Source organism: Pseudoxanthomonas koreensis (genome assembly GCF_010093225.1).
Taxonomy (GTDB): domain Bacteria; phylum Pseudomonadota; class Gammaproteobacteria; order Xanthomonadales; family Xanthomonadaceae; genus Pseudoxanthomonas; species Pseudoxanthomonas koreensis.
On record NZ_PDWM01000009.1, the window covers coordinates 1 to 81,718 of the forward strand.

68 protein-coding genes, 1 tRNA gene, 1 pseudogene and 1 riboswitch are annotated in these 81,718 nt (G+C 71.5%); of the genes and pseudogenes, 40 read left to right on the forward strand and 30 right to left on the reverse strand.

Going from position 1 to position 81,718, the window contains the following annotated elements; genetic code table 11:
- Positions 1-129 precede the first annotated feature (129 nt).
- The 4 genes from CSC64_RS04345 to CSC64_RS04360 all read left to right on the forward strand — a co-directional run bounded on the left by CSC64_RS04345 (position 130) and on the right by CSC64_RS04360 (position 6,479).
- Positions 130-1,272 (forward strand): efflux RND transporter periplasmic adaptor subunit, encoded by a 1,143-nt coding sequence (locus tag CSC64_RS04345; RefSeq protein ID WP_162434103.1) that lies wholly within the window; start codon positions 130-132, stop codon positions 1,270-1,272.
- A 4-nt stretch (positions 1,273-1,276) separates the two neighbouring features.
- Positions 1,277-4,411, forward strand: a complete 3,135-nt coding sequence (locus CSC64_RS04350; protein ID WP_162434104.1) for an efflux RND transporter permease subunit — start codon at positions 1,277-1,279, stop codon at positions 4,409-4,411.
- A gap of 332 nt (positions 4,412-4,743) precedes the next feature.
- Positions 4,744-5,655 carry a TrmH family RNA methyltransferase gene (locus CSC64_RS04355; RefSeq protein WP_338014833.1) on the forward strand — a complete coding sequence of 304 codons (912 nt, stop codon included), beginning with the start codon at positions 4,744-4,746 and terminating at the stop codon, positions 5,653-5,655.
- Positions 5,652-6,479 (forward strand): class I SAM-dependent methyltransferase, encoded by an 828-nt coding sequence (locus CSC64_RS04360; RefSeq protein WP_162434106.1) that lies wholly within the window; start codon positions 5,652-5,654, stop codon positions 6,477-6,479. The genes CSC64_RS04355 and CSC64_RS04360 overlap by 4 nt, the downstream gene beginning before the upstream one ends.
- 16 nt (positions 6,480-6,495) lie before the next feature.
- On the opposite strand, the gene CSC64_RS04365 is transcribed toward CSC64_RS04360, so the two are convergent.
- From CSC64_RS04365 to CSC64_RS04385, 5 genes are all read right to left on the reverse strand, one after another.
- Complete coding sequence (locus tag CSC64_RS04365) at positions 6,496-8,535, reverse strand: glycoside hydrolase family 97 protein (RefSeq protein ID WP_162434107.1); 2,040 nt, start codon at positions 8,533-8,535, stop codon at positions 6,496-6,498.
- Positions 8,536-8,639: 104 nt separating this feature from the next.
- Complete coding sequence (locus CSC64_RS04370; protein ID WP_162434108.1) at positions 8,640-10,058, reverse strand: M28 family peptidase; 1,419 nt, start codon at positions 10,056-10,058, stop codon at positions 8,640-8,642.
- Between the two features lie 93 nt (positions 10,059-10,151).
- Positions 10,152-10,565, reverse strand: a complete 414-nt coding sequence (gene mscL / locus CSC64_RS04375) for a large-conductance mechanosensitive channel protein MscL (RefSeq protein WP_162434109.1) — start codon at positions 10,563-10,565, stop codon at positions 10,152-10,154.
- A 167-nt stretch (positions 10,566-10,732) separates the two neighbouring features.
- Positions 10,733-11,449: a fumarylacetoacetate hydrolase family protein gene (locus tag CSC64_RS04380; protein ID WP_162434110.1), complete on the reverse strand. Its 717-nt coding sequence runs from the start codon at positions 11,447-11,449 to the stop codon at positions 10,733-10,735.
- A gap of 43 nt (positions 11,450-11,492) precedes the next feature.
- A complete protein-coding gene (locus CSC64_RS04385) occupies positions 11,493-11,795 on the reverse strand; it encodes a hypothetical protein (RefSeq protein WP_162434111.1) in 303 nt (100 codons plus the stop codon).
- 65 nt (positions 11,796-11,860) lie between these two features.
- On the opposite strand from CSC64_RS04385, the gene CSC64_RS04390 reads away from it, so the two are divergent.
- A complete protein-coding gene (locus tag CSC64_RS04390) occupies positions 11,861-12,217 on the forward strand; it encodes a Rieske (2Fe-2S) protein (RefSeq protein ID WP_162434112.1) in 357 nt (118 codons plus the stop codon).
- 152 nt (positions 12,218-12,369) lie between these two features.
- Here CSC64_RS04390 and CSC64_RS04395 read toward each other — a convergent pair whose 3' ends face one another.
- The 4 genes from CSC64_RS04395 to thiS form a co-directional block, all read right to left on the reverse strand.
- Positions 12,370-14,226 (reverse strand): SLC13 family permease, encoded by a 1,857-nt coding sequence (locus CSC64_RS04395; protein WP_162434113.1) that lies wholly within the window; start codon positions 14,224-14,226, stop codon positions 12,370-12,372.
- A gap of 63 nt (positions 14,227-14,289) precedes the next feature.
- Positions 14,290-15,069, reverse strand: coding sequence for a tRNA (guanosine(46)-N7)-methyltransferase TrmB (gene trmB / locus CSC64_RS04400; RefSeq protein ID WP_162434114.1), 780 nt, complete (start codon positions 15,067-15,069; stop codon positions 14,290-14,292).
- 1 nt (position 15,070) lies between these two features.
- Positions 15,071-15,865 carry a thiazole synthase gene (locus CSC64_RS04405; RefSeq protein WP_162434115.1) on the reverse strand — a complete coding sequence of 265 codons (795 nt, stop codon included), beginning with the start codon at positions 15,863-15,865 and terminating at the stop codon, positions 15,071-15,073.
- 61 nt (positions 15,866-15,926) lie between these two features.
- The gene (gene thiS / locus CSC64_RS04410; RefSeq protein ID WP_162434116.1) at positions 15,927-16,127 is read right to left on the reverse strand and encodes a sulfur carrier protein ThiS; all 201 of its coding nucleotides are present in this window, start codon (positions 16,125-16,127) and stop codon (positions 15,927-15,929) included.
- A 219-nt stretch (positions 16,128-16,346) separates the two neighbouring features.
- On the opposite strand from thiS, the gene CSC64_RS04415 reads away from it, so the two are divergent.
- From CSC64_RS04415 to CSC64_RS04440, 6 genes are all read left to right on the forward strand, one after another.
- Positions 16,347-18,164, forward strand: coding sequence for an autotransporter outer membrane beta-barrel domain-containing protein (locus CSC64_RS04415; RefSeq protein WP_162434117.1), 1,818 nt, complete (start codon positions 16,347-16,349; stop codon positions 18,162-18,164).
- 100 nt (positions 18,165-18,264) lie between these two features.
- Positions 18,265-18,338 (forward strand) — tRNA-Gly (locus CSC64_RS04420).
- Positions 18,339-18,405: 67 nt separating this feature from the next.
- A complete protein-coding gene (gene rimK / locus CSC64_RS04425) occupies positions 18,406-19,356 on the forward strand; it encodes a 30S ribosomal protein S6--L-glutamate ligase (RefSeq protein ID WP_162434118.1) in 951 nt (316 codons plus the stop codon).
- Positions 19,357-19,614: 258 nt separating this feature from the next.
- Complete coding sequence (locus CSC64_RS04430) at positions 19,615-20,106, forward strand: hypothetical protein (RefSeq protein WP_238389758.1); 492 nt, start codon at positions 19,615-19,617, stop codon at positions 20,104-20,106.
- Between the two features lie 10 nt (positions 20,107-20,116).
- Entirely contained in the window at positions 20,117-20,800 is a 684-nt protein-coding gene (locus CSC64_RS04435) for a response regulator transcription factor (protein ID WP_162434119.1), read from the forward strand.
- Positions 20,787-22,163, forward strand: coding sequence for a sensor histidine kinase (locus CSC64_RS04440; RefSeq protein WP_162434120.1), 1,377 nt, complete (start codon positions 20,787-20,789; stop codon positions 22,161-22,163). The genes CSC64_RS04435 and CSC64_RS04440 overlap by 14 nt, the downstream gene beginning before the upstream one ends.
- Before the next feature lie 46 nt (positions 22,164-22,209).
- On the opposite strand, the gene CSC64_RS04445 is transcribed toward CSC64_RS04440, so the two are convergent.
- From CSC64_RS04445 to metF, 3 genes are all read right to left on the reverse strand, one after another.
- Complete coding sequence (locus CSC64_RS04445) at positions 22,210-23,121, reverse strand: branched-chain amino acid transaminase (RefSeq protein ID WP_162434121.1); 912 nt, start codon at positions 23,119-23,121, stop codon at positions 22,210-22,212.
- An 81-nt stretch (positions 23,122-23,202) separates the two neighbouring features.
- On the reverse strand, positions 23,203-24,072 hold the full coding sequence (locus tag CSC64_RS04450) for a hypothetical protein (RefSeq protein ID WP_162434102.1): 870 nt from the start codon (positions 24,070-24,072) through the stop codon (positions 23,203-23,205).
- A 51-nt stretch (positions 24,073-24,123) separates the two neighbouring features.
- Entirely contained in the window at positions 24,124-24,948 is an 825-nt protein-coding gene (gene metF / locus CSC64_RS04455; RefSeq protein ID WP_162434122.1) for a methylenetetrahydrofolate reductase [NAD(P)H], read from the reverse strand.
- 162 nt (positions 24,949-25,110) lie between these two features.
- On the opposite strand from metF, the gene CSC64_RS04460 reads away from it, so the two are divergent.
- Positions 25,111-25,668, forward strand: coding sequence for a DUF3228 family protein (locus CSC64_RS04460; RefSeq protein WP_162434123.1), 558 nt, complete (start codon positions 25,111-25,113; stop codon positions 25,666-25,668).
- A gap of 139 nt (positions 25,669-25,807) precedes the next feature.
- On the opposite strand, the gene ahcY is transcribed toward CSC64_RS04460, so the two are convergent.
- The gene (ahcY, locus tag CSC64_RS04465) at positions 25,808-27,250 is read right to left on the reverse strand and encodes an adenosylhomocysteinase (RefSeq protein WP_162434124.1); all 1,443 of its coding nucleotides are present in this window, start codon (positions 27,248-27,250) and stop codon (positions 25,808-25,810) included.
- A 36-nt stretch (positions 27,251-27,286) separates the two neighbouring features.
- Positions 27,287-27,413: riboswitch (S-adenosyl-L-homocysteine riboswitch) on the reverse strand.
- 135 nt (positions 27,414-27,548) lie between these two features.
- Here ahcY and CSC64_RS04470 point away from each other — a divergent pair.
- Complete coding sequence (locus CSC64_RS04470; RefSeq protein ID WP_162434125.1) at positions 27,549-30,107, forward strand: S9 family peptidase; 2,559 nt, start codon at positions 27,549-27,551, stop codon at positions 30,105-30,107.
- 154 nt (positions 30,108-30,261) lie between these two features.
- A complete protein-coding gene (ppc, locus tag CSC64_RS04475) occupies positions 30,262-32,976 on the forward strand; it encodes a phosphoenolpyruvate carboxylase (protein ID WP_162434126.1) in 2,715 nt (904 codons plus the stop codon).
- A 58-nt stretch (positions 32,977-33,034) separates the two neighbouring features.
- On the opposite strand, the gene metK is transcribed toward ppc, so the two are convergent.
- Complete coding sequence (gene metK / locus CSC64_RS04480) at positions 33,035-34,255, reverse strand: methionine adenosyltransferase (RefSeq protein WP_162434127.1); 1,221 nt, start codon at positions 34,253-34,255, stop codon at positions 33,035-33,037.
- Between the two features lie 199 nt (positions 34,256-34,454).
- On the opposite strand from metK, the gene CSC64_RS04485 reads away from it, so the two are divergent.
- The 3 genes from CSC64_RS04485 (at position 34,455) to CSC64_RS04495 (ending at position 36,736) form a co-directional block, all read left to right on the forward strand.
- Positions 34,455-34,652, forward strand: coding sequence for a hypothetical protein (locus CSC64_RS04485; RefSeq protein ID WP_162434128.1), 198 nt, complete (start codon positions 34,455-34,457; stop codon positions 34,650-34,652).
- On the forward strand, positions 34,649-35,581 hold the full coding sequence (locus CSC64_RS04490; RefSeq protein ID WP_162434129.1) for a UDP-2,3-diacylglucosamine diphosphatase: 933 nt from the start codon (positions 34,649-34,651) through the stop codon (positions 35,579-35,581). Before CSC64_RS04485 ends, CSC64_RS04490 begins: the two co-directional genes overlap by 4 nt.
- Before the next feature lie 105 nt (positions 35,582-35,686).
- Positions 35,687-36,736, forward strand: a complete 1,050-nt coding sequence (locus tag CSC64_RS04495; RefSeq protein WP_162434130.1) for a metal-dependent hydrolase — start codon at positions 35,687-35,689, stop codon at positions 36,734-36,736.
- A gap of 19 nt (positions 36,737-36,755) precedes the next feature.
- Here CSC64_RS04495 and CSC64_RS04500 read toward each other — a convergent pair whose 3' ends face one another.
- The 5 genes from CSC64_RS04500 to CSC64_RS04520 all read right to left on the reverse strand — a co-directional run bounded on the left by CSC64_RS04500 (position 36,756) and on the right by CSC64_RS04520 (position 41,167).
- Positions 36,756-37,097, reverse strand: a complete 342-nt coding sequence (locus tag CSC64_RS04500; protein WP_162434131.1) for a hypothetical protein — start codon at positions 37,095-37,097, stop codon at positions 36,756-36,758.
- Between the two features lie 186 nt (positions 37,098-37,283).
- A complete protein-coding gene (dusB, locus tag CSC64_RS04505; protein WP_162434132.1) occupies positions 37,284-38,297 on the reverse strand; it encodes a tRNA dihydrouridine synthase DusB in 1,014 nt (337 codons plus the stop codon).
- Between the two features lie 100 nt (positions 38,298-38,397).
- Positions 38,398-38,733 carry a YegP family protein gene (locus CSC64_RS04510; RefSeq protein ID WP_162434133.1) on the reverse strand — a complete coding sequence of 112 codons (336 nt, stop codon included), beginning with the start codon at positions 38,731-38,733 and terminating at the stop codon, positions 38,398-38,400.
- A 91-nt stretch (positions 38,734-38,824) separates the two neighbouring features.
- Complete coding sequence (locus tag CSC64_RS04515; protein WP_162434134.1) at positions 38,825-39,790, reverse strand: ribokinase; 966 nt, start codon at positions 39,788-39,790, stop codon at positions 38,825-38,827.
- 78 nt (positions 39,791-39,868) lie between these two features.
- Positions 39,869-41,167: a NupC/NupG family nucleoside CNT transporter gene (locus CSC64_RS04520; RefSeq protein WP_162434135.1), complete on the reverse strand. Its 1,299-nt coding sequence runs from the start codon at positions 41,165-41,167 to the stop codon at positions 39,869-39,871.
- Positions 41,168-41,372: 205 nt separating this feature from the next.
- Here CSC64_RS04520 and CSC64_RS04525 point away from each other — a divergent pair, with 205 nt between their 5' ends.
- The 7 genes from CSC64_RS04525 to CSC64_RS04555 all read left to right on the forward strand — a co-directional run bounded on the left by CSC64_RS04525 (position 41,373) and on the right by CSC64_RS04555 (position 47,205).
- Positions 41,373-42,347, forward strand: a complete 975-nt coding sequence (locus CSC64_RS04525; RefSeq protein ID WP_162434136.1) for an aldo/keto reductase — start codon at positions 41,373-41,375, stop codon at positions 42,345-42,347.
- Positions 42,348-42,412: 65 nt separating this feature from the next.
- Positions 42,413-42,604 (forward strand): hemin uptake protein HemP, encoded by a 192-nt coding sequence (gene hemP, locus CSC64_RS04530; RefSeq protein ID WP_162434137.1) that lies wholly within the window; start codon positions 42,413-42,415, stop codon positions 42,602-42,604.
- A gap of 85 nt (positions 42,605-42,689) precedes the next feature.
- Complete coding sequence (locus CSC64_RS04535; RefSeq protein WP_162434138.1) at positions 42,690-43,649, forward strand: SPFH domain-containing protein; 960 nt, start codon at positions 42,690-42,692, stop codon at positions 43,647-43,649.
- Between the two features lie 3 nt (positions 43,650-43,652).
- Positions 43,653-44,084, forward strand: coding sequence for an NfeD family protein (locus CSC64_RS04540; protein ID WP_162434139.1), 432 nt, complete (start codon positions 43,653-43,655; stop codon positions 44,082-44,084).
- Positions 44,085-44,215: 131 nt separating this feature from the next.
- Positions 44,216-45,322, forward strand: coding sequence for a glycine cleavage system aminomethyltransferase GcvT (gene gcvT, locus CSC64_RS04545; protein ID WP_162434140.1), 1,107 nt, complete (start codon positions 44,216-44,218; stop codon positions 45,320-45,322).
- A 78-nt stretch (positions 45,323-45,400) separates the two neighbouring features.
- Positions 45,401-45,796 carry a glycine cleavage system protein GcvH gene (gene gcvH, locus CSC64_RS04550; RefSeq protein ID WP_162434141.1) on the forward strand — a complete coding sequence of 132 codons (396 nt, stop codon included), beginning with the start codon at positions 45,401-45,403 and terminating at the stop codon, positions 45,794-45,796.
- A gap of 932 nt (positions 45,797-46,728) precedes the next feature.
- The gene (locus CSC64_RS04555) at positions 46,729-47,205 is read left to right on the forward strand and encodes a histone (protein ID WP_162434142.1); all 477 of its coding nucleotides are present in this window, start codon (positions 46,729-46,731) and stop codon (positions 47,203-47,205) included.
- 123 nt (positions 47,206-47,328) lie between these two features.
- Here CSC64_RS04555 and CSC64_RS04560 read toward each other — a convergent pair whose 3' ends face one another.
- Positions 47,329-48,705: a serine hydrolase domain-containing protein gene (locus CSC64_RS04560; protein ID WP_162434143.1), complete on the reverse strand. Its 1,377-nt coding sequence runs from the start codon at positions 48,703-48,705 to the stop codon at positions 47,329-47,331.
- A gap of 78 nt (positions 48,706-48,783) precedes the next feature.
- On the opposite strand from CSC64_RS04560, the gene CSC64_RS04565 reads away from it, so the two are divergent.
- Both CSC64_RS04565 and CSC64_RS04570 read left to right on the forward strand, forming a co-directional pair.
- Positions 48,784-49,386 carry a LemA family protein gene (locus CSC64_RS04565; protein ID WP_162434144.1) on the forward strand — a complete coding sequence of 201 codons (603 nt, stop codon included), beginning with the start codon at positions 48,784-48,786 and terminating at the stop codon, positions 49,384-49,386.
- A gap of 56 nt (positions 49,387-49,442) precedes the next feature.
- Positions 49,443-51,371 carry a M48 family metallopeptidase gene (locus CSC64_RS04570; RefSeq protein WP_162434145.1) on the forward strand — a complete coding sequence of 643 codons (1,929 nt, stop codon included), beginning with the start codon at positions 49,443-49,445 and terminating at the stop codon, positions 51,369-51,371.
- A 216-nt stretch (positions 51,372-51,587) separates the two neighbouring features.
- On the opposite strand, the gene CSC64_RS04575 is transcribed toward CSC64_RS04570, so the two are convergent.
- Positions 51,588-53,168 (reverse strand): GMC family oxidoreductase, encoded by a 1,581-nt coding sequence (locus tag CSC64_RS04575; RefSeq protein WP_162434146.1) that lies wholly within the window; start codon positions 53,166-53,168, stop codon positions 51,588-51,590.
- 211 nt (positions 53,169-53,379) lie between these two features.
- Here CSC64_RS04575 and CSC64_RS04580 point away from each other — a divergent pair, with 211 nt between their 5' ends.
- Entirely contained in the window at positions 53,380-54,756 is a 1,377-nt protein-coding gene (locus CSC64_RS04580) for an NTP/NDP exchange transporter (RefSeq protein WP_162434147.1), read from the forward strand.
- 110 nt (positions 54,757-54,866) lie between these two features.
- On the opposite strand, the gene CSC64_RS04585 is transcribed toward CSC64_RS04580, so the two are convergent.
- Together CSC64_RS04585 and CSC64_RS04590 are read right to left on the reverse strand one after the other, a co-directional pair.
- Positions 54,867-57,338, reverse strand: coding sequence for an acyl-CoA dehydrogenase (locus CSC64_RS04585; protein WP_162434148.1), 2,472 nt, complete (start codon positions 57,336-57,338; stop codon positions 54,867-54,869).
- Complete coding sequence (locus CSC64_RS04590) at positions 57,335-58,276, reverse strand: alpha/beta fold hydrolase (protein WP_162434149.1); 942 nt, start codon at positions 58,274-58,276, stop codon at positions 57,335-57,337. Before CSC64_RS04590 ends, CSC64_RS04585 begins: the two co-directional genes overlap by 4 nt.
- A gap of 165 nt (positions 58,277-58,441) precedes the next feature.
- Here CSC64_RS04590 and CSC64_RS04595 point away from each other — a divergent pair, with 165 nt between their 5' ends.
- Positions 58,442-59,038 (forward strand): TetR/AcrR family transcriptional regulator, encoded by a 597-nt coding sequence (locus tag CSC64_RS04595; RefSeq protein ID WP_162434150.1) that lies wholly within the window; start codon positions 58,442-58,444, stop codon positions 59,036-59,038.
- Between the two features lie 55 nt (positions 59,039-59,093).
- On the opposite strand, the gene pepQ is transcribed toward CSC64_RS04595, so the two are convergent.
- The 6 genes from pepQ to rph all read right to left on the reverse strand — a co-directional run bounded on the left by pepQ (position 59,094) and on the right by rph (position 66,055).
- Positions 59,094-60,458 (reverse strand): Xaa-Pro dipeptidase, encoded by a 1,365-nt coding sequence (gene pepQ, locus CSC64_RS04600; protein ID WP_425501672.1) that lies wholly within the window; start codon positions 60,456-60,458, stop codon positions 59,094-59,096.
- Between the two features lie 247 nt (positions 60,459-60,705).
- Positions 60,706-61,050 carry a PilZ domain-containing protein gene (locus tag CSC64_RS04605; RefSeq protein WP_162434152.1) on the reverse strand — a complete coding sequence of 115 codons (345 nt, stop codon included), beginning with the start codon at positions 61,048-61,050 and terminating at the stop codon, positions 60,706-60,708.
- Positions 61,047-63,419: a DUF1631 domain-containing protein gene (locus CSC64_RS04610; protein ID WP_162434153.1), complete on the reverse strand. Its 2,373-nt coding sequence runs from the start codon at positions 63,417-63,419 to the stop codon at positions 61,047-61,049. The genes CSC64_RS04605 and CSC64_RS04610 overlap by 4 nt, the downstream gene beginning before the upstream one ends.
- 72 nt (positions 63,420-63,491) lie before the next feature.
- Complete coding sequence (gene hemW / locus CSC64_RS04615) at positions 63,492-64,649, reverse strand: radical SAM family heme chaperone HemW (RefSeq protein ID WP_162434154.1); 1,158 nt, start codon at positions 64,647-64,649, stop codon at positions 63,492-63,494.
- Positions 64,650-64,668: 19 nt separating this feature from the next.
- Positions 64,669-65,277 carry an RdgB/HAM1 family non-canonical purine NTP pyrophosphatase gene (gene rdgB, locus CSC64_RS04620; protein ID WP_162434155.1) on the reverse strand — a complete coding sequence of 203 codons (609 nt, stop codon included), beginning with the start codon at positions 65,275-65,277 and terminating at the stop codon, positions 64,669-64,671.
- Between the two features lie 49 nt (positions 65,278-65,326).
- Positions 65,327-66,055 (reverse strand): ribonuclease PH, encoded by a 729-nt coding sequence (gene rph, locus CSC64_RS04625; RefSeq protein ID WP_162434156.1) that lies wholly within the window; start codon positions 66,053-66,055, stop codon positions 65,327-65,329.
- A 153-nt stretch (positions 66,056-66,208) separates the two neighbouring features.
- Here rph and CSC64_RS04630 point away from each other — a divergent pair, with 153 nt between their 5' ends.
- The 4 genes from CSC64_RS04630 (at position 66,209) to CSC64_RS04645 (ending at position 70,049) form a co-directional block, all read left to right on the forward strand.
- Entirely contained in the window at positions 66,209-67,069 is an 861-nt protein-coding gene (locus CSC64_RS04630; protein WP_162434157.1) for a YicC/YloC family endoribonuclease, read from the forward strand.
- Positions 67,070-67,074: 5 nt separating this feature from the next.
- Positions 67,075-67,695, forward strand: a complete 621-nt coding sequence (gmk, locus tag CSC64_RS04635; protein ID WP_162434158.1) for a guanylate kinase — start codon at positions 67,075-67,077, stop codon at positions 67,693-67,695.
- A gap of 323 nt (positions 67,696-68,018) precedes the next feature.
- Positions 68,019-68,318, forward strand: a complete 300-nt coding sequence (gene rpoZ / locus CSC64_RS04640; RefSeq protein ID WP_052630794.1) for a DNA-directed RNA polymerase subunit omega — start codon at positions 68,019-68,021, stop codon at positions 68,316-68,318.
- 225 nt (positions 68,319-68,543) lie between these two features.
- Positions 68,544-70,049 (forward strand): hypothetical protein, encoded by a 1,506-nt coding sequence (locus CSC64_RS04645; protein WP_162434159.1) that lies wholly within the window; start codon positions 68,544-68,546, stop codon positions 70,047-70,049.
- A 127-nt stretch (positions 70,050-70,176) separates the two neighbouring features.
- Here the strand turns inward: CSC64_RS04645 and CSC64_RS04650 are convergent, their stop codons facing one another.
- Positions 70,177-72,315, reverse strand: a complete 2,139-nt coding sequence (locus CSC64_RS04650) for a glycosyltransferase (protein WP_162434160.1) — start codon at positions 72,313-72,315, stop codon at positions 70,177-70,179.
- Between the two features lie 99 nt (positions 72,316-72,414).
- On the opposite strand from CSC64_RS04650, the gene mrcB reads away from it, so the two are divergent.
- The 8 genes and pseudogenes from mrcB to CSC64_RS04690 all read left to right on the forward strand — a co-directional run.
- Positions 72,415-74,868: a penicillin-binding protein 1B gene (gene mrcB / locus CSC64_RS04655; protein ID WP_162434161.1), complete on the forward strand. Its 2,454-nt coding sequence runs from the start codon at positions 72,415-72,417 to the stop codon at positions 74,866-74,868.
- 8 nt (positions 74,869-74,876) lie between these two features.
- The gene (locus tag CSC64_RS04660; RefSeq protein ID WP_162434162.1) at positions 74,877-75,395 is read left to right on the forward strand and encodes a hypothetical protein; all 519 of its coding nucleotides are present in this window, start codon (positions 74,877-74,879) and stop codon (positions 75,393-75,395) included.
- Between the two features lie 67 nt (positions 75,396-75,462).
- The gene (gene yoaA, locus CSC64_RS04665) at positions 75,463-77,493 is read left to right on the forward strand and encodes a DNA repair helicase YoaA (RefSeq protein ID WP_162434163.1); all 2,031 of its coding nucleotides are present in this window, start codon (positions 75,463-75,465) and stop codon (positions 77,491-77,493) included.
- A gap of 202 nt (positions 77,494-77,695) precedes the next feature.
- Positions 77,696-78,433 (forward strand): tRNA (adenosine(37)-N6)-threonylcarbamoyltransferase complex dimerization subunit type 1 TsaB, encoded by a 738-nt coding sequence (tsaB, locus tag CSC64_RS04670; RefSeq protein ID WP_162434164.1) that lies wholly within the window; start codon positions 77,696-77,698, stop codon positions 78,431-78,433.
- Positions 78,434-78,622: 189 nt separating this feature from the next.
- Positions 78,623-79,003, forward strand: a complete 381-nt coding sequence (locus CSC64_RS04675) for a diacylglycerol kinase (protein ID WP_162434165.1) — start codon at positions 78,623-78,625, stop codon at positions 79,001-79,003.
- A 26-nt stretch (positions 79,004-79,029) separates the two neighbouring features.
- A complete protein-coding gene (locus CSC64_RS04680; RefSeq protein ID WP_162434166.1) occupies positions 79,030-79,779 on the forward strand; it encodes a TerC family protein in 750 nt (249 codons plus the stop codon).
- Positions 79,780-79,876: 97 nt separating this feature from the next.
- A complete protein-coding gene (locus CSC64_RS04685) occupies positions 79,877-80,527 on the forward strand; it encodes a LemA family protein (protein WP_162434167.1) in 651 nt (216 codons plus the stop codon).
- 111 nt (positions 80,528-80,638) lie between these two features.
- Positions 80,639-81,553 (forward strand): annotated as a pseudogene (locus CSC64_RS04690) (TPM domain-containing protein); the annotation flags it as partial.
- Positions 81,554-81,718 lie beyond the last annotated feature (165 nt).

Here is an 81,718-nt window from a genome sequence, read left to right on the forward strand (position 1 = left end):
GCGTGGGGTCGCCCCCTGAAGTGGGCTCCTACAAGGGGGAGGCGGGGGGCGCCGGGGCAACGAAAGCCACATCCGGGCGTTCATGCCGGACCGCTACACCCGGCGGGTTGCAGATCCAGCGAGGCGTCGATGCCTTCACGTTTCCTGGCCGGCGCCCTTGCGCTGGCCATCACCGGCCTTGCCGGCTGGGGTCGCGGGGGCAGCGGTCCCGGCGGCCCCGGCGCCGCGGCCGCGGTCCCCGTCACCACCACCGTCGTGCAGCCGGTCGCCTGGAGCGACACCGTGCAGGCGCTGGGCACGGCGCATGCGCGCGAATCGGTGACCCTGACCGCCAAGGTCAGCGAGATCGTCGACCAGGTCCATTTCGAGAGCGGACAGCAGGTGAAGGCCGGGCAGCCGCTGGTGACCCTGCGCGTGAACGCGCAGCAGGCCGCGCTGGGCGAGGCCCAGGCGACCCTGGCCGAGGCCGAGGAGCACTACCGGCGCCTGCAGGGCCTGGCCGCGCAGCAGCTGGTGGCGCGCTCGACCCTGGACGCGCAGCGCGCGCTGCGCGACGTCGCCGCCGCGCGGGTGCGGCAGATGCAGTCGGACATCGGCGACCGCCACGTGCGCGCGCCGTTCGCCGGCGTGCTCGGCATCCGCCAGGTCAGCCCCGGCGCGCTGCTCACCCCCAACGCGGTGATCGCCACCCTCGACGACCTGTCGAGCATGTACGTCGATTTCCAGGTGCCGGAGTCGGCGCTGGCGGCGATCACGCCGGGCGCGCGGGTCGGCGCCACCACCGCGGCCTGGCCGGGCGAACGCTTCGAGGGCACGGTGCAGACCGTCGACGCGCGCGTGGACCCGAACACCCGCGCGGTGACCGTGCGCGCCAGCTTCGACAACCCGCAGCAGCGCCTGCGCCCGGGCATGCTGCTGGACGTGCGCCTGTTCCGGCCCGAGCGCCAGGCGCTGGTGGTGCCCGAGATCTCGGTGGTCCAGGTCGGGCGCGATTCGTTCGTGTACCGGGTCGACGCAGAAGGCAAGGTGTCGCAGGCACCGGTGAAGGCCGGCGTGCGCCGCGACGGCAAGGCCGAGATCGTCGAAGGCCTGCAGGCCGGCGACCGGATCGTGGTCGACGGCACCGGCAAGCTGCGCCCCGGAGTGATCGTGGCAGACGTTTCGCCAGCGAAGGCCGCGACGGATGCCGCGGAAGCCGCCGCCGATGCCGTCGAGGACGCCGGGGACACAGACGACACCGCCGAGGACGCCGCCGCGCCGGCGCGGAACTGAGCGCATGAAGCTTTCCGACCTGTCGATCAAGCGCCCCGTGTTCGCGGTGGTGGTGAGCCTGCTGCTGGTGGTGCTGGGGGCGATGTCGTTCATGCGCCTGACCCTGCGCGAGCTGCCCAACATCGACCCGCCGATCGTCTCGGTGGAGGTCAAATACCCGGGCGCCTCGGCGGCGGTGGTGGAGACCCGCATCACCCAGATCCTGGAGGACGGGCTTGCCGGCATCGAGGGCATCCGCACCATCCAGTCGTCCAGCCGCAACGGCCGCTCGGACGTCACCATCGAGTTCAACCTGAGCCGCGACATCGAGGCCGCCGCCAACGACGTGCGCGACCGGGTCAGCCGGGTGATGGACCGGATGCCCGACGAGGCCGACCCGCCGGAGATCTCCAAGGTCGAGGCCGACGCCGAGGTCATCGTCTGGCTGAACATGCGTTCCACCGTGATGGACACGATGGAGCTGACCGACTACGCCGACCGCTATGTCGTCGACCGGCTGTCCTCGCTGGACGGCGTGGCCCGGGTGCAGCTGGGTGGCGGCCAGCGCTACGCGATGCGGATCTGGCTGGACCGCGAGGCGATGGCCGCGCGCGGCATCACCACCGCCGACGTGGAAAGCGCGCTGCGGGCGCAGAACATCGAGCTGCCGGCCGGACGCATCGAGTCGCAGGACCGCGACTTCACCCTGCGCGTGGAGCGCGGCTACCGGCACCCGGAAGACTTCGCGCGGATGCCGTTGCGCAAGGGCGCCGACGGCTACGTGGTGCGGCTGGGCGACGTGGCCAGGGTCGAGCTGGGGCCGCAGGAGCGCCGCGCCTACCTGCGCAGCAACGGCGTGCCGAACGTGGGCCTGGGCATCGTCCGCACCTCCACCGCCAACGCGCTGGACGTGGCGCGTGCCGCGCGCGCGGAAGCCGAAATCATCCAGCAGACCCTGCCCGAAGGCACCGACATCTTCATCGCCTTCGACAGCACCACGTTCATCGAGGCTTCGATCGAGCGCGTGTACTGGACCCTGGCCGAGGCCATGGCGCTGGTGTTCCTGGTGATCTGGCTGTTCCTGGGCAGCCTGCGCGCCGCGCTGATTCCGGCGGTCACGGTTCCGGTGTGCCTGGTGGCCTCGTTCATCGCGCTGTACGCGTTCGGCTTCTCGATCAACCTGCTGACCCTGCTTGCCCTGGTGCTGTGCATTGGCCTGGTGGTCGACGACGCGATCGTGGTGCTGGAGAACATCCAGCGCCGCGCCGACCTGGGCGAGCCGCCGCTGGTGGCGGCGCGGCGCGGCACCGCGCAGGTGGCGTTCGCGGTGATCGCCACCACCGCGGTGCTGGTGGCGGTGTTCCTGCCGGTGGGCTTCATGGAAGGCAATACCGGCCGCCTGTTCCGGGAACTGTCGGTGGCGCTGGCCGCGGCGGTGGCGATCTCCGCCTTCGTCGCGCTGACGCTCACGCCGATGATGTCGTCCAAGCTGGTGCGCAAGCACGGCAAGCCGCGCGGGCTGAACGTGTGGACCCAGCGCACGCTGGACCGGATCGGCGACGGCTACGGGCGCCAGGTCGCGCGCATGGTGGCCGTACCCGGCCGGCGGCTGCTGCTGGCGCTGCTGGTGGCGATGGGCCTGTGCGTGGCGGCGATCGTGGTGCTGGGCCTGCGCGTGCCCAGCGAACTGGCGCCGGCCGAGGACCGCGGCCGCTTCTTCGTGATGGTCGATGGCCCCGAGGGTGCCGGCTTCGACTACACCGTGGGGCAGATGCAGCAGGTGGAGAAGATCGTCCTGGCCGAGGTCGGCGAGGGCAAGCCGGTGCAGCGCGCCAATTCGCGCGCGCCGCGCGGCTGGGGCGGCAGCGAGGACATGCACACCGGCCAGGTGATCGTGTTCCTGGAGGACTGGCACAAGCGCGACGTGCCGACCGACGAGGTGGTGGACCGGCTGCGCGCCGAGTTCGCCAAGCTGCCCGGCGTGCAGGTGCGCGCGAACGTGCCCGGCGGCCTGGTCGGCAGCCGCGGCCAGCGCTACCAGCTGGTGCTGGGCGGGCCGGACTATGCCGAACTGGCGCAGTGGCGCGACCGCGTCCTGCAACGGATGGAATCCAACCCCGGCATCCAGGATCCCGATTCGGACTACAAGGAAACGCGCCCGCAGATGCGCGTTGAGATCGACCACGACCGCGCCGCCGACCTGGGCGTGTCGGTGCAGGAGATCGGCCGCACGCTGGAGACCATGATGGGCTCGCGCCAGGTGACCACCTACGTGGACAACGGCGAAGAGTACGACGTGATGCTGCAGGCCGGCCGCGAGAACCGGGTCGATCCGTCCGACCTGGCCCAGACCTACGTGCGCGGCCGCGACGGCGCACTGATCCCGCTGTCCAACCTGGTCACCCTGTCGGAGATCGCCGAGCCGGGCAGCCTCAACCGCTTCAACCGCCTGCGCGCGATCACCATCAGCGCCGGGCTGGCGCCGGGCTACTCGATGGGCGAGGCGCTGGAATGGACCCGCCAGGTGGTCGCCGAGGAACTGCCCGACTATGCGCAGGTCGACTGGAAGGGCGAGTCGCGCGAGTACCAGGAGGCCGGCGGCGCGATCGTGCTCACCTTCACCCTGGCCCTGCTGATCGTGTACCTGGTGCTGGCCGCGCAGTTCGAGAGTTTCCTGCACCCGCTGGTGATCATGCTCACCGTGCCGCTGGCGGTGCTGGGCGCGCTGATCGGGCTGTGGATCACCGGCAGCACGCTCAACCTGTTCAGCCAGATCGGCATCGTCATGCTCATCGGCCTGGCGGCGAAGAACGGCATCCTGATCGTGGAGTTCGCCAACCAGCTGCGCGACGAGGGCCGCAATGTCCAGCGCGCGATCGCCGAGGCGGCCAAGGTGCGCCTGCGCCCGATCCTGATGACCTCGGTGGCCACCGTGGTCGGCGCGCTGCCGCTGGTGCTGGCGGGAGGGCCGGGCTCGGCCAGCCGCGCGACCATCGGCATCGTGGTGATCTTCGGCGTGACCTTCTCGACCCTGCTGTCGCTGTACGTGGTCCCGGCGTTCTATGCGCTGCTGGCGCCGTACACGCGGTCGCCCGAGGCGGTGGCGCACGAGCTGGAGAAGCTGGAGACGGCCACGCCGCCGGTGGGCGGGCATGGCTGAGCCGTGCGGCCGCGGTGTGGGCAGCGTGGCGGCTTGCGGTTATCGTGCGCCCAGGCGAGGTTGAACGGCGCCTTCCTTCTTTCCCTCCATGGTGATGGTGATGCCCGCCAACGACGGATCCTTGCCGGGAATGTGGTGGACCCTTGCCGCAAGTGCGCCAGGTGGCGGCGATGCGACCGTCGCCTGGACCGCGCATCCGGCCACGCCTGGCCACTCGCAGGCCGTCGCGACCTGCTTCGATCAGAGGCAGGGCTGACATGGCCGGCCCCTGGGACCGCGGTCCGCGTCCGCCACGTCAACGTCCTGCGCCGGGTGGTGGACCGCGCGGCCCTGTGCAGCGAGATGGTGGCGAGCGCGGAGGTGGCCGTGGCGAAGATGCACCGCACGCGCGCCGGCCGCCGGCCGGTCCTGCGCGGCCACACGACACCGGCACGGCCGCGCGTGACACGACCGGGCCGGGTTCGGCGGGAGCACGGCCGGCGCCGTTCGACCCGCCGCCGGCGCGCCCGGCGCGGCGAGAGGAACTGCGGCTGTACGGCCTCAACGCGGTCGACGCGGTGTTCCGCCGCCGGCCCGAGGCGATCCGCAAGGTCTACCTGGCCGAAGCGCGCATCGCCGCGTTGAAGCCACTGCTGGCCTGGTGCGTGAAGCACCGCGTCGGCTACCGCGTGGTCGGCGACGAGGATCTGGACCGGCTCGCCGCCAGCTCGCACCACGAGGGCGTGGTTGCCGACGTGCTGCGCGCCGCGCCGCTGCCGCTGGAGGCGTGGCTGCGCACACTGGCGCCGGGCACGCCGGCGCTGGCGATCTGGCTGGACGGTGTCGGCAACCCGCACAATTTCGGCGCGATCCTGCGCTCGGCCGCGCATTTCGGCGCGGCGGTGCTGTTGCCGGCCGGATCGGACCTGGCTTTGTCCGGCGCCGCTGCGCGCGTGGCCGAGGGTGGTGCCGAAGCAGTCCCGCTGGTGCGACTGCCGCAACCGAACGTGGCGCTGGAGCGGTTGCGCGATGCCGGCTTCGGGCTCGCCGCCACCGTGGTCCGCGGCGGCGACGACCTGTTCGCCGCGCGCCTGCCGCAGCGGCTGGTCTACGTGATGGGCGCCGAGGGCGAGGGCATGGATCCGGCGCTGGCCGCGGCCTGCGACCTGCGCCTGTCGATCCCGGGCAGCGGCGCGGTGGAAAGCCTGAACGTGGCCGCGGCGACGGCGGTGTTCCTGGCGCAGTGGGCACGCGCGGAACGATGAGGGCCTGGTACTCGCTGCAGGCCTGGCAGGACGAATCCGCAGCCGCGCACGCCGTAGAGGGCGCGGTGGCCCTGCCGGCCGTCGGGAGCGTGCTCGCCGGCGCCTGCGGGCTGTGCGGCAGCCGGCGCGGTTTCGCTGCCGGCACGGGTGCCGGTGTCGACCCGCGCGAAGGGTTGCGGTGCCTGGCCTGCGGCTGCAACGCGCGGCAACGCGCAGCAGCGACGGTGCTGCTGGAAGCGATGGCCGGCGCCACGGCGGCGCGCGGCGCGCGCGCCTACCTGGGCGAGCAGGCCAGCCCGCTGTTCGTGGCCCTGCGCCGGAAGCTGCCAGGGCTGCAGGGCAGCGAGTTCGCCACCGGCCTGGTCCGCCGCCTGCGCATGTCGGCGTGGCTGTGGCGGCACGGCGTGCCCGGCTGGATCCGGCATCGCGACATCACCGCGCTGGGCTTCGCCACCGCCGGCCTCGACGCGGTCGCCAGCCTCGACGTGCTCGAACACGTGCCGCGCTACGAGGCCGCACTGGCCGAATTCGCGCGGGTGCTGCGACCGGGTGGAGTGCTGGTATCCACCGTTCCGTTCTACGAAGCGCAGGCGCGCAGCGAGACCATCGCCCGGTTGCGCGACGACGGCTTGGTCGAGTTCTCCGGTGCGCCGGAGTACCACGGCGACCCGCGCGGCGGCGGGGTGCCGTGCTTCCATCATTTCGGCTGGGACCTGGTCGGGGCGCTGCGTCAGGCCGGCTTTACCGACGCCGCCATGGTGCGGGCCTGGCGGCCGGATGCCGGACTGCCGCGCGGGGTCTGGGTGCTGCGCGCGCTGCGCTGAACGCCGCGCCGCGGGGTCAGTGCCTGCCCGCGGACGAGGCGATCCGCAGCGGCGGCGCGGCCAGGTGGATCGCGGCGCCACCGCCACCCGCCGCCAGTTCCAGCCGCAGGGTGCGCGTGTCGGCGTCGATCTGCCGCTGCTCGCGGCGCACGTCGGTCGGGTGGGTGCCATCCAGCCACAGGGTGGCGCGGTAGTCGGCGGCCGGCAGGAAATCCAGCGGGACGTCGATCGTGCGCGCCTGTTCGTTGCCCATCGCGCCGATGAACCAGTCGCGGCCGCTGCGGCGCGCCACCACGATGTACTCGCCGATCCCACCGGACAGCACCCGGGTCTCGTCCCACGTCGCCGGCACCAGCGCCAGGAAATCAGCGCCCGCGGCAAGACCGCCGTCCTTGTCCTGATAGGCATCCGGACTGTCGGCGACCATCTGCAGCGCACTCTCGTACACCACGTACATCGCCAGCTGGTGCGCGCGGGTACCCATCACCTGCGGACCGGTGAACGACACCTGGAAATCCTCGGGCATGACATTGCGGAAACCTCCCGGCGTGTAGTCCATCGGCCCCAGCAGCATGCGCGTGAACGGCAGGGTCAGGTTGTGGGTGGGGGTGATGCGCCGGCTCCACTTGTTGTACTCGGCGCCGAGCACGCCTTCCTGGGTGAGCAGGTTGGGCCAGGTGCGGTCGAGTCCGGTCGGGTGGTAGGCGCCGTGCAGGTCGAGCATCAGCCGGTGCCGCGCCGCGCTTTCGGCCATCCCGTGGAAGAAGGCGACCATCTCCTGGTCGTCGCGGTCCATGAAGTCGACCTTGACGCCCTTGACGCCCATCTCGCGGTAGTGCGCGAACACCTCGTCCATGCGCGGTTCCAGCGACTTCCAGTGGTTCCAGAGCCAGATGCCGACGCCGCGCCGGCGCCCGTGTTCGATCACGGCCGCCAGGTCCAGCGCCGGGATCGCGCGGGTGATGTCGGCGCCGGCGTTGTAGCGGCCGTTGCCGGGGCTGCCGGCGTACCAGCCGTCGTCGATCAGCATGTAGTCCAGCCCCAGCGCTGCGGCATGGTCGACGTAGCGTTTCATCGTCGCGGTGTTCATGCCGGCGCCGGGCACGTCCGCGGCCAGGCCGCCGGACCACCAGTCCCACGCGGTCTTGCCGGGCCGGATCCACGAGGTATCGGCGATCGGGGTCGGCGGATTGAGGTTGGACACCAGGTTGGATTCGACCAGCGCGCCGGGCGTGTCGCCGAGCATCAGCACGCGCCAGGGCGTGAGCAGGCCTTCGCGCGCGACCTCGCCGCGTGGCAGGCGCACGGCGATGCCGGGTTCGTCCAGGCGCGGCGACAGTTTCGCCTCCACGCCGGTCAGGCCGTCGCCGCGGCCGGCCAGGTACAGGCCGGCATGCCGGTCCAGGTCAGCCTCGGCGATGGCGAAGGTCTCGTCGCCATGGCCGGTGCGGCAGACCAGCGGCAGTTCGAGGAGATGGTGCGGGCGCAGCTTCGAGGCCGGGATCGGGTCGTACTCGCCCTCGTGGCTGGTGCCGAAGCGGCCGAGGTTGAGCGCCCAGCAGGGGAAATCGGCGGCGAACAGGAAGCCGGTCAGGTCTTCCTTCACCACCAGGTCGCCGCTGGCCGGCAGCGGCAGGCGGTAGCGCAGGGCGATGCCGTCGTCGTACGCGCGCAGGACCAGGCCGAGCCTGCGGTCGCGGGCGTCGGCCAGGTCGACTTCAAGCTGGCGGTAGTGGTCGCGCACCTGGCGGGCCTTGCCGGCGACCCGCTCGTAGGTCGCGTCGGTTTCGCCGTGGCGCACGTCGAGCACGCGCAGTCCGGGCCCGAGGCGGTCGTCGGCGTCCAGCTGCACGCCCAGCGGCGACGGCAGCAGCAGCTGCCTGCCATTCCAGTCCACGGCAAAACGCGCGGTGCCTTCCCTGTCCAGCGACAGCTCCACCCGCGCCTTGCCGTCGGGCGATTGCAGCTGCAGCGGCGGATGCGGCGCGCCATGCGCGCTGGCCAGCGGCAGTGCAAGGAGCAGGGCGCAGGGAATGGCGTGGCGGATGGAATGCATGGGCGGCCTCCGGACGACGCCCGGAGGTTAACCGCTGCCGCGCGCAGTGTCTGGAATACCTGCGTCGCGCAACCGGCATGGCGGGCCGGCTGCGCGGCGATGCGTCAACGTGCCGGTGGCGCCGGCGCGGCCTTGGGCTGGCTGCCGAAATCGCCTTCGGCCTCCGCGGCCAGGTAGGCGAACACCGCGGAGGCGGCGACGTTCTGCGCCAGCGCGGCCGGATCGATCTTGTCGAGCGTGTCGTCGGCGGTGTGGTGCAGGTCGAAGTAGTCGCTGCCGTCCTGCGCCAGCCAGGCCCAGGTCGCGCCGCGGGCCGCGAGCGGGCCGATGTCCGGGCCAGCGCCGCCCTTGTCCGCCGCGTACTCGATCCCCAGCGGCGCCAGTGCCTGCGCGATCTGCTGCGTGGCCGCGCGCGCATGCTCCGGCGCGCCGGTGTTGAAGGCGTAGATGCGGCCGGCGCCGAAGTCGCTTTCGGCGGCCAGCTGGTGCTTGGCCACGTCGGCGCCATGCGCGGCCGCGTAGGCCTTGCCGCCGTGCAGGCCCTGTTCCTCGTTGGCGAAGGCGACCACGCGGATGCTGCGCGCCGGCCGCTGCGGCAGCTGCGCGATCAACTTCGCCGCGGCCATGGTGATGCCGATGCCTGCGGCATCGTCGACCGCACCGGGGCCCAGGTCCCAGGAATCGAGGTGGCCGCCGATCAACACCACTTCGTCCGGCCTGCTGCGCCCGGTGAACTCGCCAATGACGTTCTGCGAGGTGTACTTGCCGTCCCAGCCCGCGTCCACGGCCAGGCGCACGCGCACCGGGCCGCGCGCGAGCAGGCGCGCGAGCTGGTCGGCGTCGGGGATGCTCAGCGCGGCCGAGGGCACCGGCACCAGACCCTCGTCATAGCGGGTGATGCCGGTGTGCGGCACGCGGTGGTTGTCGGTGCCGGCCGAACGCATCAGGAAGCCGGACGCGCCCTTGCGGATCGCCAGCGACGGCCCGCGCGAGCGGATCGCGCCGCCCTTGCCGTAGCCGCTGCCGTCGCGCGCGACAGGCATCTGGTAATCGACGAAGGCGATCTTCCCGGCGAGCGAGCCTTCCACCGCCGCTTCCAGCGCGTCCAGGTCGGCGAAGCGCACGACCTCCGCCTCCACGTTGCCGGCCGGGCTGCCGCCCAGCGCGGTGATCGCCAGCGGCTGCGCATGCTTGCCCAGCACCTCGGCGCTCTCGCTGCGGCGGACCCACTTCGGGAAGGTCACCGGCTCGGTCCAGACCTTGTCGAAGCCCAGCTCCTGGAACTTGGCCCTGGCCCAGGCCACCGCACGCGCGTCGGCCTCGCTGCCGGCCAGGCGCGGGCCGACTTCGGTGGTCAGCGATTCGGTGACCTTCCAGCCGGTGTCGTCGGCCAGCGCGCGCTCGCGCAACTGCGCGGCCTGTTCCAGGGCGCGGTCGGGGATGCGGGTTTCCGTGGCGCCGGCCGGCGCGACGGCGGCGAGCAGCAGGAAGGCAGGGGCGGCAGCAAGCAGGGCAAGGCGCATGGGCGACTCCGGGAGGCAACCCCCGGAGCGTAGCAAGCCCGGCCGGCCCGCTCCCGTGCGCATGGTCACGGGAGCGGTGCGCCGTGCGCGCCTTCAGCGCTTGAGCGAGTCGCGGATCTCGCGCAGCAGCAGCACGTCCTCGGCCGGCTCGGTCGGCTCGGCCGGCGGCGGGGCCTCCTTGCGCGACAGGCGGTTCATCGCCTTGACCACCAGGAAGATGGCGAAGGCCACGATCACGAACTGGATGACGGCGTTGAGGAACAGACCGATGCCCACGCTCACCGCCGGCACCGCGTTGCCGGCCGCGTCGACGGTGGCTTCCTTCAGCGTCCACGACCACTCGGAGAAGTCGACGCCACCGATCAGCAGCCCGATCGGCGGCATGATCACGTTGTCGACCAGCGCGGTGACGATCTTGCCGAACGCAGCGCCGATGACCACGCCCACGGCGAGGTCGATCGCGTTGCCGCGCACGGCGAATTCCTTGAACTCGGCCATCATGCCCATGCCTGTCTCCTGGTCTCGCGCACCCGGCGCGGGTGCGCGCCTAGCCTAACCCGGAGCGCGGCTGGCGTGATCCCGCGGCTGGCTGGCCGACATGGTGCGAAGCCCGTGCGATGGGCGTGAGCCGGTGCGCGCGGCGTGGCCTTGCGGGTCCGGCGCGCAGCCGCGCGCTAGCGTTCGATCCGCCCGCGCAGGTCGGCGATGCCTTCCAGGCTGGCTTCGAAGCGGTCGCCGGGCTGCAATGCGGCAACGCCGGCCGGCGTGCCCATGAACACCAGGTCGCCGGCACGCAGCGCGTACAGCTTCGACAGTTCGTGCAGGATCTCCGGCACGTCCCAGACCAGGTCCGACAGCGGCGCCTGCTGCCGCAGCTCGCCGTTCACGCGCAGCTGCAACTGTTGCGGGCCCAGTGCCGTGACCCTCGCCGCCGGCACCAGCTCGCCGACCGGCGCGGAATGGTCGAAACCCTTGGCCGTGTCCCAGGGCAGGCCCTTGGCCTTGGCCGCGGCCTGCAGGTCGCGGCGGGTCAGGTCCAGGCCGACCGTGTACCCGAACACCAGCGCCTGCGCCTGTTCCACCGGCAGTACGCCCGGCGGTGCATCGCGGCCGATCGCCACGACCAGCTCGACTTCGTGGTGCAGGTCGGTGGTCGCCGGCGGGTAGGGCACCGCCTCGCCGGTGACGACGGCGTCGGCGGGCTTCATGAAGAACACCGGGGTGCCGCGCTCGGCCTTCGAGGCAGGCACGGCGGCGCCCATCTCGCGGGCGTGGTCGGCGAAATTGCGGCCCACGCAGTAGATGCGCCGGACCGGGAAGCTGCCGCCGCCACGCACGCGGACGCGTGGCACGGCAGGCACGGGGATCACGTCGTCGGTGGTGGTGCCCATGGTCGGCCCGGGGGACAGGGGCCGACAGTCTACGCGTCGTGGCTCAGCGCGTGCCCGGCAGCCGCTGCCGGTCGACCACGCGGTACTCGGCGTCGACGATCCGGTCCGGGCGCGCCTGCGGTCGTTGCCCGCCGCGCCGGGCCAGCAGGCGCCAGGCCAGGCCGGCGGTGAGCATCGCCGCGCCGACGAACAGGCCGAAGAACACCAGCAGCGCCAGCAGGGCCACGCCCACCACGCCGAACAGCGCGCGCAGCGCCGGCGTGCGCGGCTTGCGTGGCGCGGCGAACAGGCCATGGAGCCGGCCGTGCAGGCGGGACGAATCGAAGCGGAACGAACGGGCGTGCATGCGATCTCACGTGCCAGAATGGCGGTCAGGCGCAGAGTATCCGTGCGCAGGCCGGCGAGGTTGTAATGGCTCCGTTAAACCCTGGACCACTGCTCAGTTTCGACGCGCTGGACGATGGTGCACTGGTCGAGACCGAGGCGGTGCTGGATGGCGATGCCGAATCGATCATCCTCTGCCGGCGCGGCACGCAACTGCGGGCCTGGCTCAACGTGTGCCCGCACGCAGGCCGCCGCCTGGACTGGGCCCCGGGCCAGTTCCTGAAGAGCCGCGAAGGTGAACTGGTCTGCGCCGTGCACGGGGCCACCTTCGAACTGGACGGCGGCCTGTGCGTGGCCGGCCCGTGCCGCGGCGAAGCCCTGCGTGCGGTACCGGTGGAAGTGCGCGACGGCCAGGTCTGGCTTGCCGCAGAGCCGCCCCTGTAGGAGCCCACTTCAGGGGGCGACCCGATTCCGGTGGAAGGCGCCTCGTTCAACGCGCAGCCTCCGGATGGGTCGCGTTGAACGCGGCCGCCCCCGGATGTCGTCGGGTCGCCCCCTGAAGTGGGCTCCTACAGGAAAAGCACCATGGCTGGGCTTCAGCGGCCGCCCCAGAACATCAGGTTCACCACCGTCACCGCGATCACCGTGTAGATGAGCGACAGCGGCCCGCCGACCCGCCACAGGTCGCGCGCCGAATAGTTCGCCGGGCCGGTGATCATCGACATGATCGGGTTGGACGCGGTCATCAGGTTGTTCGACGCCGACAGCGCGGCGATCAGCGCGAACGCGGTCGGGTCGCCGCCCACCGCCAAAGCCAGGTTGATCGCGATCGGCACCATGATGATGGTTGCGCCGACATGGCTGGTCACCAGCGAGAACGCAGTGGTCAGCAGCGCAACGAAGATCTGCAGCACCCACGGCGGGGTGCCGTCCGGCAGCCGCTCCAGTGTGTTGCCCGCGATCCACGCGGCCGCGCCGCTGCTGTCCATCGCCCAGCCCAGCGGGATCAGGCCGGCGGTGAGGAACACCGTCTTCCAGTTGATCGACGCATAGGCCTCGTCCATCTTCAGCACGCCGGCCAGCAGCATGCCGGCCACGCCGGTCATCAGGGTGAGCGCCACCGGCAGTTTGCCGGTGAGCGCGATCAGGATGGTGGCGGCGAAGATCGCCATCGCGATCTTGAACTTGTGCGGCCGCTGCTCGCCCTTTGGGTAGTCGGTGACCACGGCGAAGTCGCGGCTCTCCGCCGCCTGCGCCAGGTCCTGCCAGATGCTGTGGAACACCAGCATGTCGCCGGCGCGCAGCTGGACCGAACGCACGTCGTCGCGGATCACGTGCTTGTCGCGGTTGATCGCCAGCAGGCTGATCCCGGCCTGCTGGCGCAGGCGCAGGTCGCGCGCGCTCTTGCCGATGTAGCGCGAGGTCGGCGGCACCACCGCCTCGGAGATGCCGGCGCGCGCCGGGTTGAACAGGTCGCCCAGGTTGCGCAGCCGCGAGGACATGCGCAGGAACTGGTTCTGGGCGAAGTCGTGGACCTGCTGGCGCGGACCCATCACGCCCAGCACGCTGCCCACCCAGATGCGCATGTCCGCCGGCGGCGCCAGCCGGGTGTCGTTGCCGGACTTGAGCGCCAGCAACAGTGGCGCGTCGTGCAGCGACTCGGCCTCGGCCACCGCCATGCCCACCAGCGGGCTCTCGGCGCTGACCACCAGTTCGAACACGTCGCCCTCGATGCCGTAGGTGCGGGCGAAATAGCTCTCGGTGCTGGCCGGGGTGGTGTTCTCGCCACCGTCCTCCAGTTCGGCCAGCTTGCGGTTGCCGTAGAAATGGAAATACAGCAGTGCGGCGGCGAGCAGGACCACGCCCACCGGCGCCGGCGCGAACATCGGCAACTGCTCCAGCGTGGCCATGCCCGAGGGCAGGTTGTTGTTGGCCGAGACCAGCAGGTCGTTGAGCAGGATCAGCGGCGAATTGCCGACCATGGTCAGCGCCGCGCCCATCACGATCGCCGAGGCCAGCGGCAGCAGCAGCCGCGACATCGACAGCCCGCTGCGCGCCGACAGCCGCGCGGCCACCGGCAGGTACAGCGCCATCACCGACGGGTTCTGCATGAAGGAGGAGTTCAGGCCGGCGACCAGCGAGGTCATCGCCAGCAGCCGCCGCTCCTTGCCGTGGCCGCGGCGCAGCAGCCAGCCAGCCAGGCGGTTGAGCGCGCCGGTGCGGTCCAGCCCGGCGCCCAGGATCATGGTCGCCATGATGCTCATCACCGCGTTGCCGGAGAAGCCGCTGAAGATCTCCTCCGGAGCGATCAGCCCGGTGATACCCAGGATCACCAGCACCACCAGCGCGACCAGGTCGGCGCGGATGCGCTCGAACAGGAACATCGCCATCGTGAACCCGACCAGCCCGAGCACCAGGCGCATGTCGTTGGTCAGGGTCAGTCCGGATTCCATCGGGCGCCGGGGTCCTTGTGGCGGTGCGTGGCGGGGGCGTGGCGTCGCGTGCTGCCGCCGAGTTTAGCCCTCTCCCGCCGGCTTTGGCCGTGTCGTGTCGCCGGTGTCGCCGCCGCGATCGTAGAGCAGGTCCCACACGCCGTGGCCCAGCCTCACCCCGCGCCGCTCGAAGTGTGTCTCCGGTCGCCATTCCGGGCGCGGCACGTGGCCGCGCGGGCCGGCGCGGTTGGCCAGGCCCGGGGTCGCCTCGAGCACGTCCCACATGTGCTGCGCGTACGGCTCCCAGTCGGTGGCCAGGTGCAGGCGCCCGCCGGGGCGCAGCTTGCGCACCAGCAGCGCGGCGAACTCCGGCTGCACCAGGCGGCGCTTGTTGTGCCGCTTCTTGTGCCAGGGGTCGGGGAAGTAGATGCGGATCTCGTCCAGCGTGCCGTCGGCGACCTCGTGGCGCAGCACCTCGACCGCATCGTGGTGGTACAGGCGCACGTGGTCGCTGCCGTCTTCGGCCAGCGCGTTGAGCAGGCGGCCCACGCCGGGCGCATGCACTTCCAGGCCGAGATAGTCGCGCGACGGATCCTGGCGGGCGGCGAAGCGCAGCGCCTCGCCGTTGCCGAAGCCGATCTCCAGCACCCTGGGGGCGTTGCGACCGAACACCGCGTCGAAGTCGCGCGGGGTACCGGTGTAGTCCAGGCCGAACCGCGGCCAGGCCTCGTCGAACGCGCGCTGCTGGGCCGGGGTGAAGCGGCCCTGGCGCAGCACGAAGCTGCGGATCTCGCGGCGGCCTTCGCTGGCGGTGTAGGGCTTGGGCGGTGCCTTGGCGCCCTCGCTTTCGAACGGATTGGTCATCTCAGCCGATCAAGCCGTCCACCGGCGAGGACGCGCTGGCGTAGCGCTTGCGCGGGATGCGGCCGGCCCGGAACGCCTCGCGCCCGGCCTCCACCGCCTTGCGCATCGCGCTGGCCATCAGCACCGGGTCCTTGGCCCCGGCGATCGCGGTGTTCATCAGCACGCCGTCGCAGCCAAGCTCCATGGCGATGGCCGCGTCCGAAGCGGTGCCGACGCCGGCATCGACAATGATCGGCACCTTCGCGTTCTCGATGATTTCCAGCAGCGTATAGCGGTTCTGGATGCCCAGGCCCGAGCCAATCGGCGCGGCCAGCGGCATCACCGCGCAGCAGCCGATCTGCTCGAGCTGGCGGGCCAGGATCGGGTCGTCGCTGGTGTAGACCATCACGTCGAAGCCGTCGGCGACCAGCAGTTCGGCCGCTTTCAGGGTCTGGACCACGTCCGGGTAGAGCGTGCGCTGGTCGCCGAGCACCTCCAGCTTCACCAGCTTGTGGCCGTCGAGCAGCTCGCGCGCCAGCCGGCAGGTGCGCACCGCGTCCTCGGCGGTGTAGCAGCCGGCGGTATTGGGCAGGATGGTGTAGCGCTCCGGCGGCAGCACGTCGAGCAGGTTGGGCTCGCCGGGGTTCTGGCCGATGTTGGTGCGGCGGATGGCGACGGTGACGATCTCGGCGCCGGCGGCCTCGGTGGCGCGGGCGGTTTCGTCCAGGTCCTTGAACTTGCCGGTGCCGGTCAGCAGGCGCGAACGGAAGGTCTTGCCGGCGATCACCAGCGGGTCGTGGGTGGGGGTGTTGTCCATCCCGGAATTATGGCCCACGCGCGGGGCCGGTGCCGTGTCCGTGACGCGCGCGGCGCCGGGTTCAGCCGCCGCCGAGGGCGTGGACGACTTCCACACGATCACCGTCGGCCAGGGCCAGGCCGGCGTGGCGGCCGCGCGGCACGATTTCGCCGTTCACTTCCGCGGCGACGCGGCGGCCGGCCAGGCCTTCGGCTTCGAGCAGGGTGGACAGGGTGGTGCCGGCGATGACGGCGCGCGGCTCTCCGTTGAGGACGATATCCATGCGGCCATTGTCGCATCGGCGGCCGCCAGGCGCAGTGCACGCGACCGCCGCACCAGCGCTGCAGCGTCCGCGCAGTGGCCGCTTGACGCAGCGCAGCGTGAACGCCGGGCGGCATCGGCGGACCATGGGACCCTACGCGGGCGTACGTCCGCCGTGCCCCGACCCATCACAGCAAGTCATCACAACAAGCCATCACAAGAAGAACCCCCAGGAGAGTCCATGTCCGCGCTCCGTTCCTTCCGTCCGGCCCATCCCCTGACCGCGGCGCTCGCCGTCGCCCTGGCCCTGGCCGCCGCGCCGGCGGTGGCCAGCGACCAGTTCGGCGGCACCGTGTTCTTCGGCGACAGCCTCACCGATTCGGGCCACTTCCAGAACCAGCTGCCGGCCAACGTGCGCCCGATCACCGGCAAGTTCACCACCAACCCGGCCTGGCTCTGGGCCGAGTACCTGGCCGAGCACTACGACGGCGACGGCCGCACCGACAACCAGGGCGGCGACAACTACGCCCAGGGCGGTTCGCGGGTGACGGTGCAGAACGGCGCGGCCGAATCCACCGTCGCCCAGGTCAACCGCTACCTGGCCGCCAACGGCGGCAAGGCCGACCCCGGCACCCTGTACACGGTGTGGACCGGCGCCAACGACATCTTCGCCATCGCCGGCGCCGGCGCGCCGCCGCAGCAGACCATCGCCACCGCGGTGGGCGGCGTGGTCCAGATCGTCGGCACCCTGGATGCGGCCGGTGCGCGCTACATCCTGGTGCCCAACCTGCCGGACATGGGCATCACCCCCAACGCGATCGCCGCCGGCCCGGCCGGCCAGGCAGCGCTGACCCAGCTGGCGGCCAGCTACAACGCCGCCATGTACGGCGCCCTGGCGCAGGGCGGCTACCGGGTGATCCCGCTGGACACCTTCACCATGCTGCGCGAAGTGGTCGCCAGCCCGGCCACCTACGGCCTGCGCAACGTCACCGAGACCGCGTGCCTGCCGCCGGCCGCCAGCTCGCTCACCTGCAACCCGTCCTCGCTGGTGGCGCCGGACGCGGCCAGCACCTACCTGTTCGCCGACGGCGTGCATCCCAGCGGCGCGGCGCACGCGATCCTGGCCGACTACGCGCTCTCGGTGCTGGAAGGGCCGATGCTGGTCGGCGTGCTGCCGCATTCGGCGCAGGTCATCGGCCGCAGCCGCGCCGACCAGGTCGCGTTCCACCTCCAGGCCGCGCCGGAAGCGGCCGGGCTGTCGTGGTGGGGCGGCCTGCGCGCCGACCACCAGCGCTACGACGGCGCCCTGTACGACGGCCTGGCGCCGGCCGGCCTGTTCGGCCTGGACTGGAACAACGGCCAGGGCCTGGTCGCCGGCGGCTTCGTCGGCTACGGGCGCGCGGACGTGGACTTCGGCGGCAGCCGCGGCGACTTCAGCCAGGCCGACGCGACCTTCGGCGGCTTCCTGGGCTGGTACCAGGGCCGCGCCTGGGTCAACGCCCAGGCCAGCTACAGCACGCTCGATTTCGACGTGACCCGCGAGGTGCGCATGGGCCCGTCGGTGCGCCGCCATGACGGCTCGGCCGACGGCAGCAACACCGCCTTCGGCATCAACGCCGGCTACGAGTTCGGCGAAGGCGCGTTCCGCCACGGCCCGGTCGCCGGACTGCTGTGGCAGCAGGTCGACGTCGACGGTTACAGCGAAAGCAACCCGTCCTCCACCGCGCTGGCGTATTCGGACCAGAGCCTGGACTCGCTGGTCGGCAGCCTGGGCTGGCAGGCGCGCTACGACGCCGGCGCCTGGGAGCCGTACCTGCGCGCCAGCTGGGACCATGACTTCGAAGACGCGCCGGAAGAAGTCTTCGCCCGGCTGCAGACCCTGCCGGACCTGGAGTACGCGGTGCCCGCCGTCGCCTTCGACGGGGACTTCGGCACGGTGGTGCTGGGCGCACGGATGGGCCTGGGCAGCCTGCAGGCGGACGTGGGCCTGCGCGCCAGCGTCGGCCAGGACGGCGCCAACGACAGCGGCCTGTTCGTGACCCTGGGCGGGAGCTTCTGAGCGGCGCCCTGCGGCCCGCCGCCACGGCCGGGCACGCGCATCGCGTGACCCGGCCGGCGTTGCGCCGGCGGCCCGCGGCCGCATAGACTGCCGGTCCCCCGCGGGTGTAGCTCAATGGTAGAGCTGTTGCTTCCCAAGCAACTGACGAGGGTTCGATTCCCTTCACCCGCTCCAGACACGCAAGGCGCCGCGGCTCCCCGCGGCGTTTCGCGTTGCAAGGCCCATGCCCGGTGCCGCGCCGATGAAACTGGCGATCCTCTCCCGCAACGCCTCGCTGTATTCCACCCGCCGCCTGGTCGAGGCCGCGCGCGCGCGCGGCCACAGCGTGCGCGTGCTCGATCCGCTGCGCTGCTACATGCGCATCGCCCCCGGTGGTTTCTCGATGCGCTACAAGGGCAAGCCGGTGTCCGGCTACGACGCGGTGATCCCGCGGATCGGCACGTCGGTGACCCGTTACGCCACCGCGGTGCTGCGCCAGTTCGAGCTGATGGGCAGCTGGTGCCCGAATCCCTCCGACGCGATCCTGCGCTCCCGCGACAAGCTGCGCGCGCACCAGCTGCTGGCGGCGCAGGGGATCGGCCTGCCGGCCACCGTGTTCGGCGACAACCCCGACGACACCGTCGACCTGCTCTCGCTGCTCGGCCCGCCGCCGCACGTGATCAAGCTCAGCGAGGGCACCCAGGGCGCGGGCGTGATGCTGACCGAGAAGAACTCGGCCTCGCGCGCGGCGGTGGAGGCGCTGCGCGGGCTGTACGCCAACTTCCTGGTGCAGGAGTTCGTGGCCGAGGCCGAGGGCGCGGACCTGCGCTGCTTCGTGGTCGGCGACCGCGTGGTCGCGGCGATGCGCCGGCAGGCGGCCGAAGGCGAGTTCCGCTCCAACTTGCACCGCGGCGGCTCCTCCGCGCCGGCTCAGGCCAGCGAAGAGGAGCAGGCGGTGGCGGTGCGCTCGGCGCAGGCGCTGGGCCTGGGCGTGGCCGGGGTGGACCTGATCCGCTCCGCGCGCGGCCCGCTGGTGCTGGAGGTCAACTCGACCCCGGGCCTGGAGGGGATCGAGGGCGCCTGCGGGGTGGATGTGGCCGGGGCCATCCTCGATTTCGTTGCGTCGCAGGTTATCCCTTTAGAATCAAATAGATGTGTCCGCCCTGTGCGTCGGCGGCCCGGCGCCCGCGGCGCGGCTTTAACACCGCTTTAATCGATCCGGGCTTAGGCTCCGTCGGACCGCAGCTCCATCGTCAGCCGGGCGGGTCCCCCCGCCCGGAAGTCAGTACGGGATACGGTAATCGGGGCAATACTTTGGCCCAGGCGGTTTCCCCGGCCTGGGCCTTTTTGTGCCCGGTCGCCCGCCGCGAAGCGTTTGCCCGGTTCCGCAACGATGGCATCATCGGAACGATGGCCGGAACCGCCATCACCGTCCGCCATCACCATCCGCCATCCCCACCGTGAGGTCCCGATGTACAAGCTGGTCCTGCTTTCCTTCCTCGCCCTGGCGCCACTGGCAGCCGACGCCACCGTCCAGTCCAGTGGCGATGCCTTCAATCCGGAGAAGGGGCTGGATCTGAGCACCTCGTTCGAGGCGCAGCGCAGCGCGATCCTCGCCGCGCTGGGCGATGGCAAGACCTACGTGGAGATCACCCCCGAAGGCGCACGCCAGGTGCGCACGTCCCTGGACCGCATTTCCGGCATGCTGGACGGCAAGGCCAGCGTGGGCGAGTTGAATGGCGCCGACAAGGTCGAGGTGTTCAACGAGCAGGAGCGGATCAACACGCTGCTGACCAAGGCCCGCGACGACAGCCGCCTGGTCTGCCGGCGCGAGAAGAAGACCGGCTCGAACCGGCCGGTCAATTCCTGCGCGACCGTCGCCGAGCGCCGCCGCATGCGTGATGACACGTACCAGGCGATGAAGGACATGCGCTACTCCGAGGGCCCGGTCCAGACCCGATAAGGAGATTCCCGTGCGCATCCTCGTCATCGAAGACAACAGCGACATCGCCGCCAACCTCGGCGACTACCTCGAGGACCGCGGCCACACCGTGGACTTCGCCGCCGACGGCGTGACCGGGCTGCACCTGGCCGTGGTCCACGACTTCGATGCGATCGTGCTCGACCTGAACCTGCCGGGCATGGACGGCATCGAGGTCTGCCGCAAGCTGCGCAACGAGGCGCGCAAGCAGACCCCGGTGCTGATGCTCACCGCGCGCGACAGCCTGGAGAACAAGCTGGCCGGGTTCGATTCCGGCGCCGACGACTACCTGATCAAGCCGTTCGCGCTGCAGGAGGTCGAGGTCCGGCTGAACGCGCTGTCTCGCCGCGGCAAGGGCGTGCAGACCCGGGTGCTCAACACCGGCGACCTGGAATACAACCTCGACACACTGGAAGTGCGGCGCGAGGGTCGCCTGCTGCAGCTCAACCCGACCGCGCTGAAGATCCTGCAGGCGCTGATGGAGGCCTCGCCGGCGGTGGTCACACGCCAGGAGCTGGAGACCCGCGTGTGGGGCGAGGAACTGCCGGATTCGGACTCGCTGCGCGTGCACATCCACGGCCTGCGCGCGGTGGTCGACAAGCCGTTCCCGGTGCCCTACATCCAGACCCGCCACGGAATCGGTTACCGCATCGCCGCCCCCGATGGCAGCAACTGACGGCGCGATCCCGCCCACGCGCCGGCCGAAGCGCTTCAGCCGGCGGCTGCGCACCCGCATCATCCTGTCCTTCGTGCTGCTGGGCTTCGGCCTGACGGTGCTGTTCGCCTACGCCACGATCGTGGCGCGCCAGCGGGTCGAGAACCAGCTGGTGGAGGACCTGATGAACCGCAACCTGGACGAGTCGTGGCGGCGCTTCGCGCAGAGCGGCGGCCAGGACCCGGGGGCGCCGATCGAGCAGATCAAGGGCTATTACTACCTGCCCGACAAGTTCGAGAGCCTGCGGGTCAACAACCCGGAGTGGTACGCGCTGCCGGACGGCATCCACAACATCACCGACATCGACCAGCACGGCAACCCGTTCTCGTACAAGCTGGGGGTGCGCAAGACGCCGCAGGTGTGGTTCTTCATCGCCTACGACATGAGCCAGACCGTGCGCGCCGAGGTGCAGTTCGAGCGCGCGGTGTACGCCTCGATCGTGGTGTTCACGATCTTCTCGCTGTTGGTTGGCTGGTGGTCGGCCTCGCGGGTGATGCGGCCGGTGACAGACCTGGCCGCACGCCTGCGCGCCTACCGCGGCAGCAGCCATCCGCGGAAGCTGGCCGTGCACCTGCCGGACGACGAGGTCGGCCAGCTGGCCGAAGCGCTCGACGACTACGCCGAGCGCCTGACCGAGGTGGTGCAGCGCGACCGCGAGTTCAACGCCGACGTCAGCCACGAGCTGCGCACGCCGCTGGCGGTGATCAAGGGCGCGGTGGAACTGCTGCTGTCGCGCCCGGACCTGGACGAGCGCACCCGCACGCGCCTGCAACGCATACAGCGCGCCGAGCAGCAGTGCACCGACCTGATCGGTTCGCTGCTGCTGCTCTCGCGCAACGAGCGCGGGCAGGGCAGCAGCGACGTGGCCAAGGTGGCCGAGCAATTGCTCGACTCGCACCGGGCGCAGCTCGGCGGCAAACCACTGGAGTTGCGCCTGGAGGGCGCACCGGGGCTGGTGGTGGAGGCGCCGGAGGCGGCGCTGTCGGTGGCGCTGGGCAACCTGGTCGGCAACGCGGTCAAGTACACGCCGCAGGGAGAGGTGGTCGTGCGCCTGCAGGCCGATGCGGTGCAGGTAGTGGACACCGGCCCGGGCCTGAGCGAGGAGGATGCGGCGCGGCTGTTCCAGCGCGGTTACCGCGGCACCCATTCCGGGCATTCGCAGGGCGCGGGCATCGGCCTGTCCATCGTCGGCCGGCTGTGCGATCTGTACGGCTGGGACGTGAGCGTGCGCCCGCGCCGGGACGGCGAACACGGCGTGGTGGCCACGCTCTCGCTGGGCGGGCGCGGCGCGGCCGCCGCCGGCGACGACGACGCGATCGGCTGATCAGGTCGCCGGCGCCCGCACCCGCACCTCGTTGCAGGAGCTCCCTTCAGGGGTACTCCAGCCAGCCGCGGGTGTCGGGGGTGCTGCCGTCGAACAGGCCGAAGTACAACTGCTGCAGGCGTCGCGTCACCGGCCCGGGCCGGCCGTCGCCGACCGGCTTGCCGTCGACCGAGCGCAACGGGGTGATCTCGGCGGCGGTGCCGCACATCAGCAGCTCGTCGCACAGGTACAGGTACTCGCGCGGGATGTCGCGCTCGACCACCTCGATGCCGGCGTCGCGGGCCAGCTTCACGATCGAATCGCGGGTGATGCCGGCCAGGATCGAGGCGCTGGCCGGGGTGGTGTGCAGCGCGCCATCGAACACCAGGAACAGGTTCTCGCCGGCGCCTTCGCTGAGCAGGCCGGTGGAGGCCAGGGCAATGCCCTCGCCGTAGCCGTGGCGGCGTGCCTCGCGCGTCACCAGTTGCCCGGACAGGTAGTTGCCGCCGGCCTTGGCCCCGGCCGGGACGGTATTGGGCGCGAACCGCTGCCAGCTGGAGACGCAGGCGTCGATGCCCCGCTCGAGCGCGTCGGCACCGAGGTAGCGGCCGAAATCCAGCGCGGCCACGGCCACGTCGATCGGCGTTTCCGCGGCGATGCCGACGCCGCCCGCGCCGCGGAACGCGACCGGGCGCAGGTACGCGCTGCGCAGGCCGTTGGCCGCGACGATCGCATGGCAGGCGGCGCTGATCTGCTCCGGTGTCCAGGGAATGGCGATGTCGTAGATCTTCGCCGAACCGAACAGCCGTCGGGTGTGGTCGGCGAGGCGGAAGATCGCGGTGCCCTTCGGCGTCTCGTAGGCGCGCACGCCCTCGAACACCGAGGAGCCGTAGTGGATCGCATGCGCCATCACGTGGGTGGTGGCTTCGGCCCAGGGCTTGATCGTGCCGTTGTGCCAGATCTTCTCGGGGAACTGCATCGGCCTGCTCCACACGGATGGAAGGGGCATTCTGCCGCATCGCCCGGCAGGGCCGCCTCGGGTCGCCCCTGGAGGGAGCTCCTACAAGGTGATCCAGAAGCAGCCGTAGCTGCGGCGCAGGGTGAACACGGTGCGCGCCGGCGTGGCGCTGCCGGCGAGGGTCTGCTCGATGCGCAGGGCGACGGGGCGCGGTCGCGAAGGTGGCGGCGCGACCGCCGCCCCGGGTTCGGCCGCGTCCGGGTACCACGGTGCTTCGCCGCCGGCATCGCCGATGTCGTCCGCTGCACCGGTGCTCCAGCTCGGCATCCACGCGGCCGGTCCGCCGGCCCGGGCGGGAGCCGTGTCCGCGGGTACCGCCGGTGGCCGGTGGACCCCGCCCGCGACCGCCGATGGTGCTTCGGCTGAAGCTGCCGGCGGCACAGTGGCCGCGACTGCCAATGGCACCCCGGTGGCGACTGCCGACGGCGTCGTGGCCGTGTCTGCAGGCGCTACCGGCGTGTAGGGAGCATCCGGGTAGACCGGGGCGATGTCGACCAGCGGACGGCTGGCGATCGCTTCCAGCCGGTTCATCAACCGCGACGCCGAGGCGTTCGACACGCCGTTCCAGTCGTACACGCTGGCCAGGCGGTTGACGTCGCCGCCCTGGATCGCCGCGCCGATCTCGTTGACCAGCTGGCTCAGCACGCGCGGGCAGCCGCCGCTGAACATTCGGCGTTCGTCCACCGCGGTGGACGATGGCAGCCGCGCGGCCGCACCGATCGCCTCGCACTTCTGGTCGGTGTAGACCGCTCGCCCGTCGGCGCCGATGCAGCGCTGCACCGCCTGCGCACGCGCGGTCATCGGCAGCGGCAGGGCCACGCAGGCGAGCAGCGCCGGCGCCAGGCACGCAAGCAGCAGCGGCGCCGGGAAAACGTGCAGCCGGGGAGCCGCCGATGCGGGAAGGGAAGGCATGCCGCGCAGCCTAGCCCGGCCGCGCCGATGCCGCGCGTGAAGCCGCGCGGCTCACAGCCGCGACAGCACCGCCTCGGTCGGCCTGGCCAGGTTCAGGGTGTAGAAGTGCAGCGCCGGAGCGCCGCCCTCGACCAGGCGGCGGCACAGGCCGGCGACCACGTCGGCGCCGAAGTCGCGCACCGACGCGGCGTCGTCGCCGAACGCCTGCATGCGCTTGCCGATCCAGCGCGGGATCTCGGCGCCGCAGGCCTCGGAGAAGCGCCGCAGCTGGCTGAAGTTGGAGACCGGCATGATCCCGGGGGTGACCGGGACGTCCACCCCCAGTGCGCGCACGTCGTCGACGAAGCGGAAATAGGCGTCGGCGTTGTAGAAGTACTGGGTGATCGCCGCGTCGGCGCCGGCATCGACCTTGGCCTTGAAGTTGCGCAGGTCCGCCAGTGCGTCGCCGGCCTGCGGATGGGTCTCCGGATAGGCGGCCACCTCGATGCGGAAACGGTCGCCGTGCTCGGCGCGGATCAGTTCGACCAGTTCGGCCGCGTAGCGCAGGTCGCCGGGGAAGCCCATGCCCGAGGGCAGGTCGCCGCGCAGCGCGATGATGCGGCGGCAGCCGATCGCGCGGTAGAGCTTGAGCAGTTCGCGGATCTCCTCGCGGTTGCCGCCCACGCAGGACAGGTGCGGCGCCGCCTCGAAGCCATGGTCCTGGTTGAGGTGGCGCACGGTCTCGGAGGTGTAGCTCAGGGTCGAGCCGCCGGCACCGAAGGTGCAGGACACGTATTCGGGCGCATACGCGGCCAGCTTCGCCGCGGTGCGGTCGAGCTGGGCGCGCTGCTCGTCGGTCTTGGGCGGATAGAACTCGAAGCTGATCGGGGTGGTCATCGCGGCCGGGGAATGATGTCGTGGCGGGATAATATCTCTTTATCGCGATGAATGTGAACAAGCTTTTCGGGGGCCGCGGGTTGCGGGACGCCTCGGGCGTCGCGCGCTGGCATCCGCGGGGCGTGCCGCTAGACTCGCCGGTCCGTCCCATGGCCGTGGCGCATGTCGATCTTCCTCACCCCCTTCGCCCGTACCCGCCTGTTCCCGCGCCAGCCGCGTGGCAACACCATCCGCGACTGCACCCCGGAGGAGTTCGAGCGCCACCTCAACGAACACCCGCCGCTGCGGGTGCTCGACGGCTATGCGCCGTTCTGCAAGTTGCACGTGCACCGCAACTGGACCTCCACCCGCTGCCTGACCGTGCCGGTCACCGATGCCAACCGGCACCTGCTGCGCTCGGCCTACGAGGCGCGGGCGAAGGAAGAGCTGCCGGTGCTGGTCCGCTGGTTCGAGGGCGTGGAGCCGCCGGTGGCCGATTACCTGGTCGTCATCCTCTACAGCCGCGAACAGCTGGCGAAGGAGGGCTCGCCGATCGAGGCCGACTGGGGCGTGGTCGGCTGCCTCTACACCGCCACGCCCGAAGAGATCCCGATGGCGCCGATCACGATGATGCGCAACGCGCTGGGGGTGGAGGAGGGCGGTTCGGGCGTGCCGCTGGACCGCGATGCCTATCGCCGCGCGGTGGAGTTCTGGGAGGACAACGCCAACTGGCGGCCGTAGCGGCAGGCGGCAGCGGCGGCGAGGCCACCTGTGGGCACAGGTTCGGCGCGGCGAAGTGCGCGCGATCCGCCGCGGCCCCGAACGGGAACGGGCGCCTCGCGGCGCCCGTTCCGTTTTCAAGGGTGTTGCCGCGCCCCGCTCAGTAGCGGTAGTGCTCCGGCTTGTACGGGCCTTCGACCGGCACGCCGAGGTAGTCGGCCTGGTCGCGGGTCAGCTTCGTCAGCTTCACCCCGATCTTCTCCAGGTGCAGCCGCGCCACTTCCTCGTCCAGCTTCTTCGGCAGGATGTAGACCTTGGCCGCGTAGCTGTCCCTGTTCGCCCACAGGTCGATCTGGGCCAGGGTCTGGTTGGAGAAGCTGTTGGACATCACGAACGACGGGTGGCCGGTGGCGCAGCCCAGGTTCACCAGCCGGCCTTCGGCCAGCAGGAAGATGCTGTTGCCATTGGAGAAGGTGAACTTGTCCACCTGCGGCTTGATGTTGGTCTTCACCGCCCCCGAGGCGTACAGCGCATCGACCTGGATCTCGTTGTCGAAGTGGCCGATGTTGCAGACGATGGCCTGGTCCTTCATCGCCTGCATGTGGGCCAGGGTGATGATGTCCTTGTTGCCGGTGGTGGTGACGTAGATGTCGGCCTCGCCGAGGGTGTCCTCGACCGGCTTGACCTCGTAGCCCTCCATCGCCGCCTGCAGCGCGCAGATCGGGTCGATCTCGGTGACCACGACGCGGGCGCCGTAGGCGCGCAGCGAGGCGGCCGAGCCCTTGCCGACGTCGCCGTAGCCGCAGACCACGGCGACCTTGCCGGCCAGCATCACGTCCATCGCCCGCTTGAGGCCGTCGGCCAGTGACTCGCGGCAGCCGTACAGGTTGTCGAACTTGCTCTTGGTCACCGAGTCGTTGACGTTGATCGCCGGCACCAGCAGGGTGCCGGCCTCGGCCAGCTGGTAGAGGCGGTGCACGCCGGTGGTGGTCTCCTCGGACACGCCCTTCCAGTCCTTGACCACGCGGGTCCAGTAGCCCGGACGCTCCTTCGCCACGCGCTTGAGCAGGTCCTTGATCACCTGCTCCTCGTGGTTGCCCGACGGCGTGTTCACCCAGTCGCTGCCGTTCTCCAGCTCGTAACCCTTGTGGATCAGCAGGGTCACGTCGCCGCCGTCGTCGACGACGAGCTCCGGGCCGGTCAGGGTGCCGTCGGCCAGGGTGAAGGTCAGCGCGTCGAGGGTGCAGTCCCAGTATTCCTCCAGCGACTCGCCCTTCCAGGCGAACACCGGGGTGCCCGAGGCGGCGATCGCCGCGGCGGCGTGGTCCTGGGTCGAGAAGATGTTGCACGAGGCCCAGCGCACGTCGGCGCCGATGTCCTTCAGGGTCTCGATCAGCACCGCGGTCTGGATGGTCATGTGCAGCGAGCCGGTCACGCGCACGCCCTTGAGCGGCTGCGCGGCGGCGTACTTGCGGCGGATGGACATCAGGCCCGGCATCTCGTGCTCGGCGATGTCGATCTCCTTGCGGCCCCAGTCGGCCAGGGAGATGTCGGCGACCTTGTAGTCGCCCGCGGTCGAAAAGGTCTTGGCTACGGCGTTCATGCAATGCTCCGGGTCAATGGCGAGAGGAACTCTCGCTTTCGCCGGGCGCCGTTGTCGCTATGGGGAGCCTGCCGAGCCTGGCCGCGGATCGGGCACCGCACCTGGGGTGCGGGCTCCGGCGGGAAAACCCGCTTCGTCCACGGTCGCAGCGCCCCTCGGCGGGCGCCGCGCATTATATCGGCCGACCCGGATCGATGGATGACCCGGGGGGACAATCACGGCGGCCCGGACTTTCGTCACGGGCCGCCGCTGGCGGGGGCGTGATATCCAAGTGGATTGCCGCGACCGGAACCTGCCGATGCCCGCCTGCCGACCGACTGAGCTCCGCCTCGACCCCCCGCGTTTCGCACGTCCGCGCCGCGCCGCCGCCGTCCTGCCCGCCCTCGCGCTGGGCGCCGCCCTGGCCTGGGGCTGGTCGCCGCCGGCCGCGGCGCAGGCCGCGGCGCAGGCAGCGGGGGGGGCGGCCGGCACCGTGTATCGAGAACCGGTCGCCGACCTGCGCGCCATTGTCGATGCGCCGCGTGCGCCGCAGCTGAGCCTGTCGCCGCGCCGCGCCCTGGCCGCGATGGGGAGGATGCCGGACCTGCCGGCGATCGATGTCGTCGCCCAGCCCGAGCTGAAGCTCGCCGGCCTGCGCTTCCATCCGCGGGTGCACGCCGGCAGCCAGTTCGTGTTCGGCACCGACCTGTGGCTGCTGGACGTGGCCAGTGGCGCCGAGCAGCGCATCGCCGGCCTGCCGCAGCCACTGGGCCTGGCCACGCTGGAGTGGTCGCCGGACCAGCGCTGGCTGGCGCTGAACAGGATCGACCGCGCCAGCGGTGCCAACGAGCTGTGGCTGGTGGACGTGGTGGCGCGCAGCGCGCGCCGGCTCGCCGGCGGCCTGAACACCGTCGCCGGGCGCAGCTACACCTGGCTGCCGGACAGCCGCGGCCTGCTCGTGCGCCTGCAGGCCGCCGATCCCGGCCCGCTGCCGCCGGCCGACGCGGTGCCGGCCGGTCCGAACGTGCAGCAGACCGAGGCCGGCGCCGGCGTGCGTTCGGTGCGCACGTACCAGGACCTGCTGCGCAACGAGAACGACGCACTGGCCCTGGAGCACTACCTGGTCTCGCAGCTGGCCCGCGTCGACCTGCAGGGCAAGGTGACCCGGTTGGGCGCGGCGGGGCTGTACACATCGACCTCGCCTTCGCCCGATGGCCGCTACGTGCTGGCCCAGCGTGTCGAGCGCCCGTTTTCCTACCTGGTGCCGCTGATGCGCTTCCCGCGCGTGATCGAGGTGCTCGACGCCGCCAGCGGACGCAGCGTGCACATCGTGGCGCGGCTGCCGCTGGTGGAAGGCCTGCCCACCGGCAACGACGCGGTACCGGCCGGCGTGCGCTCCATCGCCTGGCGCGCCGACGCACCGGCGACCCTGGCCTGGGCCGAGGCCCAGGACGGCGGCGATCCGGCGCGGGAAGCAGCGGTGCGCGACGCTGTGTTCATGCACGCCGCGCCGTTCGCCGGCGTGCCGGCGAAGCTGGCCGACCTCGGTTCGCGCTACGCCGGCATTACCTGGGGCCGCGGCGACCTGGCCGTGCTCGACGAGTTCTGGTGGAAGACCCGGCGCATCAAGAGCTGGCGGATCCGCCCCGACGCGCCGGCGCAGGCGCCGCAACTGCTGTTCGACCGTTCCTACGAGGACCGCTACGCCGACCCCGGCCGCCCGGCCACGGTGGCCGACGCGGCCGGCCGCCAGCGCCTGCTGGCGAGTGCCGATGGCGGCAGTCTGTTCCTGCTCGGCGAGGGCGCCTCGGCGGAAGGCGATCGCCCGTTCGTCGACCGCTACGACCTGGCCAGCGGCAAGGCCGAGCGCCTGTTCCATTCGCAGGCACCGTTCTACGAAGCGCCGCAGGCGCTGCTCGACGACAGCGGCACCCGCCTGCTGACCACCCGCGAGTCGCCGGTCGAGCCGACCAACTACTACGTGCGCGACGCCGCCGCGGCGCAGCCGCTGCGCGCGCTGACCGCCTTCCCGCACCCGACCCCGCAGCTGCGCGACATCGGCAAGGAGCAGATCCGCTACAAGCGCGCCGACGGCGTGGAACTGACCGGCACCCTGTACCTGCCGGCCGGCTACGACGCCCGCCGCGACGGCCCGCTGCCGGTGCTGATGTGGGCCTACCCGCAGGAGTTCAAGTCGGCGCAGGCGGCCAGCCAGGTCACCGACTCGCCGTACCGCTTCAACCGGGTCAGCTACTGGGGCCCGCTGCCGCTCCTGGCCCGCGGCTTCGCCGTGCTCGACGATCCGTCGATGCCGATCGTGGGCGAAGGCGATACCGAACCCAACGACACCTACATCCAGCAACTGGTCGCCAGCGCGCAGGCGGCGGTGGACGAACTGGCCCGGCGCGGCGTCGGCGATCCGCAGCGGGTGGCGGTGGGCGGCCATTCCTACGGCGCGTTCATGACCGCCAACCTGCTCGCGCACAGCCGACTGTTCAAGGCCGGCATCGCCCGCAGCGGCGCCTACAACCGCACGCTCACGCCGTTCGGTTTCCAGTCCGAGGAGCGCAACTTCTGGCAGGCGCAGGACACCTACCTGGCGATGTCGCCGTTCAACCATGCCGACCGGATCAAGGATGCGCTGCTGCTGATCCATGGCGAGCAGGACAACAACTCGGGCACGTTCCCGATGCAGAGCGAGCGCATGTTCGCCGCGGTCAAGGGCCTGGGCGGCAATGCCCGGCTGGTGATGCTGCCGAACGAGTCGCACGGTTACCGCGCTCGCGAGTCGATCCTGCACATGCTGGCCGAAACCGACGACTGGCTGCAGCAGCACGTGCGCGGCCCCGCGACGGAGCGTACGCAAGCGGCGAACTGACCGGGTGGCGCGGCCTGTCCAGGCGACAAGGCCGCGCCCGTACGGGCGCGCGCGGCGACCGCGCCGATGGGTGCTGCTGAAACTTTTGCGGCGCCGCACAAGACGCGGCTAAGCTCGGTCCTCCGCCCTGCAGGCTCCCTAACGAGGTGCGTCGATGAACGCCCCCCGACAGCTCGAATTCGCCCCGCCGGACCTGCCGCTGCGCGACGACGTGCGCCGCCTGGGCGCACTGGTCGGGGAGATGCTGGCCGAACAGGTCTCGCCGGCGTTCCTGGAGGAAGTGGAGCGGGTCCGTACCACCGCCATCGCCCGGCGCCAGAACGGCGGTTCGATGGAGTCGCTGGCGGCGCTGCTGGACGGGCTGGAGCCGGCGCACGCCGAGTCGCTGGTGCGCGCCTTCAGTACCTATTTCCAGGTGGTCAACATCGCCGAGCGCGTGCACCGCATCCGCCGCCGCCGCGACTACCAGCGCGCCGATACCGGCAAGCCGCAGCCGGAGAGCCTGCACGACGCACTGCTGCGGCTCAAGCAGAAGGGCGTTTCACCGGAGGAGTTGCGCGACTGGCTGGAGCGGATCGACATCGAGCCGGTGTTCACCGCGCATCCGACCGAAGCGGTGCGCCGCGCGCTGCTGGAGAAGGAGCAGATCATGGTCGCCGCGCTGGTCGACGACCTCGACGGCACGCGCACGCCGGGCGAGCGCGCCGCCGACCTTGCCCGCTTCCGCATGGCCCTGACCTCGGCCTGGCAGACCGCCGATTCCTCGCCGGTGCGCCCGGGCGTGGAGGACGAGCGCGAGCACGTCGGCTTCTACCTCACCGAGGTGCTGTACCGGGTGATGCCGGCGTTCTACGAGACCCTCGAGCATGCCCTCGGCGAGCATTTCGGCATCGCCACCGAGCTGCCGCGGCTGCTGCGCTTCGGCACCTGGGTCGGCGGCGACATGGACGGCAATCCGAACGTCGACGCGCACACCATCCGCAGCACGCTCGATGCGCAGCGGCGCGCGATCCTCGGCAAGTACCTGGCCGAACTGCAGCAGCTGACCCGGGTGCTGAGCCAGACCACCGGCGTGGTCGCGGTGGACGAGGCGGTGCTGGCGCGGGTCGAAAGCTACCGCACGCTGCTGCCGGAAGCGGCCGCAGCCGCCCGGCCGCGCCATGCCGACATGCCGTACCGGCTGCTGATCGACCTGATGCGCGCGCGCCTGCAGGCCTCGCTCGACGAACGCGCCGAAGGCTATGGCTCGCCGCAGGAGTTCGCCGCCGACATCGACCTGGTCCGGCAGAGCCTGGAGCACAACCGCGGCGTGCACGCCGGCTGGTTCTCGGTGCGCCGGCTGGTGTGGCGCCTGCGCACGTTCGGCTTCCACCTGGCGCGACTGGACGTGCGCCAGGAGTCGGGCGTGCATGCGCGCGCCGTGGCCGCCGCGCTGGGCGACGCGGACTGGGAGTCGCGTGGGCCGGCGGAACAGGCCGGCGTGCTCGGCGCCTACGCCAGCGGCGCGCGGATCCTGGCGCGCACGGAAGAGGCGGGGACCCCGCGGCTGGATGCGGTGTTCTCGGCACGGGGCGACGCCCGCAACCGCCACGGCACCGATGCGCTGGGCGCCTACATCATCTCGATGGCGCGCAGCCGCGCCGACGTGCTCACGGTGCTGGCGCTGGCCCGCCGCGGCGGGCTGGTCGATGGCGACGGCAACGTGCCGCTGGACATCGCCCCGCTGCTGGAGACCGTGGACGACCTGCGCCACGGCCCGGACACCCTGCGCGACCTGCTCGCCGACCCGGTCTACCGCGCCCACCTGGCCGCGCGCGGCGACGTGCAGATGGTGATGCTGGGCTATTCGGACAGCGGCAAGGACGGCGGCATCGCCGCCTCGCGCTGGGGCCTGCAGCGGGCCCAGGTCGAGCTGATGCAGGTGGCCGGCGAACTTGGCATCAGGCTCACCTTCTTCCATGGCCGCGGCGGTTCGCTCAGCCGTGGCGGCAGCAAGACCGGACGCGGCGTGGATGCATCTCCGCGCGGCAGCATCGACGGGCGCCTGCGGATCACCGAGCAGGGCGAGGCCATCCATCGCCGGTTCGGCATCCGCGCGCTGGCGCTGCGCTCGCTGGAGCAGGGCACCGCCGCGGTGCTGGTGTCCAGCATCCGCCCGCGGCCGCCGGAGCCGCGCGAGGCGCAGTGGCGCGAAGTCATGGCCACGGTGGCCGCGGCCAGCAGCCGGGCCTACCGCGCCTTCGTCGGCGCGCCGCGGTTCATGGACTATTTCCGCGGCGCCACCCCGATCGACGTGATCGAGCGCATGACCCTGGGTTCGCGGCCTTCGCGCCGGCTCGGCCAGGACGCGGCGCTGTCCAACCTGCGGGCGATCCCGTGGGTATTCGCCTGGAGCCAGTCGCGCGCGGTGATCCCCGGCTGGTACGGCGTGGGCAGCGGGCTGAAGGCGGCGGTCGAGGCCCACGGCGAGGAGGTGCTGCGCGGGATGGGCCGCGACTGGCCGTTCTTCAAGATCTTCCTCGACGACGTGTCGATGGTCCTGGCCAAGGGCGACATGGGCATCGCGGCGATGTTCTCGCGGCTGGCCGGCGGGGAACTGCACGCGGAGTTCTTCCCCGCGATCGAGGCCGAGCACGCGTTGAGCCGCGAATGGGTGCTGCGCCTGAACGGCAACGAATGGCTGCTCGAGCACGACCAGCGCCTGGCCCTGTCGATCCGCCTGCGCAACCCCTACGTGGATCCGATCAGCGTGCTCCAGGCCGACCTGCTCAAGCGCTGGCGCGCCAGCGGCCGCGAGGACGAGGCACTGCTGCGGGCGCTGGTGGCCAGCGTCAACGGCGTTTCCCAGGGTGTGCAGAACACCGGGTGACGGAAAAGAAAACGGGCCGCTTGCGCGGCCCGTTCCACATGCGGCGATGTCCGGCCGCTTACTTCAGCTTGGCGTCCGCGCGTAGCGCTTCGGCGCGGTCGGTCTTCTCCCACGAGAACGCGGTGGCGACCTGCTTCTTGCCGGCGCCGTCGGTGTAGGTCACCTGCTGCGGCTTGCGGCCGAAGTGGCCGTAGGCGGCGGTGGCCTGGTACACCGGGTGGATCAGGTCGAGCATCTTGACGATGCCGTACGGGCGCAGGTCGAAGTGCCTGCGGATCAGCTTCTCGATCTGCTCGTCGCTGACCTTGCCGGTGCCGAAGGTGGTGACCGAGATCGAGGTCGGCTCGGCCACGCCGATGGCGTAGGAGACCTGCACCTCGCACTTGTCGGCCAGGCCGGCGGCGACGATGTTCTTGGCCACGTAGCGGGCGGCGTAGGCGGCCGAACGGTCGACCTTGGACGGATCCTTGCCCGAGAACGCGCCGCCGCCGTGGCGGGCCATGCCGCCGTAGGTGTCGACGATGATCTTGCGGCCGGTCAGGCCGCAGTCGCCCACCGGCCCGCCGATCACGAAGATCCCGGTCGGGTTGATGTGGACCTTCTTCTTCGGCAGCGTTTCCAGCCACTTCTTCGGCAGCACCGGCTTGAGGATGTGCTCGTACACGCCCTCGACCAGGTCCTTCTGCTTCACGCCCGGATCGTGCTGGGTCGACAGCACCACCGCGTCCAGGCCGATGACCTTGTGCGCGTCGTCGTAGCGCAGGGTGACCTGCGACTTGGCGTCCGGGCGCAGCCACGGCAGCGGCGAGTTCTTCTTCTTGCGGACCTTGGCCTGCTGCTCGACCAGGCGGTGCGAGTAGTAGATCGGCGCCGGCATGAATTCCGGGGCCTCGTTGCAGGCGTAGCCGAACATCAGGCCCTGGTCGCCCGCGCCCTGTTCCTCCGGCTTCTTGCGGTCCACGCCGGCGGCGATGTCCGGCGACTGCTTGCCGAGCATGTTGATGATCGCGCAGGTGTGGCCGTCGAAGCCGACGTCGGAGTTGTCGTAGCCGATCTGGTTGATGACCGAGCGGGCCAGGCCCTCGATGTCGACCCACGCCGTGGTGGTGACCTCGCCGGCGACGATCGCCGCGCCGGTCTTCACCAGCGTCTCGCAGGCCACGCGGGCGCGCTTGTCCTGGGCCAGGATGGCGTCGAGGACGGCGTCGGAAATCTGGTCGGCGATCTTGTCCGGATGGCCTTCGGAAACCGACTCGGAGGTGAAGAGGTAGCTGGACACTGGCGTGTATCCCTGTATGCGGATGAAGAGATGGGCGCGAATGATACACGCACGGGGGCCGGGGCGCATCGTGCCGAAGGGCGGGTTGGCCCGCGGTCAAGGCGGCTGCGGCGGCGTCACCGGGGTGTCGCCCGGCTGCAACCGCGGCGTCGCAGTCCCGGCGCAGGCTGCGCGGCAGGACCACCGCCGAGGAAGTCCGATGGACGCGACCGCGCCAACCCCGTTCGATGCCTGGCTGCACGCGCCAATGCCCATGCCCCCCGCGCCGTCGCGTGGGCGGCGGATCCGCCTGGAGCCGGGCGCCAGCCCGCGGCTGCGTGGTGGTGGCCGGCACGCCGCGCCCTGGGCGCCGCTGCCGCCGTCGCCGCCGGCGGCCGAAACGGTGCCGCCGGCATGACCCCGGCCGTGGCGAAGCTGCCGGAGCGGCATCGCGCGGTCTTCCTCTCCGACGTCCATCTCGGCTCGCGCCATTGCCATGCGGTGGAGCTGGCCGATTTCCTCGCCGGCCTGCGCTGCGGGCAGCTCTACCTGGTCGGCGACATCGTCGACTTCTGGTGGATGGCGCAGCGGCGCGCGGCGTGGGGGCCGGCGCAGCAGCGCGTGGTCGAGGCGTTGCACGCGCTGGCACGCGCGGGCACCGAGGTGATCTACGTGCCCGGCAACCACGACCGCCCCGTGCGCCGCTTCTGCGGACTGGTGCTGCCGGCGATGCAGCTGCGCCGGCGTGCGATCCATGCCACGGCCGATGGCCGGCGCCTGCTGGTCGTGCATGGCGACGACTACGACGGCGCCACCCGTTGGCATCTGCCGATGCCAACGGGTGGCGAAGCGCTGGCTTCCACATCCCCCATCGCATCGCCAGAAGCTGGCGATGCGATCGCCCCCTTGACTCAAGGGGGCTGGCGTCGCGCCGGCAGGGGCATGCAGTTCGCCTTCGGCGACTGGCTCTACTACCGCATCCTCACCGGCAACCGCCTGACCAATGCGGTCCGGCGCCGGCTCGGCCTGCGCTACTGGTCGCTGTCGGACTGGATCAAGCGCCGCAGCGGCGCCGCCGAGCGTTACATCGGGCGCTTCGTCGACGCCGGCCTGGAGGACGCGCGCCGGCGCGGGCTGGACGGCATCGTCTGCGGCCATATCCACCGTGCGGGCTTGTTCGAACGCGACGGCCTGGTCTATGCCAACGACGGCGACTGGGTCGAAAGCCTGACCGCGCTGGTGGAGGACATGGACGGCACGCTACGCCTGCTGACCCATCGTGGCGAGGTGCTGGCGGCGCTCCCGTCGCGTGCGCCCCGGGCCGGGCGTCTGCCGCGCGTGGCCTGATTCCGTCGCGCGATCGCGCGATGCGGTGAACGGACGCCGACTCCGCGCTGCGTGCGGATGCGGTTGCCGTCGGCCGCAGCCTGGCCGGCTGCTAGCATTCGGCGCATGGATTCCCTCACCCAGATTCTGCTCGGCGGCGCGGTCGCCGCCGCCATCGCTCCCGCCCACCACCGCCGCGCCGCGCTGCTTGCCGGCGCCGTCCTGGGCACCCTGCCGGACCTGGATTCGCTGCCGATCATGCTGTTCAGCGACGACCCGGTGACGCTGATGACCGTGCACCGCAGCTTCAGCCATTCGCTGTTCGTACTGCCGCTGGTCGGCTGGCTGGTGTGGTGGCTGTTCCGCCGCTACGGCCGCGGCCGCGTCGCCGAAGCGCCGCGGCGCTGGTTCTGGGCGATCCAGCTGGCGCTGGTCACCCACCCGCTGCTGGACGCCTTCACCGTCTACGGCACCCAGTTGTGGTGGCCGCTGCCGGTGCCGCCGACGATGTGGTCGAGCGTGTTCATCATCGACCCGGGCTACACCATCTGGTTGCTGCTGGCCTGGATCGTGGCCTGGTTCGCGCGCGAGCGGCCGCTGGCGCAGCACGCGCTGGTCGCGGGGCTGGCGCTGGGCAGCGCCTACCTGGGCTGGTCGCTGGTCGCCAAGGGCATGGTCGAGCGCGAGGCGCAGCGCAGCCTGGCGGCGATGGGCCTGGAGGACGCCCCGCGCTTCTCGGTGCCGATGCCGTTCAACACCCTGCTGTGGCGGGTGGTGGCGATGACGCCCTCGGGGTTCGTCGAAGGCGAACGGTCCCTGGTCGCCGACGACGGGCCGATCGTGTTCCGTGCCTATGCCTCCGACGTGCGGGCGCTGGATGAGGCCGCGCACATTCCGGCCGTCGTCCGGCTGGCGTGGTTCAACCATGGGTTCATGAAGGCACGCGAACGCGACGGCAGGCTGGAGCTCACCGACCTGCGCATGGGTTCCGAGCCGGATTACACCTTCGTGTTCGCGGTGGCGCGGCGCGACGGAAGCGGCTGGGACGAGATGCCGCCCGAGCAGCTGCGCCTGCCATGGGAAGCGCGCAGGCAGCTGGACCGGATGTGGTGGCGCATCTGGCGGCCGCCCGCGGCCGACGGCATGCCGGCGCAGGCGGCCGCCACGGGCGGTTGATGCCGCCAGCGGGGCAGTATCAGCCCTCGCGGGTCTGGCGCCGGGGCTCGGTTGCCTGTTCCTGCGTGCGCGCGGCCGCGGCCGCTGCGACCCGTGCGCGATGGATCTCCACGGCGATGCCGATTTCACGGGCCTGCAGGAGCCGGTAACCTTCCTTGCCAAGGGCGGTCTTCAACTCGCGCTCGATGCGGTTGAAGGTGGTCGGGTACTCGGCGTACGCGGTGCGGGCGCCGACCACCATGGCGATATGGCGTTCGCTGACGCCGGTTTCGCGGGAAAGGACGGCGATGCCGGATTCGGCGGCGAGGGCGGGGGACGTGGCGGCCAGCGCGGCCGCGACAACGGCGATGCGTGCAAACATGACTGCCTCCCGGGGCGCATGCCCCATGGGTGGGGCCGTGGGAAAGGTTTTCGACCACGGGCCGGGTGCGTTCCCGGCGTGCCCAGCGTCGCGCCGCGTGCCGTGCACTGCGAAGTGCCGGATTGCAGGGTGTCCCAGGTCACGTTCAAGCGATGGATGGTTACATGAAGCAACCTTTTTCGCGGGCTATGCGGCGTCGTGCAGCAGGGCCTGCGTGCCGGCCTCGAGTGCGTCGAAGTAATCGCGTGTCAGCGCGATCTGTTCGTCGGCGCCCTGCGCGCGGTTGACCACCGCGCGGAAGGACGCCATCTGTGCGGCGGAATGTTCGGGCCGGCCTTTCGCATACCAGCCCAGGTGCTTGCGCGCGATGCGCACGCCCTGTTCCTCGCCGTAGAACGCGTGCAGCGCCTGCAGGTGGCCGAGCAGGATGTCGCGGACCTCGCCGATCGCCGGCGGCGGCAGCGTTTCGCCGGTGGCCAGGTAGTGGGCGATCTCACGGAAGATCCACGGCCGTCCCTGCGCGGCGCGACCGACCATCACCGCGTCGGCGCCGGTGTCGCGCAATACCTGCGCCGCGCGCTGCGGCGAATCGATGTCGCCGTTGGCGATCACCGGGATGCCGATGCCGGCCTTGATCGCGGCGATGGTGTCGTACTCGGCCTGGCCGGTGTAGTGCTGGTCGCGGGTGCGGCCGTGCACGGTCAGGGCCTGGATGCCGGCGGCCTCGGCGATGCGCGCGATCGCCGGCGCGTTGCGGTTGGCCGCGTCCCAGCCGGTGCGGATCTTCAGCGTCACCGGCACGTCCACCGCCGCGACCACCGCGTCGAGGATGCGACCGACCAGGGCTTCGTCGCGCATCAGCGCCGAGCCGGCCCATGCGTGGCACACCTTCTTCGCCGGGCAGCCCATGTTGATGTCGACGATCTGCGCGCCGTGGTCGACGTTGTGGCGCGCCGCCTCTGCCAGCTGCCGCGGCTCGGTGCCGGCGATCTGCACGCTCACCGGGTCGGGCTCGCCGGCGTGGTCCATGCGTCGCAGCGACTTGGGCGTGTTCCAGAAACGCGGGTCGCTGATGGTCATTTCCGAGACCGCCAGCCCCGCGCCCATCCGCTTGCACAGCAACCGGAACGGCTTGTCGGTGACCCCGGCCATCGGTGCCAGGATCACGCGCGGTTCGATGGAATGGGGGCCGATGCGCATGGCCCCATTCTAGGGCCTGCGGCCGGGCGGGCAGGGGGAGGACCCGGTCGGTGCCGGGTCCGGAGGTCGCGGACGGCCCGGGCGTTCCGGGCCAAGCGAGTCAGGCGGTCTCGTCGACGATCGTGGCGCCGGGCGCGTTGGCCTTGACCGATTCGATGCCGTTGTCGCGGCCGGACTCGGATTCGTACATCTCGCTGGTACCGACGACCTGGCCGTTGCCTGCGACCAGGTTGAAGAACCACTTGCCATTGCTCGAGACCTTGCGCTCGTAGCGGGCGTCGTCGGCTGCGTTGCGCTGGACCGAATCGATGCCGTTCCGGCAACCGCCCTTGTCGGCATAGCCCTGGCTGGCAAGGATGACCTGGCCATTGCCGGCCTTGAGGTTGAACTGGAAGTCGCCGTTGCTGCGCTTGCCGATCACGAACTTGCCTGCCATGACGCCTCCTTCGGGTGGTGTGCGGCCAGCCTAGGCGATGCGGTCTTGGTTTTTCGTTATGTACTTGCCGCGGACGCCGCGGACGCCGCGGTCAGGCGCCGAAGCGGTCCCCGACCTCGGCCAGCGAAGGCATCGACAGCGCTGCGCCCGGCCGTTCGGTGGACAACGCGGCGTAGCGGTTGGCGAAGCGCACGTGGGTCGCGAACGCCGCTTCGGGCGCGGTGGCCAGCGAAGCGACCAGCGCGCCATTGAAGGCATCGCCGGCACCGGTGGTGTCGCTGGCGGTCACGTTCTCGGCACCGACCCGGTAGTAGGCCTGCGCGTCGCCGTGGCCCTGCTCGTCGGCGTGCGAGACGAACACGCCCACCGAGCCCAGGGTCACCACCACGCTGCCGTGCGGCAGCAGCTTGCGGCACAGCGCGTGCAGGCGGGCACCGTCGAGCGCGGCCACCGCCTCGGCATCGATGCGCTCGCCGACATGGCGGGCGAGCAGGGCGGCGAACTCGGTCTCGTTCGGGGTCAGCACGTCGGCCAGGCGCAGCAGGCCGATGCTGCTCTGCGCATTGGCCGGGGCCGGGTTGAGCACGGTGGTGACGCCGGCCTCGCGTGCCGCCGCCAGCACCGCCTCGATCGTCTCCACCGGCGACTCGAGCTGGGCCAGCAGCACGCGCGCTCCGTCCAGCAACGCCGGGTCGGCGTCGAACTGCGCGGTGCCCAGGGTGCCGTTGGCGCCGGCGCCGATCACGATGCTGTTGCGGCCGCGCGCGTCGACGTAGATGCCGGCGGTGCCGGTCGGCTGGTCGCTGGCCTCGGCGCGCAGGTCGATGCCCTCGGCGGCGGCCAGCTGGCGGGCGAGGGCGCCACCGGCGTCGTCGCCCAGGGCGCAGACGAAGGCGGTGCGCGCGCCGGCGCGGGCCGCGGCCACGGCCTGGTTGAAGCCCTTGCCGCCGGGACCGGTGGCGTACTGGCCGGCGATGGTCGCGCCCATCGCCGGCAGCTCGGTGCAGCGCCAGACGTGGTCGACGTTGAAGGAGCCGACGACGATGACCGGATTCATGGGGGCGTACCTGTTGCAGGGAAAGCGTTACGGAGAACGGAAACGGAAGGCCGCATGGGCCTGCCGTGGCAAGGCCGGTCAGGCGAGGTGGGTCAGCACCCCGGCGATGATCGCGGTCATGAAGGTCGCGATCGAACCGCCCAGCACTGCGCGCAGGCCGAAGCGGGCCAGGTCCTGGCGCCGCTCCGGCGCCAGCCCGCCGATGCCGCCGATCTGGATCGCGATCGAGCTGAAGTTGGCGAAGCCGCACAGCGCGTAGGTCGCGATCAGCGCACCCTGCGGGCTCAGGGTCACCCCCGGGGTCTGTCCATTGAGGATGCTGGCCAGCTGGGTGTAGGCGATGAATTCGTTGATCACGATCTTCTGGCCGATCAGCGAACCGACGATGGTGGCGTCCTCCCACGGCACGCCGATCACCCAGGCGATCGGCGCCAGCACGTAGCCGAGGATCGTGGCCAGGCTGGTCGGCTGGCCGAGCCAGGCGGCGATGCCGGTGATCTCGCCGAACCACTTCAGCGGCGCGTCGACCAGCGCGATCAGGGCGATGAAGGCCAGCAGCATGGCGCCGATGTTCAGCGCCAGGCGCAGGCCGTCGCCGGCGCCGGAGGCGGCCGCGTCGATCACGTTGGCGGTGGTCTTCTCCACCTCCATCTTCACCGTGCCGCGGGTCAGCGGCTCGCCGGTCTCCGGGACCAGGATCTTGGCGATCACCAGGGTGGCCGGCGCTGCCATGATGCTGGCCGCCAGCAGGTGCTTGGCGAAGAACGCCTGCTGCTCCGGGTCGCCGCCGCCGAGCATGCCCACGTAGGCGGCGAGCACGCCGCCGGCGATGTGGGCCATGCCGCCGATCATCATCGTCAGCAGTTCGGACTGGGTCATCCGCGCAATGTACGGCCGCACGGTCAGCGGCGCCTCGGTCTGGCCGATGAACACGCTGGCGCACACGCTGGTGGTCTCGGCGCCGGACACGCGCATCACCTTGGTGATCGCCCAGGCCATCGCCCGCACCACCGCCTGCATCGCGCCCAGGTGGTAGAGCACGCCCATCAGCGCGGAGAAGAAGATGATCGTCGGCAGCACCTGGAAGGCGAAGATGAAGCCGTTCTTCGGTATGTCCATCAGGCTGCCGAAGATGAAGTTCGAGCCTTCGTTGACGAAGCCGAGGATGGCGACGAAGCCATGGCTGAGCCAGTCGAACACCTGGCGCCCGCCCGGCACCAGCAGCACCAGTGCGGCGAAGGCGATCTGCAGGGCCACGCCGGTGGCGACGAGCTTCCAGTCCACCGCGCGGCGGTTGTTCGAGAACAGCCAGACGATGCCGATCAGCACGGCCAACCCGAACAGGCCGAAGCCGATCCGACCCAGTGCTTCGAACATGGAATCCCCTGCGGATGTTAAATAATTGCGAAAGCCTAGCAGGTCGGCGGTCGCCCCGTCCCGCGGCCGTGGCCACCTGATGGCCTCACCATCCCGTCTCCGTAGAGCCGCGCTTGACGGGCTACTCCCCCCCGATGAAGCGACGCGCGCGACGGCAGCGGCGCGATCCCCGCCCTACAATGCGTTTTTCCACCGGAGACGCCCCATGCACTACCGCCGCCTCGGCGCGTCCGGCCTGCAGCTGTCGGCACTGTCCTTCGGCACCTGGATGACCTTCGGCCGCCAGGTCGGCCGCGGCCAGGCCCGCGACCTGGTCGCCGCGGCCTGGGACCACGGCATCAACTTCTTCGACAACGCCGAGGCCTACGCCCAGGGCGAGGCCGAGCGGGTGATGGGCGACGTGATCGCCGACCTGCGCCTGCCGCGCGACGGCTACTGCGTGTCCAGCAAGGTCTTCTTCGGCGATGTCGACGAGCCGCGGCCGACCCAGCGCGGGCTGTCGCGCAAGCACGTGGTCGACGCCTGCCACGCGGCGCTGAAGCGGCTGCGGGTGGACTACCTGGACCTGTACTACTGCCACCGCCCCGATCCGGACACGCCGGTGGGCGAGACCGTGGCGGCGATGGACCTGCTGGTGCGGCAGGGCAAGGTGCTCTACTGGGGCACTTCCGAATGGCCCGAGGCGCTGATCCGCGAGGCCGCCCGGTTCGCCCGCGCCAACCACCTGGCCGCGCCGGTGGTCGAACAGCCGCAGTACAACCTGCTGCACCGCGAGCGGGTGGAACTGGAGTACGCGCCGCTGTATTCGGAACTGGGCCTGGGCACGACGATCTGGTCGCCGCTGGCCTCGGGCCTGCTCACCGGCAAGTACGCCGACGGCGTGCATCGCGAGGGAAGGCTGGCCCAGCCCGACGCCGGCTGGCTGCAACGGCTGGTGGTCGGCCAGGGCGAGGAGCGGCGGCTGGAGCGCGCGCAGCGCTTCGTGGCCGTCGCCGCCGGGCTGGGGCACAAGCCGGCGCCGCTGGCCATCGCCTGGTGCCTGCGCAACCCGCACGTGAGCAGCGTGATCCTCGGCGCCAGCGGCACCGCGCAGCTGATCGAGAACCTGTCGGCGCTGGAACTGGCCGGGCAGCTGGACGAGTCGTCCTGGCGGCAGCTGGAGGTGGCCGCCGCGCCCTGACCACCTGTTGACACGGAAATGAGAATAATTACCATTCATGGGGTCCCGTCCGCCGGAACCGACCCATGAATGTGCATCGCCTCTCCCTCCCGCAGGCCGAGCCGGCCCGTCTCGCCACGCCGCTGCCCGGCAGCGACGATGTCGTGCTCGACAGCGCGCAACTGCTCAAGGGCCGCCGCGAGATCCTGATCCGCCACGGCGACAAGCTCTACCGCCTGCGCCACACCAGCAACGACAAGCTGATCCTGACCAAGTAGGGCGCCACGCCCGGCCGCGCCGCCGGCAATGCCTATACTGGAAGCCGGATCAGGGAGTGGCCGCATGCGGCCAAGGAGCGGAAGGATGTTCTCGACGGGTTTCCTGGCGCTGGTGCTGCTGGTGGCTGGCGTGATCGTGCTGTTCAAGACCGTGCGCATGGTGCCGCAGGGCTACGAGTGGACCGTGGAGCGGTTCGGCAAGTACACCCACACGCTCGACCCAGGCCTGCACTTCCTGATCCCGGTCGTCTACGGCGTCGGCCGCAAGGTCAACATGATGGAGCAGGTGCTGGACGTGCCCAGCCAGGACGTGATCACCAAGGACAACGCGGTGGTCAAGGTCGACGGCGTGGTCTTCTTCCAGGTGCTCGACGCGGCCAAGGCCGCCTACGAGGTCGCCAACCTGGAAGTGGCGATGATCGCCCTGGTCCAGACCAACATCCGCACCGTGATCGGCTCGATGGACCTGGACGAGTCGCTGAGCCAGCGCGAGACGATCAACGCGCAACTGCTGAACGTGGTCGACCACGCCACCAGCCCCTGGGGGGTGAAGGTCACCCGGATCGAGATCCGCGACATCCAGCCGCCGCGCGACCTGGTCGATTCGATGGCCCGGCAGATGAAGGCCGAGCGCGAGAAGCGCGCGCAGATCCTCGACGCCGAGGGTTCGCGCCAGTCCGAGATCCTGCGCGCCGAGGGCGAGAAGCAGGCCGCGGTGCTGGAGGCCGAGGGCCGCAAGGAGGCCGCGTTCCGCGACGCCGAGGCGCGCGAGCGCCTGGCCGAGGCCGAGGCCAAGGCGACGAAGATGGTGTCCGACGCGATCGCCCAGGGCGACGTGCAGGCGATCAACTACTTCGTCGCGCAGAAGTACGTGGAGGCGTTCAAGGAGCTGGCCACCGCGCCGAACCAGAAGTTCGTGCTGATGCCGATGGAGGCCAGCGGCGTGATCGGCTCGATCGCCGGCATCGCCGAACTGGCCCGCGAGGCGCTGGGCGAGCAGCAGCAGAAGACCGCGAAGCGCACGCCGCCGCGGCTGGGGGACTGAGCCATGCGCTGGGACGTGGTGACCTGGGCGGCGGTGGCCCTGCTGCTGATGGCGGCCGAGACGCTGGCGCCGGGCGCGTTCATGCTGTGGATGGGCTTCGCCGCCGCGGCGGTGTTCCTGGGCGTGCTGCTGGTGCCGGGGATCCCGGTGCTGGCGCAGGTGGCCGCGTTCGTCGTGCTGAGCTTCGTCTCGATCCAGGTCTACCGGCGCTGGTTCCGCAAGACCGGCCGGCAGAGCGACCAGCCGCTGCTCAACCGCCGTGCCGCGCAGGCCATCGGCCTGGTCGCGCCGCTGGACCAGGCGATCAGCGGCGGCCGCGGCCGGATCAAGCTCGGCGACGCCTTCTGGACGGTCGAGGGCCCGGACCTGCCGGCCGGCACGCCGGTGCGCGTGGTCGCCGTGGACGGGATGGTGCTGAAGGTGCAGGAAGCCTGAGCCGGCGTTCCAGCAAATGCGGTGGCGGCGCGATGGCGCCGCCCGTCCGCACCCGGGTGGCCGTGCGCCACGGCGGGAACGGGTCCGGGCGGAATCCGCGATAATGGGGCTTTCCCCCGCGCGAGACCGCCATGACCCGCAAGACCGCCCTCAACGACACCCACCGCGCGCTCGGCGCCAAGATGGTCGACTTCGGTGGCTGGGACATGCCGATCCACTACGGCTCGCAGATCGACGAGCACCACCTGGTGCGGCGCGAGGCCGGCATGTTCGACGTCAGCCACATGACCGTGGTCGACCTGCACGGCGCCCGCGTCCGCGACTTCCTGCGCCACCTGCTGGCCAACTCGGTGGACAAGCTCAAGGTACAGGGCAAGGCGCTGTACAGCTGCATGCTCGACGAGCGCGGCGGGATCATCGACGACCTGATCGTCTACTACCTGGGCGACTCGTTCTTCCGCCTGGTGGTCAACGCCGCCACCCGCGACAAGGACCTGGCCTGGATCGCGAAGCAGGCGGCCGCGTTCGACGTGGCGGTGAGCGAGCGCCCGGACTTTGGCATCGTCGCGGTGCAGGGACCGCTGGCGCGGGAGAAGATGATCGGCCTGCTGCGCGAGTCCGACCGTGCCGCAGCGTCGAAGCTGGGCCGCTTCGCCGCGATCGAGGTCGAGTCGGCCGCCGGCGTGCCGCTGTTCCTGGCGCGCACCGGCTACACCGGCGAGGACGGCTTCGAGATCGTGCTGCCGGAAGACCGCTCGGTGGCGTTCTGGAACGCGCTGCTGGAGGCCGGGGTGAAGCCGGCCGGATTGGGCGCGCGCGACACGCTGCGCCTGGAGGCGGGCCTGAACCTGTACGGCCAGGACATGGACGAATCGACCACGCCGTGGGAAGCGGCGCTGGCCTGGACGGTGGCGCTGGACGAGGGCAGGGACTTCGTCGGTCGCGCCGCGCTGGAGACGCAGAAGGCGGCAGGCGTGCCGCGCCAGATGGTCGGCCTGGTGATGGACGAGAAGGGCGTGCTGCGCCACGGCCAGAAGGTGCTTGCCGCCGGCGGCGAGGGCGAGATCCTGTCGGGCACCTTCTCGCCGACGCTGGGCAAGGCGATCGCGTTCGCGCGCGTGCCGGCGGGCGAGCCCGGGGCCGTGCGCGTGGACATCCGTGGCCGCGAGGTGCCGGTGCGGGTGGTGAAGTTCCCGTTCGTGCGCGACGGCCAGGCCCAGCCGGGCGTGCTCGGCTGAGCCCTTGCGCCGGCGGCGGACCGCTCCGCTAGACTATCCTTCCATCCACTTCCCCCCATCGCCTGACCGGAGCACCCCATGAGCGATATCCCCGGCGATCTCAAGTTCCTCAAGTCCCACGAGTGGGCCCGCGTCGAAGGCAACGGCCGCGTCACCGTGGGTATCTCCGACCACGCCCAGGGCCTGCTCGGCGACCTGGTCTACGTCGAGCTGCCCAACGTCGGCGATGCGGTCGAGGCGGGCACCGCCGCCGCCGTGGTGGAGTCGGTCAAGGCCGCCTCCGACGTGTACAGCCCGGTCAGCGGCACCGTCGTCGAGGTCAACTCGGCGCTGGGCGACAAGCCGGAAACCATCAACGAGGACGCCTACGGCGAGGGCTGGCTGTTCGTGGTCGAGTCCACCGATCCCGACCAGCTGGCCGAGCTGCTTTCGCCGGACGACTACGCCGGGCTGGTCGAGGACGGGGACGACTGAGCCCGTCCGCACCGACCGGATGCATCGGAAGAACGCCCGCCATGTGCGGGCGTTCTTCTTTTCCGGGGAGTCGGCCGATCGCCGCCGCCGTGCGCAACCGGCCGTGTCCGGCGGGGATGGGCGCATGGCGATTCCGCATGTGCCGGGGCCATTGCCGGTGGTCGGCGACGCGTGTCTGCTTCCGTGTCCGCTTCCGTGTGCGATCGCCACGGCCGCTGCCGGCGAGTGCGGAAGCATCGTTGCCGGAGCGGGTGGCGCGGTGGTTCGCGGGGCGCGTGGACGGCATGCGAAGCGGCATCGCCGCCGCCTTCGGGCTCGCGCAGTTCTGCGCAAATCGGCTTGTGCGGCGCGAAATGGAGGCGGCCCCGGAAAGTTTTTTTTCGATCGCCGAAGGTCGCATCTAGCGCCTTCCCGGACCGATCGTGATCGGCCTTCGCCGCTACGCCGCGACGGCGTGTGTCGAAGCGCTTGCAAAAAATCACTTGTTTTTCGCATCCGTTTACGAGGCGCCCGGTTTGGTCGTCGTCGTCGGGCGCGCCGCGCGACTCCAGGACGACGCGCGTGGCGGCGGTCGCCGGTCGAACCGCCCGGGAGAAAAATGCGCGCGGGTGTTGACAGTGAAAAAAACCGTGATTAGGTTTCGCCCAGCAGACGCTGCCTGCCGAAGCGAGTGAGTCGAATCAACACCACAACGCGAAGCACAACTCGGGCATCCGCCAGGAACGATCTTCATCGGTGGATCACAGGCCCGCTTCCCTCCAAGAAAAGCAGCGACCACCCCGATCTACCGCCCGCGCCGTCGCAACGCGCGGGTCTTCCCGTATCCGTATCGACGTGCGTACCGCGCCGACGGAACTCCCCCCGGCGGTCGCCGCCGCGGGTTTTCGCGACTGGGCGTTACCCATCCGTAGTCCACTGACGAGGAGCCAACCATGGCAACGAAGAAAGCTGCGAAGAAGAAACCCGCCGCCAAGAAGGCGGTGAAGAAGGTCGCCAAGAAGGCCGGCGCCAAGAAGGCGGTGAAGAAGGCCGCCAAGAAGAAGGTCGCCAAGAAGGCCGCCAAGAAGGTCGTGAAGAAGGCCGCCGCCCGCAAGGCGGTGAAGAAGGCGGCGAAGAAGAAGGTCGCCAAGAAGGCTGCCAAGAAGGTCGCGAAGAAGAAGGTCGCCAAGAAGGCTGCCAAGAAGGTCGCGAAGAAGAAGGTTGCCAAGAAGGCTGCCAAGAAGGTCGCGAAGAAGAAGGTTGCCAAGAAGGCTGCCAAGAAGCCTGCGAAGAAGGCCGCCAAGAAGGCCGTGAAGAAGGCCGCGAAGAAGGCCGCCAAGAAGCCGGCCAAGAAGGCCGCCAAGAAGAAGGCCCCCAAGAAGAAGGCGGCCCCGGTCGCGCTGCCGGCAACCCCGGCTCCGCTGATCTGATCAAACCCCGATAGCCGTACCGAATGACTCCCTCCCCGAAGCCCAGCGGGGGGGGAGTTTTTTTTGGTGCCAGTCGTGATGCGCGCCCTGCCGGCGGGAAGCACCCGCCGCCAGGCGCAGGCCTCAGTGAGGCGAGGCGACCGAGGTGGAAGCGGAGCTGCCCTGCGCCGAAGCGTCGGCCGGCGTGTCGCCGTCGGCCATCAGGTTGTCGGCGCCGAAGTCGATGTCCACGTCCAGCCAGCGCTCGGCCGGCAGGCCGATGGCGCGGTCGATGATGGTCGGCAGCAGGCCACTGGGCAGCGAACTCTCGCTGTTCCAGAGCAGGGCGATGCCCAGGTCGCGGCCCGGCAGCATCGCGACCATGCCGCGGTAGCCCTGCACCGCGCCGGCATGGAACACCACCTCCTCGCCGGCGTAGTCGAACACTCGCCAGCCCAGCGCGTAGCTGGCCGCATCGACGCGGTCGCGGCGCCAGCCCGAGCGCATCTCGCCCGGCGTGGACACCACCGGCGCATGCAGCGTGGCCAGCAGCGGTGCCGGCAGCACGTCCGGGCGATGGCCGGTGTGGGCCAGCAGCCACTGCGCCATGTCGCTGATGCTGGCGTTGACGCCGGCGGCCGGCGGCAGGCGGTAGTAGGTGGGCTTGGGGTTGAGCGAGACCCACCCGTTGCGGCTGCGCACGTGCGGCCGCGCCCAGCGCGTGCTCGACTCGATCCCGGCCAGGCCCATGCTGGCGTCGTTCATGCCCAGCGGCTCGAAGATCCGCTTCTGCACCGACTGCTCGTAGAAGCTGCCGGAAGCGGCGAAGACCACGTCGCCGACCAGGCTGAAGGCCACGTTCTGGTAGGCGTAGCACTGGCCCGGCGCGCAGGTCAGCGCCGCGTTGCCCAGCTTCTGCGCGACCTGGTAGTACTCGGCGTTGGCCTCGATGTCGCGGTCGAAGGCGTTGTGCGCCTTCAGCCCGATCCGGTGGCTGAGCAGGTCGGCCACGGTGACCTGGCCGGTGTAGGCGGCGTCGGCCAGATGGAAGCCCGGCACGTAGTCGGTGACCCGGCTGTCCCAGCGCAGGCTGCCGTCGTTGACCAGCAGGCCGGCCATGGTCCCGGCGAACGCCTTGGACAGCGAGGCCAGGCGGAACACGGTGTGCGGATCGACCTGCTGCGGGCGGACCACGTCGGTGACGCCATAGCCGCGCGCGCTGAGGATGCGTCCGTCCTGCACGATCGCCATCGCCAGGCCCGGCACGCGCTGGCCCTGGACCAGCTGTTCGGCCATCGCTTCGAAGCGCGCCACGTCGAATCCGGCCGCAGGCGGCAAGGCCGCGGCCCCGGCATAGGTACGGTACGGCAATGGCTGCGTGGGCGGCGGCAGCGATGCCTGCGACATCGTCGGTGTCCGCGCGGTCGACGGCAGTGCCATCGCCAGCGACAGCACCAGTGAGCCCGCCGCCAGTGCTCCGATCCTGCGTGGCCTTGCCGGCCCGGGACGCCCGTCTTTCATGCTGATGATGCCTGTAAGCTACCGCTGCGGGCGATTCTAGCGCCGGTTTTCGCGAATGCACAAACCAGGAGAAGATGAATGGGCAGTTTGTTGATCCTGTTGGTGTTTTTTGGCGTGATCGTGGCCCTTGGACTATGGGCCATGGGCATCTACAACGGCCTGGTCACCGGTCGCAACGCCTGGAAGAACGCCTTCGCCCAGATCGATGTGCAGCTGCAGCGCCGCTTCGACCTGATCCCCAACCTGGTGGAGACCGCCAAGGCCTACATGGGCCACGAGCGCGAGACCCTGGAGGCGGTGGTCGCCGCGCGTGCGGCGGCGCAGTCCGGCCTGGCCGCTGCCAAGGCCCATCCGGGCGAGCCGGAGGCGATGGCGCAGCTGGCCGCCAGCCAGGGCCAGCTCAACGGCGTGCTCGGACGGCTGATGATGGTGGCCGAGGCGTACCCGGACCTGAAGGCCAACCAGAACATGATGCAGCTCACCGAGGAGCTGTCCTCGACCGAGAACCGGGTGGCGTTCGCGCGGCAGGCCTACAACGATGCGGTGATGGCCTACAACAACCGGCGCGAGGTGTTCCCGTCCAGCGTGGTCGCCGGCATGTTCAACTTCGCCGCCGCCGCGCTGCTCGACATCCCGGCCGACAAGGCGCACGTGCGCGACGCGCCAAAGGTCCAGTTCTGAGCGCGCCGCGCATGTTGCTGCGGCGGTGGTGAGCGGGCCGGCATGGGCGTCCGCGCATGAACTTCTTCGAGCACCAGGCCGCGGCCCGCCGCGGCTCCGGCCGGCTGGTGCTGCTGTTCGCGCTGGCGGTGGCCGGCATCGTGCTGGCGGTGGACCTGGCCACGCTGCTGTTCACCGGCAGCTGGGGCGCGACCGCGGCGGCGACCGTCACCACGTTGCTGGTGATCGGGCTGGGCTCGCTGTACCGGATCGCCTCGCTGCGCGGCGGCGGCGCGGTGGTGGCCGCGCAGATGGGCGGCACCTTCGTTCCCGAGGACACCCGCGACCCGTCGCTGCGCCGGCTGCGCAACGTGGTCGAGGAGATCGCGATCGCCTCGGGCGTGCCGGTGCCCAAGCTGTTCGTGATGGAGCAGGAGGCGGGCATCAACGCCTTCGCCGCCGGCTACAGCCCGTCGGACGCGGCCATCGCGGTCACCCGCGGCGCGCTGGACCGGCTCAACCGCGACGAGCTGCAGGGCGTGATCGCGCACGAGTTCGCGCACGTGCTCAACGGCGACATGCGCCTGAACATCCGCCTGATCGGCCTGCTGTTCGGGATCCTGATGCTGAGCCTGATCGGCCAGCGCATCCTCATCTACGGCCGCCTGGGCCGCAGCCGCGACGGCACGCCGGTGCTGATCGCCGCGCTGGTGGCGATGGCGGTGGGCGCGATCGGGGTGTTCTTCGGGCGGATGATCAAGGCCGGCGTGAGCCGCCAGCGCGAGCTGCTGGCCGATGCCTCGGCGGTGCAGTTCACCCGGCAGACCCGCGGCCTGGCCGGGGCGCTGAAGAAGATCGGCGGGCTGGACGCAGGCTCGAAGCTGCAGGACAAGGCCGATGCCGAGGAAGTGAGCCACATGCTGTTCGGCCAGGGGGCCTCGCTGTCGCGGCTGTTCGCCACCCATCCGCCGCTGGTCGAGCGCATCCGCCGGCTGGAGCCGTCGTTCGACGCGCGCCAGCTGCAGGCGCTGGAGGCGCGCTGGCGCGCGGCGCCGCCGGACGGCCTGGCCGAGGACGTGGCGCTGGGCTTGGCTGCGCGGGATGCGGGCACGCAGGGCGAGGGAGGCGCGTTGAGCGCTGGCGGGCCGCCGCCGCTGCCCGCCGCCGGCGCGCAACTGCTGGTCACCCCGCCGATGGGGGCGCGCCCGGGCGCCGCGCCGGCCGAGGACGACTACCGCCGCGCGCACGAGCTGGTCGAGGGCATGGATCCGGCACTGCGCGCGCTGGCGCGGCAGCGCGAAGCGGTGGTGCCGCTGCTGCTGGGACTGCTGCTGGATGCCGACGGCGCGGTCGCGGCGCGCCAGCGCAGCGAGATCGTCGCCCGTTGCGGCGAGGCCGCGGCGGCGCAGGCCTTCGAGTTGCGCCGCCAGCACCGGGAGGCACTGCACCCGGCGCTGCGCCTGCCGCTGGCCTCGTTGGCCTTCCCGGCGCTGCGCCAGCGGCCGCGGCCGGAGCTGGACGTCTTCCTCGATACCATCGAGGCGATGGTCCACACCGACGGCCGCGTGTCGGTGTTCGAATACTGCCTGTCGAAGCTGCTGCAGGTGCAGGTGCGCGAGGCGCTGGATCCGTCGCGGCACGCGCGCTTCGGCCGCACCAAGGCCACCGGCGTGCGCCAGGAGTTCGCCACCCTGCTGGCGGTGGTGGCGCAGGCGGGGCATCCGGACGAGCCGGGGCAGGCGCAGCGCGCCTACCTGGCCGGCCTGCAGCGGGTGCTGCCGCGCGACCACCTGCCGTATGCGCCGCCGGCCGGCGGCGTGCAGGCGCTGGATGTGGTGTGGGCGCCGCTGGATGCGCTGGCGCCGCCGGCCAAGGAGATGCTGGTGGAGGCGCTGGTCGACGCGGTTTCGCAGGACCAGCGCGTCAGCGTCGCCGAATCCGAGCTGCTGCGCACCGTGTGCGCCGTCCTGCATTGCCCGCTGCCGGCGATGCTGGAGCGCGGCTGAGCGCACGCACTGCGGGCCAATCTGCCCGCGGCGTTGCGCTTCGTGGCCGTCCGTTCCGATGGCGTCGCGCCTCTTGTAGGAGCCCGCATGAGGGCGACCCGACGTCGTGGGAAGTCGCCGTGCCTTGCCCTTGACCAGGGTCTCCGGAGCCACCGCGCCATACGCGGCCCCGATCGGCTGCGTCGGGTCGCCCTCATGCGGGCTCCTACAGGGGGGCTACGGGGTGCGGATGAGGTCGGCGGCGCGCTCGGCGATCGCGATGGTGGGGGCGTTGGTGTTGCCGCCGACGAGGGTCGGCATCACCGAGGCGTCGACTACGCGCAGGCCTTCGATACCGCGCACCCGCAGTTGCGGATCGACCACCGCGTCCTCGTCCGTGCCCATGCGGCAGGTGCCGACCGGGTGGTAGATGGTCTCGGCCTTGGCGCGGACGAAGTCGACCAGTTCCGCGTCCGACAGGTCGTCGCGCGCCGGGAAGATCGGCGCGCCGCGCACGCTGTCGAAGGCCGGCTGGCGCAGCAGTTCGCGCGACAGCTTCGCGCACTCGACCATCATCCGCAGGTCGAAGCCTTCGGCGTCGGACAGGTAGTTGGCCTCGATCCGCGCCGGCGAGCGCGGGTCGGCGTCGCGCAGGCCGATGCGGCCGCGGCTGAGCGGCCGCAGGAAGCAGGCGTGCACGGTGAAGCCGTCTCCGGCCAGGCGGTGGCGGCCGTGGTCGTCGAGCATCGCCGGGACGAAGTGGAACTGCACGTCGGGGCGCGCGTCGGTGGCCAGGGCCGAGCGGACGAAACCGCCGGCCTCGGCGATGTTGCTGCTGCCGGCGCCGCGGCGGCCGCGCAGGAACCAGTCGAAGCCGATCTTCAGCTCGCTGGCGCGGTCGTAGCTGAGCCCGGGCGGGCAGTGGTGCAGGGTGCAGATGTCGAGGTGGTCCTGCAGGTTGGCGCCGACGCCGGGCAGGTCGGCCTGCACCGCGATGCCGTGCGCGCGCAGTTCGTCGGCAGGACCGATGCCCGACAGCATCAGCAGCTGCGGCGAGTTGATCGCGCCGCCGCTCAGCAGCACCTCGCCGGCGGCGAGGGCACGGTGGAGCGCGCGGCCCTGGCGGTATTCCACGCCGGTGGCACGGCCGTCCGTGAGCAGGATCCGCTGCGCCCGCGCGCCGGTGGCCACGTCCAGGTTCGGCCGTCCGCGCGCCGGCGCCAGGTAGGCCGCCGCCGCCGAGCAGCGCGCGCCGTCGCGCTGGGTGACCTGGTAGAAGCCGACGCCGTCCTGGCGCGGGCCGTTGAAGTCGTCGTTGCGCGCCCAGCCGGCCTGCACGCCCGCTTCGACGAACAGCTCCGACAGCGGGTTGCGGTGGCGCAGGTCGGATACGCCCAGCGGGCCGTCGCCGCCGTGCAGCGCGCTGGCGCCGCGCGCGTTGCCTTCGGCGCGCAGGAAGTACGGCAGCAGGCTGTTCCAGTTCCAGCCGTCCGCTCCGGCCTGCGCCCATGCGTCGTAGTCGGCGGGGACGCCGCGGGTGTAGCACATGGCGTTGATCGAGCTGGAGCCGCCCAGCACCTTGCCGCGCGGCCACCACAGGCGGCGGCCGTGCAGCTGCGGCTCCGGCTCCGTGCTGTAGTCCCAGTTGACCGTGCGGTTGTTGACCAGGCGGCCGAGGCCGGCGGGCATGTGGATCAGCGGGTTCCAGTCGCGCGGGCCGGCCTCGAGCAGCAGCACCCGGCAGGCGGGGTCCTCGCTGAGGCGGGCGGCCAGCACGCAGCCGGCCGAGCCGGCGCCGATGATGATGTAGTCGTACACGCGTTCCCCCTGGATGGCGGCCGCTGGCCGCAGATGGATGCTGTCGGTTGCGTGTCGTCCGGCGCAAGCCCGGGCGGCATGGTGCGGCACGGTCTTCCCTGCGCTCAGGCGGGCGCGGAACGCTGGCGATGTTGCAGTGCATCGGATACCGTGCGCGCCAAGGACGGGCCTGCGCGCGCCGGCCGGGACGACCCCCAGGAATGCCTTGCCCATGACTGCTGCAGACACGGCCTCCTCCCGGCTCGGCCGGCTCCGCTCGGCGCTGGCCGAGTCGCCGCCGCTGATGTGGTCGTTCGTCTACTTCTTCTGCCTGCTCAGCGGCTATTACGTGCTGCGGCCGGTGCGGGACGCTATGGGCGCGTCCAGCGACGTCGAGGCCGTGTTCCCGCCGGCGATGATCGGATTCTTCGCCGACCACGGCATTTCGTTGCAGGAAGTGATCCTGCAGGTGCTGTCCACCTGTTCCTTCATCCTGATCCTGGTCGCGCAGCCGCTGTACGGCGCCCTGGTCAGCCGCTTCCCCCGCCGGGTGTTCATGCCGGTGCTGTTCGGCTTCTTCATCCTGTGCCTGCTCGGCTTCTACCTGTTGTTCGACAGCCAGGTGGCCGGGCGCGGGATGGCGTTCTTCCTGTGGGTGACCGTGTTCAACGTGTTCTCGGTGGCGGTGTTCTGGAGCTTCATGGCCGACGTGTTCTCCCACGGCGAGGCGAAGAAGTACTACGGCTACATCGGCGCCGCCGGCACCATCGGCGCGTTCACCGGCCCGCTCATCACCCGTGCGCTGGTCGAGAAGGTGGGACTGGCCAACCTCATGCTGGTGTCCGCCGCGTTCCTGGCCGCGTGCGTGGTTTGCATCTGGCGCCTGCGCCGCTGGGCCTTGCAGCGCGAGATGAAGACCGGCCGCGACAACGAGAGCGCTATGGGCGGCGACGTGCTGGCCGGGTTGAAGCTGATCGCGAAGGAACCGCTGTTGCGCTGGATGGCTGCGCTGGTGTTCCTCGGCGTCGGCGTCGGCCAGCTGCTCTACAACCAGCAGGCGGTGATCGCGCGCGAGGCCTTCGATACCGCCGAGGCACGCACCGCCTTCTACGCCGGCATCGACATCGCGGTGAACGTACTGACCCTGGTGGTGCAGTTGTTCGCCACCCGCTGGCTGTTGTCGCGTTTCGGGTTGGCGCCGGTGCTCCTGATCCCGATGGCCGCGCTGCTGCTCGGTTTCGCCGTGCTGACCGCCTCGCCGTTGCCGATCGTGGTTGGCATCGTCCAGGTGGTGACCCGCTCGAACGAGTTCTCGCTGATGAAGCCGGGCCGCGAGACCATCTATACCCGGGTCGACCGGCAATGGCGTTACAAGGCCGGAGCGGCGATCGACACGGCGTTCTTCCGCGGCGGCGAGCTCACCTTCTCGTGGACCTACAGGGCGCTTGCCGCGTTCGGTTCGCAGGTGGTGTTCGGGTTCGGCCTGCTGATGGCGGGACTGATGACCGCCAGCGCTTGGCGCCTGCTGCGCGAGGAAAAGAAGCTGCCCGGGGGGCACCCCACGGAGGCGCACGACGCCCCCGCGACGCCGGTGGGCAGCGCCACCTGAGACCTGCGGAGGGCAGCGGGGCTTGCCCCGCTGCCCCCGCCCGGCGCTCGACACGAAGACGGCGGGCCGAAGCCCGCCGTCGAGGTGTCGCGTCCAGGGCACGCTGCGGATCAGGCCGCTTCGCGCTTGCCCGGCCGCGGCAGGTCGTAGTAGCTGGCCGCGCGCAGCTCGTGGACGTCGAAGTCGTCCACGGTGATCGTCTCCAGGGTGATCTCGCGCAGCTCTTCCAGCAGCTTGCGCTCCTCGGCGGTGATCACGCCCTCGGCCACGGCTTCGTCCAGCTGCGCGGGGAACTCCAGCGCCTCGATGCCCTTGGTCTTGAGCGCCTTGAGGAACTTGCGCTCCACCGGCTCGGCCTGCACCGCCCTGGCCAGGTAGCTGTCGATGCGGCCGCCCGGGTTGTTCGCGCACGGGGTCAGGAACACGCCGACGCCCAGGCGGTCGCGCGCTTCGTTCGGTGCCATCAGCAGCGAGGCCACGCGGTGGTTGAGGCGGTCGCCCGGGGCTTCGGCGCGGCGGCCGAGCGGGAACACCAGCGCCCACAGCGCCCAGCCGACCGGACGGATCGGGAAGTTGCGCAGCGCGTCGGACAGCGCGGACTCGATCTCGTTGAAGCTGTTGTACATGCTCCACGCCAGCAGCGGCTTGTCGGCTTCCGGCGCGCCCTCGTCATGGTGGCGCTTGAGCACCGCGCCGGCCATGTACAGGTGGCTGAGCACGTCGCCCAGGCGGCCGGACAGCGATTCCTTGAACTTGAGCTTGCCGCCCAGCAGCAGCATCGACACGTCGGCCATCAGCGCCAGGTTGGCGGCGTAGCGGTCGAGCTTGCGGAAGAACGGGCGGGTGTAATCGTCTCCCGGGGCGGCGCCGATCTTCGAGCCGGTGAGGCCGAACCAGAACGAGCGGAACGCGTTGGAGATGCCGAAGCGCACGTGCCCGGCCAGGCTCTCGTCGAACGCTTCCAGCGCGGCCTTGCGGTCCAGGTCCTGCGCGGCCTTCATCTCCTTCATCACCCACGGATGGCACAGGATCGCGCCCTGGCCGAAGATCAGCAGGCTGCGGGTCATGATGTTGGCGCCTTCCACGGTGATCCCGATCGGCGCGGCCTGCCAGCTGCGGCCGGCGAAGTTGCGCGGCCCGAGGATGATTCCCTTGCCGCCGATCACGTCCATCACGTCGGACACGACCTCGCGGCCCATGTTGTTGCAATGGTACTTCGCGATGGCCGACGGCACCGACGGCACGTCGCCGCGATCCACGGCCGCCGCGGTGGCCTGCGAAAGCGCGCTGATCGTGTAGGCCTTGCCACCGATCCGGGCCAGTGCTTCCTCCACGCCCTCGAAGCGGCCGATCGACAGGCCGAACTGCTTGCGGATGCGCGCATAGGCGCCGGTCACGCGGGCGCCGAACTTGGCGCCGCCCGAGGCGGTGGAGGGCAGGGTGATCGAGCGGCCCACGGCCAGGCACTCGTTGAGCATGTTCCAGCCCTTGCCGGCCATCTCCGCGCCGCCGATCAGCTGGCTCAGCGGGATGAACACCTCGCGCCCGCGGATCGGGCCGTTCTGGAACGGCGAGTTCAGCGGGAAGTGGCGGCGGCCGACTTCCACGCCCTCGGTGTCGCGCGGCAGCAGCGCCAGGGTGATGCCGATGTCGCGGGTGTCGCCGATCAGGCCGTCCGGGTCGTACATGCGGAACGCCAGGCCGATCAGCGTGGCCACCGGCGCCAGGGTGATGTAGCGCTTGTCGAAGGTCAGCTTCACGCCCAGGACGTTGGCGCCGTTCCACTCGCCCTTGCAGACGATGCCGAAGTCCGGGATGGACGTGGCGTCGGAGCCGGCGAACGGGCCGGTGAGGCCGAAGCACGGCACTTCCTGGCCGATCGCCAGGCGCGGCAGGTAATAGTCCTTCTGTTCCTGGGTGCCGTAGTGGTTGAGCAGCTCGCCCGGACCCAGCGAGTTGGGCACGCCCACGGTCGAACTGACCACCGAGGAGATCGAGGCGATCTTCTGGATCACCTTGTGGTGGGCCAGCGCGGAGAAGCCCAGGCCGCCGTACTGCTTGGGAATGATCATGCCGAAGAAGCGGTTCTTCTTGATGAAGTCCCACAGCTCCGGCGGCAGGTCGGCGTGGACGTGGGTGATCTCCCAGTCGTTGATCATCCGGCACAGTTCTTCGGTCGGGCCGTCGAGGAAGGCCTGCTCCTCGGTGGTGAGCTGCGGCTTCGGGAAGTCGAGCAGCATCTGCCAGTCCGGGTCGCCGGTGAACAGCTCGCCCTCGAAGCCGACCGAGCCGGTCTCCAGGGCGATGCGCTCGGTCTGCGACAGCGGCGGCAGGATCCGGCGGAACACGTCCAGCAGCGGCGCCACGATCAGCGGCTTGCGGATCGCCGGGGTCAGCAGCGGCACCGCGAACAGCGCCGAGACGATGGCGACCGTCGCGGTGGCGGCATGGCTGGCGCCGAGCAGCCAGCAGGCGCCCAGGGGGGCGGCCAGCAGTGCGGCCCAGGCCGCCGGGCGCAGGCGGGGGTAGGCGGCGAACCCGCCGATCAGCACGAAGGCCAGGATGGGTGCGGCAATGCTCATGGGACTGCTCCGGTGACGGGCGGGTGCGCCCTTTGCACGGTGGAACTGCCGGTCCCCTCGGTCCGGTCCAGTTCCACCAGGTATTCCAGCACGGTGGCGGTAAAACCATCGTTGTCGTCGCCGGCCAGCATATGCGTGGCGCCGGCGAGCTGCACATGGCGCGCATGCGGCGCCAGTTCGAGGAAGTCGGCGACGGTGCGCGCGGACACCAGGTCGCTGCGACCGCCGCTGACCAGCAGCAGCGGGCAGCGCACCGCGCGGGTGGCCTCGGCGATGTCGTCCTGGTGGCGCTCGCTGTCGCGTGCGAGCTCGTCGACCAGGCGCGGATCCCAGGGCCAGCGCCAGCGCCCGTCGTCGCCTTCGTGCAGCAGTCCGCGCAGCGAAGCGGACGACTTGCGGCCGGCGCGGTGCGGCAGGTAGGCGGCGATCGCCGCGGCGGCGTGCTCGAGCGAGTCGAAGCCGGCGGGGAAGGCGGTCATGAAGCCGAGGATGCGTTCGACCCCGGCGGTCTCCCAGCGCGGGGTGATGTCGACCAGCACCATCGCCCGGAACAGGCCCGGCCAGCGCGCTTCGGCGAGCAGGCCGAACAGGCCGCCCATCGACGCGGCGACCAGCACCGGCGGGCGCGACAGTGCGCCGGCCAGCACGATCAGGTCGTCGGTGAACTGGTGGCCGGTATAGGGATCGCCGGCGGCGTTGCGCTCCGAGCCGCCATGGCCGCGGGCGTCGTAGGCCAGGCCGCCGCGACCGCGCGCGGCCAGGGTGGTCGCGGTGGCCGACCAGGCGTGGCGGGTCTGGCCGAAGCCGTGCGCGTACAGCACCGACGGTTCCACTTCGCCATCGCTGGCGGAGTCGTGCCGGCTCGCGGCCAGCGCCAGCCCGGCGCCGTCCAGGCGCAGGTCGGTGGGCAACGGGCGAGGAGTGGTGGCCGAATCCATACGAGATGGTATGGATCGATCTCCGGGAAAGTCAATACGAGCGCGTATGGGGTGGTCCGCGCCTGCCACGGGAGCCGCCGGCGCCTTGATCCGGCTGGGGAATCGTGACGGTTTCCGCTGAAACGACGTACTGCAACGCACTGCGGCGTATGGTTAAATCCCGACATGAACACGACTGCCCCGCCTTCGACCCCGCCGCCCGCCCCCGCCCGCAGTTCGCGCCTGAGCGCGGCCGCCTGGGCCCAGGTCGCCCTCGACGTCATCGCCGAACAGGGCGTGGCCGCGGTTGCGGTCGAGCCGCTGGCGCGGCGCCTGGGCGTGACCAAGGGCAGCTTCTACTGGCATTTCCCCTCGCGCGACGCGCTGCTGCAGGCCGCGCTGGAGCGCTGGGAGGAAGTCGAGCAGGAACAGGTGTTCGGCAGCCTGGAAGAGGTGCCCGACCCGCGCGAGCGGCTGCGCCAGCTGTTCCAGCTGGTCGGCCACGAGACCAAGCCGCACGCGATCTACAGCGAACTGCTCAAGGCGCTGGACCATCCGGCGGTGGGCCCGGTGATCCAGCGGGTGTCGCAGCGGCGCCTGGAGTACCTGACCGCCTCGTTCCGCCAGGCCGGCCTGGGCCGCAACGAATCGCAGAACCGCGCGCGGCTGACCTACGCGGCCTACGTCGGCTTCCTGCAGCTGCGCCCGCAGCAGCCGAAGATGACCCACGAGGAATTCGACGAGTACCTCGGCCACGTGATCAATACGCTGATCCCGGGCTGATCCCGGGCTGAGGCGGAGCAGCTGGGCGAGCCCCGCTCCACGGGAGGCGGCGGGTCTATTCGCCGAACGCCGGACGGGTCAGGTTCTCGGGCGCATCGCCCGTGCACAGCACGTCGTCCTCGATGCGGATCCCGCCGTAGGGGCGGAACGCGTCCACCCGCGCCCAGTCGACGCTGCCCGCGTGGCCGTTCTTCTTCACCTCGTCCAGCAGCATGTCGATGAAGTACAGGCCCGGCTCGATGGTCACGACCATCCCCGGCTCCAGCACCCGGGTCATGCGCAGGTAAGGATGGCCCTCCGGCCGCGGGATCGTGCCGCCGCGGTCGCTGGCGGCGAAACCGGCGACATCGTGCACCTGCAGCCCGATCGGATGGCCCAGCCCGTGCGGGAAGAACGCCGCGCTCACCCCGGTGGCCAGAGCCGCCTCCGGCGAAACCTTCAGCACGCCGAAGTCCGCGAGGATGCCCATCAGCGACAGGTGCGCGTCCACGTGCAGCTGCCGGTAGTCGACCCCGGCGCGCACGCCCGCGCACATCGCCTGCTGCGCCGCGTCCACCGCGTCGACCATCGCCTGGAACTCGCTGCCGCGGTCCATGGCGTAGGTGCGGGTGATGTCGGCCGCATAGCCGCAATGGCTGGCACCGGCGTCGATCAGGAAGCTCAGCGGCGTGGCCGGCGGCTCGCGGTCCAGCTCGGTGTAGTGCAGGACCGCGCCGTGCGTATCGAGCGCGACGATGTTCTGGTACGGCACCTCGGTCGCGTCCTGGCGCGCCGCCGCGCAGTAGGCCATGTGGATGTCGAACTCGCTGGCGCCGGCGCGGAACGCACGCTCCGCGGCCCGGTGCGCATGTGCGGCCCTGCGCTGCGCCACCCGCATCAGCGCGACCTCGTACGGGGTCTTGTACGAACGCTGGTAGTGCAGGTAGTCCAGCGCCGCGGCCGGGTTGTCGGGGACGTATTCGCCCAGCGCGCTGTTGGCCTCGCCCAGGATCGCGCAGCGCGCCACCGGCGGCAGCAGCGCCAGCGCCTCTTCCGGCGTGCGGATCACGTGCACCTCCACATGCTCCACCCACCATCCGCCCGGCGCCTCCGGCACCACGTGCCAGTAGTCGAACGGCTGCAGGTAGATCACCTTGGGCCGCTGCCCCGGCGTGTGCACCAGCCAGCTGTCGGTGACGGTGGTCAGCGGCAGCCAGTGCTTGAAGTGCGGATTGACCGCGAACGGATAATCGCGGTCGTCGAACACCTGGTAATGCCGCCGTCCGCTCGGGATCAGCAGGTGGTCGCGGCCGCTGCGCGCCAGCGCCTCGTCGGCCCGCGCCTGCAGCACGGCCAGTTGTTGCGGATAGAGCAGGGCGGGATCGGCAACGTTCATCGGCACGGACAGGCTGGTAAAGGAACGCCATTTTGCCCGATCCACGCTTTACCGACCCGTAAAGCCGGTCCTGCTTCACCGTGGTCCCGTAGAAGCCACGCCCCAAAAGTCGCGACAGGACGTCGCACCCTGGCTATATGGCCCAAGTGGCACATGGATGTGCCACGGCCCTGAGTAAAGACAGGATGTCGTCCCGAAGGGTGGGCCATATAGCCAGGGTGCGGCGGCCCCCGCCGGAGACGATGCTTTGGACTCTACTGCTCCTGCCTTCCCCCGGTTGGGAAGAACGCAATCAGTGCGCCGGAGTTTCCTCGCCCGCACCCACCCAGGCACGGACCTGGTTGCGCTGCTCGTCGGAGATGGTCAGGAAGCGGAACCCGCACCAGCTCTGCCCCGGCGTGTTCGCCTCCACCAGCCACAGCAGGTGGACCCCGACGTTGATCGCCTGCGGACGGCTGCCGAGATGGAAACGCAACTGGTACAGCCCGTCCTCCACCAGCGGCGCGGTCGCGATCAGCAGCATCCCGCTCTCGGAGATGTTGCCCAGCTGCCCGACCACCTCGTCGGTCATGGTGTCGATCACCGGCACGCTGTCGGTGACATGGCGGCGCGGCGCCCGGCGCGAATCGTGGATCATGCGTTTGCCGTCCCCAGGTCGCCGTCCATTGCCTCGCCCCGCCCCGTGAGCCCGCGCAACGCCTTGAGCGTTGCCTGCCAGGCCCTGTCGATCAGCCGGCCCTTGTCCTCGGTGACGATCCGCGCCTGCCCCTGCGCCATCAGTCGCGCCAGGCTGTCCATCGACTGCTCGCCGACCTTGTGCCCGCGCGTGTTGACGAACAGCGCGTTGTCGGTCACCGGGCTGTACCAGGAAAGCCGCTGCCGGCGCGCGTCGCCCTGCTGGTTGTGCACGAACTCGAACCAGGTGCCGAACGGCAGCGTGCGCAGGTGCTCGTAGCAGGCCTGCTCGGCAGCGTTGCGCGGCGGCGGCTTGACCTTCTTCGTGGCGCCGTCGCCCTCGCCCAGGCGCGCGCGCGCCTTGAGCTTGGCGGTGAGTTCGGTGCGCGAGGTGTTCTCGTCGTCGTCGCTGCGCGAGAGCCGGCGTGCGATCGCGCTGGCCTCGTCCTCGTGGTAGCCGACCTGGCGCAGCGCGGCGTCGATCTGGCCGGCCAGCTCCGGGTCCGGTGGTGCGTCGGCCACGCAGGTGATGTCGATGATCCGCGAGGTCGCTTCCTCGCGCTGGCGCCACTCCTCCGACTCCTCGCCATGGCGCAGCGCGGTCAGGGTCAGCACGTCGGCCCAGGCCTGGTTGAGCAGGGCCTGGACGAACTGCGGCGGCTTGCGCTCGCCCAGGCGCGCGGCGATGGACGCCACGGCGTTGCGCTTGGCCGTCTCCAGGCGGTCGCGGCCGCGCGCGGCCTCGACCTGGCGGCGTTCGCTGACCTCGGCCTTGTGCGCCTGCGCCCGGTAGTGCTCCTGCACCTCGCGGTTGGCGCGCTCGAACACGCCTTCGTCGCCCTGGTATTCCTCCACCACCCGGTCCACCGCCTGCTCCAGGCGCAGGACCAGTTGCGGGTCGCCGTCGTCGTCGGAGAGCCAGGTCGCGCCGGACTCGGCCACCGAGTTGAGCAGCTCGCGCGCCGGGTGCTGGTCGCGGACGAAGAAGCTGCGGTCCTGCACCGCGGCGCGGACCACCGGCACCTGCAGGCGCTCGAGCAGGTCCTGCGCCGGCGCGTCCACGTGCACTTCGCGGCCGATCTCGTGGTACAGCATGCCGAGCAGGTCGAAGGTGTCGCTGTGTTCCTGCGAAAGGCCCGCCTCGGGCCCATGCGATTCGCGGACCCGGGCGAGCATGGCCTGGCGCAGGTCGTCGACGGTGCGCCGCCGGCGCCCGGATGCGCGCTGCGGCGCGGGCATCGCCTGCATCGCGCCGAGCACGTTGACCACCGCGTCCAGCGGCAGGATCACCCCGGGCGCGGACGGCGACGGATCGGCGCCGCCGGCCACGCGGTGCTCGGAGAGCATGCCCTGCAGCGCGGCGAACACTGCCTGTTCCGGCATGTCCCCGGCTGCAGCAGCCTCGCCCGTAGCGGTGGCCGCGGCGGCCTCGCCGGCGATGCCTTCGCTGCCGTCGCCACCGGCCTGGCGCGAGGCCAGCCCTGCCATCAGTGCGCCACTCCAGGCCGACGGACGCGCCTGGCTGTGCCAGCCGGTGAGCGGGCGCTGGCTGACCGCGCCGGCCGAGCCTGTGGGGTTGCCGCGGCCGCGGCTCTGCCCCTGGGTGCGCGGGCGGTACGGGAGGTAGACCAGCCCCGGCAGCACGCCCTCGTGGGTGAGCAGCACGTTGAGCCGTTCGACCAGTTCGCCGTAGCGTTCCATCACCTGGCGCTCGAACACCCGGTACAGCAGCAGTTGCGAGTCCAGGTTCACCTGCAGCGCCTCGCCGGCGTCGCGCAGCACGCGGCACAGCGCGTACGGGCCGATCGGCAGGTGTTCCGGATCGAACGCCGGGCGCCCGGCGAGCACGCCGAAGCGCTGGCCCAGCAGCAGCAGCGGGGTGGCGCCGCGCTGGGCCTCGCGGCGGCCGATCTCGCGCAGGACGATGTCGCGGTCCAGGTCGGTGTCCTCGACCAGGGTCAGGCGCTGGTACTGCAGCGGGTCGGGCTTGGTCGCCGCGGCCGGCTCGGCCTCGGGCGGTTCGCGCAGCCGCGCCAGCGAGGCTTCCAGCCCGGTGAGATAGCGCGGCACCAGGTCGGCGCGGTTCTGGCGCAGCCGCTGCAGTTCGGCGAAGTGCTCGGCCTGGTGCTGGCTGCTGCGCGCGCGGTCGGCCTGCTTGAACAGCTGCCGTTCGAATTCGTTGAGGGCCAGGTTGAGCGAGGTGGTCAGGCTCTGCCCGGCCAGGGTGTTCACTGCCTCGAGCAGGTGGCGCACGCGCGCCGGCAGCGACGCACCCGCAAGCGTGCGGAGCGCTGCCGCGGCATTCGACGATGGGCGGACATTGACTGACATCCGGTGGCCCGGCTCCCCTGTGAAAGCGTATTTAACACGTTTGTGCGGACCGGGCCACAGCGCCGGCAGCGGTCAGAGGAACAGGGCGATCACGTCGTTGGCGAAGCGCTGGCCCAGGGAGGTCGGCCGCACCCGGTTGTCCTCGATCACCAGCCATTCGCGTTCGCGCGCCAGGGCCAGCTGCGGCTGCAGGCTGTCGCCGCGCAGGCCGGTGCGGGCCTCGAAGTCCGCCAGGGCGAAGCCCTCGTGCAGGCGCAAGGCGTTGAGCATGTACTCGAAGGTGCGGCGTTCCGGGCCGATCCGGTCGTCGCCGCCGATCGAGACGGGGCTGCCGGCGGTTTCCATCCACGTGGCCGGGTGCTTGTGCTTCCAGCGCCGCAGGATCGCCTGTTCGGCGCCCAGGGTGATCTTGCCGTGCGCGCCGGCACCGATCCCCAGGTAGTCGCCGTAGCGCCAGTAGTTGAGGTTGTGCGCGCACTGCCGGCCCGGGCGGGCGTAGGCGCTGGTCTCGTAATGGGCGAAGCCGGCGTCGGCCAGCAGTGCCTGGCAGCGCTCCTGGATGTCCCAGGCGTCGTCCTCGTCCGGGATGCCCTGCGGCGGCCGGGCGAAGAACACCGTGTTCGGTTCCAGGGTGAGCTGGTAGTGGCTGACGTGCGCCGGCTGCAGGGCGAAGGCGCGCTCCAGGTCGGCCAGTGCCATGCCCAGGTCCTGGCCGGGCAGGGCGTACATCAGGTCCAGGTTGAGGTTGTCGAAGCCGGCGTCCTGGGCCAGCTTCACCGCCGCCTCGGCTTCGCGGCTGTCGTGGATCCGGCCCAGTCGCTGCAGGCAGCCGTCGTCGAAGCTCTGGATGCCGAAGCTGATCCGGTTGACGCCGGCGGCGCGGTAGCCGTCGAAGCGGCCGTGCTCGGCGGTGCCTGGGTTCGCCTCCAGGGTGATCTCCGCATCGGGCGCGAAGCGCAGACGTGCCGACGCGGCCTGCAGGATCCGTTCGATCGCGGCGGGCGGGAACAGGCTGGGCGTGCCGCCGCCGAAGAACACGCTGTGCACGGTGCGGCCCCACGCCAGCGGCAGGTCCTGCTCCAGGTCGCGCACCAGCGCATCGACATAGGCGTCGAACGGCAGCGCGCCCTTGGCCGCGTGCGAGTTGAAGTCGCAGTACGGGCACTTGCGCACGCACCAGGGCAGGTGCACGTACAGGGAAAGCGGCGGCGGGACCAGGGCGGGCGTCATGTGGGCCGAAAAGGGCGCCTCAGCGCAGCGCCGCCAGCGCCGCCGGCAGGCGTTCGCGCAGCTGCGCCAGGGCGCGGCCGCGGTGGCTGATCCGGTTCTTCAGCGCCGGCTCGAGTTCAGCGGCCGACAGCCCGTGCGTGGTATCCAGGAACACCGGGTCGTAGCCGAAGCCGCCGCTGCCGCGTGGCGCGTCGAGGATCAGCCCCGGCCACACGCCTTCGGCCACCAGCGGCTGCGGATCTTCCGCATGGCGCAGCAGCACGATCACCGCGTAGAAGTGCGCGGTGCGCCACTGCGGGTTCAGGCCTTCCAGTTCGCCCAGCAGCCTGGTGATGTTGGCCGCGCTGTCGCCGTGGCCGCCGGCGTAGCGCGCCGAATGCAGGCCCGGCGCGCCGCCGAGCGCGTCCACGCACAGGCCCGAATCGTCGGCCAGCGCCGGCAGGCCGGTGGCGCGGGCGGCGTGGCGTGCCTTGAGCAGTGCGTTCTCGACGAAGCTCAGGCCGGTCTCCTCGACGTCGGCCACGCCCAGGTCCGACTGCGGGAGTAGTTGCGCGCCGGTATCGGCGAGCAGCGCGCGCAGCTCGGCCAGCTTGCCGGCGTTGCCGCTGGCCAGGACCAGGCGGGTCATCGCGGCACCCGCGTGGCGCCGGTGGCCGCGCCGCTGGCGCCGGTGCCGTTCATGCCCGCGCCAGCGCCGCCTGCTGCGCGGCGAGCAGTTCGCCGATGCCCTGTTCGGCCAGGGCCAGCAGCGCGTCGAGTTCGGTGCGGCGGAAGGCGTGGCCCTCGGCCGTGCCTTGCAGTTCGATGAAGCCGCCGCCGTCGTTCATCACCACGTTCATGTCGGTGTCGCAGGCGCTGTCCTCGGCGTAGTCCAGGTCCAGCACCGGTACGCCCTGGTACACGCCGACCGAGACCGCGGCGACCGCGCCGAACACCGGATCGCGGGTGATCTCGCGCTTCTTCTGCAGCCAGCGCACTGCATCCACCAGCGCCACGTAGGCGCCGGTGATCGCGGCGGTGCGGGTGCCGCCGTCGGCCTGCAGCACGTCGCAGTCCAGGGTGATGGGGCGTTCGCCCAGCGCGTTGCGGTCGATGCAGGCGCGCAGGGTGCGGCCGATCAGGCGCTGGATCTCGAGGGGGCGGCCGCCCTGCTTGCCACGCGCCGCTTCGCGGTCGGAGCGGGTGTGGGTGGAGCGCGGCAGCATGCCGTACTCGGCGGTGACCCAGCCTTCGCCCTTGCCGCGCAGGAAGGCCGGCACCTTGTTGTCGACGCTGGCGGTGCACAGCACCCGGGTGTGGCCGAAACTGACCAGCACCGAGCCTTCGGCGTGGCGGGTGTAGCCGCGTTCGATGCGCACTTCGCGCAGCTGGTCGGGGGCGCGGCCACTGGGGCGGACGACGGTCATGCAGGGATTCCGTAGGCGTGGGGAGGGCGGCGGCGCGTGCGGCCGGCCGGGGACGGCGAAGGCCGCGCGGCACGCGGCGGGTGCCGCGGAAGGGCGGCTAGATTACCATTCGCGCCTTGCCGGCAATGTCCGGCCCGGCCAGGAAACCCGCGCATGATCCGCAGCATGACCGCCTTCGCCAGCGGCGAACGGGCCACCCCGTGGGGCGTGCTGGGCTGCGAACTGCGTTCGGTGAACCACCGCTTCCTGGAGACCGGGCTGCGCCTGGCCGACGAGCTGCGCGTGCTGGAACCGCTGCTGCGCGAGCGCGTCGCCGCGCGGGTCCAGCGCGGCAAGCTGGACCTGGTGCTGCGCCTGCGCGCGCCGGAATCGGCGGTGGCGCTGGCGGTGAACGAGGCCCTACTCGAGCAGCTGGGCGCGCTGGCGCAGCAGCTGGAACCGAAGTTCCCGCAACTGCGGGTGGAGTTCACCGAACTGCTGCAGCTGCCCGGCGTGATGCAGGCGCCGGCCGCCGACGGCGAGGCGCTGCAGGCGCAGGCGCTGGCGCTGCTGGAGCAGGTGCTGGACGAGTTCGTGCTCGCGCGCGAGCGCGAGGGCGCCAAGCTGGGCGCGGCGATCTCCGAGCGGGTGGATGCGATCGAGCGCATCGCCGGCGAGGTGCGCACGCTGATCCCGGCGATCCGCGACGGCCAGCGGGCCAAGCTGGCCGCGCGCCTGGCCGACCTGCCGCACCCGGTCGACCCGGGCCGCGCCGAGCAGGAGCTGGTGCTGTGGCTGCAGAAGCTGGACGTGGACGAGGAGCTGGACCGGCTCGGCAGCCACATCGCCGAGATCCGCCGGGTGCTGGGCCAGCGCGAGCCGGTCGGGCGGCGCCTGGATTTCCTGCTGCAGGAGTTCAACCGCGAGGCCAACACCCTGGGGTCGAAGTCGGTGGACGCACGCACCTCGGCCGCGGCAGTGGAACTGAAGGTGCTGATCGACCAGGTCCGCGAACAGGTGCAGAACATCGAATGAGCCAGATGCGCGGTACCCTTTTCGTCGTCGCTGCGCCGTCGGGCGCCGGCAAGAGCAGCATCGTCAACGCGGTGCTGGCGCGTGATGCGCACATCCGCCTGTCGATCTCGTTCACCTCGCGCGCGCCGCGGCCGGGCGAGCGGCATGCGCAGCACTACCACTTCGTCTCGGCCGACGAATTCCAGTCGATGATCGAGGCCGGCGACTTCTTCGAATACGCGCGCGTGCATGGCGACTGGAAGGGCACGGCGCGGCAGTCGGTGGAGCCGCAGCTGGCGGCCGGGCACGACGTGCTGCTGGAGATCGACTGGCAGGGCGCGCTGCAGGTGCGGCGCAAGGTGCCCGACGCGGTCAGCGTGTTCATCCTGCCGCCGTCGCGCGCGGCGCTGGAGCAGCGGATGCGCTCGCGCGGCCAGGACAGCGAGGCGGTGATCGCGCAGCGGCTGGCGGCGGCGCGCGAGGAGATGTCGCACTACGCCGAGTTCGACTACGTGGTGGTGAACGAGGTGTTCGAAACCGCGGTGGACGACATGTGCGCGGTGTTCACCGCCAGCCGCCTGCGCAGGGCGCAGCAGGAAGAACGCCACGCCACCCTGATCGCCGCGCTGCTCGCCCCCGACGCGTAGCGATCCCCCCCTGTAGGAGCCCACTTCAGGGGGCGACCCGACGCCGCCCGGCCGCAGCCGCGGACAACGCGACCGCTCCGGGGGCCACGCGTTGAGCGCTGCACCTTCATTGCAACCGGGTCGCCCCCTGAAGTGGGCTCCTACAGGGGAGGGCGGCCATCCATGCCGGGAGCCGTCGCCCTTGCGCAGCCGCCGCCTGTCGGTAAGCCGTTGATTGCAAAGGTCCGTTCAGCCTCGTGGCTTGCCGGCGGCGGGCCCCGGGGCGTACACTCCGCGCCCGATCCCCTTTCAACGAGCGGCGACCGCAGTCGCCTGGAACCCCTATGGCCCGTATCACCGTCGAAGATTGCCTGGAAGTGGTCGACAACCGCTTCGAACTGGTCATGATGGCCTCCAAGCGCGCCCGCCAGCTGGCCAACGGCGTGCCGGCCACGCTGGACAACAGCGAGAGCGACGACAAGCCGACCGTGCTGGCCCTGCGCGAGATCGCGGCCCGTACCATCGACAATGCCCTGATCGACGAAGTCGAGAAGGCCGAGCGCGAGCGCGCCGAGCGCGAAGCGCTGGAGTGGGCCGCCGCCGAAGTGGTGGCCGACGACGACCTGTCCAAGGGCGACGACTGATCGCCCGCGGCGGCAGTCGCATTGTTGGTTCCGGACGGCCTGCGCGGGCCGTTCGCGTTTGTGGCCCGGTGGCATCGCTGGACGAGCGACCGGCGCCGCAGCAGCGCCGCACCGGGGCGCCGTGCGGTGGCATCGGCAATGCCACGGCGTGACGGTGGCCTTGCGCACCCGGGCTAAGCTGCGGCGGATGATTCCATCGATCCCGTCCTGAGTCCCGGCCCCGCCATGCGCACGCGCAACGGTCCGCAACGGACGTTCCCGCCGGTCGCCGGCTGGCGTCGGCACGTGCCGCTGCTGTGCGTGGTGCTGGTCGCGGCGGTCCTGCTGCTGGCGGCATTGCGGCAGCCGCTGGGCGAGCGGCTGTGGCCGCAGGCGCGCATCGACACGCTGCTGGCCGAGGGCGAGGCGGCGCTGGCGGCCGGGCGCCTGGACCAGGCCGACGGGCAGGGTGCGCGGCAGAAGTTCGAGGCCGCGCAGGCGCTGGACAGCGATCGCGGCGAGGCCCGCGCGGGACTGGCGCGGGTCGGGTTGGCGGCGTTGCAGCGGGCGCGGACGTCGATCGCGGCGGGCCGGCCGGCCGAGGCGCGGCACTGGCTGGATCTGGCCACCGGGCTGCAGGTGCCGCGGGCACGGATCGAACCGGTGGAAGCGGCACTGCGGCAGGCCGAGGCCTCCGGCATCGACCTGCCCGCATTGCGTGCGCGTGCCGCCGCGGCACTCGCAGCCGGTGATGCGGAACTTGCGTTGCAACTCCACGCGCAATGGCTGGCACTGGAGCCAGGCGACGCGGCCGCGCTGGAAGGACGCGAGGATGCGCTGGCACTGCTGCTGGAGGGCGTACCCGCCGCGCTGGAGACGGGCGATCTGGCCACCGCTGCGCGCGTCATCGCGCAGGCGCGGCGCCACGATCCGGGCCATGCGCAGCTCCCCGCCCTGCAGGCGGCCTGGTCGCGCGCACTGGCCGCGCAGGCGCGCCGGGCCGGTGCGGACCTGCGCGCAGGCCGCCTCGAAGCGGCGGCCGCGCGCTTCACCGGCCTGCGCGAGGTGGCGCCGGAGGATGCCGCGGTGGCGCAGGGGGCGCAGCGCACCGCACATGCACTGGCGCGGCGCGCCCGCCAGCAGGCGGGCGATTTCCACTTCGATGAGGCCACGCATGCGCTGGAACTGGCGCGCGCGCTCGCCCCCGGCGATGCCGAAGTCGAGGACGCCGCACGCGAGCTCGAGCGTTCGCGCGAGGTCGCGCGTCGGCGTCTGCCGGCGGCACCGACCGGACGCGCGCAGTCCAGGCAACTGCAGCGCGCGCTGGAAGGATTCGACCAGGCCATGCAGCGCGGCGAATGGATCGAGCCGCCGGGTGCGAGCGCGTACGACCAGCTGCGCGCGGCGCAGGCATTGGCGCCCGACGCGCCGGCGGTGCGCGCCGCGGCTGCACGCATGCACGAAGCGGCAGCCGGCTGCGGCGACGCGGCGCTGCGCGACAATCGCCTGCGCACCGCGCAGGGCTGCCCCGAGGCCTGGCAGGTGCTGGCGCCGGCCGACCCGGCGTTGCGCGCGGCGCGCCCGCGGCTGGCGCAGCGCTGGCTCGCGGTAGGCGAAGAGCGCCTGCGCGCCGGCGAACTGGAAACAGCCGCACGCGCACTGGCGTCGGCACGCGCGCTGGACCCGGCCACCCCCGGCCTGGACGACCTCGCCGCCCGCCTCGCCCGCGCCCGCGGCAACGCGCCGTTGTAGGAGCCCACTTCAGGGGGCGACCCGGCGACGGCTGCACACGGCCGCGTTCAACAGCCACGGCTCCGGAGATGCTGCGTTGATTGCGGCGCTGTCCGGACAGCGCGGGGTCGCCCCCTGAAGTGGGCTCCTACAGGAAAAACACCCGCTGCACGGCGGCGGCGGCGGCCTGCGGCGAGAAATGCCGGGCCACGTTCTCCAGCCCCGCGTGCGCCTGCCGTTGCCAGCGTCCGCGGTCGCGGTACAGCGCCACCACCGCGGCGGCGAAGGCTTCGGCCGTGTCTGCCACCACCACGTCCACGCCATCGCGGAGGTACATGCCTTCCACCGCGCAGGTGGTGGCCACCACCGGCTGGCCATGGGCCATGCTCAGGTTGACCTTGCCCTTGACCCCGGCGCCGAAGCGCAGCGGCGCCACCGCCACCCGCGCGCCGTCCATGTACGGCGCGATGTCGGCCACGTGGCCATGGACCACGATGCCGTCGGCTTCGCCGAGCGCGCGCACTTCCGGCGGCGGCGCGGCGCCGATGCAGTGGAAGCGCACCGCCGGCAGTGCCTGGCGGATCGCCGGGAACACCTCCCGCGCGAACCACAGCACCGCGTCCACGTTCGGCGGATGGCGGAAGCCGCCGACGAACACCAGGTCGGCGCGCGCGTCGAAGTCCAGGCCCGGGCCGGCCACTTCGTGCAGGTTGGACAGCAGTTCCACGCGTACGCCGGGCGCCTCGCGCGCCAGCTGCGCCTGTTCCTCGGCGCTGACCACCAGGGTGACGTCGGCGGCGGCCATCGCCGCCAGCTCGTGTTCGCGCACCGCCCCGGCCGCGCGCAGGGCCGCCGCGTCGCCGGCCAGCTGCGCGCCGCGGCGCTCGCGCAGGTGATGCAGGTCGACCGTGTCGAACACCAGCCGCGCCCGTGGCGCATGCCGCCGCAGCAGCGGCAGGAACGCGCTGGCCAGGTGGTGGCGGGTGAGCACGATCACGTCGAAGCGTTGCGCATGCCGGCGCAGCCAGGCCGGCGCGGATGGCGCGTACGGCGCGTACCAGGTTTCCACGCCCAGCTGCTGCAGCGCCACGGTGGCGTCGCCGCCGTGCGCCAGCCCGGTCGGCAGGAAGGCCACGTGCGCGCCGCCGTCGCGCAGCATGCGGATGAGGTTGAACTGTCGCAGCGATGCCGAGTCGTGGTCCGGCCGCGGTACCGCCTCGTCGACCACCAGCACGTTGCGCTGGCCGGCATGCAGCAGTGCCGGCGTGGGCAGCGTGCCAGGCGCCGGCCGCCCGCGCAGCGCGTCGGCCCACTTGTGCGCGAACACGGCCTGGTTGCGCACCTGCGAGGCCTTGGTGCCGCTGCCGGTGTCGGTGCCGGCAGTGGTGCCCTCGTCGTGCAGCACGCGGCTGCGCGGCTGGTAGCGCAGCTTGCGTCCGAGCGCGCGCACCGCGAAGGCCAGGTCGGTGTCCTCGTAATAGGCCGGTGCGTAGCGCGGATCGAAGCCGCCAGCCTCGGCGAACAGCGCGCGCGGGATCGCCAGCGCCGCGCCGGAGCCGTAGTCGGCCTCGCGCACATAGGCATAGCGCGGATCGTCGGCCGCTTCGAAGCGGCCGTAGCTCCAGGCGGCGCCATCGTCGAAGGTCACGCCGCCGGCCTCCTGCAGTCGCCCGTCGGGGTACAGCAGCTGGGCCACGGCCATGCCGGTATCCGGATGCGTGGCGAAGATGTCCAGCAGCGCGTCCAGCCAGCCCGGCTGCGGGATCGTGTCGTTGTTGAGGAAGACCAGGTACTCGCCGCGGGCCAGCGCGGCGCCGTCGTTGCAGGCGGCGATGAAGCCGCCGTTGGCGGCGCGGCGGTGGTAGCGCAGGCCTTCGACCTGCGCCATCCAGGCGTCGGTGCCGTCGCTGCTGCCGTCGTCGACCACGATGATTTCGAGCCCACCGCCTGCGCAGGCGGCGGCTGGCGGATGCGCGGCCAGTGCGCGCAGGCAGGCCAGGGTGGCCTGGCGGTGGTTGAAGACCGGGATGACGATGCTCGCCCGCGGCGCGGCGCCGTCGATCGCGGCCGGCACCGCGAACGGCGCGAACGGCGCCGGTTCCGGCCGGTACAGCGGGACCTGCGGCGGTGGCGGTGGCGGCCGCAGCTGCAGCAGCGCCCGTTGCCAGGTCGTCCGCCAGCCGCGGCTGCGCAGGCTGGCCAGGCCGCGACGGAGCAGGCCGCGCAGGTGCGCCAGGCGGTAGCGGGCATGGGCCAGCCAGTGGCCCGGCCCCGAGGAGGACTGCATTCCGCTTAGCGACTCCGGACTGAAGAAGGGTGCGGCCGGTCCGCGGCGCCGGCAGGCGCCTGCGCTAGACTCGCCCGACTGCAGCATTCTCGCATCCCCGTGCCCCGACGCCACGAACCGGAAGACATCGAAGACTACGAGGACGACGACACGGGCGCGGCCGCGCCGGCCTGGCGTCGCCACCTGCTGACCGCGGTGCTGGCCGCCGCCGCACTGGCGGCCGGATTCCTGGTCCCCTACGTGATGTACCTGAACCACCAGGTCAGCGAGCGCTTCGGCGCCCTGCAGTGGCAGATCCCCACCCGCGTCTACGCCCGCCCGCTGCAGTTGCGGCCGCAGCTGGCGATGGATGCGCGCACGCTGAAGACCGAGCTGGACGCGGCCGGCTACCTCGAGGACGAGGCCGGCGAGCGCCCGGGCAGCTACAGCCAGGACAAAGGCCTCTTCACCATCGCCAGCCGCGGCTACATGGACGTGGACGGGGAGGTGCCGGCGCGGCGGATCGAGGTGTCGCTGTCCGGTGGCCGCGTCGCCGGCCTGCGCGACGCCGCCACGCGCAAGGCGGTCAAGGCCGCGCGGCTGGACCCGGCGCGGATCGCCACCCTCTACGGCCAGCGCCAGGAAGAGCGGCGCCTGGTCCGGATCGAGGAGGTGCCCGAACTGCTGGTCACCGGCCTGCAGGCGGTGGAGGACCGCGACTTCTCCCATCACCACGGCGTGGACCTGTCGGGCATGGCGCGCGCGGCCTGGGTCAACCTGCTCGCCGGCGAGAAGCGCCAGGGCGCCAGCACGCTCACCCAGCAGCTGGCGCGCAGCGGCCTGCTCGGGATCGGCAAGGAACAGACCTGGTCGCGCAAGTTCAACGAGATCCTGTACGCGCTGATCCTGGAGTCGCGCTACGACAAGCGCACGATCCTGGAGACCTACCTCAACCAGGTCTACCTGGGCCAGCGCGGCAACCAGGCCATCCACGGCGTGGCCTCCGGCGCGGAACTCTGGTTCGGCCGCGACCTGGACCAGCTGAGCACCGAACAGGTGGCGCTGCTGGTCGGCCTGGTGAAGGGACCCTCCTACTACGACCCGCGCAAGCACCCGGAACGGGCGCTGGAGCGGCGCAACATCGCCCTGTCGATGCTGCACGACACCGGCCTGGTCGACGACGCCGAGTACGAACGTGCGCGGCAGGCACCACTGGGCGTGACCAGGCAGCCGGGCGTGGCCGCGGCCAATCGCTTCCCGGCCTACATCGACCTGGTCCGCCGGCAGCTGGCCAACGACTACCCGGAAAGCGCGCTGCAGGGCGCCGGGCTGAGCGTGCTCACCGGCATGTCGCCCTCGGCCCAGGCCTATGCCGAAGGCGCGGTGGCGCGCGCGGTGGAGGCGCTGCAGACCGGCAAGCGGCCGCCGCTGCAGGCCGGCGTGGTGGTCACCGACGTGCATGCCGGCGAAGTGCTGGCGGTGGTCGGCGGGCGTGACGTGGCCAGCCACGGCTTCAACCGCGCGGTGGAGGCCAGGCGCCCGGTCGGCTCGCTGCTCAAGCCCTACGTCTACCTGCTGGCGCTGGCGCAGCCGCAGCGTTTCTCGCTGGCCAGCTTCGTCGAGGACACGCCGGTCACCGTGCAACTGGCGCGCGGCAAGACCTGGACCCCGGACAACTCGGACAACACCAGCCACGGCACCGTGCGCGTGGTCGACGCGCTCGCCCATTCCTACAACCAGGCGACGGTGCGGATCGGCATGCAGGTCGGGCCGGAGCGGCTGGCGCAGCTGGTCCGGGTGCTGGCCGGGATCGAATCGCAGCCCAACCCGTCGCTGATCCTCGGCTCCACCGATCAGAGCCCGTACGCGATGGCGCAGCTGTACCAGTTCCTCGCCTCCGGCGGTGAGATCCAGCCGCTGCGCGCGGTGCGCGGCGTGCTCGACCCGGAAGGCAAGCTGCTCAAGCGCTACGACACCGCGCCGGCCGCCGCGCAGGAAGGCGACTCGATCGCCGCCAACCTGGTCACCGTGGCCCTGCAGCAGGCGGTGAGCGAAGGTACCGGCCGGCGCCTGCTGGCCGACGGCCTGGGCCGGCTGTCGCCGGCGGGCAAGACCGGCACCAGCAACGACGGCCGCGACAGCTGGTTCGCCGGCTACACCGGCGACCACCTGGCGGTGGTGTGGATGGGCAACGACCAGAACGCGCAGACCGGCCTGTACGGCGCCACCGGCGCGATGCGGATCTGGTCGGGGCTGTTCTCGCGCCTGCCCAGCGCGCCGCTGCGGGTGCCGGGCAAGGGCCTGGACTGGCAATGGGTGCAGCCGCGCGGCTCCTACGTGACCGACGCCGACTGTCCCGGTGCGCGCCGCCTGCCGTTCGTCGCCGGTGCCGCGCCGGCCTACGCGCCGTGCGCGCCGGCCTACGAGGAAGCTGCCGCCGACGGCGGCGAGGCGCAGGACGGGCGCGGCGGTTTCTGGCAGCGCCTGTTCGGCCGCGACCGCGCGCCGGAACCGGCGCCGGCAACGGAGCCGCCGGCACAGCCTGCGCAGCCCGTCACGCCGCCTGCGCCATAATGGCGGCCATGAATTTCCTTCCGCGAACCGTCGCGGCCACGGCCGCGTTGTGCCTGCTGCTGTCCGCGTGCGCGCCGGTGGTCCAGGCTCCGCCCGCGCCCACGACGGATGCGAAGGAGCGGCTGGCCGCGATCGATGCCATCGCCGGCGCCGAGGACACCGAACTGGATGTGCAGCCGCTGCGCGATCCGCAGGTCGAGGACCTGCGCCTGCGTGCGCGCCGCGCGCTGGACGCTGGCGACACCGCCACCGCGGCCGACGCGCTCAGCCAGGCGCTGCTGATCCTGCCCGAGGATCCGGCGCTGCTGCAGGAACGTGCCGAGGTGGCGCTGCTGCAGGGCCAGTACGAACGTGCCGACACCCTGGCCCAGCGTGCTTACGAAGTCGGCTCGAAGGTCGGCCCGCTGTGCCGCCGGCACTGGGCCACGGTCGAGCAGGCGCTGCTGGCGCGCGGCCTGGCGCAGGAAGCCGCCGCGGCCCAGGCCCGGATCGGCGCCTGCACCGTGCCGGGCCTGAAGCGGATGTAGGCCGCACCCGCGGCCCGCGCGCCACTCCGGCGCAAGGTCGCGGCTGCGATGCCCGCGCGCATCTTCCATGTCACGCCTCGCCCATGCCAGCGTCGAAGCCCTCAGCGAAGGCGGTGCCCTGGCCGAACGCGTCGACGGCTTCGCTGCGCGCCCGGCGCAACAACGCCTGACCGCGGCGGTGGCCGAGGCCTTCGAGCAGCGCGAGGTGCTGCTGGCCGAGGCCGGCACCGGCACCGGCAAGACCTACGCTTACCTGGTGCCGGCGCTGCTGTCGGGGCTGAAGACGATTGTCTCCACCGGCACCCGCGCGCTGCAGGACCAGCTCTACCACCGCGACCTGCCGCGGGTGCGCGAGGCGCTGGGCACCAGCCTGCGCAGCGCCCTGCTCAAGGGCCGCGCCAATTACCTGTGCCACTACCGGCTCAACCAGGCCAAGGGCGATGCGCGCTTCACCTCGCCCGAGCAGGCCTCGCAGTTCCAGCGCATCGTCGCCTGGGCCGGGCGCACCCGTGCCGGCGACATGGCCGAACTGGAAGGCCTGGCCGACGATTCGCCGCTGCTGCCGCTGGTCACATCCACCGTCGACAACTGCCTGGGCAGCGAGTGCCCGTTCTACGAGGAATGCTTCGTGGTCCAAGCGCGTCAGCGCGCGCAGGCGGCCGACCTGGTGGTGGTCAACCACCACCTGCTGCTGGCCGACCTGGCGCTCAAGCAGGAAGGCTTCGGCGAAATCCTGCCCGGCGCGCAGGCGTTCGTGATCGACGAGGCGCACCAGCTGCCGGAACTGGCGGCGAGCTTCTTCGGCGAAGGCTTCGGCATGCGCCAGATGCAGGAGCTGGCGCGCGACTGCCTGGTCGAATGCAAGCAGACCACCGGCGCGCTGGCCGTGGTCCAGGCGCCGGCGCGCGCGCTGGAACAGGCACTGCGCGAACTGCGCGCGGCGATGGAAGCGCTGCCGCCGCGCGGTACCCGCTACCGCGCGCTGACCCTGCCGGCGGTGTGCGACGGCTTCGACGTGCTCGCCGACGCGCTGGCCACGCTGGAGCAGGCGATGGCGCCGCTGGCCGAAACCTCGCCCGGCTTCGACGCCTGCGTGGCGCGCGCGCGCGACCTGGGCGAGCGGCTGGCGCGCTGGCGCGATGGTGGCGCGGCGTCGGACGCGTTCGAGGATGGAGCCGGCGAGGCTGCCGGGGAGGCGGCGGGCGGCGAAGGCGACGAACCGCTCGACGCGGTGGCGCTGGCGCGCGCGGCCGCGCGCGGCGGCGAGGTCTACTGGTACGAACTGAGCGCGCGCGGGTTCCGCTGCCAGCGCACGCCGCTGGACGTGTCCGCGCCGCTGCGCCAGCACCGCGAGCAGTCGCGCGCGGCGTGGGTGTTCACCTCGGCGACGCTGGCGGTGGGCGGCGCGTTCCAGCACGTGGGCCGCAAGCTGGGCCTGTTCGACCCGGACACGCTGCTGGAGCCGAGCCCGTTCGACTGGCCGCGGCAGGCGCTGTGCTACCTGCCGCGCGACCTGCCGGAGCCGAACACGCGCGGCTTCGGCGCGGCCATGCTCGCGGCGGTGCGACCGGTGCTGCAGGCTTCCGCTGGCCGTGCGTTCCTGCTGTTCGCCTCGCACCGTGCGCTGCGCGAAGCGGCCGAGGCGCTGCGTGGCGGGCCGTGGCCGCTGTTCGTGCAGGGCGAGGCGCCGAAGGCCGAGCTGCTGCGCCGCTTCCGCGAATCGGGCAACGGCGTGCTGCTGGGCTCGGCCAGCTTCCGCGAGGGCATGGACGTGGCCGGCGACGCGCTGAGCGTGGTGGTGATCGACAAGCTGCCGTTCGCCGCGCCGGACGACCCGGTGTTCGAGGCGCGGCTGGACGCAGTGCGGCGGCAGGGCGGCAACCCGTTCCGCGACGAGCAGCTGCCGCAGGCGGTGATCGCGCTCAAGCAGGGCGTGGGCCGGCTGATCCGCACCGAATCGGACCGCGGCGTGCTGGTGCTGTGCGACCCGCGCCTGACCGGCAAGCCCTACGGCCGGGTGTTCATGCAGTCGCTGCCCGCGTTCACGGTGACCCGCCGCCTCGAAGACGTCCAGGCCTTCTTCGCCGCCCCCTTGTAGGAGCCCACTTCAGGGGGCGACCCGATGCCGTCACCGGCGGCAGCGTTCAACGCGGACCATCCGGAACCGTCGCGTTCACCGTCGTGCCTTGCGACGCCCTCGGGTCGCCCCCTGAAGTGGGCTCCTACAGGAAGCACGGCACGGGCGAGGGGGCATCGTTTACGCTTCCAGTCCTTTTTCCGTCCCAGCGCCCACGTCCCCCATGAAGCTGCTCGCCTTCGAAACCGCCACCGAAGCCTGCTCGGTCGCGCTGTACCTGGACGGGGAGGTACGCGAGCGCTTCGAACTGGCGCCGCGCCGCCACGCCGAACTGGCCCTGCCCTGGGCCGATGCGCTGCTGGCCGAGGCCGGCGTGGCCCGCGCGCAGCTGGATGCGATCGCGGTGGGTCGGGGACCGGGCGCGTTCACCGGGGTGCGCCTGGCGATCGCGTTGGCGCAGGGGATCGCGCTGGCGCTGGATCGCCCGGTGGTCCCGGTTTCGACCCTGGAGGTGCTCGCCGCCGGTGCGCCGGCGGACGGGCCGGCGCGGATCCTGGCGGCGATCGATGCACGCATGGGCGAGGTCTACGCCGCCGCGTTCGCGCGCGCGGACGACGGCTCGCTGCGGCCGCTGGACGCCGAGCGGGTGCAGCCGCCGGACCGGGTGGTGCTGCCGCAGGGGCACGACGTCGACCTCAGCCACGAGGGTCACGACGGCGACTGGCAGGGCGTGGGCACCGGCTGCGCCGCGGCCGGCGGGCTGCTGGCGCAGCGCCTGCAGCCGGCGCTGGCACGGGTCGATCCGGCCGCGCTGCCACATGCCGCCGACCTGGCGCGGCTGGCCGCCGCCGCGTTCGCCCGTGGCGGAGCGCTGCCCCCGGAACGGGTCGAGCCGGCCTACCTGCGCGACAACGTCGCCCTGACCCTGGCCGAACAGCAGGCGCTGCGCGCGGCGAAATAGCGCCCCGGCCCGGGCACTCGCAGAGCGTGGCTTGCCCGGCTGCGGGAGGCGCCGACGGGTCCACGCGCCCCGATGTGGCAAAATTGCCGCTTTCCAACGCCCCGGCCGTGCCGATGCAGCTCCCGTCCGTTCCGCCCACGACGCCCCGCGCGCGATTCCGCCGCACGCGCGCTGCCGCGGGCGCCTGACATGGCCGACGAGACCGGGCACCTGCCGCGGCGCCCCAGCCGGATCCTCAAGGCGACCCAGTGGTCGCTGCAGGGCCTGGCGGCGGCCTGGCTGCACGAGTCCTCCTTCCGCCTCGAGGTCTACCTGTTCGTGGTCCTGGCGCCGCTGGCGCTGTGGCTGGGCCAGGACGGGATCGAGCGCGCGCTGTTGATCGGCTCGATGGTGCTGGTGCTGTCGGCCGAGCTGCTGAACTCGGCGGTGGAAGCGGTGATCGAACGCTACGGCGCCGAACACCATGAACTGGCCGGCCGCGCCAAGGACATGGGGTCGGCGGCGGTATTCGTGCTGATGCTGAACGTGCTGCTGACCTGGGCCCTGGTCCTGGGCCCGCGGCTGTTTTGATGCCCCGTTGTTGAAGGATTGATCCGATGAGCTTCGAATTCCTGGCCGACCCGAACGTCTGGCTGACCCTGGTGACCCTGAGCGCGCTGGAAATCGTGCTGGGCATCGACAACCTGGTGTTCATCTCGATCGCGGTCGGCCGGCTGCCGCCCGAACAGCGCGCGTTCGCGCGCAAGTTCGGCATCGCGGTGGCCTGCGTCACCCGCATCGGCCTGCTGGTGTCGCTGGCGTTCCTGGCGCGGATGGAGCACGACCTGTTCAGCGTCGCCGGGATGGGCATCTCGATCCGCGACCTGGTGCTGATCCTGGGTGGCGCGTTCCTGCTGGTGAAGGGCACGATGGAGATCCGCGAGCTGATCTCCGGCGGCGAGGACGACGACCCGCGCACCACCAAGAGCTCGCAGGTGTTCTGGATGGTGATCGCGCAGATCGCGGTGATCGACATCGTGTTCTCGCTGGACTCGGTGATCACCGCGGTGGGCATCGCCGAGCACATCCCGGTGATGATCTTCGCGATCCTGCTGGCAGTAGCGATCATGCTGCTGGCCGCCAACCCGCTGGGCCGCTTCATCGACGCCAACCCGACGATCAAGATGCTGGCGCTGGCCTTCATCCTGCTGATCGGCGCGGTGCTGATCCTGGACGGCCTGGAAGTGCACGTGCCCAAGCCGTACATCTACTTCGCCATGGCCTTCTCGGTGCTGGTGGAGACGCTCAACCTGTTCATGCGCCGCAACGCCGCGAGCAAGCACGTCCCGGGCGCCGGCGAGTTCTGATCCGGCGCGCGGCCCGGCATCGCTTGCACGGTGCCGGGGCCGGTGCTGCAATGGCCGCGCAGCCGGCCGCCGGCCGGTCCCGACACGGAGCAGTGCCATGCATGGGATCTTCCGCAGGTGGGCCATCGTCGCGGTCGCGCTGGCGACCGCAGTGCTGCTGACGGGCTGCGGCTACAACGCGATCCAGCAGAAGGACGAGGCGGTCAAGGCCGGCTGGTCCGAAGTGCTCAACCAGTACCAGCGCCGCGCCGACCTGGTGCCCAACCTGGTCAACACGGTCAAGGGCTACGCCGCGCACGAAAGCCAGGTGCTGACCGAGGTGACCGAGGCGCGCGCACGCGTCGGCCAGGTCCAGGTGAACGCCGACGACCCGGCCTCGCTGCAGCAGTTCCAGGCCGCGCAGGGCGAACTGTCCTCGGCGCTGTCGCGGCTGCTGGTGGTCAGCGAGAACTACCCGACGCTGAAGGCCGACCAGTCGTTCCGCGACCTGCAGGCGCAGCTCGAAGGCACCGAGAACCGGATCACCGTGGCCCGCGGCCGCTACATCGCCACGGTGCAGGACTACAACACCTACATCCGCTCGTTCCCGCAGCTGGTCACCGCGAAGATCTTCGGCCACCGCGAGAAGCCCAACTTCAGCGTCGAGAACGAAGCGCAGATCCAGCGCGCGCCGAGTGTGGACTTCGGCACCACGCCGCCCGCGCCGCAGCCGCCGCAGGCCCCGCCGCCGCCCGCGCCGGCCAACTGACGCAGGCCGGCGCCGATGCGCGCGATCCTGCCCGGCCGGCATGACGCCCGGCCCGCACCGTTCCGGTGGCCGTCGGCGTGGGCGCTGTTGGCCTGGCTGCTGCTGGCCTGCTTGCTGCCGGCAATCGCCGTGCCCGCATCGGCGCAGCCGGCGGCGGACGTGGCCATCCCGGCGCTCGACGCGCCGGTGGTCGATACCACCGGCACGCTCGACGCGGCCACGGTGCAGCGGCTCGATGCGCAGGCGCGCGCGCTGCAGCAGCGCAAGGGCAGCCAGTTGCAGGTGCTGGTGGTATCGACCACCGGGCCCGAATCGATCGAGCAGTACGCGGTGCGCGTGTTCGAGGCCTGGAAGCTGGGCCGCGGCGGCGTGGACGACGGCGTGCTGCTGCTGGTGGCCAGGGACGACCGCGCGGTGCGGATCGAGACCGGCTACGGCCTGGAAGGTGCGGTTCCCGACGCGGTCGCCAACCGGGTGATCCAGGAATACCTGGTGCCGAAGTTCCGCGCCGGCGACTACGGCGGCGGGATCGAGGACGCCACCGCGGTGCTGGTGAAGGTGATCGACGGCGAGCCGCTGCCGGCGCCGGTGAGCCGCAATGCGCCGGCCCGGTCGTCCGCTGGCAGGCCCTGGCTGCCTGCGCTGTTCATCGCCTTCATCGTCGCCCAGGTGGCGCGTGGCCTGTTCGGCCGGCTGCCTGCCGCGGTGCGTGCGCCGCTGGTGGCGATCGCCGCCGGTGGCACCGCGTGGTTCATCTCGGCGGCGGTGTTCGCCGGCGTCGTCGGCGCAGTGGTGGGCCTGCTGGTCGGCCTCGCCAGCCTGGGCAGCGGGCGTTTCGCCAACGGCGGTGGCTGGGGCGGCGGCCTGGGCGGTGGAGGACTCGGCGGCGGCTGGGGCAGCGGCGGAATCGGCCGAAGCGGCTCGGGCGGGCGCGTGGGTGGCTCCAGGGGCGGCGGCTTCGGTGGCGGTGGCGGCTGGAGCGGCGGTGGGGGGGGGGGGGGGGGGGGGGGGGGCTCGGGGGGGGGGGGGGGGGGGGGGGGGGGCCTGGTGTTCGACCCCCCGCGGAGGGGGGGTGTCCCGGGGGGCGGCGGCGGCGGGTGGCGGGGGCGGCCGGGGGGGGGGGGGGCGGGCGAGGAGGCGGGGGGGGGGTCGGGGGCGGGGGCGCGGGGGGGGGGGGGGGGGCGGGGGGCG

Coding starts and splice junctions, on each gene's coding strand:
- tsaB (WP_162434164.1), top strand. CDS start 77,696: ATGAAGCTGCTCGCCTTCGAAACCGCCACCGAAGCCTGCTCGGTCGCG.
- CSC64_RS04385 (WP_162434111.1), bottom strand. CDS start 11,795: ATGCACGCCCGTTCGTTCCGCTTCGATTCGTCCCGCCTGCACGGCCGG.
- CSC64_RS04650 (WP_162434160.1), bottom strand. CDS start 72,315: ATGCAGTCCTCCTCGGGGCCGGGCCACTGGCTGGCCCATGCCCGCTAC.
- dusB (WP_162434132.1), bottom strand. CDS start 38,297: ATGCGCATCGGCCCCCATTCCATCGAACCGCGCGTGATCCTGGCACCG.
- CSC64_RS04405 (WP_162434115.1), bottom strand. CDS start 15,865: ATGGACAACACCCCCACCCACGACCCGCTGGTGATCGCCGGCAAGACC.
- CSC64_RS04360 (WP_162434106.1), top strand. CDS start 5,652: ATGAGGGCCTGGTACTCGCTGCAGGCCTGGCAGGACGAATCCGCAGCC.
- CSC64_RS04510 (WP_162434133.1), bottom strand. CDS start 38,733: ATGGCAGGCAAGTTCGTGATCGGCAAGCGCAGCAACGGCGACTTCCAG.
- CSC64_RS04365 (WP_162434107.1), bottom strand. CDS start 8,535: ATGCATTCCATCCGCCACGCCATTCCCTGCGCCCTGCTCCTTGCACTG.
- rpoZ (WP_052630794.1), top strand. CDS start 68,019: ATGGCCCGTATCACCGTCGAAGATTGCCTGGAAGTGGTCGACAACCGC.
- CSC64_RS04645 (WP_162434159.1), top strand. CDS start 68,544: ATGCGCACGCGCAACGGTCCGCAACGGACGTTCCCGCCGGTCGCCGGC.
- rdgB (WP_162434155.1), bottom strand. CDS start 65,277: ATGACCCGCCTGGTCCTGGCCAGCGGCAACGCCGGCAAGCTGGCCGAG.
- CSC64_RS04565 (WP_162434144.1), top strand. CDS start 48,784: ATGGGCAGTTTGTTGATCCTGTTGGTGTTTTTTGGCGTGATCGTGGCC.
- CSC64_RS04680 (WP_162434166.1), top strand. CDS start 79,030: ATGAGCTTCGAATTCCTGGCCGACCCGAACGTCTGGCTGACCCTGGTG.
- CSC64_RS04495 (WP_162434130.1), top strand. CDS start 35,687: ATGGATTCCCTCACCCAGATTCTGCTCGGCGGCGCGGTCGCCGCCGCC.
- CSC64_RS04525 (WP_162434136.1), top strand. CDS start 41,373: ATGCACTACCGCCGCCTCGGCGCGTCCGGCCTGCAGCTGTCGGCACTG.
- CSC64_RS04500 (WP_162434131.1), bottom strand. CDS start 37,097: ATGTTTGCACGCATCGCCGTTGTCGCGGCCGCGCTGGCCGCCACGTCC.
- ahcY (WP_162434124.1), bottom strand. CDS start 27,250: ATGAACGCCGTAGCCAAGACCTTTTCGACCGCGGGCGACTACAAGGTC.
- CSC64_RS04440 (WP_162434120.1), top strand. CDS start 20,787: ATGGCAGCAACTGACGGCGCGATCCCGCCCACGCGCCGGCCGAAGCGC.
- mscL (WP_162434109.1), bottom strand. CDS start 10,565: ATGGGCATGATGGCCGAGTTCAAGGAATTCGCCGTGCGCGGCAACGCG.
- gcvH (WP_162434141.1), top strand. CDS start 45,401: ATGAGCGATATCCCCGGCGATCTCAAGTTCCTCAAGTCCCACGAGTGG.
- gmk (WP_162434158.1), top strand. CDS start 67,075: ATGCGCGGTACCCTTTTCGTCGTCGCTGCGCCGTCGGGCGCCGGCAAG.
- hemW (WP_162434154.1), bottom strand. CDS start 64,649: ATGACGCCCGCCCTGGTCCCGCCGCCGCTTTCCCTGTACGTGCACCTG.
- CSC64_RS04470 (WP_162434125.1), top strand. CDS start 27,549: ATGCCCGCCTGCCGACCGACTGAGCTCCGCCTCGACCCCCCGCGTTTC.
- CSC64_RS04585 (WP_162434148.1), bottom strand. CDS start 57,338: ATGAGCATTGCCGCACCCATCCTGGCCTTCGTGCTGATCGGCGGGTTC.
- CSC64_RS04345 (WP_162434103.1), top strand. CDS start 130: ATGCCTTCACGTTTCCTGGCCGGCGCCCTTGCGCTGGCCATCACCGGC.
- hemP (WP_162434137.1), top strand. CDS start 42,413: ATGAATGTGCATCGCCTCTCCCTCCCGCAGGCCGAGCCGGCCCGTCTC.
- metF (WP_162434122.1), bottom strand. CDS start 24,948: ATGACCACCCCGATCAGCTTCGAGTTCTATCCGCCCAAGACCGACGAG.
- CSC64_RS04350 (WP_162434104.1), top strand. CDS start 1,277: ATGAAGCTTTCCGACCTGTCGATCAAGCGCCCCGTGTTCGCGGTGGTG.
- CSC64_RS04610 (WP_162434153.1), bottom strand. CDS start 63,419: ATGTCAGTCAATGTCCGCCCATCGTCGAATGCCGCGGCAGCGCTCCGC.
- CSC64_RS04540 (WP_162434139.1), top strand. CDS start 43,653: ATGCGCTGGGACGTGGTGACCTGGGCGGCGGTGGCCCTGCTGCTGATG.
- CSC64_RS04590 (WP_162434149.1), bottom strand. CDS start 58,276: ATGGATTCGGCCACCACTCCTCGCCCGTTGCCCACCGACCTGCGCCTG.
- CSC64_RS04380 (WP_162434110.1), bottom strand. CDS start 11,449: ATGGGCACCACCACCGACGACGTGATCCCCGTGCCTGCCGTGCCACGC.
- CSC64_RS04685 (WP_162434167.1), top strand. CDS start 79,877: ATGCATGGGATCTTCCGCAGGTGGGCCATCGTCGCGGTCGCGCTGGCG.
- CSC64_RS04660 (WP_162434162.1), top strand. CDS start 74,877: ATGAATTTCCTTCCGCGAACCGTCGCGGCCACGGCCGCGTTGTGCCTG.
- CSC64_RS04390 (WP_162434112.1), top strand. CDS start 11,861: ATGGCTCCGTTAAACCCTGGACCACTGCTCAGTTTCGACGCGCTGGAC.
- CSC64_RS04555 (WP_162434142.1), top strand. CDS start 46,729: ATGGCAACGAAGAAAGCTGCGAAGAAGAAACCCGCCGCCAAGAAGGCG.
- CSC64_RS04520 (WP_162434135.1), bottom strand. CDS start 41,167: ATGTTCGAAGCACTGGGTCGGATCGGCTTCGGCCTGTTCGGGTTGGCC.
- CSC64_RS04395 (WP_162434113.1), bottom strand. CDS start 14,226: ATGGAATCCGGACTGACCCTGACCAACGACATGCGCCTGGTGCTCGGG.
- CSC64_RS04485 (WP_162434128.1), top strand. CDS start 34,455: ATGGACGCGACCGCGCCAACCCCGTTCGATGCCTGGCTGCACGCGCCA.
- CSC64_RS04630 (WP_162434157.1), top strand. CDS start 66,209: ATGATCCGCAGCATGACCGCCTTCGCCAGCGGCGAACGGGCCACCCCG.
- CSC64_RS04595 (WP_162434150.1), top strand. CDS start 58,442: ATGAACACGACTGCCCCGCCTTCGACCCCGCCGCCCGCCCCCGCCCGC.
- ppc (WP_162434126.1), top strand. CDS start 30,262: ATGAACGCCCCCCGACAGCTCGAATTCGCCCCGCCGGACCTGCCGCTG.
- yoaA (WP_162434163.1), top strand. CDS start 75,463: ATGTCACGCCTCGCCCATGCCAGCGTCGAAGCCCTCAGCGAAGGCGGT.
- gcvT (WP_162434140.1), top strand. CDS start 44,216: ATGACCCGCAAGACCGCCCTCAACGACACCCACCGCGCGCTCGGCGCC.
- CSC64_RS04460 (WP_162434123.1), top strand. CDS start 25,111: ATGTCGATCTTCCTCACCCCCTTCGCCCGTACCCGCCTGTTCCCGCGC.
- CSC64_RS04675 (WP_162434165.1), top strand. CDS start 78,623: ATGGCCGACGAGACCGGGCACCTGCCGCGGCGCCCCAGCCGGATCCTC.
- CSC64_RS04560 (WP_162434143.1), bottom strand. CDS start 48,705: ATGAAAGACGGGCGTCCCGGGCCGGCAAGGCCACGCAGGATCGGAGCA.
- CSC64_RS04445 (WP_162434121.1), bottom strand. CDS start 23,121: ATGCAGTTCCCCGAGAAGATCTGGCACAACGGCACGATCAAGCCCTGG.
- rimK (WP_162434118.1), top strand. CDS start 18,406: ATGAAACTGGCGATCCTCTCCCGCAACGCCTCGCTGTATTCCACCCGC.
- CSC64_RS04515 (WP_162434134.1), bottom strand. CDS start 39,790: ATGAATCCGGTCATCGTCGTCGGCTCCTTCAACGTCGACCACGTCTGG.
- CSC64_RS04370 (WP_162434108.1), bottom strand. CDS start 10,058: ATGCGCCTTGCCCTGCTTGCTGCCGCCCCTGCCTTCCTGCTGCTCGCC.
- CSC64_RS04570 (WP_162434145.1), top strand. CDS start 49,443: ATGAACTTCTTCGAGCACCAGGCCGCGGCCCGCCGCGGCTCCGGCCGG.
- trmB (WP_162434114.1), bottom strand. CDS start 15,069: ATGACCAATCCGTTCGAAAGCGAGGGCGCCAAGGCACCGCCCAAGCCC.
- thiS (WP_162434116.1), bottom strand. CDS start 16,127: ATGGATATCGTCCTCAACGGAGAGCCGCGCGCCGTCATCGCCGGCACC.
- CSC64_RS04415 (WP_162434117.1), top strand. CDS start 16,347: ATGTCCGCGCTCCGTTCCTTCCGTCCGGCCCATCCCCTGACCGCGGCG.
- CSC64_RS04580 (WP_162434147.1), top strand. CDS start 53,380: ATGACTGCTGCAGACACGGCCTCCTCCCGGCTCGGCCGGCTCCGCTCG.
- CSC64_RS04450 (WP_162434102.1), bottom strand. CDS start 24,072: ATGCCTTCCCTTCCCGCATCGGCGGCTCCCCGGCTGCACGTTTTCCCG.
- CSC64_RS04605 (WP_162434152.1), bottom strand. CDS start 61,050: ATGATCCACGATTCGCGCCGGGCGCCGCGCCGCCATGTCACCGACAGC.
- CSC64_RS04535 (WP_162434138.1), top strand. CDS start 42,690: ATGTTCTCGACGGGTTTCCTGGCGCTGGTGCTGCTGGTGGCTGGCGTG.
- CSC64_RS04490 (WP_162434129.1), top strand. CDS start 34,649: ATGACCCCGGCCGTGGCGAAGCTGCCGGAGCGGCATCGCGCGGTCTTC.
- rph (WP_162434156.1), bottom strand. CDS start 66,055: ATGACCGTCGTCCGCCCCAGTGGCCGCGCCCCCGACCAGCTGCGCGAA.
- CSC64_RS04430 (WP_238389758.1), top strand. CDS start 19,615: ATGTACAAGCTGGTCCTGCTTTCCTTCCTCGCCCTGGCGCCACTGGCA.